This is a genomic window from Methanoregula sp., from assembly GCA_026625165.1.
Lineage (GTDB): Archaea > Halobacteriota > Methanomicrobia > Methanomicrobiales > Methanospirillaceae > MVRE01.
On the sequence record CP112999.1, the window covers coordinates 1,207,887 to 1,323,229 of the forward strand.

At 51.1% G+C, this 115,343-nt stretch carries 113 protein-coding genes and 2 pseudogenes (2 of these 115 cut by a window edge); 61 read left to right on the forward strand and 54 right to left on the reverse strand.

Annotated features, from left to right (window positions below):
- From OS112_06360 to OS112_06370, 3 genes and pseudogenes are all read right to left on the reverse strand, one after another.
- A pseudogene (locus OS112_06360) lies at positions 1-610 on the reverse strand (IS5 family transposase); it reaches 275 nt to the left of the window's first position.
- A gap of 262 nt (positions 611-872) precedes the next feature.
- Positions 873-1,685, reverse strand: a complete 813-nt coding sequence (locus OS112_06365) for an NAD(+)/NADH kinase (protein WAC04091.1) — start codon at positions 1,683-1,685, stop codon at positions 873-875.
- An 11-nt stretch (positions 1,686-1,696) separates the two neighbouring features.
- The gene (locus tag OS112_06370; GenBank protein WAC04092.1) at positions 1,697-2,473 is read right to left on the reverse strand and encodes a bifunctional fructose-bisphosphatase/inositol-phosphate phosphatase; all 777 of its coding nucleotides are present in this window, start codon (positions 2,471-2,473) and stop codon (positions 1,697-1,699) included.
- A gap of 222 nt (positions 2,474-2,695) precedes the next feature.
- On the opposite strand from OS112_06370, the gene OS112_06375 reads away from it, so the two are divergent.
- The gene (locus tag OS112_06375) at positions 2,696-3,073 is read left to right on the forward strand and encodes a translation initiation factor IF-5A (GenBank protein WAC04093.1); all 378 of its coding nucleotides are present in this window, start codon (positions 2,696-2,698) and stop codon (positions 3,071-3,073) included.
- 19 nt (positions 3,074-3,092) lie between these two features.
- On the forward strand, positions 3,093-3,944 hold the full coding sequence (gene speB / locus OS112_06380) for an agmatinase (GenBank protein WAC04094.1): 852 nt from the start codon (positions 3,093-3,095) through the stop codon (positions 3,942-3,944).
- Positions 3,945-3,960: 16 nt separating this feature from the next.
- Here the strand turns inward: speB and OS112_06385 are convergent, their stop codons facing one another.
- Positions 3,961-4,782 carry a hypothetical protein gene (locus OS112_06385; protein ID WAC04095.1) on the reverse strand — a complete coding sequence of 274 codons (822 nt, stop codon included), beginning with the start codon at positions 4,780-4,782 and terminating at the stop codon, positions 3,961-3,963.
- A 32-nt stretch (positions 4,783-4,814) separates the two neighbouring features.
- On the opposite strand from OS112_06385, the gene OS112_06390 reads away from it, so the two are divergent.
- The 5 genes from OS112_06390 to OS112_06410 all read left to right on the forward strand — a co-directional run bounded on the left by OS112_06390 (position 4,815) and on the right by OS112_06410 (position 7,997).
- Positions 4,815-5,120, forward strand: coding sequence for a hypothetical protein (locus OS112_06390; protein ID WAC04096.1), 306 nt, complete (start codon positions 4,815-4,817; stop codon positions 5,118-5,120).
- Entirely contained in the window at positions 5,117-5,422 is a 306-nt protein-coding gene (locus OS112_06395; protein WAC04097.1) for a type II toxin-antitoxin system RelE/ParE family toxin, read from the forward strand. The genes OS112_06390 and OS112_06395 overlap by 4 nt, the downstream gene beginning before the upstream one ends.
- Before the next feature lie 372 nt (positions 5,423-5,794).
- A complete protein-coding gene (locus OS112_06400) occupies positions 5,795-6,343 on the forward strand; it encodes a flagellin (GenBank protein WAC04098.1) in 549 nt (182 codons plus the stop codon).
- A gap of 1,196 nt (positions 6,344-7,539) precedes the next feature.
- Complete coding sequence (locus OS112_06405; GenBank protein ID WAC04099.1) at positions 7,540-7,755, forward strand: hypothetical protein; 216 nt, start codon at positions 7,540-7,542, stop codon at positions 7,753-7,755.
- Positions 7,752-7,997, forward strand: coding sequence for a type II toxin-antitoxin system HicA family toxin (locus OS112_06410; protein WAC04100.1), 246 nt, complete (start codon positions 7,752-7,754; stop codon positions 7,995-7,997). Before OS112_06405 ends, OS112_06410 begins: the two co-directional genes overlap by 4 nt.
- 76 nt (positions 7,998-8,073) lie before the next feature.
- Here the strand turns inward: OS112_06410 and OS112_06415 are convergent, their stop codons facing one another.
- The 3 genes from OS112_06415 to OS112_06425 form a co-directional block, all read right to left on the reverse strand.
- Entirely contained in the window at positions 8,074-8,274 is a 201-nt protein-coding gene (locus tag OS112_06415; protein ID WAC04101.1) for a type II toxin-antitoxin system HicB family antitoxin, read from the reverse strand.
- A 249-nt stretch (positions 8,275-8,523) separates the two neighbouring features.
- Complete coding sequence (locus OS112_06420; protein WAC04102.1) at positions 8,524-8,790, reverse strand: hypothetical protein; 267 nt, start codon at positions 8,788-8,790, stop codon at positions 8,524-8,526.
- The gene (locus tag OS112_06425; GenBank protein ID WAC04103.1) at positions 8,750-9,025 is read right to left on the reverse strand and encodes a hypothetical protein; all 276 of its coding nucleotides are present in this window, start codon (positions 9,023-9,025) and stop codon (positions 8,750-8,752) included. Before OS112_06425 ends, OS112_06420 begins: the two co-directional genes overlap by 41 nt.
- Before the next feature lie 371 nt (positions 9,026-9,396).
- On the opposite strand from OS112_06425, the gene OS112_06430 reads away from it, so the two are divergent.
- Entirely contained in the window at positions 9,397-10,425 is a 1,029-nt protein-coding gene (locus OS112_06430) for a hypothetical protein (protein ID WAC04104.1), read from the forward strand.
- Positions 10,426-10,438: 13 nt separating this feature from the next.
- Here OS112_06430 and OS112_06435 read toward each other — a convergent pair whose 3' ends face one another.
- A complete protein-coding gene (locus tag OS112_06435; GenBank protein WAC04105.1) occupies positions 10,439-10,672 on the reverse strand; it encodes a hypothetical protein in 234 nt (77 codons plus the stop codon).
- Between the two features lie 13 nt (positions 10,673-10,685).
- Here OS112_06435 and OS112_06440 point away from each other — a divergent pair, with 13 nt between their 5' ends.
- From OS112_06440 to OS112_06470, 7 genes are read left to right on the forward strand one after another with little or no spacing between them, the layout of a single operon-like run.
- Positions 10,686-10,985, forward strand: coding sequence for a hypothetical protein (locus tag OS112_06440; protein WAC04106.1), 300 nt, complete (start codon positions 10,686-10,688; stop codon positions 10,983-10,985).
- A gap of 15 nt (positions 10,986-11,000) precedes the next feature.
- Positions 11,001-11,483, forward strand: a complete 483-nt coding sequence (locus OS112_06445; protein WAC04107.1) for a hypothetical protein — start codon at positions 11,001-11,003, stop codon at positions 11,481-11,483.
- A 31-nt stretch (positions 11,484-11,514) separates the two neighbouring features.
- Positions 11,515-12,114 carry a hypothetical protein gene (locus tag OS112_06450; protein WAC04108.1) on the forward strand — a complete coding sequence of 200 codons (600 nt, stop codon included), beginning with the start codon at positions 11,515-11,517 and terminating at the stop codon, positions 12,112-12,114.
- A gap of 20 nt (positions 12,115-12,134) precedes the next feature.
- The gene (locus tag OS112_06455; GenBank protein WAC04109.1) at positions 12,135-12,869 is read left to right on the forward strand and encodes a flagellar accessory protein FlaH; all 735 of its coding nucleotides are present in this window, start codon (positions 12,135-12,137) and stop codon (positions 12,867-12,869) included.
- Positions 12,870-12,871: 2 nt separating this feature from the next.
- Complete coding sequence (locus OS112_06460) at positions 12,872-14,740, forward strand: type II/IV secretion system ATPase subunit (protein ID WAC04110.1); 1,869 nt, start codon at positions 12,872-12,874, stop codon at positions 14,738-14,740.
- 5 nt (positions 14,741-14,745) lie between these two features.
- A complete protein-coding gene (flaJ, locus tag OS112_06465; GenBank protein WAC04111.1) occupies positions 14,746-16,368 on the forward strand; it encodes an archaellar assembly protein FlaJ in 1,623 nt (540 codons plus the stop codon).
- 22 nt (positions 16,369-16,390) lie between these two features.
- Positions 16,391-17,659, forward strand: a complete 1,269-nt coding sequence (locus OS112_06470) for a hypothetical protein (protein WAC04112.1) — start codon at positions 16,391-16,393, stop codon at positions 17,657-17,659.
- Between the two features lie 84 nt (positions 17,660-17,743).
- Here the strand turns inward: OS112_06470 and OS112_06475 are convergent, their stop codons facing one another.
- The 4 genes from OS112_06475 to OS112_06490 form a co-directional block, all read right to left on the reverse strand.
- Complete coding sequence (locus OS112_06475; protein ID WAC04113.1) at positions 17,744-18,946, reverse strand: hypothetical protein; 1,203 nt, start codon at positions 18,944-18,946, stop codon at positions 17,744-17,746.
- A 51-nt stretch (positions 18,947-18,997) separates the two neighbouring features.
- Positions 18,998-20,770, reverse strand: coding sequence for a ribosome biogenesis/translation initiation ATPase RLI (locus tag OS112_06480; GenBank protein WAC04114.1), 1,773 nt, complete (start codon positions 20,768-20,770; stop codon positions 18,998-19,000).
- Positions 20,771-20,794: 24 nt separating this feature from the next.
- Positions 20,795-21,157 carry a hypothetical protein gene (locus tag OS112_06485; GenBank protein WAC04115.1) on the reverse strand — a complete coding sequence of 121 codons (363 nt, stop codon included), beginning with the start codon at positions 21,155-21,157 and terminating at the stop codon, positions 20,795-20,797.
- Between the two features lie 272 nt (positions 21,158-21,429).
- Entirely contained in the window at positions 21,430-22,878 is a 1,449-nt protein-coding gene (locus tag OS112_06490) for a CAP domain-containing protein (protein ID WAC04116.1), read from the reverse strand.
- A 95-nt stretch (positions 22,879-22,973) separates the two neighbouring features.
- On the opposite strand from OS112_06490, the gene OS112_06495 reads away from it, so the two are divergent.
- The 5 genes from OS112_06495 (at position 22,974) to OS112_06515 (ending at position 28,838) form a co-directional block, all read left to right on the forward strand.
- Complete coding sequence (locus tag OS112_06495; protein WAC04117.1) at positions 22,974-23,819, forward strand: hypothetical protein; 846 nt, start codon at positions 22,974-22,976, stop codon at positions 23,817-23,819.
- 229 nt (positions 23,820-24,048) lie between these two features.
- Positions 24,049-24,768 carry a hypothetical protein gene (locus OS112_06500; GenBank protein WAC04118.1) on the forward strand — a complete coding sequence of 240 codons (720 nt, stop codon included), beginning with the start codon at positions 24,049-24,051 and terminating at the stop codon, positions 24,766-24,768.
- Positions 24,769-24,965: 197 nt separating this feature from the next.
- On the forward strand, positions 24,966-25,709 hold the full coding sequence (locus OS112_06505; protein WAC04119.1) for a hypothetical protein: 744 nt from the start codon (positions 24,966-24,968) through the stop codon (positions 25,707-25,709).
- Positions 25,710-25,926: 217 nt separating this feature from the next.
- Positions 25,927-27,813 (forward strand): ribosome rescue protein RqcH, encoded by a 1,887-nt coding sequence (rqcH, locus tag OS112_06510; protein WAC04120.1) that lies wholly within the window; start codon positions 25,927-25,929, stop codon positions 27,811-27,813.
- On the forward strand, positions 27,810-28,838 hold the full coding sequence (locus tag OS112_06515; GenBank protein WAC04121.1) for an mRNA surveillance protein pelota: 1,029 nt from the start codon (positions 27,810-27,812) through the stop codon (positions 28,836-28,838). Before rqcH ends, OS112_06515 begins: the two co-directional genes overlap by 4 nt.
- Positions 28,839-29,264: 426 nt before the next feature.
- On the opposite strand, the gene OS112_06520 is transcribed toward OS112_06515, so the two are convergent.
- The 3 genes from OS112_06520 to OS112_06530 form a co-directional block, all read right to left on the reverse strand.
- The gene (locus tag OS112_06520; GenBank protein WAC04122.1) at positions 29,265-30,029 is read right to left on the reverse strand and encodes a sulfide-dependent adenosine diphosphate thiazole synthase; all 765 of its coding nucleotides are present in this window, start codon (positions 30,027-30,029) and stop codon (positions 29,265-29,267) included.
- Between the two features lie 69 nt (positions 30,030-30,098).
- Entirely contained in the window at positions 30,099-30,698 is a 600-nt protein-coding gene (locus OS112_06525; protein WAC04123.1) for a phosphomethylpyrimidine kinase, read from the reverse strand.
- A 792-nt stretch (positions 30,699-31,490) separates the two neighbouring features.
- Positions 31,491-32,876 carry a PAS domain S-box protein gene (locus OS112_06530; GenBank protein ID WAC04124.1) on the reverse strand — a complete coding sequence of 462 codons (1,386 nt, stop codon included), beginning with the start codon at positions 32,874-32,876 and terminating at the stop codon, positions 31,491-31,493.
- A 102-nt stretch (positions 32,877-32,978) separates the two neighbouring features.
- Between OS112_06530 and OS112_06535 the strand changes: the two genes are divergently transcribed.
- Positions 32,979-33,233 (forward strand): hypothetical protein, encoded by a 255-nt coding sequence (locus tag OS112_06535; GenBank protein ID WAC04125.1) that lies wholly within the window; start codon positions 32,979-32,981, stop codon positions 33,231-33,233.
- A gap of 37 nt (positions 33,234-33,270) precedes the next feature.
- Here OS112_06535 and OS112_06540 read toward each other — a convergent pair.
- The 4 genes and pseudogenes from OS112_06540 to OS112_06555 all read right to left on the reverse strand — a co-directional run bounded on the left by OS112_06540 (position 33,271) and on the right by OS112_06555 (position 37,031).
- Positions 33,271-33,529 (reverse strand): annotated as a pseudogene (locus OS112_06540) (hypothetical protein).
- 487 nt (positions 33,530-34,016) lie between these two features.
- Entirely contained in the window at positions 34,017-34,313 is a 297-nt protein-coding gene (locus tag OS112_06545) for a hypothetical protein (protein ID WAC04126.1), read from the reverse strand.
- Between the two features lie 97 nt (positions 34,314-34,410).
- The gene (locus OS112_06550) at positions 34,411-35,679 is read right to left on the reverse strand and encodes an OFA family MFS transporter (protein WAC04127.1); all 1,269 of its coding nucleotides are present in this window, start codon (positions 35,677-35,679) and stop codon (positions 34,411-34,413) included.
- A 674-nt stretch (positions 35,680-36,353) separates the two neighbouring features.
- Complete coding sequence (locus OS112_06555; GenBank protein WAC04128.1) at positions 36,354-37,031, reverse strand: peptidylprolyl isomerase; 678 nt, start codon at positions 37,029-37,031, stop codon at positions 36,354-36,356.
- Positions 37,032-37,086: 55 nt separating this feature from the next.
- Between OS112_06555 and cyaB the strand changes: the two genes are divergently transcribed.
- On the forward strand, positions 37,087-37,614 hold the full coding sequence (cyaB, locus tag OS112_06560; protein WAC04129.1) for a class IV adenylate cyclase: 528 nt from the start codon (positions 37,087-37,089) through the stop codon (positions 37,612-37,614).
- On the opposite strand, the gene OS112_06565 is transcribed toward cyaB, so the two are convergent.
- The 4 genes from OS112_06565 to OS112_06580 are packed head-to-tail and all read right to left on the reverse strand — an operon-like array spanning position 37,604 to position 40,370.
- A complete protein-coding gene (locus tag OS112_06565) occupies positions 37,604-38,245 on the reverse strand; it encodes a metallophosphoesterase (protein ID WAC04130.1) in 642 nt (213 codons plus the stop codon). The genes cyaB and OS112_06565 overlap by 11 nt on opposite strands.
- A gap of 22 nt (positions 38,246-38,267) precedes the next feature.
- Positions 38,268-39,365, reverse strand: a complete 1,098-nt coding sequence (locus tag OS112_06570; protein WAC04131.1) for a TIGR04013 family B12-binding domain/radical SAM domain-containing protein — start codon at positions 39,363-39,365, stop codon at positions 38,268-38,270.
- Between the two features lie 50 nt (positions 39,366-39,415).
- Positions 39,416-39,898: a hypothetical protein gene (locus tag OS112_06575; GenBank protein WAC04132.1), complete on the reverse strand. Its 483-nt coding sequence runs from the start codon at positions 39,896-39,898 to the stop codon at positions 39,416-39,418.
- 58 nt (positions 39,899-39,956) lie between these two features.
- Positions 39,957-40,370: a DUF126 domain-containing protein gene (locus tag OS112_06580; protein ID WAC06150.1), complete on the reverse strand. Its 414-nt coding sequence runs from the start codon at positions 40,368-40,370 to the stop codon at positions 39,957-39,959.
- A gap of 44 nt (positions 40,371-40,414) precedes the next feature.
- Between OS112_06580 and OS112_06585 the strand changes: the two genes are divergently transcribed.
- Both OS112_06585 and OS112_06590 read left to right on the forward strand, forming a co-directional pair.
- On the forward strand, positions 40,415-41,575 hold the full coding sequence (locus tag OS112_06585) for a proteasome-activating nucleotidase (GenBank protein WAC04133.1): 1,161 nt from the start codon (positions 40,415-40,417) through the stop codon (positions 41,573-41,575).
- A gap of 43 nt (positions 41,576-41,618) precedes the next feature.
- The gene (locus tag OS112_06590) at positions 41,619-42,131 is read left to right on the forward strand and encodes a DUF5804 family protein (protein WAC04134.1); all 513 of its coding nucleotides are present in this window, start codon (positions 41,619-41,621) and stop codon (positions 42,129-42,131) included.
- 51 nt (positions 42,132-42,182) lie between these two features.
- Here OS112_06590 and OS112_06595 read toward each other — a convergent pair whose 3' ends face one another.
- The 3 genes from OS112_06595 to OS112_06605 form a co-directional block, all read right to left on the reverse strand.
- Entirely contained in the window at positions 42,183-42,428 is a 246-nt protein-coding gene (locus OS112_06595) for a hypothetical protein (protein ID WAC04135.1), read from the reverse strand.
- 142 nt (positions 42,429-42,570) lie between these two features.
- Positions 42,571-43,242, reverse strand: coding sequence for a hypothetical protein (locus tag OS112_06600; protein WAC04136.1), 672 nt, complete (start codon positions 43,240-43,242; stop codon positions 42,571-42,573).
- Positions 43,243-43,300: 58 nt separating this feature from the next.
- Positions 43,301-43,753 carry a hypothetical protein gene (locus OS112_06605; GenBank protein WAC04137.1) on the reverse strand — a complete coding sequence of 151 codons (453 nt, stop codon included), beginning with the start codon at positions 43,751-43,753 and terminating at the stop codon, positions 43,301-43,303.
- Positions 43,754-43,884: 131 nt separating this feature from the next.
- On the opposite strand from OS112_06605, the gene OS112_06610 reads away from it, so the two are divergent.
- The 5 genes from OS112_06610 to OS112_06630 all read left to right on the forward strand — a co-directional run bounded on the left by OS112_06610 (position 43,885) and on the right by OS112_06630 (position 51,073).
- On the forward strand, positions 43,885-45,270 hold the full coding sequence (locus tag OS112_06610) for a PAS domain-containing protein (protein ID WAC04138.1): 1,386 nt from the start codon (positions 43,885-43,887) through the stop codon (positions 45,268-45,270).
- Between the two features lie 168 nt (positions 45,271-45,438).
- Positions 45,439-46,800, forward strand: a complete 1,362-nt coding sequence (locus tag OS112_06615; protein WAC04139.1) for an S-layer protein — start codon at positions 45,439-45,441, stop codon at positions 46,798-46,800.
- Positions 46,801-46,930: 130 nt separating this feature from the next.
- A complete protein-coding gene (locus OS112_06620) occupies positions 46,931-48,250 on the forward strand; it encodes an S-layer protein (protein ID WAC04140.1) in 1,320 nt (439 codons plus the stop codon).
- 94 nt (positions 48,251-48,344) lie between these two features.
- Positions 48,345-50,669: a hydrophobe/amphiphile efflux-3 (HAE3) family transporter gene (locus OS112_06625; protein WAC04141.1), complete on the forward strand. Its 2,325-nt coding sequence runs from the start codon at positions 48,345-48,347 to the stop codon at positions 50,667-50,669.
- The gene (locus OS112_06630) at positions 50,666-51,073 is read left to right on the forward strand and encodes a response regulator (GenBank protein WAC04142.1); all 408 of its coding nucleotides are present in this window, start codon (positions 50,666-50,668) and stop codon (positions 51,071-51,073) included. The genes OS112_06625 and OS112_06630 overlap by 4 nt, the downstream gene beginning before the upstream one ends.
- Positions 51,074-51,289: 216 nt before the next feature.
- Here OS112_06630 and OS112_06635 read toward each other — a convergent pair whose 3' ends face one another.
- Positions 51,290-51,817 (reverse strand): hypothetical protein, encoded by a 528-nt coding sequence (locus tag OS112_06635; GenBank protein WAC04143.1) that lies wholly within the window; start codon positions 51,815-51,817, stop codon positions 51,290-51,292.
- A 315-nt stretch (positions 51,818-52,132) separates the two neighbouring features.
- Here OS112_06635 and mgtA point away from each other — a divergent pair, with 315 nt between their 5' ends.
- Entirely contained in the window at positions 52,133-54,724 is a 2,592-nt protein-coding gene (gene mgtA, locus OS112_06640; GenBank protein WAC04144.1) for a magnesium-translocating P-type ATPase, read from the forward strand.
- A gap of 68 nt (positions 54,725-54,792) precedes the next feature.
- On the opposite strand, the gene OS112_06645 is transcribed toward mgtA, so the two are convergent.
- Entirely contained in the window at positions 54,793-56,106 is a 1,314-nt protein-coding gene (locus tag OS112_06645) for a proteasome-activating nucleotidase (GenBank protein ID WAC04145.1), read from the reverse strand.
- A 54-nt stretch (positions 56,107-56,160) separates the two neighbouring features.
- Between OS112_06645 and OS112_06650 the strand changes: the two genes are divergently transcribed.
- Positions 56,161-56,667 (forward strand): multiprotein bridging factor aMBF1, encoded by a 507-nt coding sequence (locus OS112_06650; GenBank protein ID WAC04146.1) that lies wholly within the window; start codon positions 56,161-56,163, stop codon positions 56,665-56,667.
- Between the two features lie 81 nt (positions 56,668-56,748).
- On the opposite strand, the gene OS112_06655 is transcribed toward OS112_06650, so the two are convergent.
- Positions 56,749-56,925, reverse strand: coding sequence for a type II toxin-antitoxin system RelE/ParE family toxin (locus OS112_06655; protein ID WAC04147.1), 177 nt, complete (start codon positions 56,923-56,925; stop codon positions 56,749-56,751).
- Between the two features lie 93 nt (positions 56,926-57,018).
- Positions 57,019-61,029, reverse strand: coding sequence for a PAS domain S-box protein (locus OS112_06660; GenBank protein ID WAC04148.1), 4,011 nt, complete (start codon positions 61,027-61,029; stop codon positions 57,019-57,021).
- A gap of 226 nt (positions 61,030-61,255) precedes the next feature.
- Between OS112_06660 and OS112_06665 the strand changes: the two genes are divergently transcribed.
- Positions 61,256-61,963 carry a hypothetical protein gene (locus tag OS112_06665; GenBank protein ID WAC04149.1) on the forward strand — a complete coding sequence of 236 codons (708 nt, stop codon included), beginning with the start codon at positions 61,256-61,258 and terminating at the stop codon, positions 61,961-61,963.
- 1,223 nt (positions 61,964-63,186) lie between these two features.
- Here OS112_06665 and OS112_06670 read toward each other — a convergent pair.
- From OS112_06670 to OS112_06685, 4 genes are all read right to left on the reverse strand, one after another.
- Entirely contained in the window at positions 63,187-63,561 is a 375-nt protein-coding gene (locus tag OS112_06670) for a PIN domain-containing protein (GenBank protein ID WAC04150.1), read from the reverse strand.
- A gap of 7 nt (positions 63,562-63,568) precedes the next feature.
- The gene (locus OS112_06675) at positions 63,569-63,736 is read right to left on the reverse strand and encodes a hypothetical protein (GenBank protein ID WAC04151.1); all 168 of its coding nucleotides are present in this window, start codon (positions 63,734-63,736) and stop codon (positions 63,569-63,571) included.
- A gap of 125 nt (positions 63,737-63,861) precedes the next feature.
- Complete coding sequence (locus tag OS112_06680) at positions 63,862-64,122, reverse strand: hypothetical protein (protein ID WAC04152.1); 261 nt, start codon at positions 64,120-64,122, stop codon at positions 63,862-63,864.
- A gap of 263 nt (positions 64,123-64,385) precedes the next feature.
- Entirely contained in the window at positions 64,386-66,368 is a 1,983-nt protein-coding gene (locus OS112_06685) for a phospholipase D-like domain-containing protein (GenBank protein ID WAC04153.1), read from the reverse strand.
- 605 nt (positions 66,369-66,973) lie between these two features.
- Between OS112_06685 and OS112_06690 the strand changes: the two genes are divergently transcribed.
- Positions 66,974-67,846 (forward strand): alpha/beta hydrolase, encoded by an 873-nt coding sequence (locus OS112_06690; protein WAC04154.1) that lies wholly within the window; start codon positions 66,974-66,976, stop codon positions 67,844-67,846.
- Positions 67,847-68,460: 614 nt separating this feature from the next.
- Positions 68,461-69,321: a DNA damage-inducible protein D gene (dinD, locus tag OS112_06695; GenBank protein WAC04155.1), complete on the forward strand. Its 861-nt coding sequence runs from the start codon at positions 68,461-68,463 to the stop codon at positions 69,319-69,321.
- 308 nt (positions 69,322-69,629) lie between these two features.
- On the opposite strand, the gene OS112_06700 is transcribed toward dinD, so the two are convergent.
- Positions 69,630-69,860, reverse strand: coding sequence for a hypothetical protein (locus OS112_06700; GenBank protein WAC04156.1), 231 nt, complete (start codon positions 69,858-69,860; stop codon positions 69,630-69,632).
- Positions 69,861-69,918: 58 nt separating this feature from the next.
- Positions 69,919-70,053, reverse strand: coding sequence for a hypothetical protein (locus tag OS112_06705; protein WAC04157.1), 135 nt, complete (start codon positions 70,051-70,053; stop codon positions 69,919-69,921).
- Positions 70,054-70,152: 99 nt separating this feature from the next.
- Here OS112_06705 and OS112_06710 point away from each other — a divergent pair, with 99 nt between their 5' ends.
- Both OS112_06710 and OS112_06715 read left to right on the forward strand, forming a co-directional pair.
- Positions 70,153-70,359, forward strand: coding sequence for a hypothetical protein (locus OS112_06710; GenBank protein WAC04158.1), 207 nt, complete (start codon positions 70,153-70,155; stop codon positions 70,357-70,359).
- Entirely contained in the window at positions 70,356-70,640 is a 285-nt protein-coding gene (locus tag OS112_06715) for a hypothetical protein (protein ID WAC04159.1), read from the forward strand. Before OS112_06710 ends, OS112_06715 begins: the two co-directional genes overlap by 4 nt.
- A gap of 307 nt (positions 70,641-70,947) precedes the next feature.
- Here OS112_06715 and OS112_06720 read toward each other — a convergent pair whose 3' ends face one another.
- Positions 70,948-71,289: a hypothetical protein gene (locus OS112_06720; GenBank protein ID WAC04160.1), complete on the reverse strand. Its 342-nt coding sequence runs from the start codon at positions 71,287-71,289 to the stop codon at positions 70,948-70,950.
- A 227-nt stretch (positions 71,290-71,516) separates the two neighbouring features.
- Here OS112_06720 and OS112_06725 point away from each other — a divergent pair, with 227 nt between their 5' ends.
- Positions 71,517-72,230 (forward strand): nucleoside deaminase, encoded by a 714-nt coding sequence (locus OS112_06725; GenBank protein ID WAC04161.1) that lies wholly within the window; start codon positions 71,517-71,519, stop codon positions 72,228-72,230.
- A 213-nt stretch (positions 72,231-72,443) separates the two neighbouring features.
- Entirely contained in the window at positions 72,444-72,587 is a 144-nt protein-coding gene (locus tag OS112_06730; protein ID WAC04162.1) for a hypothetical protein, read from the forward strand.
- A gap of 234 nt (positions 72,588-72,821) precedes the next feature.
- Here the strand turns inward: OS112_06730 and OS112_06735 are convergent, their stop codons facing one another.
- Positions 72,822-73,232 carry a hypothetical protein gene (locus OS112_06735; protein WAC04163.1) on the reverse strand — a complete coding sequence of 137 codons (411 nt, stop codon included), beginning with the start codon at positions 73,230-73,232 and terminating at the stop codon, positions 72,822-72,824.
- A gap of 806 nt (positions 73,233-74,038) precedes the next feature.
- Between OS112_06735 and OS112_06740 the strand changes: the two genes are divergently transcribed.
- Entirely contained in the window at positions 74,039-74,695 is a 657-nt protein-coding gene (locus OS112_06740) for a DUF3800 domain-containing protein (protein WAC04164.1), read from the forward strand.
- A gap of 743 nt (positions 74,696-75,438) precedes the next feature.
- Positions 75,439-75,759, forward strand: coding sequence for a hypothetical protein (locus OS112_06745; protein ID WAC04165.1), 321 nt, complete (start codon positions 75,439-75,441; stop codon positions 75,757-75,759).
- Positions 75,760-76,145: 386 nt separating this feature from the next.
- On the opposite strand, the gene OS112_06750 is transcribed toward OS112_06745, so the two are convergent.
- Positions 76,146-76,724, reverse strand: coding sequence for a hypothetical protein (locus OS112_06750; protein ID WAC04166.1), 579 nt, complete (start codon positions 76,722-76,724; stop codon positions 76,146-76,148).
- Positions 76,725-77,176: 452 nt separating this feature from the next.
- Between OS112_06750 and OS112_06755 the strand changes: the two genes are divergently transcribed.
- From OS112_06755 to OS112_06800, 10 genes are all read left to right on the forward strand, one after another.
- Positions 77,177-77,968 carry a 2-amino-3,7-dideoxy-D-threo-hept-6-ulosonate synthase gene (locus tag OS112_06755; GenBank protein WAC04167.1) on the forward strand — a complete coding sequence of 264 codons (792 nt, stop codon included), beginning with the start codon at positions 77,177-77,179 and terminating at the stop codon, positions 77,966-77,968.
- Between the two features lie 3 nt (positions 77,969-77,971).
- Complete coding sequence (locus OS112_06760) at positions 77,972-78,757, forward strand: 2-amino-3,7-dideoxy-D-threo-hept-6-ulosonate synthase (protein ID WAC04168.1); 786 nt, start codon at positions 77,972-77,974, stop codon at positions 78,755-78,757.
- On the forward strand, positions 78,754-79,740 hold the full coding sequence (locus OS112_06765) for a 3-dehydroquinate synthase II (GenBank protein ID WAC04169.1): 987 nt from the start codon (positions 78,754-78,756) through the stop codon (positions 79,738-79,740). The genes OS112_06760 and OS112_06765 overlap by 4 nt, the downstream gene beginning before the upstream one ends.
- On the forward strand, positions 79,703-80,569 hold the full coding sequence (locus OS112_06770; protein ID WAC04170.1) for a prephenate dehydrogenase/arogenate dehydrogenase family protein: 867 nt from the start codon (positions 79,703-79,705) through the stop codon (positions 80,567-80,569). The genes OS112_06765 and OS112_06770 overlap by 38 nt, the downstream gene beginning before the upstream one ends.
- The gene (locus tag OS112_06775; protein ID WAC04171.1) at positions 80,569-81,357 is read left to right on the forward strand and encodes a prephenate dehydratase; all 789 of its coding nucleotides are present in this window, start codon (positions 80,569-80,571) and stop codon (positions 81,355-81,357) included. Before OS112_06770 ends, OS112_06775 begins: the two co-directional genes overlap by 1 nt.
- Positions 81,354-82,619 carry a 3-phosphoshikimate 1-carboxyvinyltransferase gene (gene aroA / locus OS112_06780; protein WAC04172.1) on the forward strand — a complete coding sequence of 422 codons (1,266 nt, stop codon included), beginning with the start codon at positions 81,354-81,356 and terminating at the stop codon, positions 82,617-82,619. Before OS112_06775 ends, aroA begins: the two co-directional genes overlap by 4 nt.
- Entirely contained in the window at positions 82,616-84,007 is a 1,392-nt protein-coding gene (gene aroE / locus OS112_06785; GenBank protein ID WAC04173.1) for a shikimate dehydrogenase, read from the forward strand. The genes aroA and aroE overlap by 4 nt, the downstream gene beginning before the upstream one ends.
- Positions 84,004-84,990, forward strand: coding sequence for a chorismate synthase (aroC, locus tag OS112_06790; GenBank protein ID WAC04174.1), 987 nt, complete (start codon positions 84,004-84,006; stop codon positions 84,988-84,990). Before aroE ends, aroC begins: the two co-directional genes overlap by 4 nt.
- A gap of 504 nt (positions 84,991-85,494) precedes the next feature.
- On the forward strand, positions 85,495-85,710 hold the full coding sequence (locus OS112_06795) for an AbrB/MazE/SpoVT family DNA-binding domain-containing protein (protein WAC04175.1): 216 nt from the start codon (positions 85,495-85,497) through the stop codon (positions 85,708-85,710).
- Entirely contained in the window at positions 85,703-86,053 is a 351-nt protein-coding gene (locus OS112_06800) for a type II toxin-antitoxin system PemK/MazF family toxin (GenBank protein ID WAC04176.1), read from the forward strand. Before OS112_06795 ends, OS112_06800 begins: the two co-directional genes overlap by 8 nt.
- A 119-nt stretch (positions 86,054-86,172) precedes the next feature.
- Here the strand turns inward: OS112_06800 and OS112_06805 are convergent, their stop codons facing one another.
- Positions 86,173-86,799: a type I 3-dehydroquinate dehydratase gene (locus OS112_06805; GenBank protein WAC04177.1), complete on the reverse strand. Its 627-nt coding sequence runs from the start codon at positions 86,797-86,799 to the stop codon at positions 86,173-86,175.
- 71 nt (positions 86,800-86,870) lie between these two features.
- Between OS112_06805 and OS112_06810 the strand changes: the two genes are divergently transcribed.
- The 3 genes from OS112_06810 (at position 86,871) to tpiA (ending at position 90,909) form a co-directional block, all read left to right on the forward strand.
- Entirely contained in the window at positions 86,871-87,491 is a 621-nt protein-coding gene (locus OS112_06810) for a small multi-drug export protein (GenBank protein ID WAC04178.1), read from the forward strand.
- A 14-nt stretch (positions 87,492-87,505) separates the two neighbouring features.
- Entirely contained in the window at positions 87,506-90,160 is a 2,655-nt protein-coding gene (locus OS112_06815) for a U32 family peptidase (protein WAC04179.1), read from the forward strand.
- An 80-nt stretch (positions 90,161-90,240) separates the two neighbouring features.
- Complete coding sequence (tpiA, locus tag OS112_06820; protein WAC04180.1) at positions 90,241-90,909, forward strand: triose-phosphate isomerase; 669 nt, start codon at positions 90,241-90,243, stop codon at positions 90,907-90,909.
- 203 nt (positions 90,910-91,112) lie between these two features.
- On the opposite strand, the gene OS112_06825 is transcribed toward tpiA, so the two are convergent.
- The gene (locus OS112_06825) at positions 91,113-91,667 is read right to left on the reverse strand and encodes a CBS domain-containing protein (GenBank protein ID WAC04181.1); all 555 of its coding nucleotides are present in this window, start codon (positions 91,665-91,667) and stop codon (positions 91,113-91,115) included.
- 962 nt (positions 91,668-92,629) lie between these two features.
- Here OS112_06825 and OS112_06830 point away from each other — a divergent pair.
- The 4 genes from OS112_06830 to OS112_06845 all read left to right on the forward strand — a co-directional run bounded on the left by OS112_06830 (position 92,630) and on the right by OS112_06845 (position 97,553).
- The gene (locus tag OS112_06830; GenBank protein WAC04182.1) at positions 92,630-93,439 is read left to right on the forward strand and encodes a RimK-like ATPgrasp N-terminal domain-containing protein; all 810 of its coding nucleotides are present in this window, start codon (positions 92,630-92,632) and stop codon (positions 93,437-93,439) included.
- A complete protein-coding gene (locus OS112_06835) occupies positions 93,436-94,308 on the forward strand; it encodes an ATP-grasp domain-containing protein (GenBank protein ID WAC04183.1) in 873 nt (290 codons plus the stop codon). Before OS112_06830 ends, OS112_06835 begins: the two co-directional genes overlap by 4 nt.
- 8 nt (positions 94,309-94,316) lie before the next feature.
- Entirely contained in the window at positions 94,317-95,426 is a 1,110-nt protein-coding gene (locus OS112_06840) for a glutamate-cysteine ligase family protein (protein ID WAC04184.1), read from the forward strand.
- 72 nt (positions 95,427-95,498) lie between these two features.
- Complete coding sequence (locus OS112_06845; GenBank protein WAC04185.1) at positions 95,499-97,553, forward strand: acetate--CoA ligase family protein; 2,055 nt, start codon at positions 95,499-95,501, stop codon at positions 97,551-97,553.
- Between the two features lie 20 nt (positions 97,554-97,573).
- Here OS112_06845 and OS112_06850 read toward each other — a convergent pair whose 3' ends face one another.
- The 10 genes from OS112_06850 to OS112_06895 form a co-directional block, all read right to left on the reverse strand.
- A complete protein-coding gene (locus tag OS112_06850; protein WAC04186.1) occupies positions 97,574-99,256 on the reverse strand; it encodes a PAS domain S-box protein in 1,683 nt (560 codons plus the stop codon).
- Between the two features lie 164 nt (positions 99,257-99,420).
- Entirely contained in the window at positions 99,421-99,921 is a 501-nt protein-coding gene (locus OS112_06855; GenBank protein ID WAC04187.1) for a hypothetical protein, read from the reverse strand.
- 77 nt (positions 99,922-99,998) lie between these two features.
- Positions 99,999-100,343: a MarR family transcriptional regulator gene (locus OS112_06860; protein WAC04188.1), complete on the reverse strand. Its 345-nt coding sequence runs from the start codon at positions 100,341-100,343 to the stop codon at positions 99,999-100,001.
- A 24-nt stretch (positions 100,344-100,367) separates the two neighbouring features.
- Positions 100,368-100,604: a ribonucleoprotein gene (locus OS112_06865; protein ID WAC04189.1), complete on the reverse strand. Its 237-nt coding sequence runs from the start codon at positions 100,602-100,604 to the stop codon at positions 100,368-100,370.
- 215 nt (positions 100,605-100,819) lie between these two features.
- The gene (gene fbp, locus OS112_06870) at positions 100,820-101,917 is read right to left on the reverse strand and encodes a fructose-1,6-bisphosphate aldolase/phosphatase (GenBank protein ID WAC04190.1); all 1,098 of its coding nucleotides are present in this window, start codon (positions 101,915-101,917) and stop codon (positions 100,820-100,822) included.
- Between the two features lie 53 nt (positions 101,918-101,970).
- On the reverse strand, positions 101,971-103,110 hold the full coding sequence (locus tag OS112_06875; GenBank protein ID WAC04191.1) for a class II fructose-bisphosphate aldolase: 1,140 nt from the start codon (positions 103,108-103,110) through the stop codon (positions 101,971-101,973).
- Positions 103,111-103,133: 23 nt separating this feature from the next.
- Positions 103,134-104,039, reverse strand: coding sequence for a fructose-1,6-bisphosphatase (locus OS112_06880; protein ID WAC04192.1), 906 nt, complete (start codon positions 104,037-104,039; stop codon positions 103,134-103,136).
- Positions 104,040-104,423: 384 nt separating this feature from the next.
- A complete protein-coding gene (locus tag OS112_06885) occupies positions 104,424-105,464 on the reverse strand; it encodes an ATP-dependent 6-phosphofructokinase (GenBank protein WAC04193.1) in 1,041 nt (346 codons plus the stop codon).
- A gap of 188 nt (positions 105,465-105,652) precedes the next feature.
- Positions 105,653-106,096 carry a hypothetical protein gene (locus tag OS112_06890; GenBank protein ID WAC04194.1) on the reverse strand — a complete coding sequence of 148 codons (444 nt, stop codon included), beginning with the start codon at positions 106,094-106,096 and terminating at the stop codon, positions 105,653-105,655.
- Positions 106,097-106,117: 21 nt separating this feature from the next.
- A complete protein-coding gene (locus OS112_06895) occupies positions 106,118-108,505 on the reverse strand; it encodes a CDC48 family AAA ATPase (GenBank protein ID WAC04195.1) in 2,388 nt (795 codons plus the stop codon).
- Between the two features lie 187 nt (positions 108,506-108,692).
- On the opposite strand from OS112_06895, the gene OS112_06900 reads away from it, so the two are divergent.
- The gene (locus OS112_06900) at positions 108,693-111,725 is read left to right on the forward strand and encodes an N-6 DNA methylase (protein WAC04196.1); all 3,033 of its coding nucleotides are present in this window, start codon (positions 108,693-108,695) and stop codon (positions 111,723-111,725) included.
- Positions 111,726-111,732: 7 nt separating this feature from the next.
- On the opposite strand, the gene OS112_06905 is transcribed toward OS112_06900, so the two are convergent.
- Positions 111,733-111,894, reverse strand: a complete 162-nt coding sequence (locus tag OS112_06905; GenBank protein ID WAC04197.1) for a DUF2080 family transposase-associated protein — start codon at positions 111,892-111,894, stop codon at positions 111,733-111,735.
- Positions 111,895-112,482: 588 nt separating this feature from the next.
- On the opposite strand from OS112_06905, the gene OS112_06910 reads away from it, so the two are divergent.
- Entirely contained in the window at positions 112,483-113,202 is a 720-nt protein-coding gene (locus tag OS112_06910; protein WAC04198.1) for a DDE-type integrase/transposase/recombinase, read from the forward strand.
- A 4-nt stretch (positions 113,203-113,206) separates the two neighbouring features.
- On the opposite strand, the gene OS112_06915 is transcribed toward OS112_06910, so the two are convergent.
- Together OS112_06915 and OS112_06920 are read right to left on the reverse strand one after the other, a co-directional pair.
- Positions 113,207-113,980, reverse strand: a complete 774-nt coding sequence (locus OS112_06915; GenBank protein WAC04199.1) for a DUF1828 domain-containing protein — start codon at positions 113,978-113,980, stop codon at positions 113,207-113,209.
- Position 113,981: 1 nt separating this feature from the next.
- Positions 113,982-114,536 (reverse strand): hypothetical protein, encoded by a 555-nt coding sequence (locus OS112_06920; protein WAC04200.1) that lies wholly within the window; start codon positions 114,534-114,536, stop codon positions 113,982-113,984.
- A 171-nt stretch (positions 114,537-114,707) separates the two neighbouring features.
- Here OS112_06920 and OS112_06925 point away from each other — a divergent pair, with 171 nt between their 5' ends.
- Positions 114,708-114,917, forward strand: a complete 210-nt coding sequence (locus OS112_06925; GenBank protein WAC04201.1) for a hypothetical protein — start codon at positions 114,708-114,710, stop codon at positions 114,915-114,917.
- A gap of 393 nt (positions 114,918-115,310) precedes the next feature.
- Positions 115,311-115,343: the beginning of a phosphomethylpyrimidine synthase ThiC gene (gene thiC, locus OS112_06930; GenBank protein WAC04202.1), read on the forward strand. Its footprint extends 1,245 nt past the window's final position; 33 of the gene's 1,278 nt are visible here — the first part of the coding sequence; it begins with the start codon at positions 115,311-115,313; the stop codon falls past the right edge of the window.

Here is a 115,343-nt window from a genome sequence, read left to right on the forward strand (position 1 = left end):
CCCGGATCAATTCATGGATCTCTTCAGAGTCGTATCCTTTGTCCATGACATAGAGGTCGGATTGTCTGGTTCTGTGAGTTTGTTTCAGGAGTTTTTCAGCGTGAGGGATATCATGGACCGGGTGCTGGGAGATCTTCAGACCGGTGATAATCTGACGATCAGTATCAACGGAGATCGAGGTTTTCAGGAACCGTTTTCTGGTCTTACCGGTTCTCCACGAATAATAATGGCTGGCATAGGAGCTGGTGAACCCGGATGAATCGATAGCAGTACAAGGGATCCTCTCGCCCCAGTCGTAGAACATTTTCATGAGCCGGTTAAGTAACCGGGTGAAAGTGAATGATCGGATCCGTTGACAGAACTTCTGGATAGTCGTGAAATGAGGTACTTCATCGAGGTGAATCTTCTCTCTGAGAGAATCCATGATCTCAGTTAGTTCGATCGTGTCCCGGTAATCTTCAGACAGATATTCTTTCAGGAGAAGGAGAATGAGTAACTGGTGTTGGGTATAGGTTTTTCTTGAGAACTTGGAAGAGAAAAGAGGAATTCTTGAATCTTTGATCAATCCGGATGATATTTCAACAAACCTGATATACCGGTTTGCTGACACTATATCGTCTCCTTACAGGTTGATTGCATAACAAGGTAAGGAGACACCGTACCTTAGCTCTTTCGGTCGTCGGTACAACTCTGTTTTAGATCAGGTTTTCTACAGAGCCAAAAAAACCTGAACTTCCTTGTTTGAAAAAAATACAGGACAGAAAAATATACCGATAATATACCGATATAGAGATTTATCGGGATTTCTTTATGATAAAAATCAGTATGACAGGATATCTATAGGTATATCTCCCGGGAAAAATAAAAATAATTCAGAGCCTCCTGAGCTTCCGGTCAACCTTTGCAAAGAAATTCTGCCCTGCATCCACCAACAAGGCAGGTTGAACTGATTTTTTTACCTCAATAATATTGTCGGTTCCAAGCTCAACAGTCCGCTGTCCGTCAATGACGAGGTCTGCGGGTTTGGCACTCTCCAGCCGGATCTCGATGTGCCTGTCGCTGCTGATCACGTGGGGGCGTGATGAGAGCATGTAGGGGGCAAGGGGAACCAACACAATTCCTTCAATCCGCGGGTCGACAATCGGGCCGCCGGCGCTCATCGCATAAGCGGTTGAACCTGTAGGGGTGCTGATCAAAAGTCCATCGGCCCGGAACTGTTCTGCAACCACGCCATCGACAAGGATGGAAAACCGGAGCATTTTTGCCGGCCGTGTAGTGATTATGAGCGCCTCGTTCAGCGCTTCACCAAGGAGCAAACCTTCCCTGCTGAGTGCAAGGCGCATCCGCGGTTCGGCATTAACCGTCCCGGAAATGCCGCTTAAGAACGACAGTGCCTTTTTTGGTTCGAGATCTGCAAGGAACCCGACCTCTCCCCAGTTGATCCCGACAAGCGGGATCTGCCGTTCCATCCGCTGGACCGATCGCAGGATTGTGCCGTCGCCACCGATAACTACGACAAGGTCGGCAGGTGCAGATGCAAGCGCGGCACCGGATACGCCCATAGACCCTGCAGTCTCCTCCTCGAAGATGACCTCATGCCCCCGTGCAATAAGGTCGCTTCCGAGCTGCCTTGTGAAACTGAGCGCTTCGCCGCTGTCAATCCGTGAAACCAGGAGCATCTTCATGATTTTTTATGTCACCTCAGGTATTCGATCACCTTGTGGTGCAGGACACCATTTGTGGCGGCAAGGCACCTGCCGATGGTCACTTCGTTGGGGAACCGGATGGTGCTGCCTTCAAGGTCCGTTACCCTGCCGCCGGCTTCAGTGCAGACGAGCATCCCGGCTGCCGCATCCGTCACCCTCAGTGTGCCCCGGAGGTCGATGAACCCGTCGATCCTGCCGCAGCCGACATAACAGAGTTCGAGCGCCGATGCCCCGAGCAGGCGCCAGCGCCGTATCTTCATGCCCAGCTGCATGACCCGGCTCGGGTCGAACTTTCTGCCGTACACGCTCATCGCGCATTCATCAAGATGGGAGGTTGTACTAACTCGTATCGGCTTCTTGTTGCAATGTGAAAACTTTCCCTTGACCGCGGTGAATGTCTCCCCGCTGGCAAGGTTGCGTATAAATGCCTGCTGCACCTCACCTTCTTCTGCATACGCGATGGATAGCGCGTAAAACGGGATCCCTGCAACGGCGTTGAAGGTGCCGTCAATGGGGTCAAGGAAGATGGTCCCCTTCCCGCCGCCAAATTCTTTTTTTCCGAGTTCTTCGCTGACAAGAATGCTGCAGAGCGGGTGGCTGATGAGGTATTCCACGATACAGTCCTCGGCTGCCTGGTCGATCCGTTTGGTCGGGGTAAGGTCGGCCCCGATCTTTATCGTATCCCCTGCTGCCGGTGTCCCCTCGAGATCGCAGATCGCGTCTTTGACCGCCTGTGCCATCTCTTCACATGCTGAAAGGAACTCCATACCTGCCCGCCGGATTTTTTCTCCTTATCTATTATAGTCGCAGCTCAAAGGTATCCTGACGGATATCTTCTCATGCTCCCTTTCGGTCGCAGCTCAAAGGTATCCTGACGGATATCTTCTCATGCTCCCTTTCGGTCGCATTTTACTGTCCGTTGTATTTATTAATGCAATAAAGATAAATTACTAACGCGTGCGAGTATATAGGAGCAAGGAGCCAGTTTCATGAAAGAACAGACAGAGATCGGGAAGATCAAAGAAGGCCGCTATATTGTTATCGACGATGAGCCGTGTAAGGTGCAGGGAATTGCAACATCAAAGCCCGGCAAGCATGGTGCGGCAAAGGCACGGATCGATGCAGTCGGGATTTTTGACGGTGTGAAGCGGTCGATCGTGCAGCCGGTCTCGGCAAAGACATACGTGCCGGTCGTCGAGCGCAAAAGCGGGCAGGTCATATCTATAGCAGGGAACATGGCACAGCTGATGGACATGAAGGATTTTTCTAACTTCGAGATCGTGATCCCTGAAGACAAAAAAGGGCATGTTGAGGTAGGAAAGGAGATCATGTATATCGAGTCCATGGGAAAGAAAAAGATCGACTGACAACCTACTGGTCAACCCTATGCAGAATTTTAAAAACAGTCTTTTTGCCAATTGTGTTTCCGGTTACACCGACGCCAGTTATGTCCTCTTCGGCGTCCCGTACGACAGCACGACCACTTTTAAGCCCGGCACCCGTGACGGTCCCCGTGCAATCCGTGAGTACTCGTATAATTTTGAAAGGTACATGCCCGCATTCGATCTCAACTTTAACGATATCCCGGTGACAGACCTTGGGGATATCGATACCGGCGTGATGCCGGAGGATGTGGTGGCGGATGTCTTTGATGCAGTGCAGGAGATCATCCGGGACAAAAAAATTCCCGTCATGCTGGGGGGGGAACATTCCATTACGACCGGGGCGGTGCGTGCGGTACAACCCGACTGCTACGTGGTGTGTGACGCTCATCTCGACCTGCGGGACGAGTTCCGGGGGACGCGGTACAACCATGCCTGCACCACCCGGCGCATTCTTGACGACGGGGTAAAGGATATCATCATTGTGGGGGGACGGAGCGGGACAAAAGACCAGTTCGATCTCGCCCGGTCACTCACCCTCTATACCGCAGACGAGATACACCGGCGCGGGATGGACGCGATCGTAACGGAGATCAAGGACGCTGTGAGACAGAAACGCGTGTACCTTTCCATCGATGCTGATGCGATCGACTGCTGCCTGACACCGGGGCTCGGGACCCCGGAGCCGTTCGGGCTCACGCCACAGGATGTCCGGGACATTATTTTAACCGTTGCGCCGCGGGCGGTTGCTTTTGATTATGTAGAAGTGAGCCCGTTTGATTGCGGGCAGACGGCAACGGTTGCGGCGCAGCTGGTAAGGGAATTTATTGCAGCGCACTCGAAATTTTCGACCTGAATTTTTTTTAAAAAATTCAAATTTTCCCAAGGTAGTTGTTGGGAACCATGATATCAATCTTATAGGATGCGAGATACCTTGCTGTGATAATGAAATAATAACTTCTGCTGCCTTCAAAGATTTTTTCTTTCCATGGGCGCGGGTCATTGGTTTTCCAGAGCGCAGGATCGAGACTCCCTGAAGGTGTTATTGTCTTTACGAACCGGGATGGATTGTTTGCATCAACTACATCAATGGTAAAAGAGGGTTTGGTAGTTGAATATGAGCCCTGCGCACCGGACGCCGATACTGATACGTCGCTTTGTTCACTCAAATCAGAAGCTGTTGGATCCACCGAGTACCAGATTTCCCAGTAAGGGAAAGGGATATCGATAACCTGCGTCGTGCCGCTGTATTGACCGGTGATGGGGGTTTTCAGGATAGAGGTATAATTCGTTGAACGATATGGCGTCTGTTTGTCAAGGGTCTGATTTATATCGCGAGGGATAAAGGTGCTCAGGTTCACGTTATACGTAGCCGGGTCCACGAATCCCACGGTCTGCCCTGTACCGTTCCAGACCAGCAACGTTTGTGCCGGTACCGGTGTTGATACGGTGGGCACCGGTGTTGGCTCCGCTGTCGTCGGCATGCCAGTGACCGGTGATGTCACCGGAGTTATGACCGATGTTGTCAAGATCGGTGACGGTGCCGAGGGGAGGGGGGGCATCTTTGGCAGTGCCGGCAATTCCGGTATACTGAAATTAGGAGGTTCGTGGGTTGCCACAGGTTTGATGATAAGCGCAATGACCACCAGTAAACCCAGCGCGAAGATCACCCACTGGTAGTCCTCCTTCTGCATCAAACATGACTTGGTTGCCGGGATATATCAATATGTCAGCGGGTGATCTCCCGCCCTCCAATCCTCTTGTAACCCTCCTGCTCATGATCCAAAATGGCCAGAATGATCATATTTTTCATGTTGGCAATGCTTACACTATGATCATGTCCGCAGTAAAGCGAATCCCGGTGGCGGAACCCGTCTGGAAGGATCTTGCAGAGATGCGTCTTGCCGGCCAGACCTATACCGATCTCCTCTCCGAGATGATAGAGGAGCGGAAAAAAGCACGTCTTGCGCGGGATATGCAGCGTATTGAGGAAGAAGGTACGTTTGTCCCCTTCTCGGAGATCCGCAATTGACCTTTGCACTGTTCATCGAACAGGAGCAGGCCGCAAAGATCAATAGTTTTGATGAGAAAAGCCGGAGAATTATCCGGGCAAAATTGGCAGCACTTGGCGAAAATCCTTATCCCGGGAAACGGGGGGATAAAGAGAAGTTCTGCCTAAAGGACGGGTATATTCTGTACAGGTTGCATATAGGGAGGACCTGGACTGCATTTTACCGGGTGTACGAATCGGAAAAACTCGTGAAGATTTTAGATGTTCTCCCTATCGAGCAGGCTCATAAAAAATACGGGCATTTCAGCTCATATGCCGGTTGATTGTATCTGAACCGGACACATATCCCGGTTTCGTGGCGGTAGTGAACAGGGGAGGGTCTCGTATGACCGGCGATTTGCACCGGCATGGACATCTTCTTTTAGTCAAAAGTTCCCTGCGGCCCGGTATATTCCCGGTACCTGCAATCCTGTCAGCCGGAACCTATCGCTGTGCATTCTCCAATCCGTTTTTATATCAGGAAATTTCAGGTTTTTTACAAATTCCCCAGATTTTGCGACAAATCAAAATCTGCGCAATTTAAACGTGAAAAGGTCACACAAAATATTTATATAAACAAATATTACCTATCACATCAGTGGCACTGGAGGCGATGCATAGCTTTCAGTATATTCCACAAAACTCGAGGAAAAAATATGTTACGTAACTTAGATGATGACGGGTTCACCGGTCTTGAGGCGGCGATTGTGCTGATCGCATTTGTCGTCGTCGCGGCGGTGTTCTCCTATGTCGTACTCGGCGCCGGGTTCTTCACAACCCAGAAGGCGCAGGAGACGGTGTATAAGGGTGTTGAACAGTCGACCACGAATATCCTGTTGAAAGGCAGTGTCTATGGAATAGCATCTGCCCCGAGTACGGGTATTGATACAATTAATATGACTCTTGGATTGGCACCAGGAGCTCCTTCAATTGATCTGACAAAAATGAAAATTGTTTATTCTAATGCAACCATTGCCCCGACTATATTAAGTTATAGTGGAACCGGGACTGTGGTCAACAGTACATTCTATTCATCACAATCAACTATGACTTCCGATGATCAAGTCTACATCATGTTCACAATTGTACCTGCCCCAAAGAATACTGATATGAATATCGAGATTCGGCCACCCGGGGGAGGGGCAGCGATCCCATTCACAAAAACGGTTCCGGCAACAATCACTGCGGTGAATGTACTTCGGTAAATTTCTCCTTTTTTTCAGCACCATTGAAATTTTCTGAAATTTATTTGTTCCACTCTCCGGATTTTATTTGATTTTTTCGGAAAATTTTTAATAACACACAATCACTTCACTAATCGACCTCACGGATGCGACAATCACATCCTATCTGAGGACAGGCAGAGACACACCATATCGCACATGTGGGGGGGGCCACCCCCACAACCTGTGTACCCATGCGACCCCCCCCAACCCCAAAAGACTTTTCCAACCCCAAAACCGGCAAAGTCTGCCGTCGTAAAAAGCACGATCACAACAGCAGGCCCGGCAAAAATGATTGGGGGGGTCGCAGGGGGTCGCACCACATTTTGGAGGGAGGGGGGTATCCCCATGACCCATGCGACCCCCTGTGATCTCATGCATGGTTCACGCCAAAAAAATCGTCTCTGGCAGGGTTCCCTGCCGACGGTTGGGGGTGTCTGCCGTTCCGAAAGGAAGGGCAGACTTGAGAAGATTGTGAAACAATCTTCGAGTTCTCACCACTTTTTAAGGGAGGGGGGTGACCCCATGATCCCCCCCCGACTCCTCTTGAGGTCACGTGAGTTTCACTTCGGAAAATCGTCTCTGGCAGGGTTCTCTGCCCATGATCGGGGGGTCGCCCGTGACCGGGTCGTGACCCCTTGTGACCCCTCCAACAAAAAAAGTTTTCAAAAAACGCTGACAGCCATACTCTCCATAGCGACAAAATATACAATAGCGATAAAAGTCACAGTTTTTGTCAGACATAACATCCGTCCGATTCGGGGGATGCGTCCTCTCAAAAAGATCCCTCAAACAGTTGGTCATACCTGAAAAATTATGAGAACATGTATAAAAAAATCCCGCTATGCCGTGACACAGTCACCGCACAGTGTTCCTGTAACAGCTCATACCCCATATCAAATCGTTGCATCGACCATGGCGGGCTATCAGGGGGCAGGGTTTGGGAGGGGGAAATTCTTTAGGACAAAATCCGCAACAATTGATAAGACAACCATTCTTTCCTGAATTCACTTATTATTCCGGATCTCTGCAATGCACGAATCGTACCCGGGATATTTTCGTAAAGGAACTATTTCAAACTAAGCTCCTCACGGATCCATAGGAAAAATTATCCCTGACTGATAAAGTTAATCAGCATACACAAGAGATTATACACATTAAAGGAACCTGCGATTGAGATGTATCAGAATACCGAAATCATCTTTATTGTTGAAGAGTCCCCGGAAGGTGGATATGAAGCGCGATCCCTGAATCATTCTATTTTCACACAAGCAGATACGTTTGAAAAACTCAAAGAAATGATTCAGGACGCGGTATCCTGCCATTTTGATGCCGGGGAGCGCCCCCGCGTTATCAGGCTTCACATGGTAAAAGAAGAACTGATTGCGCTATGAAACTCCCTAGGAATATTGATGGGGACGAACTGGCAAACCGTCTCTCCCGGTATGGATATACTATCGTACATCAGACCGGGAGCCATCAGCGGCTTTCAACGGCGATACGCGGGAAAAAACATGATATCACCATTCCCCTGCATAAACCACTCCGGGTCGGAACACTCCACCATATTCTCAAAGATGTTGCTCACTATCTTCAGATGAGTCGGGATCAGCTCATTGACGAATTATTCGGATAATTCTGTTGATGGAAGGATAGCTCTCTTTTCTAAAAAAAAGGTGATTACACAAAACAACGATGAGCAGGGAGATGTTTCAAACAGCGACCTCGATGACACGGGCTCCTTTACCGGGGATTATCTCTTCCCCGGGTTCGAGATAGAGGGAGATCGCTTCTTTGATATTTTCCTTCGCCTCTTTGATCGTTTTACCCTGCGTGATACAGCCGGGAAGAGAGGGAACAGTGACGACATACCAGCCATCCTCTCCCTTCGAGATCACAACTTTCAGGTGCATTGTCTGACTCCCGTTCAACTAAGTACATTTGCGAGCCGGCAGAGGATAATCTTTGTTGTGAAGGTACGTTAGCGGAGGGCAGGTGTCAGATCCGGGATGTGGATCTCGTGGGCGCCTGACAGATCCAGCGGGAGACTCTTAAAAATCAGACCGAATAGTAGTACGATCTTGTGTTCAGATCGTTCCTCCATGTGGAAGACCGGGATTATTCAGGGCAACGGACGGGGGATCATCCCCTGCCCGGTACTGTTACCTCCCGAACCGCTTGTACCGCTTATGCGCTTCCTCGATCGTCATCACTTCGAGAATATTGACAATGCCCCCGGGCAGAACATCGAAGAACGCAGTATAGGAATGAGCGATATGCATCCGGCAGTGACCGTTCTGCAACAGCTCCACATCCGGGGCAGTATACGGATCCTCAAGTTTCAGCAAATGCTGCTTGACAATCCTGCGATCCTTATCCTGCAGGCTGTCAACGTACAGCAGCGCCCGCTTGTCGATGTTTACTCTCACGACGCATCTCTTTTTTCAGGCTTGCGTATTCGGGATCGCTGTCGAGCGGGACGAATTCTCCTTCCTTTGCGATCTTATCCAGGTGTGCGATGAAGTCATGACGCTTCCGGTCCTGCAACACCCGGCCGATCACATCCCCGTACCGTTCCCCGGGCTCCTTGATGGACATCAGGGCTTGTTTGGTATCCATCGAAACGAGCACTTTCTCAGTAAGAGGATTGGAGTTCTTTGCCATGGCCATATTCTCCTTTTTAACCTGAATGTACCATTTGTCCTTTTACAAATTAAACCTGTGAGTCACGCCATTATTCGTTAACTCCAAGCTCCCGCACAAACCTTGATGGCAACGGATGTGATACACAATGGATTGTACCACATTTGATTGGCATGCGGATGTTGAAACATAAGATGGGTTATGACCAACTTACGGGGATCTTCAACTCTTGCACACAGTCAATTCTGACCACAGATCCCCATAAAAATTCACACCAAGAATGGTAGATTATTTAAAAAAAAATCACCCGTTTTTTATGTCCGTGATCGCCGGAACCATGGCTCCTGTTACGAGAAGGATTATAAATGACAATAGTTATATAAGAATATGTTATGGCGGATAATCCGGATGCCGGAGACAAGGTATTACCTAAGAGTATTACTGAGGGTTCCAAGAGCGCCGGAGAAGATCAGGACGCCAGGATCCAGAACCTCGAACGGGAAGTGGACCTGCTCAAGACCTCCATCAAACGGCTGCTTATTGATATCCGCGAGCGGATGAACGAGATGGAGAACCCGTTCACAATCGCCGGCATGCCCGGTGCCAGGGGAAATGCCACGGATAGTAAAAATCTCCAGAAAGAGGCTGACGCGGCAAGGAATGCCGAGCTCGAGCGAAAAGAAGCTGACCTTAAAGCCCGGGAAGAGCAGTTAAAAGCCGAACAGCAGAAGATGACGGCCCCTGCCCAGGCCCAGTCACCGTTACTGCCACAATATCCCCAGCAGGTCCCCCCGCAATACGCTCCCTCCCCAGTCCCCGCTCAATACCCGCCTCAGTTCCCGTCGCCCTACCCGGCCCAGGCCCCTCCGATGCATGCAGGTGTCGACCGGCACATCATTGACGAACAGCTTGTGGCGCAGTTCAAGGCGCAGGCGACCGGGTTCAAGGGCTCCGCCCCGGCTCCGCAGCCCAACATTGCAGAGAAGTCCCGGCTCCAGAAAGTGTACAAGCTCTTCAAGTGGACCGAACAAGCGGTAAACAAATACGGCAACGACCGTCTCGAGATCATCCTCCAGTCGTTCCGGACGATGGGGTACATCACCAAGGACTCATATGACGAGATCAAGGAGATCGCAAAACTGATGCCGGCGAGCCTCGGGGACGAGCACGAGGTCGGCCCCGACGAATACGTCTCGGAGCTCTACACGTTAAACCGGATCGTTTCGCCCGAGGACACGTCCCTTGACCGCGACATGATCGAGGTGATGATGGAGCAGCGCTCGCAGGCATTGCCCTCAATGGTGCCTGCCCGTCCCCAGATCCCCCGGGTCGAGTTCCCCACGCTCCCAAAACAGGAGAAGAAGCCCACAAAAAATGTGGAATATGACGAGGACTGGATGAACCTCCCCGACAGGATATGATAAACAGGACACACTAGAGAGGATTTGTTACTTTGGCTTCCGAGACGTTTGTATCCGCCATGATGCTGATCACGGCCGTGGTCGCATCTGCAATCCTGATCACCGCCGTCTTCCCGATTGTCTGGAACATGGTGAGCACATTCTCGTCCGCATCGCATGAGACCGATACCCGGATGCGGACGGATTTTAAGATCGTGACAACGTATGCATGTGGGACTGGGGGTGCGACTTGTACACCGCAATACATTTCAAAGGTCTGGATGAAAAATATTGGCACAAACCGCATCGGATGGGGTGAGGTGAACCAGTCCGATGTTTTTATTGGTCTAGTTGGAAATTTTGACCGTGCAACCCTCGACCTGACAACCTGGCCACCTAATAGTAATAAAGAATGGGCCTACCGTATTGCGGATACTAACTCAAACGGATTCTGGGATCCGGGGGAAACTCTGGAAGTTGATGCCTATAGTTCCTCCTTCACCACATCAGGACAACCAGTATATTTCCAATATGTCCTACCCAATGGTGTCTCGCGTTCCCAAGAATTTACCACAAAATAAACGGACTGAAAAACCATGGCGGGCGCTGAGATTATCGGGGCTGCGATAGGGGTATTATTGCTAATCCTTGTCGGCTACCTGATGATCGGGAGCGCCCTGACAACAGCAGAGGTTGTCTCATCAGCGCAGAAAGATATTACCCTCCAGAATGAGGCAAGACTCCAGACTGTTTTTACTATCTCGGGTGTTTATTCCAATCCTGTCCTCACAATAAACATCATCAACTCCGGAAGCGAGACGATCGGGGATTTCAACCATATGGATGTATATGTTACCCCATCGGATGGAAGTCCCGTATATCATTCGTTCACTGATACCGGAAGCGGTGTAGCATGGAGCTCATGGAGCAACTCAGGCATATCCCCGGACAACATTCATCCGGGCATGCTCGATCCTGATGAAACGATGGTAGTTACGATCTCAGGATTTACTTCACCACCCGCAGCGGTTTCCGTGAGCACAGCAACTGGAGTGACAAGGTTCGCATATGTATCGTAATCGGAACCATGTAATACTGAGGTAACCGGATATGGCCGGCGCTGAGATAATCGCATCAGGAATTGGGATATTATGCCTGATTATCTTCGGCTACGTGCTTGTCGGGGGAATTCTTTCTGTAGGAGAGAATGCTGCATCAGCCCAAACCGATTATGTCATAATGAAAGAATCGCAACGGGAAACTGCTATTGATATCCCGGATTCATCGCCAGCACCGCAGTTCAGTTGTGTGGATAGAACCTGGTTTTTTTTCTGGGGTGGGAAGGAATGTACATTAACATTCAATATCACAAACACCGGAACCGAAATGCTTGGGAGTTTTGGTCAAATGAACGTGTATGTGACTACTTCGGAGAATATCATTAATGGTCCCGTTTGGTTCCCTTTGACACCCGTCACTCCACCGGCACCTTACACTTTCGATCCAACGAAAATTGGCATTGGAGGAAACGTACCAAGTGGTACTTGGTCATACATCCAGATCTCCCCCGATATTATCCATCCGGGCTTGCTGGACGCGGGTGAAAAAATTAAAGTTCAAATCAACAATTTTTATTTCCCAAACCCGCCAGCAAGCTTTACAATCACCGTTGTGACCCCCAACGGCGTCACAGATACATATTCCCAGTGACAATATAGGATTGGACACTCATGCCCCCGGATATTCCCGACATACAAGAAGAGGAGGTAAAAGAGGTCATCTCCACGGGCAACTATGAGCTGGACCGGAAGATCGCCGACGGCCTGCCGCTCCATTCCCTCACGCTGATCGAAGGGGAGAACGATACGGGCAAGAGCGTGATCACCCAGCAGATCATGTGGGGCGCGATGAAGCAGGAGCTCTCGGTCGACCTCTTCACCACCGAGAACACAACAAAGAGTTTTCTCAAGCAGATGGAGTCCATGAGCCTTGACATCTCGGAATACTTCGCGTGGGGATACCTGAGAGTCTTTCCCCTGCACGTTGTCGGTTTCGAATGGTCAAAGGACGAGATGGAGAACATCCTCGAAGGGCTGGTCGCAAAGATTAAGCACAGCACCGCGCAGGTCGCAATCGTAGATTCGCTCACGCTCTTTACGGAATATGCCAATATCGATGCCATCGTGTCGTTTTTTACCAGCTGCAAATCGCTCGCGGACCGTGGCAAGACGATCCTTGTCACCCTCCACACCTATGCCTTTGAGGAAGACACCCTTGTGCGCATCAGGTCGATCTGCGACGCACATTTCAACATGAAAAAAGCCCTTGTCGGTGACAAGTACGTCATGGTGCTGGAAGTGAGCAAAGTGAAAGGAGCAAAGAAAGCGACGGGAAACCTTGTAAGCTTTGAAGTCCATCCCGGATATGGTATGAAGGTTATCCCGATGAGCATTGCAAAGGTGTGAACATGGGAACGCTCTCTGTCGCAGTCAACCTCCCGTTCAAACCGGAGCAGATTGCAGAAACCACCGACATCTATGGCGATCTCGAGTCAAGCGCACTCTACAAGATGCTCCCGGCAAATGCCAAGGAATACGTCAGGACGAACCCCCACCTCCTTGAATACCTCTCCATCTTTCCCGTCAACACCTATGGCATCCCGCTCTTTTTATCCGAGCTCAAGCCCGATCTCCGCACCATGAAGAGCCCGAACCTCATCTACCCTGTCAACGAGGACACGTTCGTCCACATCCTGCCGGATCCTGAAGACGTGCGCAGCTTCTATATCCCCATCGAACCGTCTTTCCTCCATTCCGTATATGATCTCATGCCGGCAATCGAGTCCCGGCTGATCGAGCTCATCGACGGCCTTGACAATAACCCTTTGACCGACGGGCAGCGGGCGGAAGCGCTCAGGGGGATACTTAAAAATATCGCCATCGTCAAGCCGAAAAATACCGATATCGCAACACTCGTAGGCGACGATAAGGAAAAGAAAGGCATCGCGTCAAAGATCACGACATTCTTAAAGACCGATTTCACCGCACAGAAGACGCACAAGAAGAAAGCGTCAACCCGGAGCATCCCGGTGACCCCGGAGGGCAAATTCATCCTCACGTCCGAGGAGTACCGGGCTATCGAGTACCTGCTTATCCGCGACAAGATCGACATGGGGGCGTTAAAACCGTTCCTCTCCGACCCCTATATCGAGGACGTCTCCTGCGACGGTGTCGGCCCGATCTTCATCGAGCACAAGATCTTCAAGGGGCTCAAATCCGTCATCGAATTCAAGGTTTCGAGCGAGCTCGACGAGTTTGTCATCAAGATCGCCGAACGGATCAAGCGTCCCATCACGTACAGGAATCCTGTCGTCGATTCAACACTCCCGGACGGCTCCCGTATCAATATCGTGTACGGTACGGATATCAGCAAGCACGGGAGCAACTTCACCATCAGGAAAGTCAACGAGGTCCCCCTTTCCATCCTCAATATCATCGAGAACGGCGGCATCGATTACATGGCAGCTGCCTATCTCTGGATCTGCATTGAATACGGGATGTCGGTCTTTGTCTCCGGCGAAACCGCGAGCGGCAAGACCACGTTTTTGAACGCGATCACGACGTTCATCCCGCCCGAGAATAAGATTGTCAGCATCGAGGACACGCCCGAGCTGAACCTCCCCCACCGGAACTGGGTGAGGGAAGTCGCGCTTGCAAAGGGCAGGGGGGAGAGCACGGGGACGAGCGGCGAGGTCACGATGTACGACCTGCTCAAGGCTGCCTTGCGCCAGCGCCCCAACCAGATCATCGTGGGTGAGATCCGGGGTGTCGAGGGGTCAGTTGCATTCAGCGCAATGCAGACCGGCCACCCCGTCATGAGCACGTTCCACTCGGCATCTGTAGAAAAATTAGTCCAGCGTCTCTGCGGGGAACCCATCAACATCCCCAAGACCTACGTGGACAACTTAAATCTCATCGTCCTGACAAGCGCGGTAAAACGGCCAGACGGTCAGACGGTCCGCCGGATGACCAGCTGCAACGAACTTGTCGGGTATAACCCCGAAACCGAAGGGTTCACGTTCGTCCAGATGTTTGCATGGGAACCGCTGACCGACACCTTCACGTGGAGCGGCAAGGGAAATTCCTACCTGCTTGAGAGCAAGATCGCGACCATGCTCGGAATACCCGAGAACAAAAAAGCCGAGATCTATCTGGAGGTAGACCGGCGGGCAAAGATCCTCGAACGGCTGCACAAGGCCGGCTATGCACGGTTCTGGGATCTCTTCCATATGATCACCAAGATCAAGAAGCAGGGGCTGCTTGCCATCGGGTCCTGATCCTCATGTTCGAGAATTTCAAGGGACGGCTCAGGGCAATGCAGGGGGGCAGTTCCCTTCCGTTTGAATCCCAGGTTGCCGCGTTTAAAGAGCGCATCGCGCAGGCAGCCGAGAACCGGAAGATGGGCGCCAACCTCCTGTTCATGACCACCTACATGGCATCGCTCGCCCTTGCCAATGCGTCCCGCCCCGAGATCTTTGCAAACACCTCAGAACGCAGTGAATATATCACCTCCCCGTATATCGCGCGGGTCGACAATTACGTCAAAAAGTGGAACTACAGCTATGCGGAGTCCTTAAGCTTTGTTGCCGAGCGCACAAAAAACGAGATGCTGCAGATGATGCTGCTCAGGTACTCTAACGCGATCAACTCGAATGTCCCGGACGAGGAGTTCCTCAACAACGAGATCGTCACCGTCCGGAGCGCGTACCGCGGTCAGTACGAACAGGGGTTCGAGCTCCTTACAAAGTGGGGGGATGCATATGTCGCCATGCTCCTTGCGGGTACCGTGATTGCCGTCACGATAATGATCTCGGTTGCGATCTATTCCCCGGCGGGCATGGAGGGGACCCTGAATATGTCCTACGGGATCATCTTCCTGATCTGCATGGGCGGGATCGTCCTGATGTACCAGTCCGTGCCCGAAGACCCAAAGACCCATCGCCTCCCTGAACGCTCGTCAAAAGAACAGAACACCATCCACGCGCTCGAAAAGATCATCGTGCCTGTTACCATCATTCTTGCCCTGCTTCTCTGGTTCCTGGGAGTCCCAGCCGGGTTCCTGTTCATCTTTGTCGGCGTGCTTGTGGCGCCGCTGGGCATCATCGGGTTTTTCGACGACCACAACATCACCATGCGTGACAATGATTTTACCACCTTTATCAGGACGCTGGGGGCAGTCACCGGAGGCAAGGCGACGACAGCCGTGTACGCGCTGCGGGCGATCGACCCCAAGTCGTTTTTGGCACTCGAACCGCTAATCAAATCGGTGTATTCCAAGATGAACCTCGGGCTTGACGAACGGCAGATATGGGACCGGTTCGTCGGCGAATCCGGCAGCGACCTGATCCATAAATACCTCAACATCTACCTTGACACGATCCGGCTTGGCGGCCCTGCCGAACCAATCGGCAAGATCGTCGGTTCATCGATGCACGACCAGGTGCTGCTCAGGGAGAAAAAGGACATGCTCTCCCGGAGTTTTTTCCTTATGCTGCTGCCGATGCATATCGTAATGGCGGGAATATTTATTGCCCTCTTCCGGATCATGGTGGTGCTGACGAGCTCTGTCGGGTCCATGATGACCCATTTCCAGGCAGCAGGCGCCACCGGCGGGGCGGCTGCCTCAGGCGCGTCCATGAACTCTGCCATCTCCGGTTCGCTCAACATGTTCACCAACTTCCCGGAACCAGTCATGTATGCCTATGTCGCAATCATCCTCACCATCACAACGGCGGCAAATATTATCGTGGCAAAGATCGTGGGGGGCGGCGACCGGTATATGTATTATTTCTACACAACGATATTCTGCATAATGACCGGGCTGATGTTTTTGATCGTGCCGATGGTCGTAGGGATCTTCTTCAACCCGGAAGCACTGACAAATATGGCAGGACCGGGCATATGAACAAAGAGGGGAGGGGGACACGATGAATGATACACTCCGCCACATGCTCATCTTCGTTGTCATTACGGGCACGGGGACGGCATTGATCTTTCTTAACCTCCCCCTGCTCTTTATCCTTGCACTTGAAGCAATTGTCGGATTTTTACTCCTCGTACTGCTCAGCCCGGGTTTTGGGGCGGAACTGAGGTCGTCAGTCCCGGACATGCTGAAGATCTCATTTATCCGCAGGGACAGAGGAAAAAGACCCCTGTTTAAGATTACCGATCAAAAAAGGACCGGGCAGAAAAAACCCGAGCCTCCCTTTGTCATTGAACGGGAAGAAAAAACACCCTTTTCGGTACGCCCGCTGGTTTCTTCCTTCAGGGATCTCTTCTCCCGGATGACAACAAGGAAAAAATCCGTATCAAAAACTCCGGATGAGACCGGCCGTATTCCTGATGCAAAAGCCGGAGAGAATGCGGACATATCAGCTCTTGCGCTTGCAGGTGAACTGTCTGAAGGACCGGGATCGCTGCCGGGCAGGGGGGGCGGCGCGACTGCGCGTGGCAGGGATGCCGCACCTGTCGAAGACCCGTTCCTCTCGCTCTCAAGCGATGAACTTGAGACCGGACTCCTTGACACCTTTGAAGAGCCGGAGCAAAAAGAGGAGCCGGCAACCATACCGGAGAGCCCGGTCCCCCTGCCGGAATCCCATCCAATCATGGATGCGATGTCCGGCCTTTCCATCGGGGAGTCGGATATCCCCCTGCCCCCGCAGGAGGTGCCCATGGAGCATGGGGAGAACACAAACGCAAAGGAGCCCGAAGCTGATGATTATTACGGGTTTGAGGGCACGGAAACCATCGACCAGAATTTTGGCGACTTTGATGATGCCGGGACGGGCCATATGGAGCCCGATGAAGATATTGCCCGCGAGGGTACAGGACCCGGAACGCAGGTGCAGCCCGCACCGCTGGAACCCATCGAGCAGGTACCGGAAACGCCCGGACCGGTTCCGGCACCCGGACCCGGCAGCCCTGCCATCCAATCCGCTGCGGCAACTCCTTCGTCAGACAAGACTTCTGCCCAGCAGACTGATATGGCAATATTCACCGCACCCGTATCTGCCGATGACGAGATGGTCCGTTCACTGGCATCCGATGTCAAGACTGCCAAAAAGACCAGGGACGCAGGCCTCTTGAGGGAACTCAAAGGTTTCAATGCGCCGGCAGAGGATATCGAGGGCGAACTCAACGAGATATTTTCAGAACTGAATGCAGCCGCCGATAAAAAGACAAAAATTAAACCGTGATAACCGGCAACGGTTGACCGAATAATAAAAAGTACTGAAAATAACGGGTTTTCTAAAAATTTTCCCTGTTTTCCCGGTAACGGTTCAGCGCAACGGTTCCTTGTTTTTCAGAACCTCGATGCAGTATTTCTCCAGCGAGTCGAGGATCGCCTTCTTTGCCATCTTATGGCGTACCTCATCCTCAAGGAAAAAGTCTTTTGCGAGATACCGGAGCGTCGTCACGTAGTACTCAAGGTATGGAAAATTCTTTTCAATAGCCGCCAGTCGCCCGAATGCCTCTTTGTTGTCCTTGTTCAACAAATCAAATGCAAAATCAAAGAGCTCGATCGTGTGTGCCGGCATTCCCTTCGTGATTGCAAGCTTGCGGAAGCTGTGGTAGGTGATCTTCTTTGTCGTCAGAAGTGAGAGCTTGAGCCCGAGGAAGATGGGTTCAAGGTTATCCGGGTACTGCTTGATCAGCTGGTTGACAACTCCTGCCGCACCACCGGCGTCCTTACCCTCGAGCTTGAAATAGTACATCTCGCGCAGGAAGTTGATGTCATTGTAGAACTGCTCGGAGCCGATCTCAAGTAGCCTTTTCTTCATCTCGGAATTGCTCGAGATCTTTGCCTTTTCGAGCCCGACGGTGACAAACCATGCTTCGCTCGGGAACCATTCAAGCGACAAAAAGATCATCTGCCAGAATATTTTATCAAGAAATGCAGTGTCTTCAAGTTCCAGCTGCGGGAGTTTCTGCAACGGAGGTTTTTTCCGTGACAATTCGAGCATCTTTTCCCGTGCAAGGAGCTCCATTTCCCCGGGCCGGGATTTTTTCTCCCGTTCCTCCGGGGTAAATTCGCGCAGCGAAAGCGTGTAAAAGCAGTGGGCGACAGCGGCACCCAGCATTACATCGAGGTTCCAGTAATTGCGCAGGTATTCAAGGGCATGGGCTTCATCGCCGATCTTTAACAGTTTGAGGCCGACGACGATATTGATACCCATATCAGCGTCCTTGCGCTTTTTGAGGCGCAAAGCGTTGAGAATTACTTTCTTGACATATTCAAAGTCATTGGTATTGCTGCTCACATCGAGCACTTTGAACGTGATCCCATCGATAAAATCATCGTACAAATCATCGGAGATGTTCGGGAACGAATTTTCAAGTGCAGAGACAACATATCCAAAAAAAACGGGGAGGTTGGCATCTACTTTTATGGTGTTCTTCTCGATATACCCGTAAAAATCCTTTTTCAGGAGAGCCAGTTTGTTGTAGATGAGCGCGTCTGAAAGTACCTCTCCTTTCACCATATATCCAAGAATACGTGCGTATATGTAATTAAAATAACCACTTGAGTATTTTTAGCTCTCTTCAGCGGTATAGTAATAATACTCCCCGCTTGCCTTCTGTTCCCGGTCAAGGAACGAATCGGGTTTGTTGATACGGGGCCTGCCGCTCTGGTCCCGCCGGAAGGTCACTTCAAGTTCCTGCAGGAACCGGTTCATGCCCACACGCATGTCAAAAGGCCCGTACGCGGCACCCGTCCTCCCGGGTTCGCCGTCAAAGACAAGGATGCGTTCGCTGATCATGTCGATCAGGTAGATGTCGTGGTCGATGACAAGGATCCCTGCGTCCCTTCCTTCGGCAAGGTGTTTGATCATCCGGGTCACCTTCACCCGCTGCTCCACGTCGAGGTGGGCGCTCGGTTCATCGAGGATATAGAGGTCGGCCTCCCGCGAGAGGCAGGTGGCGATCGCGACCCGCTGGAGCTCCCCGCCTGATAGCGTGTCGACGGGGGAAGCAAGGATCGGCTGGAGGGAGAGGGGTTCGATTATCTCGTGCTGGTAGAACGAGGAGTCAAATTTTGTCGTGGTCCTGCGCAGGTGCATCTCGACCGTGTCAGTCGTGTCCGCCTTGATATACTGGGGTTTGTACGAGATCCTGAGGCTTTGTGGCAGGGTGCCGGTATCGGGTTTCTCCAACCCGGCGAGCAGCTTTGCAAACGTGCTCTTCCCGGTCCCGTTCGCACCCACAAGGCCGAGAACCTCGCCGTTCCGGATCGTGCCGCCGGAGACCGTTAGATGGAAGGATTCATACTGTTTTGTCATCGCCGGGATCTCGGCAAGGTCCTGCCGGTCGGAACCTTTCTCGTGTGCCCTCTTCTCAAAGACCACCTGCGTGTCCCGGAACCTTACGTTCTCCTCGGCAAGGTATCCTTCAAGGTACTGGTTGATCCCGACCCGTACACCCTTGGGCCGGGTGATGATCCCAAAGACTGCCGGCTTACCGTACCCGACATGGACGGTATCCGCGAGCATGTCGAGGATCGCAAGGTCATGCTCAACGATCACGACCGGCCGTGTCGCAGCAAGGTCGCGGATCAGTTTTGCCGCCGCGATCCGCTGGTAGATATCCAGAAACGGCGTGATCTCATCAAAAAAATAGAAGTCCGCGTCCCTTGCAAGGCAGGCGGCAATGGCAACACGCTGGAGCTCTCCACCGGAGAGCGTGCCGATCTGGTGGGAGAGGATTGCATCAAGTTTGAGCGCAGAGACAAGGTCGGCAAGTTTATTGCGCTCATCGGTTTTTTTAAGGAGGTCGCCGACAGTCCCGGAAAAAACTTTCGGGATGTAATCGATATACTGCGGTTTTGTCGCGATCCTGATGTTCTTTTTTAAAACGGTCTGGAGGTAGTCAAAGAGCTCGGTGCCCGCGTACTGTTTCAGGATCTCCTCCCATGCAACCTCAGTGTCGAAGTTGCCGAGGTTCGGGCGCATCTGCCCGGCAATAATCTTGATCGCTGTGCTCTTCCCGATCCCGTTTGCACCTAAAATACCTGTCACCTTTCCCTGGATAGGGATAGGGAGCCCGTAGAGGGCAAAACCGTTCTTCCCGTACCTGTGTGTCGGGTGCTCGAGCTCCTCGGGGAGGCTCACGATGTCAATTGCTTCAAACGGGCACTTCTTGATGCAGATCCCGCACCCGACGCAGAGCTCCTCGGAGACGAGTGCCTTGCCATCCTCTCCGATGATCACGGTCTCGTCGCCGGTCCTGACCCGGGGGCAGTAGACGATGCACTCGGTGCCGCACTTCTTTGCATGGCACCGGTCTTTATGGACGATTGCAATTCGCATGGAGGATCAAACGGTCACAGGAGGTCAAAGCACCCTTGAAGACAAAAGGATAGTCCATGTCATGAACCAGAGCGCAAAGGTCATGAACCCCTGGTAAAACCAGTCCTTTGCCCCGAGTTTTGAGGTGTCCATTCCCATGAGCATGAAAATATGCTTCTGCATGACGATGCCTGCAAGCATCAGCATTAACGCGAGCAGCCCGTTGTTCTGGAGCCCCTGCGCATCGGGAGTCCCGCCCGAAGCATAAGACAGGACCCCCGTCAACATACCCAGCAGGCATGCAGTCAGCGTCCGCTTGATCCGCTCGATATGCTCCGCCTGTTTCTCCACCCGCGTCTTTTCCTTTTTGGTTAACGCGGGCTGTTCTTTTCCAGACTCCTCGCTCATTATAAAAAATTCCCCGGTTGTCTTATTTTTTGGTTCGCAAGCCATATGTAATTTAGTTTAGGCTTGGGTTGACACGTTATGGTAATTCTTTTGAACGTTTCAAATTTTGATTTTTTTGGTAACTCAAAATTTTCCGTGTAATTAATAGAGTTCTGATCTTTAAAAAATCAATGTGGTTGCAGCGCTGGCAAACGGTTCCCTGGCAGTACTGCCTGGAATGCGAGTTGATGCTGCCGGATTGAACTCATCCATCATGATATTACTGTTATTGACTAGCAAAAATCCTCTGTAATGTACACTTTATCATCAGCGGATATTGCAACACCAATACCTTCCCGATCGTATGTTGATGTTAAAATATTCCTTCTGTGCCCAGGACTCGTCATCCAACCATTGACCGTAGATTGTGCAATCTCCTCTAGTGAGCTCCAAGCATGAACGGGAATTCCATTATAATACGTCGTAGAAGTGTACAGATTATTCTGGAAGATATTTTCTGCAATTCCAGTGGTATAATATGAACCATAATTTTTATAACATGAGTATCCTACTTGGTTGCCTCTCTCTGTTGGACCCAGACCACGAAGATTGTCATGGGAAAAATAATTATTTTTCGCCATATCTTCACTATGTTTTCGTGCAATCCCCGCCAGAGTCTGGTCAAAACTTAATAAGGAAAGACCCTGCCCCTTCCTTTGCTGATTAATCAGTTCATGAACTCGTCGTTCTAACGTTTGCTGATCTATTGTGGGGGGAGATGGCATAACAGAATTTGCAGAATTTTCAATATTTTTTACAATTTCTGGCTGAAGTGTGGGGATAATTTGAGGGTTTTGGACTGTTGTTGTAGGAAGAGGTACGTTTGCATTCGGAGTTGTGTGTGATGGTGTGTTGATATGTTGAAGTGAATGTGTGATTGTGGCGGTATTATCTGAAAAAAGTGATATGCTGCCATAATTCACCAATAAAAATGAGATCAATACAATCCCAAGAAGTGAATATGTGGTATTAGGGAGGAAATACCAATGCGTGTGACTTTTACTTTTAGAGATATACCTATCAAATCCCACTTTGATCTTATTACAGACGAACAAAAAAATAACAGAGATAATTGCATAATAACAAAATTGAATTAAGATATACACTGCGATATTTGTCGATACTGGAATTTTTGTTGTTGAAAAGAAATATGCGAGTAGTGGTATTGTTATCATCAATACTGCTGAAATTTGGCTATTGGCTCCCCAGCATTTCAAAGCATAAATGAAGTATGCTATAATCAGACCGAGGACTCCAACAACAATTACGTCCTTAAAAATTTCAGCGTATTGAGTGGTTAGATACTGCTGTGAAAATAACCCAATGGAGATCAAAATAATTGAAAGGATTGTTAAGTTCTTCAAATTTAGCAGATTTTGAATTCTTATATGGACTTTTTTTCGCGTGTTTCTTTTTTCATGGGTTTCCTCTCTTTCTTCATGTTGGGTTTCGCTTTCCTTATGATTTGTTTCAGGATAATGCCTTCTTTTTGTTCTGTGATGTCTTTCAGAATTGTCCCATCGCCTTGTGGGATATGGTGGTCGCGGTTTTCCTTCCCATCTATCCAGATTGATGCATCTGTGATTTGGAGGCAGCCTGCATTTTCCGCAATAGTTCCCGCCACAATAGCTGCAAGAAAACGGGAGGTATGTATATGCTCCACAATTATCGCAATGTGGCATTGGGTTTAACTATCAATTATTATTACAAATAGATTTCTCAAATTGATTTTTATTTATAGCAACCTTTATCGAATCTCTCTGTATTATTATGACATATGAAGGGATGGGCTGTTATTGTTGGGATATTAATTTTAGGAGTAATATTTTCGAGTGGATGCACACAACCTACGAGTTCGCCATCGACACCCTCCATAACATCAATTCAACCGACACCACTGGTTACAGAACAAACATCGCAACCGACTCCACAACCAACAGTTGAAGTCACAAAAGCACAAGAAAAACCATTACCACTCACTGAAACGTATTCCTATCATAAAGGAAGATTTAATTTTAAATATCCTTCTGGATATGCAGTTTATTCTACAGTGAGTCCGGGTGACTCAGCCAATAGGTGGAGATACTTGTTTATTGCAAATAAGGAACTTGAAGATTCTTTCGCTATCCGCCCAGCAACAAGCCCCGCTACAAACCCAGACTCCACTCGTTATTATCTGACCACATTAGATGGCAAACTAATATACATTGATTACAGAAAGATAGTCCAAAATAGTGTTGTGAAAGTAGAAATCGAAGATATGGCTAGTAATGATGCTTGGATATGGGTTTCAAACAACTTACGACATCAAAAGAATGGAAGTAACTATTGGTCTATGACTTATGACACCGAATCTTTAGAAAATGTAAAATTTAATGATGTCTCTTGGGTCAAGATAATTAATGGAAACACGCGGACGCTCCAGAATTACTGGCAGGATTGGAGTGTCACATCTGACGAACATATTACCTATTTCCTGCGGTACCTTACCCCTTCCGGTGCTTTTGTTTTGTTTGAATATGATGTAAATGCCAAATGGAATGGAGAACCAGTGCTAAAAGGCAATTTCAATCAAGCAACATTTGAAGAAATTGTGAAATCATTTAAAATTGAGGAAATTTAAATTTTTTTAGATATCTATCTGAAATACATTTTCTGGCTCTGTAGAAAACCTGATTTTTCTCGATAACCTCTCAAGGGGGATGCAATTATTATCTGTTCGGATTGTTATTGAGGAATTCTACAGAGCCAAATACACTAAAATAAAATTATATCGCTTGTTGTTAGCCTATTTAGCCGATATAATTTTTTTATAGTAACCTTTATTTTTACAGTCTGTATTATTCTCCAACATGAAAGGATGGGTAGTTATTGTCGGGATTTTAATTTTGGGAATTATAGTTTCGAGTGGATGCACTAGTAAAACAATAACAGAACAAAGACCTGTGCAAACTATTCCAGCAACAACATTGGCATCGGTTGTAGTTGAAACCCCTGTTGTTGAAACTACAATACCAACAGTTCCCACAACAACACCAACACAGTCATTGATGAGTACTGTAATAATTACGCTCCCGCAAATTGGATCGGAAAGATGGGCTGAGGCGCGCCATGCAACCGTTTCGGTAGATGGTTTGGATGTCGGAACAGTGTCGTCAAGTGCTCCATTCTCTATTAAATTGAGGGAGGGAGTTCACATTATTTCAGTACAAGGTTTTGTTGACAGAGAGGTTAGGGTTCAGTTTGCAAAAACAACAACGATAGATATCCGCGATAATGACAATCCAATAATCGCACCGCTAATACTGCGCGAATTTGGATTTTATGAAGTTCATAACGGCATGAAATCATATGCGTCTTCCTACGCAAATGGGAAGATAAAGTCAAATGTGAATCGCCCCATAAAGGTTAATATTACCGTTGATTTCTATGATAGGAACGGGATTAAGCTTGGAGAAGGTTACGATTCTGTTTCGGTTGATCCGTTCGGAACATCCAACTTTGAAGCAATTTTATTTGGTGTACAATCTCCTACAGAAACCTATTGCCGTTACAGTGGTATTATAATTTAATTTTTATGCTGATTTGAAAGCAGCTTCGTTCCTGTTCGAACCAGGAACTTTGGGAAAGATAATAGGTATCCTATTCATGGAAAAACAAGGTGGAAATAAATTTTTTATTTGTTTTTCCCATTTGTTAACGCATTCGTTAATTAAACAATCATACGAAAGGATTAATAATTTAAAAAATAATTTACGGATCGGTTAAAATGAATTTCAAATGGTTTTGGGTTTTCTCATGCTTTGCCCTTTGTATATTTTGCATGATGTCAGGATGTACATCATCAAAGAACTTGGATGGTTCTTATCAGATTACCCCAGTCGTTACTCCATCAGAATCCCAAGTAACGACAGTACCTGTTACTATTACAGCCATAGTAACGACTACTTCAGAAATTCCGAGTGCGACTGAAACAACAACCTCAAAAGTAACAACCCCTCAAGTTAACTCTAAATCCAAAGTGGAACCGTATGTTGATAGCTTTAAAATCGAAAAAAATTATCTCGCGTATCCATTAAGCAATTGTGTTATGAAAGAAATCTTTCCGGCAATTGGAAACGATCCTAATTATGGATTGAAGGCAAGTCCCCCGAAACTGACTGGCATTGCCTGGACTGAGTGGAATGTATTTATTAAAGATTATACTGAAGGAAAAAATGAAAAAAGTAAAACAATTGGTATTTCAAGGTGTGTTAATCCGCTCCCTGTTTCACCCAATAATCCTAATTGGAATTTTATTAAAATATCCGCTGAATTAACACCTCGAAATGCTCAACCTACCAATTATGACATTGTTTTTCATATAAGCAGTAATGCAAAGGGGGATATTTGTCAAATCAAATTGAGTGAAATATTGTATCAAGACCAAAAAATAACAGTTGAAACTTTTATCCCTATGAGAGACGATGAATTGGATATGTTTAACACTGCTGTTGTAAAATTCAACGAATAACAAACGATATTTTTAAAATTTTTTTTATCTCGCCTCCTTCACATCCATCAACACATACACCTTACACTTCGGGCATTGCACCTTCACAGGTCGCCGTGATTATGACAGGTTGGCAGGCCGTGATCTCCTATATACTCATCACAATGACACGTTTGGGGTAACTATACAAAACCTGCACATCAATAATTAACCGATCATAAAAGAACGGTTACGAAATATGGCAACACAGGCCGGCATGAGCGGGATTGACGTAAAGGCAGTCGTCATGGAACTTGGCGGGAAGCTCCCGCTCTGGATCGACAAGGTCTACCAGTTCGACCAGCGGACACTCGGGATCCGGCTCAACGGGGAGAAACATGCAAAATACCTGTTCATCATCGAAGCGGGACGCCGGGCGCACCTTGCCAGTGAGCTCCCGGATCCGCCGAAGAACCCGCCGCAGTTCGCGATGCTGCTGCGCAAGCATATCAGCGGCGGTAAGGTGCTTGCGATCCGGCAGCACGGGCTGGAACGGGTCATAATCATCGATATCGGGAAAGGAAATGCCGTGTACCGTCTTATCACCGAGCTCTATGATGACGGGAACGTAGTGCTGGCCGATGAGGCATACAGGATTGTAAAACCGCTCGTACACCACCGGTTCAAAGACCGCGACGTGATATCCGGAGTCCCGTATGCCCTGAGCGCGGCCGATCCGACTGCGTCAGAGGAATCCCTTGCCACGTTCCTCAGGAACGATGACCGCGACCTTGTGCGGGCGCTTGCAATGGGCTGCATGCTCGGGGGGGCTTATGCCGAATATATCTGCCGGCAGGCTGGCATGGACAAGGCGATGCCGGCGAAGGATGCCGATCCCAAAAGGATCTACGCCGCGATACAAGCCCTCTTTGACCGGGTGGAGCACGACAGAAAACCAGTCATCACCGCAAAGGGGTGTGAACCGGTCGACCTGACCGGAACGACGGGGGAACGCCAGTATATGGATTTCAACGCTGCCCTTGACCGGTTCTACCCGGCAACAAAATCAGAGATTATTAAAAAAACAAAGAAAAAAATTCCCAAAGATGAGATGATCCTGCGCCACCAGCAGTCGGCAGTAAAAAAGTTCGATGCAAAGATTGCACAGGCAGAGCGGGCGGTTGCCGCCATCTATGAAAATTATCCGGTCGTTGCCGATGTGATCGCCACGCTTTCAAAGGAGAGCAAAAAAAGATCATGGCAGGAGATTGCAGCCTTAATTAAGAAAAATCCGACAGGCATGGCTGGGAAGATCGTTTCAGTCCACCCGGAGAAAGGAGCAGTCGGGATCGACCTTGGTGAACAGGTGATGATCTTTGTTAACGAAACGGTGGAGCAGAATGCCGGCAGGTGTTACGATGAGATCAAGAAATTCCGGCGGAAAAAAGAGGGTGCACTCGCCGCAATGGCAAAGCCGGTGATACAAAAGAAGGCAGTAAAGAGGGATATCGTTGCCCTCAAGAAACAATGGTACCACCGGTTCCGCTGGTTTGTGACCAGCGACAACGTGGTCGTTATCGGCGGCAGGGATGCAGGGCAGAACGAGGAGCTGGTAAAAAAATACATGGCGGGCGGCGACACGTTCGTCCATGCAGACGTCCATGGCGCGAGCGTCGTGATCGTTAAAGGAAAGACAGAAAGAATGGACGAGGCGGTACAGTTTGCCGCATCCTACTCCGGCGCATGGAAGAGCGGGCATTTCTCCGCTGACGTGTATAGTGCCCTCCCTTCGCAGGTGAGCAAGACACCGGAGCACGGGGAGTTTGTCTCCCGGGGTTCGTTTGTAGTGCGGGGGGAACGCACCTGGTACCGCAACGTAACACTCGGAGTGGCTATCGGGCTGCAGCTCGAACCTCAGGCGGCGGTGATCGGCGGACCCCCGGACGTTATCCGGAAGCATGCAAAATCATCGGTGGAACTTAAGCCCGGGCAGTATGAACCAAACGACGTGGCAAAGAAAGTCCTGCGGGCACTTAAAAATGCAATCCCGGACGAGGTGTCAAGGGGCCTCATGGGGATACTCAACACGGAAACGGTGGCGGCATTCGTCCCGCCCGGCGGGTCGGATATCGCGGGTGAATCATGAAAGCGGAATTTTGTGACCTTAAAGGCAATTACGGGGAGATCCGGTTCCTGCCGGAGAGCATCGATGACCTCTGGCACCTGCAACACCTGATTGCTCCCGGCGACCTTGTCTTTGCCACAACACTGCGCAGCGTCACCGCAGCCACCGACAAGATCCGTCCGGAAAAAGCCGAGAAGCGCCCGGTCAGGCTCGGTATCCGGGTCGGGCAGGTGGAGTTCTCGGTGCACGCAGTCAGGCTCCGTGTCAGCGGGCTGATCGAACACGGGGTGGATGCGGGGGCACACCACACATTCAATGTCGATACCGGGTACGAGATATCTGTAATCCGGGCATGGAAGCAGGTCGACTTCGACCGGATCGACCGTGCGGTCAAGGCCTCGGTCTACGGAGTGATCCACATCCTGACGATTGAAGAGGGCGAGGCAGAACTCTTCCGGCTGCGGCAGTTCGGCCCCGAGAGTGTCATTACTGTTACCATGGGCAGCGGCAAAGGCGCGGAGACCAGCAACCGGCAGGCGTTCTTTGAGCAGGTGCTTGGTGCCATTGCAGAGGTCACCGGGCCGGTCATCATCGCCGGGCCGGGTTTTGTAAAAGACGATTTTGTAAAATTTGCCAAAAACAGGGAGAGTCCAGCTGCAGGCCGGGCCATCGTGGTTGAGACCCGGCGGATCGGGCGCGGGGCAGTCCAGGAAGTCATCGGCCTTGGCGCCCTTGAGAAGCTGATCGGTGACCTCCAGCTCGCACGTGAGGTGAAGATAGTTGAAGAAATCCTCCTCCGGATTTCCCAGAACGGCGCGGTTGCATACGGGATGCAGGAAGTCGCCGATGCGATCGGGTATGGCGCAGCAGAACAGCTCGTGATCACCGACACGCTGCTGCGGGACAGCGAGGTTATAAAGCTTGTCGATAAAGCCGAAGCCATGCGGGCAAAGATTTTTGTGCTCTCGGCCAGCTTCGAACCCGGCGAACGGCTGGACGCCCTCGGCGGGATTGCGGCGCTGCTGAGATATAAGATGGGGAAATAGGGCGGTAATGCTGCTGTGTGCCCGTATATCCCGACTTATGAAAGGATGCTCTGACTATGGATAGCGAAGCCTCAGCTGAACTGGCCCGGCCGCAGCGGCCCGAGTAAGCGGATGCGAGTGAGTCACTGAACGTACTATATCTGTCGCATCAACAGCGGCGAGCACGATGCAAAGCATGGTGCGAGCAGAGGGCCAGGGCAGCCGCCGGCGCAGGAACGAAAGTGACAAAACGGGGGTGTCATCGTGTCAGATCAACCGGGGAAAAGAGCAGCAACGTGATGTGAAGCGAGAATGAGCGGGCGCGGATTTATCGATCGTTGCGCCCGCGAGGACGAGCGAACATGACCGGACGTCATTACGGTATCGTTAAAAGAAGAAAAAATCAGGGGAATCGTGGTCGCAATCCTGAAAAAATGGTGTTCCTCATCACTTCTTCAGGCTATTAATAACAAGGTTTGCCGCTTGCTCCCCGGAGAGGAGCATCCCGCCAAACACCGGCCCCATCCGGCTCTCTCCCGCGACGGCATTTGCTGCCATGCCGGCAACAATGAGGCCGGGGAACACCTCTCTGGTGTGCTGGAGGATACGGGATTCGGCCCGGTCAGCCCACATGAAACCCTCGCCTTTAACATGGAGATTCCCGCCCTTCTTCTCAACGAGCCGGGCTACGACCGCATCATGACCCGTTGCATCGACAGTATACCGGCAGCTCATGATCAGGGGATCGACATGGAGTTTTCCCATTTCGACGGCAGTCCAGTTAATAACAAGCCCGCTGATCCGCCCGTCTGCCTTGATCATGACATCCTCTACTGATGTGAGATTGAAAAATTCGGCTCCTGCATCACACGCGGCAGCGGTAAGTTTAGAGACGGCTTCAACAGACTTTGCGACATAATAACCCTCTTTGTATAAAGTGGATTTGACAGAGAAACGGTCAAGCAGGCGGCGTGCCTCTTCCTGCACGACAATTCTTGGGAACATCATCCCGCCGCCCCACATCCCTCCGCCAACAGAGAGCTTCTTCTCAATGATCCCGACCTTGATGCCTTCTTTTGCGATCAGTGCTGCACATGTAAGTCCGGCAGGCCCTGCTCCCACAATCGCCACGTCGAGTTCCATATGGTCGATCAGGGTATTCATCTGTACTGAAAGGATCGCCCTGCTGATGGTAATTTCATCGAGTTCCATGGTAATTGCTTCCTGATTATTATTCAAAATACTATTAACAATGTTATGAAACGAGGATGATAAAACGACTTATTCCAGCGATTGCGCATAGGCCCGTGCAATTCCGCACATATCCCGCGCAACCCCGATGGGTTCACTCCCCACAAGGGTACAGACCGGCTCTTTTCCCGGTCCCCCGGCATCGCAGATAATTTTCGGCACTCTGCCCCCAGTAGCCCGGACCGCTTCTATTGCTTTCCACTGCATCGATGACCCCTCTGCAATCCTGAGTTCGGCGGGCTCGGACCTACGGTCAATCATGGCAGACACCCAGCCTTGCTTTGTGCAATAGCCTGAAAGCCAGTCAGAAAACCCGGGGAGATTTGCGAAATCGATCCCGGCCCGGACAGACGGATCGGTCTTTTTAAGTTCGATGATGAGCCGTGCCATATGGCTCGATGCTCCGAACCGGACTCTCCCGGCAGCCCGTGGCATACCGTTGATAATGGTAATCCGGCCATCTATGGCCATGACTTCATCGGGATTTTTTGCATGCGGTTGTGCAAATACCATGTTTGTCCTGACCTCCGGAATGAGGGCGACAAATTCCATGCATGCCTCAATCTCCTCAAGGGCAATCATCATCCGTCCTATCATATCGATTTCAGTTGCAAGGTCAGGTTGTTTCATTGTTCTGCTCTATACTTGTGAACAATGTGACGGGAAGGATTATTGTAGCTATGGTTGCGTGGCCCGGGCCAATCCGGCTTCCGGTAACTGCAAGGCAATTTCGTAGGGCTTGAGTGGTGCGGGGCGGACGGGAAATACCGGGGATGCGGAGTATCGTTCATCCTTGCTTTGCCACTGGTATAGGGGAGTGCCATTGAACCGGAGTGCAGCGGAGACGAACAGTCCCGGCCGTACTGCATATCGCCCAAGGCCGGACCAGGTTACGGGACGCGGAACGTGGCCTGTCGCGGGCCAGGCTGGCCGCAACACCGAGATCACTTACCTGCCCGCATCAACCGACGGGGGAGCCAACGCGGCGAGGACTGCCGAATGCAGTGGAGAAGATTTTCATCAGAAAATCGTGGATCTCCGAGAGGTCAACAAACCTTGAGGATGAGAAGGATTCGTCAGAATCCTTCGATGGCATAAGCCCCGTTGAGTGTAGCACCTCCAATGAATTACACGGATGAGCCGGTTTTCCACGCGCTCTATAAGCACAATTAATTGAATTGGTTACAACTCCAGGCAATTTTTGTAATCAGGTATTATAGGAAAAAATGGAAATACATGCGCAATTTTAAATTTTAACTAAAATTTGGGGTTTGAGTATAGCGCTTGCTGTCCAGAATCCAATCCCTCGCATCTTCACTTCCGGTTAATGCGCAGACACCAGAGCTGGCGCAGGAACATTTATTGTTGACCTCGTAAAGAAACGAAAAAAAGGTTCTTGAAAAATGCATTTTTATCGTTTATTCATTCCTTTTTCTGCACAACGATCGTAAACGCCGTCCCTGCCGTCCGGTCAAGCTCGATCGTACCGCTCAACTGTTCCACCAGGCTCACCACCAACCGGTGCCCAAGCGATTGTTTATTTCTCATCCAGTCAAGGTCTTTTGGTATCCCGATCCCCGTGTCCCTGATGGAGAGCACAATGGTGTCAGCTTCCCGGCGTCCTGCAATGGTGATCTCCCCCGGAGTCCCTTTGGGAAACGCGTACTTGATTGAGTTTGAGAGGAGTTCGTTGATGATAAGGCTGATAGGAATTGCTGTGTTTATTGAAATCTGTATATCTTTCAATTCAACATTCAATCGGATGACTTCAGGGTTTACCTTATAGAACTTGAAAAGGCTCGTTCCTAAAAATGTGACAATTTCAGACAGGTCGATCCTGGAGATGTCTTCGGCACGGCACATCCTCTCGTGGACATGTGCCATCGCCATAATGCGGTTCTGGAACTCTCCCAGTATATCCAGTAATTTCCGATCTTTGATATTCCGGGACTGGAGGCTGATGAGACTTAAAATAACCTGGAGGTTGTTCTTCACCCGGTGGTGGATCTCTTTAAGCAGCGTCCCTCTCTCTTTGAGGGAGACATTGAGCTGCGCAGTGCGGTCAGCTACTTTCTGCTCCAGTCCCTCAGCGAACTGCCGCATCTGCTCCTCTGCCTGTTTGCGCTCGGTGATGTCCTTGTAATCCTCAACAATGCCAATAACATCACCGCCAGATCCCCTGAAGGGAGTTGCAGTTACGATGCAGGGAATTTTTTTACCGTCTGCACGTACTTTTTCCACCTCATTCTCAACACACTCCTCACCGCAGAGGATTCTGGTCAGAGGACAACCGGGAGTATGACACCGGTGGCCTGGAAACACTTCATAACACTTCCTGCCTGCTGCCTTGTCCCTGCTTATGCCTGCCATTTTCAGGAACGTCTCGTTCATCCGGAGCACGCTGAAATCCTTATCAACCACCCGCATGCCATCAGCGGCAGTCTGGAATATCTGGTCCAGTTCTGCATGACTATCTTCAACTTTTCTCTCTTCTCTGGCAACCCGCTCACTTAAAAGGGCAACAACAGAGGACACGAATATAAATGAAAATCCCCGTAAATAATCCTCATCAATACCCACGTCCCCGCCGAAGAGCATGTGTCCTGTGATGAGAAACCCGGCTAAAAAGACTGCCACCACTATACCCTTTCTCTTCCACCAGAATGCCGCTAAAATAACCGGAATATAAAAGAAATGGGTAAATACATGAGAAATTTCAAGAACCAGATGGAAATAGACGGTCAGAAAACAACTGAAAGCGATAAGGACTGCCAAGACAATGATTTTTTGGTTTTCTTTAATTGTCATGTTCCACCAATCCTTCTTAAGAGGTGTGACAATAAAAATGATTCTCTGGAATCTCTCTAGAATTGCAAACAGAAATAACATCTCCATTGCATTCTTATTTAAATGCCTTCCATCAGAGGTAAACCAAAAAAGCAGATTTCGTACAAATGTCCCCATGATCTATTACTAAAAATCAATGCCGCGATTGAGAATGGAGAATATGCTTCAAGAAATGACATAATTACAGCGGCTTTACGTATATTTTTCGAGAATCACGATAAAACCTCGAAGGACGAGATAAAGGAATGGTTGATTTCCGATGAGGGAGAGGAATATTTAAAGAACCTGATCAGGGATGTCCGGGAAAAGGTGCAATAAGGATTAATGTACCTGTCTGATCCTGTACAGTCCCGAATTAATTTCTCATGGATCTTTGTTCAGGATAACTTGAACGTTTCATCATCTCACCAACCAAAACCCTGAAACCTGATCCCAGGATTGCCTCTTGGGGCAGCCTTCTCCAGAATGCCAGTTCCGGAAGACTCCATGCCTTCAAAGTCGAGACTGCCATGAGGACGGTTGTCATACCAGTGAACGAATTCATCGAGTGACAAGAACTCATGTCTGAACCGTTTGCAGGTATGGAACTATTTCTCAACTTTTCCATTGGTTTGGGCTCTGTAGAAATCATCGTTTTTCATAACGTTTTTGGGGGCGTTTGCCATTCCTTACAGGGACGGGCAAACTGAAGAAGATGTCCTGATAGACATCTTCGAGTTACATTGCCCCCGCCACTGCGGCAGCCCCCCTTGCGATATCCATTGAAAACCGGTTCATCATGGATCTCTTGTAATGATGTGAGATCAGGGATTTCTACATAGTCTTGGTTTGTTTGACGATGTTTCACCCATGCAACGATCGGTCAGATATCTCGTGTTTCAAGGTATTGCCTGAATTCACTATCCCAATACCCATTCTCGTCCCTTCGATGAGCACCAGATTCACTGCCATGATCCATAATAAGTTCACGAAGAAAGCAGATCTGCCCGTATCCCTGGACTGCACGTTCTACAACGATAATTGTGTTTTCCGTATTGATAGTGGCAGATTCACCGGTAGCGAGGATTTTACGTGATGAGTCATCCAGAATCGTGCAGAGTTTTAATCCGCTGAAGCCGTCTTCATACCAATCGATATGTCCGGCCGATATGCTATGTGGTCCCGTTCAAAGCGCACCCATTTTCTCTGCTTCTTCTTAGCAACCTCCGTTCTGGCAAGTTCCCGGTCCACCAGATATCTGTGAATACGGTTATGAGAAATACATTTTTCGTAGAGTCTTCGGATAACGGTTTTTAGCATTCTGGCCCCAAATTTGAATCGTTTGTACGCTTCCACAACTATCTCCGATTCTTCGAAAGCCGATACACCTGAGAACAACGTTCTTCTCATCCTTTCCATTGATTCGTACCAGCTAGACACTTGCTCATGCACACTCACTGGAAAAGCTCACGCAGCGACCATATTTATAGGATGAATGTAACCCGGAGCGTAAAAATTAAGGTATGGGTTTTGGTGGTCTCATCAGGGTGAACGCAATGACAATACCGATCACTGCAAGCGCGAGCACATACGGGAATACCCCGATATAGGATCCCGTCGATGTCTTGATGAACCCTGCCAGCTGCGGCCCGGCAATCGCACCGGCACCATACGCAAGGAAGACGACCCCGTAACAACTCGGGTAGTCAGAGGTGCCAAAATAACTGCCTGTGGTTGTCGGTGCGATGGCCAGCCAGCCACCAAGACATCCCCAGAGTACGGCAAAGGCAAGGATATACGCCGGTGCGATCGGGATCTGCCACATCAGCAGCGATGCCAATGCGATCAGGATGAAAGATACCATGGCAGCATTCCGGGGTGTTAATTTGTCGGTGAGTGCACCAAAGACGGGCCGTCCGCCGCCGTTAAAGATCGCAAAGAACCCTACGAGGAATGTGGCAAGCCCTGCCTCAATTCCCATATCGGTGCCTACCGGTTTTGCTATCGAGACTGCCATGAGGCCGGCAAGACAGCCGATGAAGTAACAGGTAAAGAGCCCATAGAATGACGAGGATTTTAGCATCAGAGACCGGTTAAATTCGCAGGGTTTTTCCTCACCAGGTTTCAGTGCAGTTGGTGTCAACCCTCCCGGAACCCAGCCGGAGGGCGGAAATTTCAATGGGAGCGCAAGCAGTGTAGTGAGAACAATAATTGCGACACCAAAGATCCGAAACGTGTTCATCACACCACAGGCTCCGATGAACCAGCCTGCGATATTGGCTGTAAAGAACGCGGAGAACCCGACACCAAGAACCGTGAGCCCGACCGCAAGGCCCCGCCGGTCAGGGAACCAGCGTGCTGAAACAGCAACCAGAACACTATATGCAATACCCACACCGATACCCCCGATCACTCCAAACATTGCGGAGAGCGTCAGGACAGATGACGAAAAGGATGCAAAAAGCCAGCCAAGGCCAGCCAGCACACCGCCGATGATCGTCATATTCCGGGGCCCGTACGCGTCGATTATCTTCCCGGTAAACGGCATCGTAATTGCAAAGACTGCAAGAAACACTGAGAATGGCATCAGGATATCATTTGCACTCACTGCCTGGCCAAGCTCACCGGTAAAAAAATCAGTGAGGGGCCCGACAAAGACACTCCACGCATAAATCGAACCAAGGCACAGGTTGATAATCAGACCTGATGCGACGAGCCCCCACCTCCCCTTTTCCATAGGCATCCTTAAAAGTGAAGTTACTTCGCTGACTGGACTATCTTTCATAAAGTTGCCTCCCTAAAAAAAAATTAAATGGTTTATTCCTCCAGCGTTGAGATGTTGCCGGGATCGCGATACCCATCTCTTTTGCCTTAAGCACCCGTCGCATGATCCTGCCGCTCCGGGTTTTTTTGCAGTTTATCGTCTCATCAGATTTCCCTTTAGCGCCACTTTATTTATGGGTATCTGGAATTGTGGTGTTCAAAAGTCACGTTATATCCGGGAAATAAAACGCAACAGTCCATCACAGGGCTATGAAATCACCAACAGGTGCATCGCCCGTGACGTGTGTGAGGAGGGGGGAGCATGCACCAGCAATGCAATCTGTGGGTGGTCGCAAGCGGCCCGCATGAATGCCGGTTACTGGACGCATCAGCGCGAGGCCGGGCGCGAATGAGTCACCGAGCGTTAGACATGTTCCCGATCAACAGCGACGAGCGCGATGCGCAGCATGGTGTGAGCAGCCGGCCGGGGAAGCCGCCGGCGCAGGAACGAAAGTGACAAACCGGGAGCGTCATTATGTCAGATCAACCGGGAGAAGAGCATGGAGAGTCTGTGAGCGAAGCGGACCGGAAGGGAGTACCAGCAAACCGGAGAGCAGTGGAGACTAACAGTATCGACAGTACTGTATCTCGTCAAGGAAAAATATGCAAAAAAACAGGATGTGAATTTAATCGATTTTACTCTGCTTTCTTTTCCGGTCTCTTGTAATTCTCAAGCAGGGTGATTTCCGATATCTCCCTGATTAACTCAAAACCTTCATGGATGATCCTTCCGCGCCAGAGGAGCCAGCGCCGGTCATACGTGATGCCCGGGGGGAGGGTGACCGTGACTTTGCCATCGTCAAGGGATGCGTCGATGTCCCGGCCTGCATAGAGCCGGATGAGCCCCTGGAACTGTGAAAGGGGATCCTCTACTTTCTCCTCAATTGTGTATTTATACGACAGGGTCATTCCTGCAAGGGGTGCATTAAAGTCCACAATAACGCGTGCGCCGATTACATCGACAACGGTCCCTTCACCCAGCTCGTCCATCTTGACCGTCATTCCCCTGGTGGGTTTTTCCTTGAACTTGGACTTGGGGAACGACTGGAGGCGCTTGGGGTCACGTTCGCCAAAACCCTTCTCCGGCGTAACCGTGACCGTGCCGGAATACCCGATCTCCTTGCCGGCAACCTCCTCGTCGAGCCCGAGGATCACATGCTTGCTGCCGACACAGATCGTGACCGGCCCGTAGAGTGCCGATGCATTGAAAATACCGGCGGTTTTTGCAGCAGCTTCATCGGTCGTATCAAAAATCCGGCCTTCAGTACTGCCCGTATAACTCAACTTGATAAAATCTCCATTCTGGATCGGCATAAATCACCTGACTATATTAAATCGCAGCAACACCAGATAAAACTGTGGCACTAAAATGCTCGAGATAGAACTTAAAGTCCGCGTCGATGAGCTCGGGCCAGTACGGGAACGGTTGCACCAGCTCAATGCAGAACCTTGCGGGAGGGTACATGAGCACGACATCTATTACAATGCCCCTCACCGCAATTTTGCCATTACCGACGAGGCACTCAGGGTCCGGTACTCAGGCGGGAAGGCAGTCATGACCTACAAGGGTGCAAAGATAAAGGATCTCGGGCTCAAGGCACGCGAAGAGCTCAACACCGCTGTTGAATCCGGTGAAGTGATCGGGGAGATCCTTGCCCGTCTCGGGTTTACCGGAACTGCAGAAGTGGACAAGTGGCGTGAGAACTACCGTTACGGCAACGCATCCATCTCGCTCGATGAGGTTGAACACCTGGGTACGTTCGTCGAGATCGAGGTTATTGCCGATACCGGTACACGAGCAGCCACAGAAAGAATAGACAAAATAAAAAGGGAGCTTGGGATCACCGGCGAAGCGATCCTCGCCTCGTACCTGGAACTGTTACAGTCTAGACGGTGAGCAGTTCGACCTTGATGTCTTTTGGCTCGGTGCCGAAGTGGAGCATCGCACAGTACCCCATCATCGCGGCTCCGGGGTTTACCACCTTGGTCCCGTCAATATCCATGACTCCCCTCTGCTCGTGGATGTGAGCACAGCAGACGAGATCGAACGCCTTCATGTGGCGCTGGATGCTCTTGCTCCCGACATGGTTCCCGGCGGGCTTGTCAAGGCTGCCATAGGGAGGGGCATGGGAGAGCAGCACGGTGTGGACCGTCTTTTCCATCTTTCCCATCGCTTTTTTGAGCAGGTCGTCGATCTGCTTGTCGGTCATCTCAAAGGGCGTGCCAAACGGTGTCGGGTTTGAACCCCCGATACCGACAATTGTCATCGTCCCGAGGTTGATCTTTGCGCCATGCATGCAGACAGTATCGGAATGTTCAAGCGCGTCGATAATTTCACGGGGATCGCAGTTTCCGGGGACTGCAAAACAGGGGACGTCGATGCGGGAAAGAACATCATCGACAGCGTCCACAGGTCCCATATTGGTGATATCGCCAGCGATAAAAACGGCTTCAGGAGATAATTCAAGGAATGAATCTATTTTACCGAATTCACCATGGAGATCTGCTATCAATAGCACATCTTTCATGGTATATCATTTCAAACGGGGTCTAAAAAACCTTATCTTTAGGCTCGCTCCAGGATCCCGTCAATCTGCCCGATAACGCAAGTTTTCCCAAAAGCAGCGCAGTTTCCGGCAAAAGCGGGCGCCCCGCATCCGAACCTTCAAGAGGTGTGCCCGGAAGCGGCATGAACCGGTGTGCGTGCACCATGCCGTGTCCTGCAACCCATTGGATCAGCCGGACGGACTGCAGCTGGTCCTCATCGGTCTCAAACGGAAAACCGAGGATAAAATCAACGACCGGTATGATCCCGTAGTCACGGCAGAGCTCCACGGCCGCAATAACATCGGCAACCGTATGCCCACGGTTTAACCTTGTAAGCACGGTGTCGCTCCCGGACTGGGCGCCGAAGTGCAGTTTTGTATTTGCACAGTACCGGTTGACCAGTTCAAGCGATTCGTCGCACACAAATTCCGGGCGAACTTCCGACGGGAATGTGCCGAACCAGATCTTATGCGTGAGCTTTTCAAGCAGCCGTCCGATCTTCTCCCACCGTGGATGGATACCATCAGAACCGTACGCAAACGCATTCGGGCTCACGAACCGGGAATGCCTGTACCGGTTCGCAAACGATGCGATCGCATCTATGGACCGGTGCCGCATGCAATGCCCGAAGATCCGGGGTGTCTGGCAGTAAGCACAGGAAAACGGACACCCGCGGGAGATCTCAACGTAACCCTTCATCTGCGAGAATGCAGGAAATGCATCAAGAAGGACAGAAGTGTCCGCCGGTTCATACCATTCCTTTGTCGCTACTCCGGGGACAAAAGAATCGTTTCCATTTTCTATTGCCGCAAGGAGCCGGGGAAGAGTAAATTCGCCTTCCCCCACCACGACATAATCGGCATACCGGGCTACGTCCCTGTACCGTGCAGTTGCATGGGACCCGCCTGCAACGGTAATGCACCCTGCTCCTTTGATCTCTTCCCTTAACACCGGTTCATTGATGGAGTTGAGGGAGTAACAGGTGACATCCCCGGAGGGCGATTTGACGGGGTTGAGTATGAACCCTTCCTGTTCGCAGGCGGCGTACAGCGCCGCATAGGAGTTGCGTGCGGCATGGACCAGCCGCCAGTTGAATTTCATGGGAGCCGGAGAGATAAAAAAATGAGTATTTTGTTATATCCCGGTTGTTGTCATCCACGCGAGCGGTACTCACGCAGGACATCCGCAACCTTATAGGTCTGGCCGGTGTTCATGGTGACCCACACTTCCACACGGTCAGCCTGACCCCGCTCGGATCCTGATCCACGGGTGCCTGCAAGTTCAACTTCATCTCCTTTTCTTGTGCCAAGCGTATAGGTCTGGACAGACCCGTCAGCACGGGTGAGTTTTACATCGACCTTGGTTGCGGCATTCATTCCCTTCCCGCCATCAAAAGTAACCGGGATGGAACCAGTGTATTCTTTCACGCCGACAGTGACGCTGACCATATTGTAATCCGGCATCACATCGGTCGGTGACGTGACGAGAGGTGCTGCCGATTGTCCTGCAGTTGTACCTGATCCCGGTGTTGACGTGGCCATCGGAGGGGCCTGCGTTCCGGTGCATCCTGCAAAGGCAATCAAAGCAGAGAGAATTACGAGGGTTACGAGAGTAACAAGGATTCTGGACTGCATGCCGGAAGATTTGAGCCTGAATAATATGATGTTTGTGCCACAGGATCAGGAATTACGATCAGGAGCCGGGAAGTATTCCCTCGTATTCAAGTTCACCTCTGCCGCCATCGACCGTGACCCGGATACCGTCCTTCAACTTGTTCAGGGGCATGCCGATCCGGTCAATCATCGGGATCTTTGCAATAATTGCACCGGTGACGATGATGGGTTCGGCTTCCTCGTTGATGATTGCGGCAGGTGCGTGGCCGTTACGGCTTAAGGCATAGAGCACGTACGAACCGACAGTCGACCCCTTGCCGAAAGGAAACGCAAGCACTTTTCCCGCAATGCATTTCCCGTAGAGAGGGTGGCCTTTCTCGACAACAATCCCGGACTCCGGGTCGACACCCGAGAGAAACGAGATCGGAGCAGGGCTTACCAAAAGCTCCCCTGTCCCGACCCCGCGGGATATGCTCCGGGCGACGATATGCAAAATCACACCTAATTTATGTTTGAAGATAGAGATATATGATTTATATGGAAGAGAGCGCCGCGAGCAACGCTGCGAGTCCCGAAGACCTCAAGATTCGCATCCAGCTCAACGAACTTGAGGCAACCGTTCTAGAACAAAAGCTGCGGGTGGATGAACTGGCCAAAGAGAACGCCCAGCTCCGGCGGGAGAACAGCCAGCTCAAGAAGATCCCGCTCTTTGTCGCGGTAGTTGTCGACATCCTTGACAACGGTGAGGTTTATTTACGCCAGCAGGGCAACAACCAGGAGTACCTCACCCATGCGGGGGAGGACCTGCTCCCGCTCTTAAAACCCGGTGCGAAGGTTGCCGTCAATAATGCGCTCTCGATTGTCAAACTGATCGGCAACATCTATGATGCACGGGTGCGGGTGATGGAACTCGAGGAGTCCCCTGCGATCTCGTACCAGGATGTCGGCGGTCTTTCAAACGAGATAAAAGAGATCCGGGAATCTGTTGAGTATCCCCTGACAAAACCTGAGATCTTCCGGCGTATCGGTGTCGATCCACCAAAAGGCATCCTGCTCCACGGCTCTCCGGGGACGGGGAAGACTCTTATTGCAAAAGCGGTGGCCCATGAAGCTCATGCGACCTTTATCCGGATGTCCGGCAGCGAGCTCGTGCACAAGTTCATCGGAGAGGGCGCAGGGCTTGTCCGCGAGCTCTTCATGCTGGCACGAGAACGGGCGCCTGCGATCGTCTTTATCGATGAGATCGATGCAGTGGGGAGCATGCGCACCAATGACGGGACAAGCGGGGGCGCCGAAGTCCAGAGGACGCTGATGCAGCTCCTCGCCGAGATGGACGGGTTTGACAACCGCGGGGACGTGCGGATCATGGCGGCCACAAACCGCGTCGACATGCTCGACCCGGCTCTCCTGCGGCCCGGCCGGTTTGACCGGATCATCGAGATCCCGCTCCCCGATGCAGCCGGACGTCTAGAGATTTTGAAGATCCATTCAGGAAAGATGAGGCTTGCAGGGGTTGACCTGCGTGAAATTGCCGAGATGCTGGAACGTGCTACCGGTGCCGAGCTTCAGGCCGTATGCCGTGAGGCGGGGATGATGGCAGTACGGCGGGACGCACCTGCAATCGGGCGTGCCGACTTTATGGATGCCGTCCGCAAGGTAAAAAACGAGAAAGTGACCGACAACCGTATGTATACCTGACCGTGGCGTTAAGGCCGGTTGTTGCCCCGACGTTCAGACTCCTATGAACATACTTTTACTCCAGCGGGATGGCACCGACCTCCACCACACGCTCTTTGCGTCCGAGACCAGCCGGATGGCGCTCCGGTTCTATCACCCGAAAAAACTCCCCTGCGGCGTGTATATTTCCTGTGCCACGCTGGGAAGCGCCCTCTCGCTTGTATCGGAACTCCGCTGGTATATCCGGAGATATGTCCGCGAGGTTCTCTTCGAGGTAAAAAAGGGAGCGTACTGCACCCATACCCTCGCACAGGACGTCTATTATGAGCGGATAACCGTGCTTGGCGAACCATGGGCGTTCCGCCGGCTCTACGGGTTTAAAGGCGGCCAGCTGATCAGCGCTGTCGTGATGACACCGGGATCCACGATTGAGGAGTACCGGCAGGACATCATCGGGGTTGATGCAACCATTGTAGTCTGGTGCCGGGAAGATGAGGTGGAAGATATCAGCCTCGATAACCAGGAACCGGTGGTGGATGCAGGTGACGCTCTTTTACCGGCAGAGAATGAAGAATGATACGATACGGCAGACCCTCATGCCAAATTTTAAAAAAATTCAAAAAGTATGTTATGGTTTCCTGCCCATTGTTGTCCGGACAGAATTTTTTACCTCTTCCGGCAAATCGACTACATCCAGTATGAGAGGAAGGATCATCTGCGCTGCCTGCTTCCCATCAGGGGTTGCAAGATAATTCCTGATCGCTACCTGTCCGTCAGGGGAGGTCAGGTACTTATGGATCATCTCCTGTCCCTGAGGGGATGCAAAGTACGTTGCAACAAATCCTTTCATCATAATATCGTGAACCAATTTCATTCCTCCATGCTTTCCAGTCTCATTCCAGGCCAATCCGCGTTTGTCTGTCCGCAATTCATTATGAAACAGATAATATTGCCTTGTGCGTCAATTAATAATCCGATTAATTTTTGGAAATTACCTCAAAAAATGAATGATTGGGTCAGGGCTTTATCGCTTCTATCAGTTTGTCCACGATCTGCTCGCTCCGGTTCTTCATGCCGAACCAGACAACAATTGCAATCGATGCCCCAAGACCGATACCAAGGCCCCACGCAATCGGCGTGATGATCGTGTAGATGATGGTTAAGTCCAGCATCAGCTGCGAAAGTGCCAGCATGACGACAACAAAGTACATGAACAGGCGTAGCAGCACGAGCACCGGGCTGAGCAGTTCAATGCTGGCATTCTTTGCGTAAGTCTGGAAGAAGTCGATAAAGTAATCCGAAAGGACTATGCCGACTACAAGAATGATCGCGAATGCAGCGACATGGGGGATGTACTCGATAATCCTTACCATGAACTGGCTCAGGTATTCCATATTCAGGATGTCGACTGCGGCGAGGATAGCGACCAGATAGACGATAATCCGCACAAAGATATCTGCAAGATACCCTATCGAAAAGCCGGATTTTGTAACCGATTTTCCTAATTCCGAATCCCCGATCAATGGGGTGGCAAATGCTTTGTTAAGGATAATTCGCGCAGCCTTTCCCAGCAGGCGCCCTGCTATCCAGCCAACGAGAAGTACTACGAGTGCACCAATAATGGCAGGAAGGACCGCCGCTGTGTTCTCCAGTCCACGGGAAATAATGTCGATTGATTCAGATACCATAGTTTAACGCTCCTGTTGTTCATCAGTCATTTCAGATACGGGGATGCGACGTTTCATGTCACATGCCCCTCTTCTTGAAGAGATCTTTTTTTACCATATCAGCCTCCTGGATGAGGGTATCCCCGGCTTTTTTGAGTTCCCCGGAAACCTTGCCTCCTGTCCGATCTGCGATCTTTTTGAGCGCTTCGGCTTCCCGGATAATAGCGTCAATAATTTTTTTGAGTTCCTGGGAAAATTGTCCCGATGTATGAGTGGAGATTGTTTTCAACAACTCTGCTTCACGGATTATTGCATCCCCGGCTTTTCTGAGTTCTTCGGAAAATTGCCAGGATGTATGGACGGATATCTTTTTTAGCAATTCTGTCTGCCGTATTATTGCCTCCCTTGCCTTCCTGAGGTCACCTGAGGCTTCTCCGGATGTCTGTGCCGCGATTTTTTTAAGGTTCTCAGCTTCGTGAGCAATTGTATTCCCAATTGCCTTCAGATCTCTTTTCAACTGGATGTCGTCCATATGATAAAAGAAAGATTTATTAATATTTAAAATTTTGCAATATTGACAATACACATTAATCATTCAAAACAATTATAAATTCCTCCTTTCATACTTCTATTGATGGCCGGTTACGTCGGCCTGATGATGCCATGATGCAGGATTACCAGCACGAACTTGCCATAATAAAAAAACTCCTCAAGAAAAATCCTAACGGGATGAGCGTCACCGATATCTCAAGAGCATTGAAAAAGAACAAGAACACGATCGGACGCTACCTCGACATCCTGCTCATCTCCGGCCAGGTCGACATGCGTACGTATGGCATGGCGAAGGTATTCACTCTCTCCCAGCGGGTGCCGCTCTCTGCCATGCTAAGTTACTCAAAAGAGCTGATCATGGTGCTCGATGAAGAGGGCCGGATCGTCGATGTAAATGATAATTTTCTCAAGATTATGGATCTCGAACGCGGGGACGCGGCAGGAAAAAATATCGAATACTTAAGCCCTCCGAATGTCGATGTCCACGAGCTGCTCGATACGGTGGCAGCGGGTTCAAAGGAAGGCGAGGACACCGTCACGTTCCGGATAAAAGATAAAGGTGAATGCATCTTCAAGGTAAAACGTGTCCAGACGGTATTTGAGGATGGCGGCAAGGGGGTCACGGTCATCCTGGAGGATATCACCGAACATATCCTTGCCGAGCGGGAAATCCGGGGGAGCGAGGAACGGTTCCGGATGATGGCCGATAACATTCAGGACGGGCTTATGATCATGGAAAATGGTAAAATCATTTACGCCAATAACCGGATTGCCGAAATCACCGGGTATTCCAATGAAGAACTGGCGGTCATGAAACCCCTTTCAATCATCGCACCGGAGTCCTACGAGAATGTGGTGCAACAGACCCGGGATATCGAAGCCCACCGTGGCGAACCCGGGGATCTCCAGATGTGGATTATCAGGAAAGACGGGGAGCGACGGTTTGTCTATGCCCGCATCAGCGGAGTACAACACCACGATACGTACTATAATTTCATCATCTTCACGGATATCACGGAGCTCTATACCCAAGGGATAAAGGTGCGTGAGAGCGAACAACGGTTCCGGACGATGGCCGAAAATATCCGGGACGGGCTTCTCATCATCGAGAACAACAGGATCGTCTTCTCCAACCGGCGCATGACTGAGATCTCCGGATTTACCAAAGAGGAGATGGCACAGCTGAATTTTCTGGATATACTGTCGGAAGATGTGTCGCTCGCTCCCGAACTGGTGAAGATTGTTTCGACAGATGGCGAGCATACACTCGATGAGGTTATCAGGGATATCAAGCCCGGTTCGGATACTCCCGGTGAAGCTACCTTCTGGATTAACAGGAAAGACGGCACCCAGCGCTGTATTCACGGTAACTTCTCGGCTACTGAGCATGACGGCATTCTCAGTGTCTATATCACCGCAACCGATATCACGTCCTTTGCAGAAAAGGAGAGAGCGCTGCGCGACCGGATCGCTTCGCTCCAGGAACTTGTCTCCTGAAAAATTTTTTCATTTAACGTCCCGGTTTCTCTGAATGCATTGCATCGGCATATAGTGCCATTTCGCCTGTTCGTTCTTATTTATAATTAACGTGTATAATCCATAAACCAAATGTATAAATAAAATAATCTCCAACTTCTTCCCTCATTCAATGAAATGTGAATACCTATGACCGATAACCAAGCGAAGAGCAAAACCGGAGAGCCGGCTCATCATCCCCGGATCTCAAAAAGACTGGGTACTCCCCTGTTGGTACTCTTAATTGCCGGAATTGCTGTTGCATGCATCCTTCTTTCTGCACCAGCAAGCGCCGGTACCAAGTATATGTCAGGAAGCCCGGAACTTTCTGCATATATTTCAGGCACAAACGAGTTCTCCCCCGGTTCCGACGCTACCCTTACTCTCGTTATTGAGAACAGCGGGCTGAACGAATTTAAAATGATCCAGTCCGGTTTTATTGACCGTGACGACCTTCCCAACACTGCCAAACTCCTTATGGTGTCATTGTCGGCGGGGGACGCCCCGCTCATTGTCAAATCGGATCCCCAGATGGTCGGAGATCTTAAAGGAGGAAATACAGTCACGTGCAGTTTTAATGTTAAAATTTTATCAGATGCCCGGTCGGGAACATACACCCTTCCTGTCAATATCCATTACACCTACCTGCAGTTCGCTGAGCAATACGGAACCGATGCCATCCAGTATTACTACAAGACAACCAATGCAGACGTACCCCTCACCGTAAAAATCAGGCCCGATATCTCCATTGATGTATTGTCGGCGCAATCCGACCACCTCAACGTAGGAACCGAAGGCTACCTGAACCTGAAGATAAAAAATACCGGCTGCGAGGACGGGACCAAAGCGGTTGTAAAAGTCGTCCGCAACGGGAACAGCCCTGTCATTCCCACTGACAGCAGCGTATATGTCGGTGACTTTCCTTCCGGTTCGACCGTGGATTGCAGGTACAAAGTCTCCGTTGCAAAAGATGCGGAACGTTCAACCTATCCGGTCGACGTTGTGGTAGTCTACGAGAACAAAGACGGTGATACTGTCACCTCACGGAGCGATACCATCGGGATTCCCGTAGGCGGAAAAATTGATTTTGCAATCATCTCTGCACCCGCTGAGATGGACCCGGGTAATAAGAAAGTAATCTCTGTTGAGTATAAAAATACCGGCGATACAACCGTATTTTCTGCCCAGGGGCGGATCAGCGCGGTGAACCCGTTCACCAGCAATGACGATATCGCATATCTGGGCGAGATCAGGCCCGGTGAATCCGCTACTGCATTGTATGAGGTGAGCGTTGACCGTGCCGCCACTATCAAGGAATATGGTCTTGATTCTGAAATCCGGTACCGCGATGCACTCGATAATTCGTACATATCCGATAACATGAAGGTCCGGGTTAACGTCACGGCGCAGACAGGGATTACCGGCAACCCGCTCTTTGTCGGCATCACTATTGTGCTGGTTGTTGCCGGGATTGTGGGCATCGTCCGCTGGAATAAAAACCGGTCCCGGTGAACCGTATGTACCATCGTCAGGTTATCAAACGGGAATTTTCTTCCGGCACGGACACCCCGGCACTCCGGGCAGAAAGAGAGACGGAACATCCTCAACCCGGTTTTATGGATCCCGGAAAGGGACGGCAGGCATGGCAACACTGATTGCCGGAAGAACGGGCTGCGCAGTCATCACCGTTCTTCTCATCGTAGCATGCTGCACCGCTCCTGTCATCGCAGCGACAAGATATATCGACTCAAGCCCGGACCTGTCAGCGGCAATCTCCGGCATCAACGAGTTTTCGCCGGGCCAGGATGCGACCATCAGTATTGTCGTACAGAACAACGGCCTCAATACATACAAATTTGTGGACTGGGGCACAATTGAGCCTGACGACCTGCCCAATACCGCAAAACTCGTGACCATCTGGGTTGAATCAGGCAACGCCCCCATTATCATCAAAACGGACCCGCAGCGGGTGGGCGACATCAAGGGTACGGGCACGGTTACTGTGAAGGTGAACGCAAAAATCCTGAATAATGCGACGGAAGGCCGGTACGAGCTCCCGCTCATCATCCGGTATAAGTACCTCGCATCGTCGGACCAGGAAGCAAGAGAGAACATCCAGTTCCTGTACAAACCGGTAACCCGGATCATCCCGCTGGTGGTAAAGATCAAACCACGGGTTGACATCGAAGTGCTGGAAGTGACGCCCGGGAACCTGAACGTAGGGATGGAAGGGTACCTGGACCTCAGGATAAAAAACATCGGTTCAGAGGACGGGAAACAGGCAACGGTGAAGATTACCCGCAACGGGGCAAGCCCGGTCATCCCTACGGACACCAGCGTATTTGTCGGAGATTTCCCGCAAGGAGAGGTCATGACCTGCCGGTACAAGGTCGCGGTCTCCGGCAATGCGGAGAAGCAGACGTACCCGCTTGATGTGGCAGTGACCTATAAAAACAATGAGGGGACCGTTGTCACGTCTTCACCCTATACCATCGGGATTCCCGTCGGCGCCAAGACAGAGTTCCTCGTGGCATCGGCACCGCCGCAGGTGACTGCCGGTTCAAAGGGAGTGATCCTCGTAGACTACCAAAACGCCGGGGATACTACGGTATATAATGCACAGGCGCGGATCACGGCCGTTGATCCCTTCTCAAGCAGCGACGACACCGCATACCTCGGGAACATGGAACCCGGTGAAACCGCGACAGCCCGGTATGACGTGCAGGTAGACCGGGCAGCTGAGCCCACGGTATATGCTTTCGACAGTAAACTCCGGTATCGCGATGCACTTGGCAACAGCCAGATCTCTGACATGGTTACGGTGACCGTGCAGGTTGTTCCCGCTCCTTCGGGTACCGTGGCAGGGCTGCCGGTCCCCCTCTTCGCAACAGGCATCATCATTATTGTGATTGCTGCCGGAACCGTCGTGCTGGCCGGGCGGTACAGGAAGGGGAAGCAATGAGCGTACCTGATGCCGGTGCATGTTGGGAGAATCCCGTGAAAAGATGCAGGTTTTATGCACCTGATGCACGCCGGGCAGGGCGAGAGAGAGACAAATGATCAAGGAACTTTTTGAAGGCATCGCCGGTACGATCAACCGCAGGCCCCGGTTGGTTGCCGTGATGGTTGTCGCCCTTTTCTGCATCGGTCTCTTCGGCACGACTATGCTCGTCATGCAGACGGGATGGGAGACCTACGTGGAAAAGGACTCCCCCGCAGGGGCCCTGCAGGCAGACTATGACAATGACTACAAGTCAGATTCGATCATCCTCATCATCGAAGCCGGTGACCCGCTGAGCCCGGATGTCCTTGCGTATATCGATAATCTCGAAAAGGATTTCCGGCAGCAGCGGAATATCCAGAGCACAATCAGCATCGTCGATATCCTGAAAAGTGCCAATGGCGGCACGCTCCCTTCGTCCCGGGCGGACACGGACTTCATCGTCGCCTCACTTCCTGAAAGCACCCGCAGCCAGCTCGTTCCTTCAAATGTCCTCACCCTTGTCCAAATCCAACTTGACCAGGGATTGCCGGATAACATTCAGAAATCAGCACTGGCGACAGTGACAGCGATCATAGATAATTCCAACGCGCCCCCGGGAGTAAGCGTGAAACTCTCCGGCACACCGGCGTTCATGCAACAGTTGGAAGCAGGACTGACGAGCAACATGGGTATCCTGATCGGCGGGGCGATGGTCCTGATGATCCTCACGATGGGGATCCTCTTTTCTTATGTCCGCTACCGGTTCATGCCGGTCCTGCTTGTGGCGGTCGGGCTTGTGACCTCCCTTGGCCTGATGGGTCTTGCCGGAATCAAACTGAACCTAGCGGTGATCGGCGCCTTCCCTGTCCTGATCGGCCTTGGGATAGACTATGCGATCCAGTTCCATGCCCGGTTTGACGAGGAGGCGCGGAAAGGATCGCCTGAGGCTGCGGTCTTCATGACGGTAACCCGCACCGGGCCTGCCGTCCTGTATGCGATGCTTGCCACCTGTATGGGATTTTTGGCGATGTTTGTCTCAGACGTCCCGATGATCCGGTCGTTTGGCATTGTGTCCATCATCGGCATCTTCATCTGCTACTGGATCTCGTGCATCGGCATGCCAACGCTCGGACTCCTGCTGAATTACAAGCCCAAACAGCTGAAAACAGAAGAGTGCTATGCGGTGGGGACTGATGCCTGCGACTCGATCATAGAGAGCCCAACAAAAGCCCGTATCAATAAAAAAGGGAAGAAAAGTTCATTCTCGTACGGCCAGTTCCTCACGAACGTTTCAGTAAAGATTGCAAAAAATCCCATACCCATCCTTGTGATTGCCGCCTGCATAGCGTTCGTCGGGTTCCAGATCGATCCGACTATTCCGGTCCAGTCCGACGAGAACTCTTTTGTTCCGACGGATATGCCAGCGAAGATCAATGCTGACAAGGTCACCCGCATCCTGGGATCAACCGATACCGCGGACTTCTTTGTCCGGGGCTCGCGTGTGACAGATCTCGATACCGTGATCTGGCTCAAGAAGTTCCAGGATTACGAGCTCTCGCACCATCCGGAAATTACTGCGTCGACGAGCATCGCCACTTACATCCTCCAATATAATGGCGGCGTGATGCCGGAAACGCAGGCCTCTCTTGATGCTGTGCTGGGGAAAATACCGGTAGAGACCCGGAGACCGTACATCAGTGGCGAGATGAGTGCGGTCATCAAGTTCAACACCATCAAACTCGACATGGGCCAGAAGAACACCCTGAAAAATCTGATGATCAAGGATATCATATTCCTCGAACCTCCAACCGGGATTACCATAAACCCAACAGGTAATTTTGAATTGTTCACCAGTCTGCTCTCATGTCTGGCGGAATCGAAAGAGCTGATGACTATTCTCGGTTTTATCTTTATCTTTGTTTTTCTCATTCTCGTGTATCGTCACATCAATGCAGTATCGCCAATCATCCCGATCGTCTTCATCGTCGGCTGGAACGCCGTCATGATGTATATCCTTAACATCCCCTATACCCCGCTGACGGCAACCCTCGGTTCGATGACCATCGGTGTTGCCGCGGAATACACGATCCTTGTGATGGAGCGGTACGCGGAAGAGGAGGAGCGGCTTCACGATCACATCGCCGCCATACAGGAGAGCGTCCGGAAGATCGGCACCGCTATCACGGTCTCGGGCCTTGCCACGTTCTTCGGGTTCTCGGCACTCTGCCTTGCGACATTCCCCATCATAAGCAATTTCGGCATCACGACCCTGATTGCTGTCGGGTTCTCCCTGATCGGCGCGATCTTCATCATGCCAGCGGTGCTTTCCCTGATCGGCGGGGTCTCCGAATGGCTTGAGACGAGAAGGACTCATGATAATCCTGAAGGAAGCGGATGACTGCAGTATTGTTTGTTGATGCAGACCGGACGATCTTCTCCTGCGTCTCCCACATATTTGAAAAATACGGATCGGTATCATTATTCCATGTATCGTGCGGGGAGGAGGCGCTGGCATGGCTCTCACGGTACCACGCGGACGTGATTGTTTCGGATTACAACCTTCCTCAGATGAACGCGATCGAACTGCTTCATACCCTAAGATCCCAGGGGTTCTCCATTCCGTTCATATTTTTTACAGAAGATGACACCAGCCGGCTGAAATACGACGCATACCGGGAAGATGTCTTCGGGGTTATCCCAAGAAACGGTTTAGAGAAAAAACCGATCCTGAAACTGTTGCGCCTTATCTGCTGGGCTTCAGGAGGCCATGAGGTGGATTATCCGTTCAGTACTGAAGAATAAGCGCGGGAAGGGTGCCAACCCGGCATCCCGCTCACGATGCTTTCGGACGGGATCAGAATTACGCCCTGCCCGGACATCACCTTTGATGGAGATCCCCTCCTTTTTTCACACTGGGTCAACAGTAGTAATTTAAAAAAAATCCTGATCATTAATTCCAGGAACCAACTCAATCCGATCCCTGCAATAAAAGTGATCGCCAAGTTCCGGGAATAAAAATTATTTGACAGTTATGGTTCCCTTAAAAGCACCATTAGTAGTTGACATCCAGTCATAGGTTCCAGCCTTGTCAAATGTATAACCAAACGAGCCTCCCGAGGAAAGAGTCCCTGAGGTAAACAAACCTTCGATTTTGACTACATTTTCCCGGGCCATCATCTGGTTTTCCCATACGACTTTGGTCCCTTTCTCTATGACAACCGTGCCTGAGGGATCAACTGTATTATAATTGGTCAGTTTAATGGTAACTACGGCCTGAGGTGCCGGCGTCGCTGTTGGTTCTGCAGTAGTATTTACGGGGGCGGGTTTTACCGTAGTCGCAACCACCGTGGGTGCAACAGTGGTTTCCATTGCCGTCAGTGCAACCGTTGGCGCAGCGGTTGGCGCAGCCGTTATTGCTGGAGATGTTGCGGGCGGGGTTACTGATGATGCAGGTGGAGCCTGTGATGAACATCCAGCAATACCTGCAGAGAGAATAATTAAAAATGTCATCAGGATTCTCATCAGAGCGACTGAATGTTTTCTCATAATAGTATCACACTTTTTTTTTGTAAGGAGAAATTTGTTTGGTTGATTTTTTTTCATAAAATAAAAAGATAATAGTAAAATACAGACGTTCGTCGGTGCATAGACACGCCAACAGAATCGAAATGCCACCTGACAATTTTCACCATCGGTCTTCACTCGTTTTAATTTTTAATCCAATTCTTTGTAGGGAACATCCGTGCTCTTTTATACCTGTCCTCTCGCAAGATTCATTACGGAAAAACCCCTTCCAACACACGAGGAAGGATATGCAGGAGGGATGGGTATCGGCAGCCCGTTTCCGGACCAGTTCCTGTCATGTTCATACAAAGGGGAGGTGACATCATCGATCCACTCTATACCCTCACACAGGATCAACTTCTCGACAAGCTCAGGACGTCGGTTAACGGCCTGACTGCACAAGAGGCAGAACGCCGGCTTGAAGAGTACGGCACAAACGAAGTCTCGAGGGTCCGTCCCAACCCTGCCCTTGAGATCCTTGCACTTTTTAAAAACCCGCTTGTTATCATCCTTCTCATTGCAGCTGCAATATCCATTGTCGTCGGCGAGATCACCGAGGCCTGCATCATCATATTTATCGTTCTTGCAAGTGTCATCCTGGATTTTTACCAGGAATACCGGGCAGGCAACGCCGTTGAACTCCTAAGGGAGAAGATTACAACAACAGCAACGGTCACCCGTGACGGGAGACGGCAGGAGATCCCGTTAAGCCGGCTGGTCCCCGGTGACCTCATCAGCCTCTCCGCCGGGGACATTGTCCCGGCAGACGCCCGGATTATCACATCGCATGATTTTTTTATCAACCAGTCGGCGCTGACCGGCGAACCCTACCCGGTCGAGAAAACGAATGCCCCGGGCAAAACCTCCGATCAACCGGCCGACCGTGAAGACGCTGTCTTTTTAGGCACCTCTGTTGTCAGCGGGTCGGCAACCGCGATCGTGACACGGACTGGATCTAAGACAGAGTATGGCAAAATTGCCCGGATGCTCACACAGCGTCCGCCGGAAACCGAGTTCGAAAGGGGCCTTTCAAGCTTCGGGTCGCTCATGATGCGGCTTGTATTCTTCCTTGTGATCTTTGTCTTTTTTGTCAATGCCCTGCTGCATCACGGGATCCTGGATTCGCTCCTCTTTGCCGTCGCCCTTGCGGTCGGGATGACCCCGGAACTCCTCCCCATGATCCTCTCCATCAACCTGTCCAACGGTGCGATTGCGATGTCAAGGAAAGGTGCGATCGTCAAGCACCTTGCATCGATCCAGAATTTCGGGAGCATGGACGTCCTGTGTACGGACAAGACCGGCACCCTGACCGAGAACCGGATCTCGCTTATAAAACACGTTGATTGTGACGGGACCGACAGCGACCGGGTGCTGCTGTATTCATTCCTGAACAGTTACTACCAGACCGGCCTGAAAAGTCCCCTTGACGATGCCATACTCCGGTTCCGTAAACAGGACACCAGTACGTATGAGAAGATCGATGAGATGCCGTTTGATTTTATCCGGAAACGCGCTTCAATCGTTGTTTCAACCGGTACTGATACTATTCTCATAACCAAAGGTGCGCCTGAGGAGATCCTCAGGGTATGCGATTCCTGCGCCAGGGGAAGCGGCATTGTCCCGTTGACGGATGAGTGGCAGGACAAGATCACCCGGCTGTACATGGAACTGAGCGGGGACGGGTTCCGCACGCTCGGGGTGGCATACCGGCCTGTTCAGTCCGGCCGGAGCCGGTATGCAACGGATGAGGAGACCCACATGATCTTCCTGGGGTATGTCGCCTTTATTGACCCCCCAAAGATGACTGCCGCAGAATCCCTGCTTCTGATCAAAAATTCGGGGATCGATGTCAAGATCCTGACCGGTGACAACGAACTGGTTACCCGTAAAACCTGCGAATCCCTCGGTTACACAATCAAAGGTGTGTTGACCGGGCCCGACATTGAAGAGATGGACAATGAAGCGCTGGCCCGGGTCGTAGAGAACAACAACATCTTCACGCGGGTAACACCGATCCAGAAAGACCGGATCATCAATGCATTAAAAAGGAACGGCCATGTCGTCGGGTTTCTTGGGGACGGGATCAACGATGCCCCGTCGATCCGGACAGCCGATATCGGAATATCGGTGGACAATGCCGTTGACATTGCCAAGGAATCCGCAGATATCATCCTATTGAAAAACGACCTCCGCGTCCTCCAGGACGGGGTTATCGAAGGGCGCAAAACGTTTGGCAATACGTTAAAATACATCATGATGGGGACAAGTTCCAACTTCGGCAACATGTTTTCCGTCGCGGGAGCTTCCCTCTTCCTCCCGTTCCTCCCGATGCTCCCCATCCAGATCCTGCTCAATAACCTGCTGTATGATTTTTCCCAGACAACGATCCCGACCGATGCCGTTGACGACGAATACGCGGAACGTCCCAAGCACCTCAACATCGTTTTTATCCACAGGTTCATCAGTATCTTCGGCCCCATCAGCTCGCTCTTTGACTTCCTGACGTTTTTCATCATGATTTATGTCTTCCAGGCAGCCGGTGCCCTTTTCCAGACTGCATGGTTCATCGAATCGATCTGCACGCAGGTCGCCGTCATCTTCGTGATAAGGACAAAGAGGGTACCCTTCTATACGAGCCGGCCGAGTATGTACCTTCTCGCCAGTACATTACTGGTGATTGTAATCGCATGCGCACTGCCGTTTACCGTGCTTGGGGCCATCTTCGGGTTCGTTCCCCCGCCGGCACCATTCTTTGCCGTGCTGATCGGCCTTGTGATCGGGTACCTGGTCCTTGTTGAACTGACAAAAAAATGGTTTTACCAGCATTACGGGAACCTTGTCGATGGTTCCCCCTTTGATCATAAAAGCGAAGGGACACAAGGTAAGTGAGAAAAGATGTGTACCCTGTTCAGGAGGGCATCAGGGTAATTTTACTTAAAAAAGGGTTGGGGAAATAGTTACGCAAACATTGCGCCTTCGATATCAACTGGACGGTTGCGGTTGAAATCCGTCGCGACCTTCTCGATCGCCCAGAGGAAGTCCTGCCGGGTAATCGAAGTGTGCTCTTTGCGGATTGCACACATACCGGCTTCCATGCAGATCGCTTTTAAGTCCGCCCCGTTCTTCCCTTCAGTGGATGCGGCGATCTCATCGAGGTTCACGCTCTCGTCCATGGTGAGGGCGCGGGTATGAACCTTTAAGATCGAGAGCCGTCCCTTTACATCAGGTAGCGGGATCTCGATGATCCGGTCAAAACGGCCAGGCCGCAGGAGAGCACGGTCAAGGATATCGATCCGGTTCGTGGCCCCGATGATCTTCACGTCGCCCCGGTTCTCAAACCCGTCCATGCCGGAAAGGAGCTGCATGAGCGTCCGCTGCACCTCCCGGTCCCCGCTGGTGTTTGCCTCGGTGCGGGATGCCCCGACTGCGTCGATCTCATCGATGAAGATGATCGTCGGGGCTTTTTTCTTTGCAAGGTCGAAGAGCTCGCGCACGAGCCGGGCGCCCTCCCCGATATATTTCTGGACAAGCTCTGACCCGACAACCCGCATGAAATTGGCATTGGTCTCGTGCGCCACTGCTTTTGCAAGGAGCGTCTTCCCGGTCCCCGGAGGCCCGTGGAGTAGGACGCCCTTGGGCGGGTCAATGCCGATCCGCAGGAAGAGGTCGGGGCGCTTGAGCGGGAGTTCCACCGCTTCCTTGATCTCGGTGATCTGGGCTTCAAGCCCCCCGATGTCCGCATAGGTCTCCTGCGGGGAGTCCACCACTTCCATCCCGTAGACCTGCGCATCGAAACTCGTGGGGAGGAGTTCGACGATAGCAAGCGACTGCTGGTTGAGGGTGCACCGGATCCCGGCCTTTAAGTCCTCTGCACTGATGCTTGGGGAGCTGCGCACTAGGAAACGCGGTCCTGCACTGCTCCGGACAATAACACGGTTTGCATCGATCACGTCGGTGATGGTCCCGATGATGAGCGGGGGGCTCCGGAGCTGCTCGCTCTCGCTTTTCAGCTTGCGCACCTCCCTCTCGAACCGAATCTTCTGGGTCTCGGTATAGCGCCTGTCCGCATCGGTCTGCCGGAGCTGTTCGCGCAGTTCCATGTTCCGTGCTTCGAGATCGAGGATGCGCTTATTCAGCTGCTCGTCGAGTTCATGCTTGTCGTTCTCGATCTGCACCAGCTGGTCACGGAGCTGTTCAGACAGTGAACGGTAGAAACGGTACAGGTCTTCAGGGGTCTGGGGGTCCTGTGCCGTATGCAGGATGTCTCCCATTATGGTATCAATTAGATATTTAGGGAAAAGCATATAAAGAGTTTCTGAGCTTTTATGCAGTGCGAAATGTGCGGGGAAACGATCCGCGGGATGGCAAAACTTGTACGGGTCGAAGGGGCTGAACTGCAGGTCTGCGGCAGGTGCGAAAAATATGGCACCGAGGTGCAGCAGCCAAAGAGGACTGATGTCCGCCGTCCGGTTGCCGGCCCGGTGTCAGCGGCCAGGCCTGCGGCCGTCCCTTTAGCCCGCCGGAAACGGGACCTCTTTGACTTCATGGAAGGCGAGATCGTCGATGATTATGCGGCCCGGATCAGGAATGCCCGCATGGCAAAAGGCCTCTCCCAGAAAGACCTTGCGATGCAGATGAAAGAGAAAGAGCATCTCGTAAAAAAGATCGAGAACGCGGAACTGATCCCTGAAGAGGGTGTGCGCAAAAAACTGGAAAAGGCGCTTGAGATCCGGCTGATCGAAGGCCCGGTTGAGAGTACGGAGAAGAAAGTGGCAGACAAGCTCGCCCCGACCCTGGGCGACGTGACAATTATCAGGAAAGTGAAGAAATAATTTTTTTTGTCTTTTTTCATTTTTTTTATCGCGGGACGGTTTTGGGCACTGCGCGGGGTCCTTTAAAAAATTGTGAAACGATCAATAAACTTCGTCGTGATGCGCAAAATCGATGAGGATAATCTGCTGCTTTTTCTTTTCGATTTTAAAAACAAGTACGTAATGGCCGATGTGAAAGCGCCGTGTGCCCTTCAGCCGGTTCCTGAGGGGCTTGCCAATCTCCGGGTTTTTTGCCAGTCCCCGTAATTTCTTCGCCACCTGTTCAAACCGCGCCGGATCCTAATTTTACCATCTTCCTGAACACGGCCTCTCCTGCTTTTTAAAATCGGGATATAGGCGGAAGTATCGAACTCACTGCTCCTTCACCGGGATACTGATATGGTAAACTGCCCCTGCTCCGGTCCGGTCAAGCATGATCGTGCCGAAAAGCTGCTCAACAAGGATATTAACCAGCCGCAGGCCCAGCGTGGATGAGGTCGTAGCATCAAATTCTTCCGGCACTCCGACACCGTCATCGGCGAGGGTAATCTCGAGCCGGCCTTCTATCTCCCGTGCCTCGATCTTTATTGTGCCTTTCCGGTCACCGGGGAATGCATGTTTTAACGCGTTACTCACCAGCTCGTTCATGACGAGCCCCAGCGGGATGGCGGTGTTGATGTCCAGCATGATATTCCGGCCTTTGATTTCGAGTTTTATCCTGCCCGGGCTCAAGCCGTAGAACGAAACCTGCGAGTTGGCAAGCGAGGATAGGTAACTGACAAACTCGATGTGGGCAAGGTCCATCCCTGTGTACAGCTTCTCGTGCACCATCGACATCGCCCGGATGCGCTGGGTGCTCCCCTTTAACGCTGCAATGACCTTCGGGTCGGTGATCGTGCGGGACTGCAGGTTTAAAAGCGAGATGAGGATCTGGAGGTTGTTTTTCACCCGGTGGTGGACTTCCCGCAGGAGAACGACCTTCTCGTCAAGCGATGCGTTCAGCTCTTCAGTCCGGATCTTCACTTTCTGTTCGAGTTCCTCGTTGAACTGTTTCAGCAGAGCTTCGACTTTCTTCCGTTCCGTGATATCCCGGACAACCCCGAGCATCACCTTCGTTCCCTGGATAGTAACGACATGGGTGTTGATTTCTACAGGGATGATAGTGCCGTCCTTGGCCCGGTACTCAGTCTCGAATCGTGCAGTGCCGGTTGTTCGTTGTGCTTCAAGGATTTTTTCAACAGGCGGGTTATGGTATTCCGTAGCGATATCGAGCGGGGTTTTTGCAAGCATCTCTTCCTTGGTATATCCCAGCATCCGGTAAGTGACATCGTTGACCTCAGTGAATCTGCCGGGTGTCCCGTCATCCCTGATCGCGTGGATGTGGATCGCATCGGTGGTATTGTTGAATATATCGCGGAACTTCTGCTCGCTCTGCAGGATCGCGGCTTCTGCTTTTTTCCGTTCTGTGATGTCCCGTACAATTGACAGGAACACTGTTTTTCCAAGAAGGGTAATTTTGTGAGCATTGATCTCAACCGGAACAAGTATCCCGTCTTTTCTCCGGTGTTCTGTCTCAAATGTTGCACGACCGGAGGTATGTAATTCCCGCATTATTTCATCGAAGGGCCGGCTAAAGTAATCCGTGTCGATTTTAAGTGGGCTGAGCTGGAGCATTTCTTCCTTGGTGTAAAGAACCATCCGGCAGGCAACATCATTAAGATCGAGAAACCTGCCGGGAAGCCCGTTGTCCAGAAGCTCCACGATCTCAATCGCATCGTTTGCATTGTCAAATATTTCACGGAATTTCCGCTCGCTCTCCCGCAGGGCTTCTTCCGATCTCCGTCTCTGGAGATTTCCCCACACCCCCTGCATCAGGAGCGTCAGACGGGTCACATCGGCTTCGTCGTAATCTGACGGCTTGTTGGCAACCGCTGCAACTATCACGACCTTCCCGTCATCAAGTATCGGGAGCGAGAGGAACCGCGTGATCCTGACATGCCCTTCCGGCAGTCCTTTCTTGCCGGGATGGGGGGTAGCATAATCATTGACAATTTTCGGCGTGCGTGTCCGAACGGCATCCGCCCAGATGCCGGCTTTTTCAATGGGGAAATGGATGGGGGATGCAGCAACCCTGCAGTCCTGCATGGTTGACTTCGACCACGAGATGATATCCATCACTGATTCGTCCGGTATCATTGTCCCGATGAATGCGAGCGTGCTCCCGGTCATCCGGCAGGCTGCCTCCATGACATATCCGGATAACTCCGTTTCGCTGACACCCCGCATCTCGGAGACCTTCACCAGTGTCTCGAACCGCTCGCGTGTCAGCCGTTCTTCCTCCTCCATTTTTTTCCGGGCCGTGATGTCAAGGTACGTCCCCAGTACCCCGATAATTTCATCATTGGCATCCCGCAGCGGGACTTTGCTTGTCAGGAGGTGGATCTTCTCTCCTGTAGGGGTCGTCTGAGGCTCCTCGAAGAGGAGTTTTACCTTTCCGGTCTCGATCACGTTGCGGTCGTCCCCCCGGTAGAGCTCGGCCTGGTCCCGCCAGCCCATCGCGTAATCGTCCTTCCCGATGATGTCCTCAGGCCTCTCAAAACCGGCATCGAGAGCAAACGGGGTATTGCAGCCGAGATAGACGAGGTTTTTATCTTTCCAGAAGACACGGACGGTGATGCTGTTGATTACAGCTTCAAGGAGCTGGCGGGACTCGTGCAGCGCTTCCTCCGCCTGCTTGCGGGCGGTGATATCCAGCGAGTACCCGATCATGCCGACAGGCGTTCCGGTCTGATCCTTTAAAAGCGAGAGGGAGAGGTGAATATAAAAGATCTCTCCGGTTTTTCTTCGCACGCGTACTTCAACCTCATGGGATCCTTTTTCCCTGAGAGGGGCTATGACATCGTAACTCAGCACATCCTGTTCATCGTCCGGGTAGATGAACGAGATATTCCTGCCAAGGGATTCTTGTTGGGTATACCCGTACAGCCGTTCAGCGCCCTTGTTCCAGCTTGTCACCATGCCTTCCAGATCCGTAGTGATGATGGAATCATGGGCCTGATCGATAACCTCGGCCTGATGGCGCAGTTCCTCTTCCGCCTTTTTACGCTCGGTAATATCCCTTCCAATCACCTGCATACCCGAGAAAATGCCATCTTTTATGATCGGGGATCCGAATAATTCCATGATAGCATAACTGCCGTCTTTTTTCCGGATACGTATCACAAGCAACTCTGAATTGTCGTTTCCCTCCATATTTTTCCGGACAAGTTCATAGACAGAACCCAGATCATCGGGATGTACGAGATCCCCCGGCGTTTTCCCTATGACTTCATCGGGATTATATCCAAGAATTTTTTCAACGGATGGGGCGATATACGTCGTCCTGCCTTTATCGTCCGTAAGCATGATGATGTCCGAACTGCGTTCGGCAACGCCACGGAACTTCTCCTCGCTCTCCCGCAGGGCCTCTTCTATCCGTTTACGGTTCGTGATGTCGGTAAGGAACAGCGTGAGTCCGATGACATTGCCGTTCTCATCAGTGATCGGGTTGTAGATATCCTCATACCACAGGCGTTCGAGTGCAGAATCCCCATATGCTTCGGTAACCGTGAATGATTCCCCGACCAGTGCGCGATCAAAATTGGTAACTGCCTTTTTCCGGTCTTCCGGACTCCGTATGTAATCGAGCATGCTGTTCCCGAGAGCGATATCAACTCCCCAGATCCGTTTCATCGTCCTGTGGTGGTTATTATTAAACGCAATATACCGGTACTGCCGGTCGAGGGCGAAGATCACAACCTCTTTCGGGCTCTCAACCACTCCATGTAAAACCGAATATGACCTCTCCAGTGCCTCTTCAGCCTGTTTGCGCTCGGTGATGTCTGTATGGGCTGAGATCCAGACGCTCCCGAATTCGGGATGTTCGAACGTGGATACAACTGCAAGACACCAGAATGTCGTGCCGTCTTTTTTGATGTTTTTGACTTCCCCTCTCCATTCGCCTGTTTCATCGAGGGCTTTCATAATCTCATCAGCAGTATCCCGGGGGCTCATTTTTTCTTCGGGAGCATTGACGACAGAGACATGTTTACCGATTAACTCCCCTTCTTCGTAACCGAACATCATTTCAAATTTGGAATTTGCATACACGATCACGCCATCGCGGGCCCGGATCAGGTAAACACCTTCTGCAATGGTTTCGAAGATCTGGTTCTTGAGGCGGAGCGCCTGTCGCTCACCTGCCGGGAGATCAAACGCTTTCCCATTGCCCCGGCTGCGGACAGAAAGTACGGCCCGGCAAACAGTTCTGCTACAATTGCGGGACCCGCCTCCAGTAGCCCGGTCTTTTACATTAAGGAGAGATGATGAACCCAGCCATCTCAATTTTTTTTTATCGCAAAAAAAATTTTAAAAAAAATTTCATTTCCAAAATTTTTTAGCTCAATAAAATCCCACGGCCAAAAATTTCCCGGAAATTTTTTATAAAAAAAAAGAGCACGGGAATTTTTATTGAGGTGAAAAACCAGTCACTAACCGCTGACGTATCAGGACTCCGGGGGGTAAGTAAAAATTCATGGAGGTCCATACACCTGATGAAAGGGTATACAGTATGGCCGATCACTACGGATATGCCGGTCTCCTGCCGGTCGCGCTTCTCTTAATTGTCTGCCTGTATCCGGTCATGTTTGCCATGCCGGTGTCGGCGGCCGATGTGGAGATCGATGCAGAAATGGGAGACATTGTCACGATCAGCGGGGTATCCTATGTCAGCGACACAATGTACCTGTTCCTCACCGGCCCGGGCCTTCCCTCAAACGGCGTGATGCTGACCAGTCCCACCCGGCGGGCAGACCAGGGCGAGTTCAACACCGTTGACGTTGCCAGCGACCAGACATGGTCCTTCCGGTGGGACACCAGCCGGGTATCCTCCTACCTCGACCCCGGGACTTACACTGTTTACGCCACGAGCGAGCCGGTTGACAAGGCACACCTTGGCGGTTCGGGCTCGTATAAAACCGTTGATGTCTGGCTCAAGGACCCGGATATCCCGAAGGGATCGTCAGGCGCAAAGGCATCATATACCCTCAACCCGGAGAAACTCTCGTCCAAATCGACCGTGGTGCCGACGCTTGTCTTCACGTCTGCCACACCTTCACCCACGCCAGAGACCGTGATGACGACGGTTCCACCAGCCCCACAGACAACGGCAACGACCGCCCCCACAAAGGCCGCACTCCTGCCGGTAACCTCCCTGCTGGCGGTACTGGTGTGCATGGCATTCGTCCTGTTACGGAAGCGGACGGGCAATGGGAAATAAACCGGTAATAAAAAAATTTGGTTCTGATAAGTTGTCGGTTGATAGGTAATTATTTACAAGAGCAAAAAATTTTGATAACCCGTTTACTTATCAGCACCGACCTGACAACCAGTGCAGTAAGAACCCGTAATTCCCCCCATCAAAAAACCAGATTACGATCCAAATGCTGGTTCCGGCAATCCTTGAATAAAATGAAGACGAGACACGTTTTCGTCATTGAAGTTTTCTAGAGAGCAAAATTTTTAAAAGAGAATTTATATTTTCAATTTCAATCATGGTATGTGACAAGTATAAAAGATTTAACATTTATTTTTAGTTCGGTGGCGTTTGCATGTTCCCTGTTTTATACAGGTTGGGAAAATCTAACTGTTACTTATCCATTATGCATCGTTCAAAGCTCTCTTTGTGGGGCACAGGTTTCCAGGATAATAGGATTTACCTTAGTTGAAATTTTTGCGTACCTAGGGTTTTGTATTTTATTACAATATGGAACAGGGACTCGTAATAATTAAAATAATAAACTCTTGAGTGGAGGGGGTGCGGTCTTTGGTTCTCCGACGGGAGCATGTTCCCGGAAGGCAATCCCGGGGCTGAAAATATGTCTTATTCCGGAAAAACCAAGTCTTATTCGTCAAAAAATGGTGATTTTTTACACAGTGTACCGACGGTAGTTTAAAATGTCCTTTTAGGTTCTTTCCAGCGGCCGAACGGGTGCAGGATCAGGTTGCAGGACGTTGAAATGATAGGAACCATTGTTTTTGCCCTTATTCCGGAGATTTCCACCGACGGACACCGACGAGGATTTTGGGTATAGGTCAGGCGGGCGTCTGACAACCCATACGTACTGGGATCTGCAAAAAGCCCGGGAGAGAGCAGTACTTTCCCGGACTGCACTCTCCGACGGTGATACGATTCGAGGACTGCCCATTTTACTGGTCCGGCGGCCAGGTTTTTGCATAATGCGGCCATGTTTTTGTAGTTTCGAGGAATTTTATCTACGGGAAGGACCGGCCAGGTATGGCCACGTTCCAACCGATGATAATTCTTAACGTGGCCTGCAGGACGCTGGAAGAAAAAGAATCCCTCTTTTCGGGCTGCGGATATGAAAATCCTGTCGTCAGGTACCATCGGGGAGTCTTGAAAGAGTGTGCGGCTGGGCAGGACGAAGTGCTATGAGGGACTCCTCCTTTATTTCATATTAAGCGGGCGAATGACGGGACAGATTATTTTACGAATTCGACGTCCGGCAAATCTTCAAATTCCCGGTCACCGGTCAGGAAGGGGATGGCGAGCGATTCCGCAACGGAATATCCCACGCAGTCGATGAGCGAGAACTTGCGTCCCTGCCGTGCATAGAGCCTGCGCATCCGGGCTGCCCGCAGGTAATCGCGGTCACCGGGATGGTAGAGCCGCATCCCGTGCCGGACCTGCGAACAGATCTCCTGCGCAGTATCCGGGTAGTCGCGGAAAGCAGCATAAGCGAATTCACAGAGGTTGAACTCTGTAGTCACGAGTACCGCATCTTTGTATGGGAGATAGTCCGGTGAGCCTTTGAGAAACTCGATGATTGCATAGGTGTCGGCAAAAAAAGTCGCCATGATCGATTCAGTCTTTGAGTTCGTCGCTGAGTGCCTGGCTGTCAACCGTCCAGCCTGAAAGAAGCCCGAAGAGTCCTTTTTTGGGGCGGCGTGCCTTTGCCTTTTTCCCGGCTTTGTGATCCGGCATTGCGCCTGATACCGGCCGGACCTGATGATGGACTGACGATGGTAGCATAGTATACTGATCCATAGGTGTCTGATGCATTAATTGTATCTCCTGATGTCAGAAGTTGCGGCAAAAAAAAGGAATGCAGGATGCAGCGGGTCAACTACTATTTCTGTCGCAGGGTTCCCCCGGCCTTACCCCTTCATCACCGGCTTCCACAGGCCGATGCCGTTTTCTTCGGTATCCCGGATGATGGCGACAAGCCCGACACCATTTATCTCAGTCCTCGGCATCAGGATCTTGCCGCCCAGATTCTCCACCTTCGCGATTACCTTGTCGATGTCCTCGACCAGCACGAAGTTTTTGATATTCTCGGTCATCTGCCGCCTATACATTCCGCCCCGGTTCATCGTGCCTTCCTGTGCCGGCCCGGTGCTGATGTCCTGGTACTGCAACGCTGCTGCACTCGCAGGGTCGAGGGAATTGTTCGGTTCGATCTTCCACCCAACGAGAATATACGGGAAAACTCGAAAAGGCGCTCGGCATCCGGCTCCTCGAATCCGTTGCCATTGATGAGGAGAAGAAGGGAAAAGACGTGCTCACCGTGAAACTTTGCGATGTCATGATCATAAGGAATGTGAAGAATTACCTTCTTTCCTCCCCTGTTTTCCTGCTGGAGTGCCGGGTAAAAAATTCGATGAAGGATTCTTTTTTCAGATCAGGGGGCGGGGCTGCGCTTTGCGAAGTACCGGGTAAGAGCGCCTTTCGCCCCGTCCACGTACTCGTCCATCCATGAATCGTCGGTTTCCAAAAAACCCGACCAGCCCTTCTTCTTCTGTTTCTTAAGCTCGGCTTCGCGTGCGCGGAACCGGTAGTGGTCGTAGACATCGAGGACATGGACGGCATACGCCTGCGCAAGCGCCATATCCCCCTGTACGATGACAAGGTTCTCGTCATTGCAGTACGATGCCCGGAACCCGAGGTTATGGCTGCCGAGGATGACCGTGCAGTCTGGCGAGAGCGGATCGATGACAACGATCTTGTCGTGGATGATCGCGCCAACGCTCCCATACGCGGTCTGCTGCTCCATTCCGAAATCCCCAAAGAGTTCATTATCCTCGATCCGGGACCCCCGGACAACCAAGACATTGCCTTCCGTAAATGTGCGGGGGGAATCAGAATCGTCCTTGCCTTCATCGCCGCTGTCACTGCCCTTCCCTTTGTAATTCGGCATCGCCATAGAGCTCGAGACCGCGCCGGTGACAATCAGCTTCCCGTCTTTCCGTCCGATGTCAATCGCTTCGGAGATGATAGAGTCGTTCCCGCGCTGGGAGGGGTAGTAGGCGAGGAAGAGGATAGCGTCCTTTGCCAGTCTCATGAGTCGGTACACGTCTTCAAGATCGGGGGGCGTCTTTTTCCCCACTGATACCGGTTGCATGTTGGGCGAGAACCAGACCCTGACACTTTTCCCATCTCCTTCTTCCACGTTTGCCGGGATTTCGTTGGACTTACGGAAAGGCTTGCCTTGGTAGTTCTTTTTCATCTCTGCGCTGAGGGGATCCGGCAGGGGGAGCTTATCGTTGTCCAGCCGTTCCCAGTAGGCAAGGTACGCCGCGGCCACTGCATCGTCCTCGATTACGATGGCGTTGTTGGACTGTCCCGCGATCCCCGAGAATGTCCAGTTCGTGCTGCCAGTAAGGACGGAACGCGGGCCGCCACCCGGCGGGACGTGGACAACGAATTTGTTGTGGCCGATGTGTCCGGAGTTGTTGAACATCCGGTGCTGGATATCGGCGTGTTCATCGATCAGTTTTTGCCGTGCGGGGGCGTTTCTCTCGTCCCACTTTTTCTTGCTCACCCCGGTGTTTGCGAGGATGAGGTGGATCCGGTCCGTGTTCGTAACAAGCAGGTCGATAAGCTCCTCGTCTTCGAGCTCATACAGCGCGAGGTAGAATTCGCCGGGTCTTTCAAAGAACTCGTGCAGCAGGGGCAGCACATCACCGGCAAGGTACTTCCGGTGCGGGTCCTTGGGATTCTGGATTTTGTGTAAAAGCTCGTTCGGCTCGATCTTCCCGTCTTCCAGAAGCACGTTCTTCAGCCATTGTGCGGCAAGAATCCCGTTCGTGAACGTTGACCGGAACTTCCCGCGCCGGCTCGACACGAGGACCGGGTTTGTCGATACTGCCGGGCCAAGGTAGCCGAGCGGGCGCGGCTCGCCCTCGTACTCCTGTGCCGTGATCAGGATGACCTTGCCATCCGCACCTTTCTCGGGTTTCCCGTCCTTGTCCTTTTTGGACACTGTTACAGTCGCGGGCGTTGGATCGGGTGCAGGTTCAAGGCCGGGTTTCAGGTCCCCTATGGGCCGGATCTCGTACCGGACGTACGCTTCAGCCGGCCGGACTTTCAGGTTGTCGCGTTTCTTCCGTACCGTAAGGTCACGCCACGAAGTCTTCTGGATAGGCCACGTGCCGGTGTCTTGGGCGATCCAGTGAGGGTTACGCTGGCCTTCGAATGCTACCCACGCCGCACACCGAACCCGGTCCTCAGTGCCATCGGCCTTAGTCGCAACCGTCCCGTCCGGATTGAGATACACCCGTGTCACGTCAAAGCCGAGGCAGCCGTCGATCTTCCCGTCCACGTCCCACGCGATGAATACAACCTCGTTGTTCGCGTACGCGTTTGCCGATACTATCCCTGCCATGCGCAGACCTCCCGCAGGCACATCGCGTGGCCGGGCATTCCTGACCTGTTGATCCTGTCCGTTGCCATGATCGGTTCTCCCCACCGGCCGTATGGCCGGTTCTAATAATATACATTATATTTAATACTGATTCTTTTTACTTTGTCGCAGGGATATAGTTTTTGCGTGGCCGGGCCGTAATGGCCGGACCGTAGAACGGTGAAGTGTGGGCAAACCACCGTTTCCTGTGGAGACCGTATGACAGCCTAAGAGCGATGCATTGTTCCGGGCGGATGCGATCTTTGGTTCTCCGACGGTAACCGCGATCCAGAACTTGGGAGTTTACAGGGTGCGGACACGGGTACCGACACTATTTCAGCGAAAACCGACACGGTTATTTTTCGAAGTCCGCGATACGCCGTCCGTTTGGCTGGAATCGGCATCCGGCAGCTTCCAGAAAATACCTCGAGGTAATTGTTATCACCACGAATCACTACCTATTTATAAAAAAAGGAAGAGTTTAATAAAATGGCAGTGTGATCATGAAAGAAAAAACCAGAAAAATCATCCTCAGGGTTTTTTTAGTTATTCTGTCTGTTTTTCTTGTACTTTTCGGGGTAAGTTATGTGAGTTTTGCTCACGATATGAATCTCGCAAAAGAACGTATCTCCACAAGTGAAATTTACACAACGCCGGATGGCGATATCGAATATGCAGTACAGGGAGAAGGAATACCGGTTCTCCTCCTGCACGGTGCAGGTGGTGGTTTTGATTTTGGTCTCTGGTCCGGCAGGGTATTTTTCAAGAACAACCATAAGATAATCTCTGTCTCACGGTTCGGCTATCTCCGTTCACCAATTCCGGAGGATGCATCAATTCAGAAGCAGGCTGCCCAGTATCACATTCTCCTCGATCACCTTAACATCACAAACGTGGTAGTTGTCGGGACTTCCGCGGGAGGTCCTTCAGCGATCCAGTTCGCAAACGATTATCCTGAGAACTGTTCGGGACTCATCCTGATATCTGCAGTCAGCATGCCCGAACCTCAGGGGAGCGAAGAGCCCATGCACATCAAAGTAATTCACCTGATACAGCAATCGGATTATTCCTACTGGCTTTTTTCCCGGCTGGGGCAATCCACCATCCTTGACATGATGGGTATTCCCAAAGGTGTCAATGAACAATTTACCCCGGAACAAAAACAACTGGCACAGGAGATGCTCGATGTGATGCATCCGATGACCTTACGATATGCAGGAACTATCAACGATGCAGAGATGCTTCCTGGCGATGAAATATCTGCGGGGAATATCTCCTGCCCGGTATTGATAATGCATGCCAGGGATGATGCACTGGTGAATTATACCCACGCGATAAACTCTCATGAAAAAATACCGCACTCCCGATTGGTATTATTTGACACAGGAGGGCATGCGATGTTGTCGCAGATAGACCCGGTCAGGGAGAATGTGACACAATTTCTCAATTCATCGATGTAGGAACAGCGTTGCCCGTGCGGCAGGGGCTGTTCGCTCCGGGCGGAAATTGCTAAAAAGATCACGGCGGGCGGGGAGCTGGTCCAAAAAACCCTCCTCCCGGGACCTCCCACGTCCCAAACCACGTGCCCTCCTGCCACCGGTTGCTGTAACATCGCTAAATACGACCGCACCCGTTCCCGCCGGAGAGCCTGCAATTATTCCGGCCCGGATTCCGCATTTTTCGGATGTCGAATGTTGAAAACATGAGACATGAGAAGACAACAGTCTTCGAATATTATGACCGCTGGAATCCGGGGGCCGGGGGAAAAGAGGTACAACCGGGCCCGATATGTGCCCAGTTGTACCAGAATTCCTTCAGGGGTTTTAAGGGAGTGAATGATCTCACTCTCCGACGGCGGATCCCTGCCCGGGCCCTATGTGGAGGTTCAGGTTCCCAGGCATCCACGGTTTGGTATAAACCTGACACGATCAAAAAAAACCCGGAGCCCGGTGCGGGCGTGCGCCGCGGCTCATGCAGTCCCGTTTTTATTTTCACCCTGCACCGTCACACTTTATGTGCCGGAACTTCCGGTATATATTTGGAGAAAGAATATTTTTTTGCCGGGAACCAGGACATGAAACCAGCAATTATCCGACGTCTTCATAAAAATTTCGAGGACTACGTTCACGCACAGGAAGGTGTTGAGTTCTGGTTCGCCCGGGATTTGCAGACACTTCTCGGATATGATGAATGGAGAAATTTTCTCAAGGTTATTGAAAAAGCCAAAGAATCGTGCGAGAAATCCGGTAATATTGTTCCGGACCATTTTGTTGACGCCAACAAAATGGTCTCACTTGGATCGGGTGCAAAACGGGAGATCGAAGATCTCCTCCTTACCCGTTATGCCTGTTACCTCATCGCCCAGAACGGTGATCCCCGGAAAGAAGAGATCGCGTTTGCCCAGAGTTATTTTGCGGTCCAGACCCGCAAGCAGGAGATCATTGAAGACCATATCCGGCTTGCTGAACGGCTGAAGGCAAGAAAACAGCTGAAAGATTCGGAGAAAGAATTATCCCGGAATATTTACGAACGAGGCGTGGATGAATCAGGTTTTGCCCGGATCCGGAGCAAAGGGGATATGGCTCTCTTTGGGGGCCAAACAACCGGCATGATGAAAAACCGGTTGGAAATTCCGGAAAACCGGCCTCTCGCAGATTTCCTCCCGACCGTCACAATTACCGCAAAGAATCTTGCAACCGAGATCACGAATTTCAATGTTACCAAGGAAGATATGCAGGGCGAAGACCCGATCACGGTCGAACATGTCCAGAATAACCAGGATGTCCGCGAGCTGCTCCTGAAGCGGGGAATCCAGCCGGAAACCCTCCCGCCGGAAGAAGATCTCATAAAACTTGAGCGCCGGATAAAAAAACAGGAAAAAACGATAGCGGGCCGGGCAGAGAAAATTTCTCCACAGCTGCGTGACAGCAAATAAGAGAGAAAAGAACTGCCCGGATCCGGGTCCGGAAAACCCTCCTGCCATACCCCCCCACATCCAAAACCACATCCCCTCCGTTCCTGGATTGCAGTAACATCGCTAAATGCGACCTCCCCCATTCCCGCCGGAGAACTGCCAATCATTCCGGCCCGGTTCCTGTGTTTTTCCGAATTACGACCTCTGGTTTTCAGGGAGTAAGGGAAAAGAGGTACAACCGGGCCTTTTAAAGGCTCCGTTGTACCAGAATTCCCACGGGGGTTTCCCTGACGGTTAAAACCCCTCTTTCCGATGTTACCCATAGTGATTCACGCCATCGTCTGTCCCGACACGATCCGTTTGCCCTCGCGGTCGATCTCTACCAGCGCGTCCGGCATGACGAGGAAGAACCGCCATGTCCCGTGCTTGGACCGGATCCAGAGCTCGGCCGTGATGGCCGCATCCCGGGCGATGAGCCGGAGCTGGGCGATCTCGTCCTTGAATTCATCCGTAAGCTCCTGGATCGTTGCAAGAATTGCCGGCGCGAACATGACCCGCACGAATGCGACCGGAATCTTCGAGACGATCGCAATGTCGAAGACCTGCGGTCTTCTCCTCCTACGGGTTTGTGTGAACCCATCGGATATCGAAGACCCGCTCCGGCCCGCTCAATGTCATCTGGATCATGCCACGTGCCTTCGCGATCGGGACCGCTTCTTCCAACGCCCGGTGCGGGCGGGGGCCGCGGCTCATGGGAGGCGCCTCCTTTCATCCGGTGTTGGTCGTCGCTTCCGGCACGAGACACCATTGTAGTCAGAAACCGTAAATAATTACAATACCCATTATTCATTAATGACCGGCCAGAAATGCGCCACCAAGAGAATCCCGGTCTGTCCAGGCACGTGGGAAACCGTCCACCAGCTCAGGAAACCCGGACAGACGTATGACGATGTTATCCGGGATCTTATCCAAAAGGGATCGGAGAACCTCCTTGTTGCTGAAACAGCGCGGATCAGAAAGAGGGGCATGTACGGTTCGCTTTCGGAGATTCGTAAGTGAGTTTTACAGTCCGCATCGACATCGATGCGATCGATTTTATCAATTCCCGGACTGACAAGAGCCGGCGGATCATTGAAAAACATTTAAAAGCGCTCGAAGAAGATCCTTTCCCCGGATCCCGCGGCGACAAGGAACTATTGATTCTCCGGCCGGGTGTGAAGATCTATCGTCTCCATATCGCACGTATGTTCACCGCATTCTACGAGATCGAAGAGAGCACGGTCTTTGTGAACGAAGTCATGACCATCGAGCAGGCCCATAAGAAGTACAAGGGACTTTAACCGGCCTTCCGGACCGAGTTTTGAGTCCGGAAACACCCCAGGCCGGTACCAGCCCACATCCAAAACCACATCCCCTCCTGCTTTCAGCCCCGGTAACATCGCTAAATGCGACCTCCCCCATTCCCGCCGGAGAACTGCCAATCATTCCGGCCCGGTTCCTGTGTTTTTCCGAATTATGACCTCTCAAACCAGAGAAGTGAGGGGAAAGAGGTACAACCGGGCCTTTTGCGGGCTCCGGTGTACCAGAATTCCCGCAGGGGTTCTCAGAAGGGGGGGAATCCTTTTCTTCGACTGTAGCCCTGGCCGTTCACGTAACCGTCTGTCCCGAAACAATCCGTTTCCCCTCGCGGTCGATCTCGACCAGCGTATTCGGCGTGACAAGGAAGAACCGCCACGTCCCGTGCTTGGACCGGAGCCAGAGCTCGGCTGTTATGGCCGGGTCCCGGGCGATGGCCCTGAGCGAAGCGATCTCTGCCTTGTAATATTCCGCAAGTTCCGTAATCTCCGCGAGAATTTTTGGCGCGAACATGACACGGATAAACGCAACCGGCACCTTCGAGATGATCGCAATGTCGAAGACCTGCGGTCTTCTCCTCCTCCGGGTTTGTGTGAACCCATCGGTTATCGAAGATCCGCTCCGGCCCGGCAAGCGTCACCTGGATCATGCCCCGGGCCTTGGCGATCGGGATCGCTTCCCTGAGCGCCCGGTGCGGGCGGGGGCCGCGGTGGATCATGGCCGGCGGGTAATGGAATATCGCTCTCATCAACAGGGAAAAGGTTTTTAACGGAGGATATGTATGACTCTAGCTATACAAAACTGCGATCACTCCGACATCTGTCGTCATTTGAAATAACAACTGAAATGGGAAAATCAACATGAAGAATATCGCAATGAAAGTGTTGCCCGTGGTTCTGTTTTTGGTTCTGCTTCTGGTCCTTGGTGCCTGCATGATGAAACCAGCAGACAACGACACCAGCTGCAATTGCAGACCTTACGGTCAGGTTGTGAGCGGCACTCCGGGCATGCTGAACGTTCCTGACATGAAAAAAATAGTCTCCGGCATCTCAGGGCCGGGATCCGGGGACGGGAACTCCTTTTCGGAGCGGGAAGGTTTTCCCCTTACTCATCAGCAGATCCTGAAACATCTGAGGACGGCCAACGAGGTTGCCAGGGAAGCGAAGGCATCCGGCCACCACCCCTTTGGCGCAGTGCTTGTGGCGCCGGATGGCGAGACGGTGCTGATGAAACAGGGAAACATGGGGGGTCTCTCGCATGCCGAAACAGAGCTTTCACGGCGGGCGTCTGTGCAATACGATCCTGATTACTTGTGGAATTGTACCCTGGTTACGACGTTTGAACCGTGCGCCATGTGCAGCGGAAACATCTATTGGGCCAATATCGGAAATATGGCCTATGGCCTTCCGGAAACCACGTTGAAGAACCTGACCGGCGCAAGCAAGAGCAATCCCACGATGAACCTGCCGTCCCGCACGGTCTTTGCGGCGGGGCAAAAGGCTATCCGGGTGGCGGGCCCCTTTCCGGAACTGGAAGACGAACTGGTTGCCCCCCACAGGGACTTCTGGAAATGAAATCTGCTGTGCTCTCTCTGACGTTATTTCCTTTTTTACCCGGGTAAAGTATCAACCCGCCCCTGGCCGTACTTTTCTTCATAGTTCGATTCACTTAGAAAGAGTAACGGCAGTGGTTCGGATTTGGTCTAACTGCACATGCGGGGATTTTACTCACACCGCTGGATCTTTATTTCTCATTGCCGTTAGAATTACAATAATAGCCGGGTGTATATGATCCAGATGGACCGGCTCACTGTGGATCGTGCGACACCCGATGTCTTCGCAGGTTCTGTGGGAGTGTCCGGCTGTCTGGCACCATCACCTGCCAATATCGGCAACGTCCCAAACCCCATCACCTCCTCTCCCGGGTCGTAGTAACATCGCTAAACGTGACCTCATCAATTCCCGCCTGAGAACTGTCATTTATTCCGGCCCGGATTCCGCGTTTTAACGAATTATGACCTCTGAAATCCGGGGGGTGAGGGAAACGAGGTACAACCGGGCCATTTACGGGCCCCGATAGTAAACGGGAATCATAGAGATTACGAGGAGGAGGGAGCTGAGGGTTTTCAGACCCGAAGCTGGAGAAGAGTCCGCAGGACTCTTCGACTAGGCCGATCCCCCCTCAGTAGCAGCTACCCCGGTCAGGTACGCCATCGTCTGTCCCGACACGATCCGTTTCCCCTCGCGGTCGATCTCAACGAGCGTCGATGGTGTGACCAGGAAGAACCGCCACGTCCCGTGCTTTGACCGGAGCCAGAGCTCGGCCGTGACGGCAGCGTCGCGGGCAACCAACCGGAGCTGGGCGACCTCCTCCTTGAATTCATCCGTAAGCTCCTGGATCGTTGCAAGAATTGCCGGCGCGAACATGACCCGGGCGAATGTGACCGGTACCTTCGATATGATCGCGATGTCGAAGATCCGCTCCGGCCCGCTCATCGTCACCTGGATCAGGCCACGCGCCTTCGCGATCGGGATCGCTTCCTCGAGCGCCCGGTGCGGGCGGGGGCCTCGGCTCATGCTGGCCGCCCCTTGATGCTCATTATTTCTCTCATGGTTTGTTTCACCTCCCTGTGATTCTTTTTTGTCAGGTCGAAGGTCGGCTGATGCCTCCCCTCCGAAGTTCGGCTTGCAGCCTCACTTCTCTTCGCGGAGGTTTGACAAACCTCTGCGATTCTCCTCCTCCAGGTTTTTACAAACCTATCGGATGTCTCTGGGGCCCCTTCGAAGGTCGGCTTCGCCTCCCTTCTCTTCCTCCAGGTTCGAAGAACATTGTTCTTCTCATGTTTCGAGTCTGATGACTCTCAACATTCTGATGAACCTGTCGGATTTGACATACAGCATTGGACTTGCCTATTAATGGCTTTTGATTATGAACGGATTTTTCCGGAGAACGGAGAGCTATCCGGGCGTTATGACCGAATCGGAACTCGGATTTTCCTTTGTTGGAAGGAACAGAAAACGTTCCTTCCAAGCGTTTTCTGCCCTCCGTTTTTTTGTCCGTCGGTCCTGCATCAGTCATTAGAGTCCCTCTGACACTATCTTTAGGTCTGCCAAAGGAAATGGGCTTGGCTGAATAAATTTACCGGAGGGAAATCCGGGAATAATTACCATAGATTGGGAGCAAACGGGGCGCGGATTTTTGAGATCGGTTTTAGCAAAAACGGGACCGGCCCAAGAGGCATGCTGACATTATTAAAAGTAAATTCGCGTTTATTAATTCGCGTTTATTATAACAACAAAGGTACAACATTTCAAAAGATATAGTGTCATTTCAGCATCGCCATTATCTTACAGATAAACATCCCATCCCCTCACCGTTGGGTGTGAACATCTACATTGACGAATCCGGGGATTTGGGTTATCCCGACGGATCAAAATTTTTTGTGTTCGGGGCGATAATTATCAAGAATCATGATGATGAAAAATGCTGCAAGAAACGTGTGACCCGGGCGAAAAGCAAGATACAGAATTATTACCATTATGATGAACTGAAGAGTGCGCACCTCCATGATCACTGCCGGGAAGTTGTGATCCGGGAAATCCTCAAGGGGGATTACGATTTTGCGTATTCGCTGTTACGAAAAGATGATGTAAAACCTGAACTCCGGGATACCTCCGGCTTATACAACTGGCTCGCAGCGAAAACCGTTGAGGAAATTATTATTGAATACGGATTTAGGAGCGATGTCAATGTGATCCTGGACAAATCCCTGTACGGCATCAAGCAGCACGAGTTTAACCAGACCATGATGGCGAGGTCATTCGACCGTTTCAACAAATACCGGAATCTGGAAGTCAGGATCTTTCACCGGAATTCAAAGACAGAATACGGGATCCAGATTGCAGATATTGTTGCGGGAACCGTGTACCAGCATTATACCCGGTATAACCGGAACCCGGCGCATGAACATAATTATTTCCCGAAAATATGCGATAAGACAACAGTTGCGCTGGACTTCTTCAAAGGGAGACGGAAATAAGAAGATGTGAAGCCTTTCCCTACTTTGTCACACCACTGAAAAGTGGCCTCATCCTTTTCGGGAAGGACTTACTCACTGGTATTAGACTGTCCATTATAACCTTATAATTGTTTTTGTATTTCCCATCATCATAATCTGAGATTAATCAATGAAACGAATCTCATCCAGCCGGATAGTCTGATTATGGATGATACACCTTCACATCCCGCCCGCGATCCCTTAACCTTCTGTCACCCGAAATCACGCCGGCAGGCATTCCAGCTACCAGATCACCTGCCATCGTTGCCATCACGCTTGGGTGTACATGGGCACAGGAAGTTTTCACGGAACGCGGGCTGGATTAGGTCCGTAATTGAGCAGGGGGAGCGAATTAGGCCGAGGCAGAGAAGGGGCCGGGACCTGTTGCGGGATCCCGGAAGATGTGGAGGGAAGAAGTACTTTCATACCCGACATGCTCCGACGGTGGCACATCCGAAAGCTCCCCCATTTTCCCATTCCGGCGACCAGGTTTCAGCGAAGACACCTGTCTTCTCGAGTTTCATGCTTTCAGCACTCAACTTCGCAAAACGCGGCCATGTTTGTGTAGTTTGAGGAATTTTATCGACGGGATGGACCGGCCAAGAATGGCCACGTTCCAGCTGAGAATAATTCTTAACGAGGCCTGCAGGACGTGGGAAGACAGGAAACCCCCATTGTCCTAATTATAGAAAATTTTATCTTTTCATATTATAGTATGAGTCATCATGGGACTGTTTGATTTTGGATTAAAGCCACCAACAAAAAAACAACGGAAGAAGCAAACTATTCGACAAAACCAACGAAAAGGAAGGGCTGCTGAAGAACAAGCAATGATGCGGGATAATTTGATGGGCTATGAAACGGAAAGAACTGGGAGAGGACATGATTATAGAAGGAGGAAACGGGATCCTTTAACTGGTCGAGTAATAAAATCTGAAGTCGTTGAAGTTAAATCAGGAAATGCAACGTTATCCCCTCTTCAGAAAAAAACAAAGAAAAAGAAAAGTAATTATCGAGTGGTTAGGGAAGACCCATTCTTTTTTTAAATTCAATATTTTTTGATGAGACAAAGTTTATCGGTTTGTATAGCGATTTCCAACTATGCCATCATTTCTTGCGAAGGGAAAAAAGACCAAAACTAAGCGGCCTGTAAGTTTTACAACCTCAAGTGGAGAAGATGTGAGTTTTAAAGCGCGGCGAAAGCCCCAAAGGAGACATCGAGTCGAATTTTAACGGTTCTTTTTTGTAAATTTTAATGATGATTTTTAAGGGCTTTAAATTACATGAAAAAGAATGCGGAGAGCGATAGGCCGTTTACTTTGAATAAGCATGTCAGACAGAGGTTGGATCAATGGGAAATAATGGTTAGGGCAGAGATTGATTGAGGTTTTGAGTATTTTCCAAATCGAATTATAAATAGTTGATTTTTGATTTAAGATTTTGTATACTTCCTCAATTCCTCTTTTAATTCCGGAATTTGCTCTGCAGCTCGATTAATATTGTCTATCATATCTAGATAAATATCATCAATTATTCCTAATGCTTGTGTTCTTTCAAGATTATTTGATGTTGAATTTGTCAATATTATGGAATAATATCGATTTACATCTTTTCTATCTGTTTCCGCTCTAGTAAGACGGTAATAAAATCTATGGAGTTTTTGGGATAAATTTGGCTCTAATTTTCCAATATCACCAGATTTTGAATAAAAAAGGCCGGTTTCAGGATAAAAAGGATCTATCTTCAATTTTGGCGGGCCCTCAAATTGCGTTGAATCACTATATACGGATACTTCATACAGTATTCCTGGTTCCAAAATTTCTATCTCATTTAAAAAACTATTAGCGATATTTCTATTTTCATTTAAAGAGGTTTGAGACCATTGAATTTGAAATGTAAACCATGTTACTACAATAGAAACAACCGCACTAATGAGTATTAAAAGGAGTGGATACCACCACCTATCAGTTACATTTGTTTTTAAGGGCTCTTTTGGTTTTTTAAGGGTCATAGTTGAGGGTCATCAGATAAATAGTTATTTTCTTTTTAATCTCACATTAAATGTTCACTAATTATAATACCATTCTTAAAAGTAAAGAGTTCCAAAATCGTAGATAACTATAACCCAAAACAAGAGTGCGAGGGATTGGATTCGAACCTGCTCTTTCCCTTACCCCTCAAACCCACCCCATTTATATACCCCTCCCGCCAACACTAATAACCATGCAGGACGAGTGCCACAGCATTCATGAGGGTCTTTTCGCCCGTGAATGTCTTTATCTCTGAAAGCACAAGCCCCGTCCGTTGCATGAATAGCCACATTTCTGAAACGCCAACTGATACTACGACGTCTACGTCCGCGTATCGCTATTCTGGCTTTGGCTTTTATTTCTGGTATTAAGTAGATCCCTTTTTCGTCTGCCGAAAAAAATTCTGCGATGAAAGGGGGAGGTTGTTGTTGTTATGAGAGGAAAAGAAATTCGTCTGGAACGGATAATGAACCGCAATACGAAGAAGACCATCATCGTACCGATGGATCATGGGGTGAGTAACGGCCCGATCCCGGGCTTAATCGACATGTCGCAGACCGTGAACCTTGTCGCCGACGGCGGGGCGAACGCGGTGATCGGGCACATGGGCCTTGCGCTGCACGGCCATCGGCAGGGCGGCAGGGACATCGGGCTGATCCTGCACCTGTCGGCGAGCACGGCGCTCGGGCCCGACCCGAACGAGAAAGTGCTCGTCAATACGGTGCAGAACGCCCTGAAGATGGGCGCCGACGCGGTCTCGATGCACGTGAACATCGGCGCGGAGTCGGAGGCCCGGATGCTCGTAGACCTCGGCGCTGTCTCGGTCGAGTGCATGGAGTGGGGCATGCCGCTCCTCGCGATGATGTACCCGAGAGGAAAGAAGATCAAGAACGAGAACGATGTGGAGCATGTCAAGCTCGCGGCGAGAGTCGCAGCCGAGCTCGGCGCAGATATCGTGAAAACCGTCTACACGGGTGACCCGGACAGCTTCCGCGATGTGACCCGGGGGTGCCCGGTGCCGGTCGTGGTCGCAGGAGGTTCAAAGACGGATGACCGCACAACACTGGAATTGATCGAAGGGGCGATGGCCGGGGGCGCGGCAGGCATCTCGATCGGGAGAAACGCATTCCAGCATGCGACCCCGGACAAGTTCGTCAGGGCTGCGGCATGTATCGTGCACCATGGCAAGGGCGTGGATGAAGCACTGGAAATCCTAAAGGTGTGAAAAATGATTGGAAAAGAGATCAGGATCGAACGGATCATGAACCGGAACACCGGCCGGTCAGTCATCGTGCCGATGGACCACGGGTTCTCGATGGGACAGATTGAAGGACTTCTCGACATGACAAAGGTCATCTCGGACGTGAGCGAGGGCGGCGCAAACGCGATCGTCCTGCATAAAGGCCTCGTCAAGCGGGGCCACCGGAGAAAAGGCCGGGACATCGGGCTCATCATCCACCTCTCGGGATCCACCTCGCTCAACCCTGACCCCAACGACAAGGTGCAGGTCTGCACTGTCGAAGAAGCGATCGCGCTCGGGGCCGATGCAGTATCGATCCATATCAACCTCGGCTCGCCAAACGAGTCCAAGATGCTGGAGATCGGCGCCAATGTCGCCAAGGAATGCAGCCGATGGGGCATGCCGCTTTTAACCATGATCTACCCAAGGGGAAAAGGGATTGACTCGTTCTCGCCCCAGTCTGTCGGGCATGCCGTCCGGGTGGCAGAAGAGCTGGGTGCAGACCTCATCAAGACCAACTACCCGGGTGATCCCGAAGCATTCAGGAAGATCGTGAAGGCCTGCTCGGTCCCTGTCTTCATCGCAGGGGGCGAGAAGACCGGCGACCTGGAATCACTCAGGATCATCCGGGACTCGGTAAAAGTCGGGGGAGCGGGTGTCTGCGTCGGCCGGAACGCCTTCCAGCGCGAAGACACGAAGTCCTTTGTACAAGCCCTCTGCCAGGTTGTCCACGACGAGGTTGACCCGGAGAAAGCGCTGGGGAAGAAGAGATGAAGCAGTTCTGGGTCGATATCCGCCCGTGGAACAAGGAGATTGCCACAACCGCAATAGAGAGCGGGGCGGACGCGGTCGTCGTCGATAAAGCAGCTGAGATAAAAAAACTGGGACGGATCACCACCATTGCACCGGACGGCGACCTGAAAATCGGCACCGATGTAGCGGAATGCACCATCACGGACAAGGCAAGCGAGAACAGGGCAGCCGCAATAAAGGATAAAAAATTCATAATCGTCACAACGAGTGACTGGACGGTCATCCCGCTCGAAAACCTTGTCGCGCAGTCCGACCGTATCATCGCGAAGGTGAAGGATCCAAAAGAAGCCGAGCTCGCCCTCACCGTCCTTGAGCGGGGAGTGGCCGGCATCCTGCTTACAACAAAAGATCCGGCAATCATAAGGACAGTTGCGCAGCGGATCAAGGCAGCAACCAGGCAGGTCAACCTTATCCCCTTCACCGTAACGAAGATCACGCCGGTCGGCATGGGCGACCGGGTATGCGTGGACACCTGCTCGATGCTCGAGGACGGGCAGGGCATGCTGATGGGCAACACCTCGTCTGCAATGCTCCTGGTCCATGCCGAGACGCTGGAGAACCCGTACGTCGCACCAAGGCCGTTCCGGGTGAACGCCGGGGCAGTCCATGCCTACATCCTGATGCCGGACGGGAAGACGGCCTACCTCTCCGACATTGCGATCGGCGGTAACGTGCTTGTCTCCGGTGCGGACGGGAAAGCCCATACGGCAATTGTGGGCCGGACCAAGATCGAGCGCCGGCCGCTCCTGCTCGTGGAAGCGGAAGCAGAAGGTGCAAAGGTCAGCCTGATCCTCCAGAATGCCGAGACGATCCGGCTTGTGAAAGAAGACGGGAGCGCAGTCTCCGTTGTCCACCTTGCGCCGGGAGACAGGGTCATGGGATGCGCCCTTGAGGGAGGGAGGCATTTTGGCATCGCGGTCAAAGAGACCATCACCGAGAAGTGAGCGCGTGAAGGCGGGAATTATCGGCGGCACAGGGAAGATGGGCAGGCTCTTTGCCGAAGTCTTCAGGAGGGCAGGGTACGAAGTCATGGTCTCGGGGAGATCAACAGGGACTACGAGCCATAACATCGCAAAAGAGTGCGATATCATCATCGTGTCCGTACCTATCCGCGAGACCGTGCAGGTCATCGAAAAGATCGCCCCCCTGCTGAAAAAAAGCCAGCTCATCTGCGATCTCACGTCGTTAAAAGCCGGCCCGGTCGCTGCGATGCTAAAATCAAAGGCGGAAGTGATCGGGCTCCACCCGATGTTCGGGCCCACCGTGAACTCGCTCCGGCAGCAGACCATCATCGCATGCCCGGTGCGTGCAAAACCCGCATCCACAAAAGCCCTGCTGGCGGTATTCCGTGCGGAGGGCGCCGTCTGCACGATCACGACACCGGATGAGCACGACCGGATGATGGCTGTCGTCCAGGGGCTCACCCACTATGTCACGCTCTGCATGGCCGATACGATCCGCAGGCTCGGGATCGATATCGGTGTCACCAGAGCGTTCATGAGCCCGGTCTATGCGATCGAGCTCTCGCTTGTCGGGCGCCTGCTCTCGCAGGACCCTTCCTTGTACGGCAGCATCCTGCAGGAGAACCCGTTCGTGCCCGGGATGCTTGCTGCATGCAAGGATGCAGGCAGCGAACTTACTGAAGTCATCGCGTCAGGAGATCCTGACAGGTTCAACGCGTTCTTCTCCCGGAACACGCGCCACTTCGGCGATTACTGCGCAGAAGGCATGGTAACGACCGACGAAATGATCGAAAGGCTGGTGAACCGGTGATGACATTTGTGCTTGGCCCTGAAGGGACATTCTCCCACGAACTCGCGCTCCGGCTCAAAGTTGAGGATATCCGGCTGTTACCCACCATCCACCGCATCTTCGAAGCGGTCGGAAGGGGCGATGGCGACGGGATCGTCCCGATCGAAAACTCCGAGGCCGGCGGCGTGGGTGCGACACTCGACGGCCTGATCCAGCAGCCGGTCTCCATCACGGCCGAGATGTATATGCAAATCGACCACCACCTTGCCGCTTACGTGCCGCTGGAACGCGTAACGAAGGTCTATGTACACCCCCAGACCCATGAGCAGTGCAGCGAAGAGATTGAGCGGTGGGGAATTCCGGTCGTGCACACGAACAGCAACGCGGAGAGCGCTCTCAAGGTGCAGGAGGACAGGACAGCGGCCGCTATCGTATCGTCTTTTTCCCTTGCCTGCTACAGGCTGCCCGCGATACAGGAACACGTGCAGAACAATCCCGACAACATCACCCGGTTCGTACGGATCTCAAAAGACCCCTGCACCGACGAGCATGCCGCCAAATGCAGCATCATCATCGACCCGAGCGCGGACCGGACCGGGCTCCTCCACGACCTGCTCGCGGTCTTTGCCGTAAAGAAGATTAACCTGACAAGGATCGAGTCCCGTCCCTCGAAGAGGGGGATCGGGAATTACGTATTCTTCCTCGACTACGCGATGTCGCCGGGATACAGGGATGCGATTACGTACCTGAAAACAATGACAACGATAAAGGAGCTGGGCTGCTATACCAGAATTGAGGTGCCGGATTGATCATGACACCCTCCCGCGTGCAGGGAGTTGACGTAAAATTTTACGCCCCGCCTTCGAAGAGCTTCACGCACCGGGCGATGGTCATTGCAGCTTGTGCAAACGGCATGAGCATCCTTCGCAATCCTCTCGTTGCAGAGGATACGGATCTCACGGCGGGCGCACTGGAAGCACTCGGGGCACGGGTCCACCGGGGGCCCGGGCTGATCAGGATCGCCGGGTCAGACGGCCATTTTACCACAGGCGACCAAAAAAATCTCGACCTGCAGAACTCCGGCACAAGCCTGCGCCTGCTTGCCTCCCTTGCCCTGCTCTGCGATCAACCCGTTGTCCTGACCGGCAGCCCGCGGATGCAGGAGCGCCCGATCGGGCCGCTGGCTGATGCGATAAGCTCGCTCGGGGGGACGGTTGAATTTCCGGGCAGGCCCGGGTACCCGCCCATCCGGGTCAAAGGCCCGCTCAGGGGAGGAACGGCGACAATCGACGGGAGCATAAGCAGCCAGTTCATCTCATCCCTGCTCATTGTCGCACCCTACGCAGAGGAACCGGTGGAACTTGTTCTTCCGGTCCCCCCGGTGTCCGGTTCATACCTTGACCTGACCGTACATATCATGAAGGCATTCGGGGCGCGGGTGATTGCACAGGACCATACGGGGTTTTCTGTCAGCAACCGCAAGAGGTACCAGGCACGCACGTACGAGATCGAAGGCGACTATTCGTCCGCATCCTACTTTTTTGCCATCGCTGCAATCTGCGGCGGCAGGGTGACTGTTGAAAACCTCAACCCCTGCTCGGTGCAGGGCGACCGCCGGTTCCCTGAGCTGCTCCGCCGGATGGGCTGCTCTGTCAAGGAAGGGGCTGAATCCATTACTGTCGAAAGGACCGGACCGCTCTCCGGCATCGAGTGCGATATGTCATCGTCACCCGACACGGTCCAGACGCTCTGCATGGTCGCCGCAATGGCCGATACCCCGACGACCGTCACCGGGATCAGTCATTTAAAGTATAAAGAGAGCGACCGTATCACCGGCACAGCCGGCCTGCTCAACAGTCTTGGGGGAGATGTGCGGGCAAATACCGATAAAATTACCATCAACCCGTCCCCGCTCCACGGGGGCGTCATCGACCCGGCAGGCGACCACCGGACTGCGATGAGCTTTGCGGTGCTCGGGCTTGGCATCGGAGGGATCACCATAGAACATGCAGAATGCACAAACAAATCGTTCCCCGGTTTCTGGGACGCGCTTAAAGGAGCGGGACTATGAAGCGGATCGTGTTTACCGGCTTTCGGGGGACCGGCAAGACCGAAGTCGGAAAGATCGTGGCAGAAAAACTCGGTCTGCCGTTTATCGACACCGATACGCAGATCGAACTGGTGACAGGGCGGTCGATCCCCGATATCTTCCATGAAGAGGGAGAAGAGCGGTTCCGGACTGTCGAGCGGCAGGTGATTGCCGGCCTTCCGGCAGAGGACGTCGTTATCAGCACCGGTGGCGGGGCGGTCGTAAACCCGGTAAACATGGTACACCTCCGGAACAGGAGCGTGATGGTGCTCCTGTATGCCGACATCGATACGATTGAAAAAAGGATGAGCAGCAAACCCCGCCCACCGCTCACCGGCCTCCCGCTGCGCGAAGAGATCGCCGAGATGATGGACCGGCGGCGGCACCATTACCACGCGGCAGGCGATATCTGTATCGATACGAGCGAAACAACGCCCGCCGCAGCGGCAGACAACGTTATCCGGACCATGAGTACCGGCACCGTCACAGACGACAACCGTAAAGCCGCGATCGCATTTTTCAAAACCGGGCGGATCAACCCGGTAGCATTAAAGAAACTGTGTGATATCCTTACCGGAAAAGACCGGGACCCGCTCACCAGGATCATGGGGGTTGCGGGGTACCCTGCCGCCCACAGCAAGAGCCCGCCACTCTTCAATGCCCTCTTTGAAAAATACGGGATCAACTGCCATTACACGTTATTTGAAGATCCCGAACTCGATGAGATCATGAGGGTGGCGCGGCAGCTTGATGTACGGGGGCTTTCAGTCACCATACCGTTCAAGCAGGAAGTAGTAAAGCACCTCGATGAGGTCGATGAGCATGCAGCCCGGCAGATCGGCGCTGTCAACACGGTAGTATATGCCTGCGGTTCGGCGATCGGATACAACACGGACTGGCTTGGGGTACGAAAGCCGCTCATCTCATTAAAAGGCGCCGATGCCGTGCTGCTGGGCGCCGGTGGTGTCGCAACAGCAGCAGCTTATGCGATGAGGGATCTGGACATGAAGGTGACCATTTTAAACAGGAATCCCGATAATGCAAAAAAACTCTCAGAGCGATTCGGCTGCTCGTACGGCGGATTTGAGGATCTGGGCAGGCTCAAACCTGACCTCATCGTAAATGCAACCCCGCTGGGCATGAGTCCCGATGACCACAGCCCGCTCACCGATGATCAGCTGAAAAGCGGCATGACGGTCTACGATCTCGTCTATACGCCCCCTGAGACCCCGCTGATCCTGCAGGCGCGCCGGCTCGGGTGTACGACGATCACCGGCACCGAGATGTTTGTCGAGCAGGCAAAAGAGCAGTTCTACCTCTTCTTCGGGATCGATGTCCCTGAACAGGCAATCCGGGAGCTGGTCGAATGAACACGTTAGGCAGGAACTTCCGTATCACGACCTTTGGCGAGAGCCACGGGAAAGCCCTCGGCGTTGTCATCGATGGCTGCCCGGCCGGGCTGGAACTTTCAGAACAGGATATCCAGCCCCTGCTCGACCGCCGCCGGCCTGGCAAGAGTTCACTCGAGTCCGGCCGTGCCGAACATGACAAGGTGCAATTTCTCTCCGGCATTTTTGAGGGGAGGACAACCGGCGCGCCGGTTGCCATAGTCATTGGAAACGAGAATGTCCGGCCGGAGGACTATGATGCCCTCCGCGACGTTTTCCGGCCCGGGCATGCCGATTTTACGTACCATGAAAAATACGGGATCCGCGACCACCTTGGCGGAGGAAGGAGCTCCGGTCGGGAAACAGTGGCACGGGTGGCCGCAGGTGCCGTGGCCATGAAGATCCTGTCGGAAAGTGGGATCACCGTCAGCGGCCGGGTCCTTGAGGTGCACGGGAAAACATCTCAAAACGAGATCGGGAAAGAGATCCTTTCTGCAAAAGAGGCAGGTGATTCGGTCGGCGGGATTGCAGAAATTACAGCGAACGGCTGCCCGGCCGGCCTTGGCGACCCGGTCTTTGGCAAGCTGGACGCTGCAATCGCCGGCGCCATGATGGGGATCGGTGCGGTCAAAGGGGTCGAGATCGGTGACGGGTTTGCAGCAGCAAAACGGTTCGGGAGCGAGAACAACGACCAGATGACCGGGGACGGGTTTATGAGCAACCATGCCGGAGGCATTCTCGGCGGCATCTCATCCGGGCAGGACATTGTAGTGCGCATCGCGGTGAAACCGACGCCATCGATTGCAAAGGCCCAGCAGACCCGGGACATCCATGGCAATGAGGTCGAAATCTCGGTAAAGGGACGGCATGACCCGTGCATTGTCCCCCGGATTATTCCGGTTGCAGAGGCGATGCTGGCTCTGGTGCTTGCCGACTGCCTGCTGGAGCAGAAGAAGTACCGGTAATTTTTATTTTTTTTCAGGCTTTATGAGCGGGTTGCTGGTCCTGCACTTTTTAGATCCGGCAGCAACATCCGGCGGTCTTCGAGGAATGCTGACGCATTCCTCTCGTATTCGTGATTCTGATGACTCACTCATCCTTCGAAGAATACTGATGTATTCTTCTCGTCCTCGAATCTCGCTTTGCTCAATTTTTCGGAGTTCGAAAATACTGATGTATTCTTCTCGTCCTCGAATCTCGCTTTGCTCAATTTTTCGGAGTTCGAAAATACTGATGTATTCAGGAGAAGGACACAGTCCTTCTCCTGCCGCAGATCTCTGACCTGGCGGCATTCTCATCTTTTTGGTTTGGAGAGGTTGGCATTAACCTCGACAACGAGAAGGCTGGCTGAAGCCAGCCTTCGAATCCTGATGACCTTCAGGATTTCCGTGAGTAAGACTGAACACGGTTTTTATCTTTTCCACAACACTGATAATCTAAGAATCTTATATTCTAAGTTGTGAGAGCCTATGCCTGACACGACACTCGTCAAGGTTTCATCCAAGGGACTCGTCACCCTCCCGAAAAAGATCCGGTCCCAGCTCGGTATCCATGACGGGGATTACCTGACAATCTCTTCAGACAAGAACAAGATCATCTTTCGGAAAGCCAAAATCGAGATCGATTATGATAACCCGGACGATGCATGGAAGGAGTATACGAAGAAAAGGCTGATGCATGAATGAACCGGCACAGGGATCGGTTGTCCTTGTGGATTTTACTTATTCCAATCAGGCAGAGTCCAAGGTACGCCCGGCACTTGTCGTAAGCAATTCCCGGTATAACACGATCTCCCGGGATGTGATCGTCATGAAAATCACATCCCGGAAACCTAATATGATGGCGGTCAGTCTGACAAACAAGGATCTTCAGGAAGGATCGCTGAATCATCCAAGTTACGTCCAGGCTGACGGGATCTATGCCCTTGAAAAAGCACTCATCTGCGACACAATAGGTATCGTTCAGCCAGAAAAAATGCAGGAGATCAGGGATCTGGTTGCAGATCTGTTCTCTTCAGATTCCGAATAAATTATTCCGGGTGCTTGGTGCTCGTCCGGCGCTGGTGGATCAGAAGGCAGAACCCGGCCCTCTTCCGGAAGTCCGATTAGACCTTCTCCCGGGCAGGTGCAAAAAAAACAGCGGGCGAATTACCGGTCCAGCAGTTTCATTGCCTCTTTTGCCTCAGCAACAGAATACTGGCCGTCAGCGGTAGGCGCCCCTGCATGACAGTAGATGAATTCCGAGCCAAAAAGCGGCAGGATGAGACGGGCGTACCGGAACCCTTCACCCATGACACCGGTAATTACCGGTTTTCTCGCGGCATGGGTAAACGAGATCATCTCGATGATGTCCTCTTCGTTCCTTGGGGTCGCGACAACCTTGGGGATGTCGCCATATGCACGGAGCTCGCGCTCCCTCCCGAAGAGTTCAAAGAGCGAGGGCATGTCCTTTGTGTGATAGGACGCGATGACCGCGACATCCTTTGCCCGGACGACATCTGCATGAGTGGAGAACCGCTGCTCGATATCGACGTAATCCACGTGCGGCAGGACCGGCCGGATCACCCGGATCCAGTCCCCGGAATCGCCCTTGAACCTGCCCCCTTCTTCAGCTGACCGCAGCGTCGCGATGACCGGCAGCCGGGCCTGCTCCCGGCACTCCCTGACTCTTTTGAGAACATCCCCCTCACAGAGATCAAGCCGTATTTCGATCAGGTCGGCTCCTGCCGCTGCGGGAATCTGACAGGGATCGGTGAGCGAGGCAACGATTTTCATGGTGATATGATCTTGTGGCACGTACTATGTTAAAAAAAGGTGCCCGCAGTTGGGGTGAGATATGCATCCGGGTGTCCCCTGTCATCAATGCAAACCCTGCAGCAGGGCATGGATACTGTTTATTTCATCCCCGCCATAACCTTAAGAACAGCCCTATGGAGGACGTACCGGTAACCCACTATTTTGAGCACCTCGGCGTTGCGGTGATAAAATTCGTACTGATCGCCATCGTCCTGCCCCTCCTCCCCGTCCTTGCGTTCAGGGACTCCCTTGCCCCAACCATTGCCCTGATGACCAGCACCTTTCTGATCGAGTATGGCGCGGCACCCATCGGGATCGGGATGGGTCTGCACCCGTTTGTTGTCCTCTTTGTGCTCACCTGCATCGCTGTGGGCGTGACCCTTTTCCTTTTTGATATCTTTGACATGATGGGCGAACATTCAGAACGCGTCGCACGGTTTTTAAAAGATTCGGGAGAACGTGCCCGGAAATCGAAGATCCTCTCAAAATACGGCATCTACGGTCTCGTGCCCTGCGTCATGACACTTGGGTTCTATGCATGTCCGCCTGTCGCATGGGTCTTTGGCTGGCGCCGTGATATGTCCATCATGATGATCATGACCGGGTACATCGCTGTCTCGGTTCTCACGGTGCTCATCTCGCTGGGCATTTTTGACCTTCTGGTGAAATAAAAGATTGACCTGACATGTTGCATACCGCCTTTAAGCAGAAGGATAAAAAAATTCCCGAACTCCTTGCTCCTGCAGGGTCGCCGGAAGCATTCCGTGCGGCAATATCTGCCGGGGCAGATGCAGTCTACCTGAGCGGAAAACAGTTCGGCGCGCGGATGTATGCGAGGAATTTTACAGGGGACGAGATAGAAAAATCAGTTGCGTATGCCCATGTCAGGGGAGCCCGGGTTTACGTCACGGTCAATACCCTGGTCCATGACCGCGAGCTCGCGGGCGTGGGTGAATATCTCGTATGGCTCTACTCCACCGGTGTTGATGCTGTGCTGGTGCAGGACATCGGCGTTGCAGCGCTCGCCGCATCCATTGTCCCCGGCCTCCCCCTTCACGCATCGACCCAGATGACGATCCATAATGCGGAGGGAGTGCGATGGGCAAAAGACCATGGGTTTTCCCGTGTCGTCCTCGCCCGTGAACTTTCCCTTGAGGAGACAGAGGAGATCGCACGCGACACGGAAGGTACCGGGGTCGGCCTTGAAATATTTGCTCACGGTGCGCTCTGCTACAGTTATTCCGGGCAGTGCCTCCTCTCGTCGCTCATCGGGGGGCGGAGCGGCAACCGGGGGATGTGTGCCCAGCCCTGCCGGAAACCTTACGCGCTGGTCAGCGGGACACCGGACAGGTACGGTCGCCCGGTATCCTTAAGGGAACTCCCGGTTGCCGGCCGCTACCTCCTTTCTCCAAAGGACCTCTGCACTTATCCCGGACTAAAACGCATTGTCCGGTCAAATGTCATCTCGCTCAAGATTGAGGGAAGGATGAGATCGCCGGAATACGTTGCCATTGTCGTGTCAGCGTACCGCAGGGCGCTCGATGCCCTCGCACAGGGTGACTTTAAGCCGGATGAATCGGATGAACGGGACCTGACGCTCGCGTTCAACCGCGGGTTTACGACTGGATACCTTTTCGGGCAGCGGCACTCTTCGCTGATGGGCAGGGAACAGCCGGATAACCGGGGGCTCCTGGTCGGGACGGTAACCGGATACAACACCCGGACCAGGGAAGTAACGGTCCAAAAGACAATTGACATCGGACTGTCTGCGGGTGACGGGGTGGTATTCCGTTTCTTGGAGAGTCCTGGCGACGACCTCGGGTTCTCCCTCAATACCATGCCCGTTGAGGAAAAAGGCACTGTCAGGTTCATTGTCCCTGGTCCGGTAAAGAATGGCGCGCTCGTGTTTCTCACCTCCAGCGTTGCACTCGCGGCCCGGGCGCGACGGATCATCAACACGTCCCCCTCTGTTTTCCCGCGCCCGGTACCGGTCGATCTTGACGTGCAGGTGGACAAAGACGGCATGGTGATGCTTGACGGCAGGATCGACATGGGAAATGAAAAGAAGGTTCCGGTTTCACTCATCCCGACGGTCAGGTTAACACCCGCCCGCACCCGCCCGCTGACAGGGGAACAGTTCGAATCGCAGATGAGAAAGACCGGGGGGACCCCTTTTGCTGTGCGCAGGTTCAGCCTCGGTTATGATGGCGGGATGTTTGCACCCGTTGCAGAACTCAACAGGATGCGCCGGGAATTCCTTGTAAAAGCTTTGGACGCGCTCGTCAGGGCATCACAGCCTCCTGATACCAAAATCAGGCAGGCACAGAGCCGGTTGAAAGCACTGGAAGGCCGGTTCAGCACTGATGGCTCCCACCTCATACATCATGTTCCTGGACTCCCGGAAATCAGCGTGTATGCTGACAGCATCGCGGTGGCAGGGGCTGCCGCAGCAGCAGGATGCGATACCATCATCTTTGAACCCGGTTTTTATGACCCGACACGGGAATTGTGCAGGCGTGATCCCCCCCAATCACTTAAAGAACAGGTCCATGCAGTGCTTTCGGTCTGCAGGGATGCGAAAATCCCGCTGGTCTTAAAACTCCAGAAGATCACCGGGAGATCTGAACTGGACAGGGTGCGGGCGCTGCTCCCGTCACTCAGGGGAAGCGGGCTCATGGCAGTGATGGTGGATAGCACAGGGGCGGCAGCCGCAATCCGGGATATGGTGCCGGAGATGCAGCTTGCAGGGTCAGCCGGGCTCAACGTCTTCAATCACCTGACCGTAAAAAGCCTTTCACCATGGTTCTTCCGGCTTACGTTATCCCCTGAACTCTCAGGAGATGAGATACGGGATCTGGTCAGTCTTGCGCGACGGGAGGGGTGTACGGCCCGGTTTGAACTGATCGTGCAGGGAAATGCCGAAGCAATAGTCTCTGCAGACTGTCTGCTACAGCCACATATCCGGTGCACGGCAGGCAAAGGAGACTGCCAGGGACCGGGGACATTCTTTGGGATCAGGGACAACACCGGAAGGATATTTCCCGTGCGGACTGACGGCGCATGCCGGACCCATGTTTTCAATGCCGTTGAGACCTGCCTTCTTGATTATATCCCTTCGCTCGTGCAGGCCGGTGTCGGTGCAATTGCAATCGATGCGCGGGGCAGGACTCCTGACTATGCAGGACAGATGGTGCGGATCTACCGTGAGGCAATAGGAATAAAATCTCTGGACATTACGGTTGCAAGGAAGCGTCTCATCTATCTCAAGGAGGAGGCAAAGAGGATTGCCATGGGCGGGATTACGGCAGGACATATCGTCAGGGGCTTGGCAGAATCGTAACAAAAACCATGCAAAGCCGCTCCCAAATATTCATCAATTTTCAACCGGAATGCTACATTACAGTCTGGGAGTAAGTAACCATGTCCTCACCGCTGATCCTCATCAACCTCAAAACGTACAAAGAAGGGATGGGTACCCGTGCCCATGCGATAGCCACGGCAGCGCAGATGGTCGCGCAGGAAAGTGGCGTCTCCATTGGTGTCGCACCGTCGTATATCGACCTCCACCCCCTCGCCCATCATTTTATGATCCCGGTCTATGCCCAGCATGTGGATGGCACGGAACCCGGCGCCCATACCTCGCAGATCACTGCACACGCGATCAAGGCTGCCGGTGCGAACGGTTCGCTGGTCAACCACTCGGAGCGCCGCCTGAGCCTTGCCGATATCGAGGCATCAGTCCGTGCGCTCAAAGCCCAGAAACTGGTCGCCGTCGTCTGCTCAAATAACGAGAGCACAAGTGCCGGTGCAGCAGCGCTAGGTCCGGACTATGTTGCAATCGAGCCCCCGGAGCTGATCGGCAGCGGGGTTTCGGTCTCAAAAGCCAACCCGGAGATCATCAGGCGGTCCGTTGCCGCCGTGCATGCGGTGAACGGGAACGTGAAAGTGCTGACCGGGGCAGGCATCCAGTCCGGCGAATGCGTAAAGATCGCCGTTGATCTGGGAACCGACGGGGTATTGCTCGCGTCCAGTGTCGTGAAAGCACCCGAACCGGCAGTAATTCTCAGAGACCTTGTTTCAAAGCTCTGATGGCCTGGTGACACCGATAACTATCACAAGCGGGTGTTTATTAAGAATAAAAACCGCATTCCCTTTCCAAAAATCAAAAATAATTTTGGGTAAGGTAACATTCCTGCCCCTGACTTTTCTTTTTTTAGTGGTTTAATTGGGACTATACCCTGATTTTTTGTTCTTTTTGGACCGGCATCGTGCTGTTGTTCCCTGTTCCGGTATCAGGTGAGCAGGGAGATCAGGTCATGCTTTGTGATCACACCCCGTACTGCTCCACCGTCAATGACGAGCACCGCATGGTTCTGCTGCAGGATATCGATAACCGTCTCAATATCCATATCCGGGGGAACCGTTGGAAAACCCGGCTCGATGAAGTCCCGCACATAAAAAGGCTGGACCTTATGGAGGCGCTGCTGCCCGATTGCCTTGACGATGACAGACTCCGATATGCAGCCAACCGGTACGCCATTATCGATCACCGGCAACTGGGAGATGTTGTTCTTTTCAAAAATATCCAGCGTCCGGGTGATCGAATCCCCGGGGTTAACCGCGATCACGGGTGTGTGCATAATCTGCAAAGCGGTCACCCGTTTCTGTTCCGCGCTGTTGAGCACGGTGATGATCTTGTTGAGCGTGCTCACCCGCGGGTCCACATTCCCTGCTTCTATCCGCGCAACCATCGACTGGCTGATGCCGGCGCGTTGGGCTATCTCGGTCTGTTTCATCCCGAGCATCTCGCGCCGGCTCCGTAACTCATCGGGAGTCGGGATGTGCATGATATATTACTGATGGTGATATAAGATAATGAAGTTTATTAACACGGCTTTAAAAGGCTCTGTAGAAATGCTTAGAAATTTCGGCTCCTAACGCTCTTGGGGGAATTAATCGTCGCTGGAAAGCGAGGATTGATTGGAGAAACCATATCAATGGTTTCGACCTTTCTGCCGTTCACGCAGGGAAGGGCAAACTGGAGAAGATATCCATCAGGATGTCTTCGATATGCGACTCTAAAGGAGCACGAGAAGACATCTGTTGGGATGTCTTCGATATGCGACTGTAAAGGAGCACGAGAAGACATCTGTTGGGATGTCTTCGATATGCGACTGTAAAGGAGCACGAGAAGACATCTGTTGGGATGTCTTCGATATGCGACTGTAAAGGAGCACGAGAAGACATCTGTTGGGATGTCTTCGGGTTACATTGCCCCCGCCGCTGCCGCATCCCCCGCAATGCGATATCACTGGAACAAGTCAGGGCAATGTGGATAATAGAAACGAGGTTTTCTACAGAGCCTGTTAAAACTCTTTTTTTTTAAACAGGAATGAGAGGCAGAGCCTTTCAGGCAGGTCTGATGAGAAAGTCCCGGCTTTTTCATGCCAGATTAAAAATTTCTGATTTTTTTTACCCTGTCACGTTTGTTCCAGTACCCAAAAATTCTAATAACCTGTTTCATGCATAGTACATACAACAAATAATCCACAATTCTTGTGGATTAGTGTTCATACATGGGCGAAAGTCTCCTCAGCGATGATGATGACGATGAGAACCATCGGTTCTTCTCCTTTTCTATACGGTTTCAGCGTCAACTGTATTTGAGAGAACGGGCCAGGCATTTATGCCTCTTTGTCACTGGTGTCCTCAACTGCGTTTCTCATAAACTCACGGTCATCCCCTTACAAAAAATATCCCCTTCAGCCTCCATCCCATGTACATACCCAGAGTCCGGGCTGATCCTTTCATGAATGAACGGATGGAGCGACCGGGTGTCCTGAAACCCGGCAGGGTTTCCAGCCCGGTTGCCCCCGGACAGGTGCAGGGGATTTTTCCTGTTGAAAGGGAGAAGGGCCTTCTGCCCCAGCCCGTCAGTGTCCCCGCCACTTCCAGGAAGAACGGGATAAAAACACCGGTAAAACGGGACCAGGGGCTGCTGAAGGATTCACTCTTTGTTATCAGGCGCAACGATATCCACCACGTCATCTCTGAAAACTACTATTACAAGACAGAGCCCTACTACACGATCCTTAAGCATGAACTTGAAGGAAAACAGGTGGAGCCACGCAGCAGTGCAGTCCTCGATGCCTACGTGATCCCCCTCTGCCTTGAACGGGCAGCATCGGCCGGAGTCCCCGTATGCGAGTGGGGGATCTCGCAGGCATATGTCCCCCTCCCCGCTATCCTGTACGGGCTGAACTATTTTTCCACCACCCTTGACTATTTCGTCATCAATGATAACGAAAAGGCAAAGGAGGTGATCCGGCACATCACCAACAACGGGAAATATCCGTTCTGTTACCAGAAATATCCTGAAGGATCAGAGATCTCCACGTGCATCGCGATCTTCGGCCGGACCCTTGGCACATGCCCCGCTGTATCAGAGCATGCTAAAAAGATCTATGAGCTGTTCCATATCCCTCTGGTAAAACTGGTCTTTATCAGGAACGGCACGGACTACGCCCTCTCCTCCCTTTCACCAACCCGTTATGCGCAGCTCTCTGAAGGTGAGCGGGTTCTGCTCTCCGCATACCTTGCAAACCAGGAGTTCCTATGAGCAGGCTCGGCATCTTTGTCGACCGGAAAACCCTTTCCAATTCCGAGCAGCTCACCGCGCTCATCCGGTGCCGGGACGTAGCCGAAGGGCTTGGCCATAACGTCGATTTTATCTTCCCGGTCGATATCAACAAGATCAAAAAGATGGACGCCCTGTTCATCCGCGCCCGCACCGACCCGATGAACATCACGTATGTCGCGGCACGGATCGCCAGCTTCCACGGGATCCCGGTAATCGATGACCCGGAGTCAATCCAGATCTGTTCCGATAAGATCAACATGTATTCCCACCTGAAAAAGAAACGGGTGTCGATCCCGGAGACGGTTTTTCTCTCAAAAAATGACCTCAACGTCGAGACTGTGGCGCGCCTTTTTGACGAGCTGGGTTCCCCGCTGGTTGTCAAGGAACCATCCACCTCGTTCTCGCTGCGGGTTGAGAAAGTCCACGAGGTTGCAGATTTTTTCAAAGTGGCAAGGAGGTTCATCAAAATGTCGGACTGGATCGTAGTGCAGCAGTTCATTGAAAGCAAATATGACTGGCGTGTCGGTGTGCTTGACGGAAAACTCCTGTACGCCTGCAAATATACCATCCCCTCCGTAACCTTCAAGATCCAGGCTTCCGTGAACGGGCACCTTGTCTATTGCGGTGTTGAATCCATCCCACCGGATCATGTCCCGCCCCATGTGATCCAGCTGGGGATAGACGCGGGAAATGCCATAGGGAAGGGACTTTACGGGGTCGATATCAAAAATAATAACGGGGATGCCTACGTAATCGAAGTGAATGATAACCCATCGCTTGAAAGCGGTGAGGATACGTGTTATCCTTCGGTCTACCAGACCCTTGTCTCGCACCTCCTCAAAACGTGAATTTTCCCATGACCATTGGAACTGAACATGAATACTCCATCAATGATATGGAGTTTAACCCGCGGCCGGTATCAGACCAGATCATAAAAAAGATATGCGGGCGGGTCGAGAGCGAGATCCTCTTCGGGGACGTAAAGCTTTCAAAGGAACTCCAGAAAACAGTACTTGAGTTCATCCCAAAAAAGCCCGAACACAACCTTGCCCCTCTTGAAGAGCACCTGTATAATGGCATCCGGAAATTTTCCAATATGTTCCACGGTAAATACCAGCTCCTGGGGCTCGGTATGCACCCGACGCTGACCCTTGACAGGACCGCCGTCTGGGATCATGACGAGGGGGACTATTATGAGGTTTATGACAGGCTGTTTGACATACGCCAGCACGGGTGGCTGAATATCCAGGCACTCCAGATCAACCTGTCGTACGCCCATGAGCATGATCTTGTCTGCATGCATAACCGGATCCGGGCGCTCCTGCCCTGTCTTGTCGCTGTCACTGCGTCCTCACCCATGGTCGAAGGACGGCTGACCGGCAACGCGGACAACCGGCTCATTTATTACCGGGAGAACCAGAAGGAGATCCCCCGGATATGCAACAGGATAATCCCCGGGCAGATCAGGGAGGTCGCAGATTACCATGCAATGCAGCAGGAAATTTTTTCCAGCCTCCGGGAATGCGGGGCAGGAATTCTCTGCGAGGAATGGGTAAATTCCAGCGGTATCATCATCCGGTTCTCCCGCAGGTGTCTTGAGATAAAAGCGCTTGACGAGCAGGAATGTATCCGTTCGGATATGGCGGTCTGTGCTTTTGTACGGGCGTTGCTGCGGTGCAGCGCACCACTGCCTCCCATCGACCATGAGGGGCTCATCAGCCTTCTTGAAGAGGCTGTCAGGGAAGGTACCCGTAATTTGCGACCCGAGCTTGAGCAGTTGTATGCCTGCGCATGGCAGCACGCAACCGATGAAGAACGGACCTACCTGCCGGTTATCCGGAACCGGATCGAGAACGGGAGCCTTGCTGAACGGATGCGCGACCGGTACGAGAACGAGGGAGATATCGTGCCCATAATGAACGATATGGCCCGGTGCCTTCTTGATAACCACCCATATGGCATGTGACCAGTCACCATTTTTTACAACAACACTCTTAACCAACCCTGCCAAGAATTGTAGTAGGAGGACTGAAAAGAATTGTCCAGTACGCTTATCCGGGAAGCAGAAGGCTACGAGTTATTAAAAAAATGCGGAATCCCTGTACCCCGCTATGAGATTGCCCGATCAGCTTTAGAAGCCGCAGGTGCGGCTGACCGTATCGGCTATCCGGTAGTGCTCAAGATTATTTCCCGGCAGATCGTCCACAAAAGCGATGCCATAGGCGTGATAACCGGTGTCGGAAACGCAGCCCAGGCCCGCGAGGCATATGATTCGATCCTGAAAAGTGCTGCCCGGTCAACACCTGCCGCGGTGATTGAGGGGGTGATGGTGGAACAGCAGCTCCCGCCCGGGCTTGAAATGATTATTGGAGGGAAGACTGACCCGGCTTTTGGAAAGGTGCTCACGGTTGGGATCGGCGGCACGCTGGTGGAGCTGCTCAGGGACGTTGAAACCCGTGTGCTCCCCATCGACAAAAATGAGATTGTTTCCATGATCCATGGACTGCAGGGGTATCCCCTCATTTCAGGATACCGCAACGAGCCCGCACGGGACGAACAGGCATTGGTCGCCATGATTGAAGCCATTGCCAGTCTCTTTTTGTCGCGCCCTGATATTTCGGAGTTTGATATCAATCCCCTGATCCTGTACGGGAAAGGCGGGTGTGCAGTGGATGCACGTATCTATATGGGGGAAAGCCCGCACCCTGAACCCACGCAAACCGGAAAACAGGCTATATCCGGCCTGCTGACAGTGAAATCGATCGCTGTGGTCGGTGCGTCCCCGGAACCGAGCAAAGTGGGGTATGCGATCGTGCGGAACCTCCTCACCTTTCCCGGTTCGCTCTATCCCGTCAACCCAAAACACCCGATGATCCTCGGGCGGAAAACCTACCCGGCACTCGGGTCCATACCGGGCGAAGTGGATATCGCAGTCGTGTCAGTCCCCGCCCGCATCGTCCCGCAGATTGTGCAGGAAGCCGGAGTGAAGGGAATTCCCCTCGTCATCATCATCTCCTCCGGTTTCCGGGAAAGCGGCCCGGAGGGCAGACTCCTCGAACAGCAGGTCATGTCGATCGCCACCCGGTACGGCATCCGGATCATGGGCCCGAACTGTCTCGGGCTGATGCTTCCTTTGCAGGGAATTAATACCACATTTGACCCGGTATCGCCACGGCCGGGAAAGATCGCGTTTATATCCCAGAGCGGTGCGATCATCACTACCATCGTGGACTGGAGCCTGCCCGAAGAGATCGGGTTCTCTGCGGTGGTAAGCGTGGGAAACCAGGCCGACTTAACGTTTGAGGATTTCATCCAGTATGCCGGTTCCGATCCAGATACCAAAGCGATCATCCTGTACATCGAGCAGATCCATGACGGCAAACGGTTCATGGATATCGTGCGCACAATAACCCCGAAAAAACCCATAGTGGCGATAAAATCCGGCGCATCGAAGATCGGGCAGAAGGCGGCATCGTCGCACACGGGGTCCCTTGCCGGGAGCAACGAGGTATACCTTGCTGCATTCCGTCAGACGGGTGTGATCCCGGTGCAGTCGATACGGGAAGCGTTCCAGGCAGCAGAACTGCTCGCTTCAGAGGGATATCCCAAAGGTGTGCGGGCGGTGGTGATCACAAACGCCGGTGGATTTGCAGTGCTCTCTTCGGATTATGCCGAACGGTTCGGGATTGACCTTATTGAATTCCCAAAAGAAATTGTTGCCGATCTCAATGCCGTGCTTCCCGCGGACTGGAGCCGGGAAAATCCTATCGATATGGTCGGGGACTCCAGTGCGGAACGGTACGCCCGCACGTTCGATGTGATGATAAAAAACCAGGATCTGTGGGATGTCGCATTTGTCATCGCGGTCCCCTCCGCGATCTCCGACCCGCTCCGCGTTGCAAATGAACTCGTGCGGTTCTCCAAGCATACCCACAAGATGATCGTAGGCTGCATGATCGGGGGGGACTCGATGAAGACCCCGCTGCGTATCCTGCGGGATGCAAACATCCCCAACTTCCCTGACCTTGAAGACGCATTCAGGGCAGTCGGGAATATCTGCACAAACACGGGCATGTGCTGCCGGTTAAAATAAAAATTTCAGGGAGGAGCAGGTCAGAGGCTGATCTTTTTTAATATCTGGCCATTTTTAAAAATCGTGATCCCTCCGCCGCTCTGCGAAACGACGATCCCGACTGATTTTGTGACACTGGTCATTGCAGCAACCGAGTTGTGCCGTGTTCCCATCCCTTTGGGAAGTGTTACGCCGCTTGTATCAACGGTGATGTACCTGCCGGAGGCAGTAATGAACCCATCCCCGGTGACGACAAATGCCCCGTCGAGCTGGGCAAACTCCTTGATGTTCTCCTTGAGGTCCGGGTTGGTCACAACCCGCATTTCGGGGGGATGGCCTTCAAAAGAATTCAGCATGATCTGCCGGGACTTGCTCATGACATTTTCGGCATCCCCGACAAGGAATGTCGTCCCTACTGACTTACCCTCCCTGCCTTCAATGGAGATCTCGGTGCAGATATGGAAGATGGTGTCAAAAACATCCTCCCTTATATCAGTGTCAGCCACCACCTGGTCCTTCCACGTATCCGTGCTGATCCTGATCTCGGAGCTCCCGCGCCGGCGGTCGGTGATATCGTTTCCGATGCAGAGCACCTGCACGATCCGCCCCTCTTCATCCCGGATTGCCTTGTTGATCCACGCAATCCAGACAGGGTCGCCGTTTCTCCTTACGTTCTCCATGACATTGATCGCATACCCTTCCGCATTGAACCCGAGATCGTTTGCCATCATCGAGAGGTCATGGCCGGAACGCGATTTCCGGGGAATGATCGTTCCGACAACATTCTTTCCGATCACGTCTTCTGCGGCATAATCAAAGAACGAGAGGGCATAATTATTCAAAAACGCAATGTTGCCAAGAGTATCAATCCGTATGATGATGCTCTGGGTGTTCTGCATCATCTCCCGGTACTTCACCTCGCTTTCCTTGAGGGCATCGGCAAGCCTCCTGCGTTCGGATATGTCAGTGGCAATGAAGGTCCCTCCTTTTGAGATATCATGGGGATCGATTGCCTGTGCCTGCACCTGGCAGGGGACCGGGACCTTATCCCTTCTGATGAGATCGCAGTCGGCCCGTACCGTCCCGCCGGAATCCTTCTTAATCCGGAGATCACGGAGGAACTGGTCATACTCCTCATGGTTCTTAAAGATCATCCTGATATCTTTTCCGACGATTGCGCTCTCGTCATATCCCAGCATTGCTGCAAATGGGCGGTTCACCCATTCAAGGATATGATTGCGCATCTGGAAAATTCCCAGCTGCGTTGCAGAGAGGATGGCACTCAGTTGTTCATTCCGTGCCTTGATCTCCCGGTCAGCCCGCCTGCGCAGCATCGTCTGTTTGACAAGCATCACGAGGTCTGTCAGCGGCGAGCGGGAATCACCTGTTTTCGGGAGCGGCAGCTCAGATCCGGCGATCACCTCGGCGATAACGACCTTGTCTTTTCCCCTCCGGGCAAGGACGATAAACGGGGTTGCGTTTCCCTGCGACTTGAGATATTTTAAAAATTCGATGCCATTCATATCTGAAACAAACTCGATGCCATTGACATCCGGCACCTGTTCAAAGCAGACGATCACGTCATAGACCCGGGATTTCAGCTTTTCAAGCGCCTGTTTTGTGGAATGGACGATTTCGAGCCGGATCTCGCCGGATTTCTCAAGGACGGACCGGGCGTGCGCCATCAGTTCGGAGGCATCATCAACAAAAAGGACAGTGATCATGAGAATTCCCCGCACTCGACCGACGGTACACTTCTATTTAGAGGTGGAGGTTTGTGCAATAAATAGTTGTTGAGAAAATGGTGCTTATCAGTTTTCAGGTGACTGAAATTGGACGGGATTGATCGATCAGGTTGAAAAATCTATAAAAAAAAGCCGGGTCCATGTCACTCAGTATCTTCTGGATTTTCCTCGTCAGACATCTCCTCGTCATCCTCGGGCCCGGGTTTCTGGTGATACAGCAACCAGCCAGTGATAAATATGATGGGGACACCTATCGGGATGGAAAAACCACCGGTAAACCTTCCCAGTGCCGAGAAGCAGTACATGATCCCGCCACCGATCACAAAAAGGGATGCTGTCCTTAATAGTCCGGATCGTTCGTAGATCCACGCGCAAAGGGTGATTAAAATCCCTGTAAGCAGGAGGACACTGCCTAACGTCCAGGACGATGCTGCCAGAATGTTGTAGATCCCGGTTGTCCTGCCCTCCAGTATATAGAAGATATCCTTGTAACACAGAATGATACTCGATCCAATAGGAGACTGCTGGTACCGCACAAGGGCCCATTGAACATTGACCAGCAGCCAGTCGCCCCACATGTAGACATTGAGTGGTATTAAAAAAATAAAAGCCTGAAGAGCCAGGAGATATTTGTACTTCGCCATGATGAACAGGGTACTATGTTTTTGAATTGGTAATGAGTATACCGAAAGAGTGTGAAAATAATTTTTTGTAAAAAAGGTTATTCCTTGCCGTGCTGTACAATGGCCAGTTGGTACATCCAGTCCATGAGCGGGTGGCATTCTTCGACAATGCACTCAAGCTCACAACCGATGCAGGGTATGAGCTCATCGCCCGCGAGAAGGTCACGCGGGTTGACCGGAAGACGTTTTACCCGTAAAAGGTAGGTCTTTACCCCGTCCTTTTTGTATTCGATCCTGTCGATAAGCCCGGTCTCTTCAAGTTTTTTTACTATCCGCGAGCATTTCCTGCTGTCCACGCCTAGTTCCTTCCAGAGCTCACTCTGGAGCACGCCTTCCGGCCTGGACTGGATCAGTTTCAATCCCTCTTCTTCAGGGTCTCCCATAGGTTCCTCAGGTGAATAGGTCCCTCAGATAAGCGGGGCGATCGTTAAGATATTGTTACCCCGGATCACGACCGTGCCAAGGCTCCTGCCCCGCTGGTTGTCCACAAACTCAATCGTCTCGTCCATGTGGATGTTTAAATATTCGTCCACGGCGACAAGGCGGCCCTGCAGCTTGCGCCCCTCGTCCTTTATCTCAACGGATATCTTCGAATCCACGAGGGCAAAAACTTTTTTTATCGGCAAAACAATTCCGTTAACCATCTGCCCTAATTTGGTGAGCAAGATAATTTAAAGTTTGCTTATCGGGAAAGAAACTGGGTATATCCCCTCATGGCACCGTATGCATACCAAAAAGTTGCTTTGTCTCTATGGCAGTTGAACCTTTACCAGGAACTGATGCACCCAACCAAACCTGTTTTTGTCAGGGAATGAAAAAGAAAATAGAATTTTTTTTTTAAATAAGGCCTGAATGCCGGTTATTCCCCGATGGGCTCCCACCGTTTGGCAAGTTCTTTTTCAACAGACGGGAGCGTGGTATATTCCATCTCTTCGAGCGAGAGCCTGTGCGGCTCAAACGGCCCCTGTGCCCGGATGACATCGGCAAGTTCGTTGCACCGCGCCCGCACCCGGTCAAAACCGGGATCATCGAACATGTCCGCCGGCCCAATCAGCTTCCCGTTGCAGACCTGGAAACCAAAACACAGGACACGGGGGGGCCCGTCGAAACGGGTGCAGTTGGCATCGGGGAGCCCGACCGGCATGAACGGCCCGTGATGGGACCCCCGCATCCAGCCGGCGACCAGCACCGGTGTGCAGAACGGATCGATCACCTCGCCAACTGCAGGAAACCCGCTCTGGGAACGGACAATCATCACCGGGTCGTCTTTTCCAACGTATTTCCCGGCGAGCAGGCTTAAGCGCTGCGTGCTCGTTGAAGCGGCAATTGTTCCATCTTTTTTAAATACATGCTTGATCACGTACCGCGACGGGGCGCCGATATAGGCAAGCATGCTGTAGAGCTCTTCTGGCATGCTGAACATGATCCTGCGTTTTTTTATCAAATCGTGGACTTCAAAGACAAAACCCCTGTGCATCGACGGGTCGATCACAAGCCCCGGTGTATTGAAGGGATCCGCAAAGATCTTGTATAAAAAAAAGTTCCATGCACCCGGCTCGGTCTTGTCCGCCATGAAGACAAGAACGGGATCGGAGGCGCGTTCTTCAAACTCCATCTCGGCTACGCCGGGGCCCAAACCCCTGATGTTTCCTGAAAAAGCATCAGAGAGCATGTCCTGCCCGGCGCCATAGAGTTTGAGGTCTTTTGCTATCTTTGTGCATTCAAGGAAAGTGTCCCATGCAAGCTTGTGGACTTTTTCGTTGTCCACACCATGGGTATGCGTCATGATCAACTCGAGGTCATCCCCACAGTGGGTGACAAACGAGTCGATCAGCAGCTTGCCCTCCTGCGCCCTGAGCATCTGCGCGGCTTTCTCAAGGAGCCGGGGGTGGGTGCGGGAGTGCCCGGGAAAACTTCCCACATCTGCCTTGATAACGGATATAGTGGTCTTGGACATAAAAACTCACAGTTAGAAATCTCCCGTTGATACAAAAAGATTATGGTGCAGGTTTACCCAAGAGTTCTTCTGACCAGGGACGCGGTCCCCTGCGAGCTGAACGCTTTGAAAAAGACGAGGCTTTCCGCGTATGCCATTGCCTGTATCGCATGTTCGGTGTCTTCCCCGACAGAATAGATCTCTTTATAAAATTCCTTTATGGCAAATTTGCAGTTGCCGTCAAAGATCTGCCGGTCTTTCTTCCCGGGATTTGCCGGCCGGTATTTTTCAATAGTCCATTCCTGGATGTCTTTATACAACGCAGGTTCGTACACCTTCAGCGTGGAAAAGACAACGTCCTGCCAGAAAGTCCCGACATTTCCCTTGATGATGTCGCCCTTGGGGAAATGCAGGTTGATCAAGTCCCTCGGAGTACCGGTGATCCCGTGCTGTGCGATGCCGACTTTAAGGTTGTTGTCCCGGAGGGCTTTTGCAATCTCCTTTGTGCGGGGGATATCGATGGAGAGCTGCTCGACCACATTCCCGTTCGCATCGTAGGTATGCCCGTGGGTGCTCCCGTTGGCAATCGCAATTGCATTGGGATATACCCCGTTCCCGTTGAGGGCTTTGATGAACTCAACTGCTTCCTCCGGTTTTGTCAGGATTAGCCCTTCCCCGTCCTTCCTGCCGATCTCGCCAACTTCCACTTCGAGGCCGAACTCCTTTCCTTTCATCTTGTTTTTGATATAGAGTGCCAGATCGGATGTGACCTGTATATTTTCCCTGAGCTCGTCTTTAACTGTCTTTCCTTCAAAATTGAAGAGGTGGGAGGCATCGATGGCAAAGGAGGTGTAGCCTGCCGCGATCTGGGCATCGATCAGCTGTTTTGTCCCTTCGATCTCTGATGTGTCCCCTTTCTTTATCGTGATATGGTCGGCATGGAGTGCCCATGCATCGAACTGCACTGCCTTTGCGGCCGCCCGCATCTTTTCAGAGAAATCACGGGGAGTTAAGCCGGTATATCCTCCTTTTAAGTCGCTCTCGGACCGGGCAATTTCCATGAACAGTGCAGAATCCGTATCTTTCGCCGCCTTAAAAATACCCTGTGCCACCGAGGCAATGCGGATATTTGCGGCCATGATAATGGCTTTTTTTCCGGAAATACCGGAAAAGATTGCCGAGCCGGGGATTGGACCATACTCGTTCTGTTTCATAATCCTGATCACTACTCTGGTTTTCACGCTTTGTTCATTAACGTTTCAATGAGGGTGATCTCCTTCCTGCCCCCAACGTAGATCGGGGTGACCTGGCCGACCGATTCCGGCTTGATGGTAAGGATATCATCCTTCCCGTTGCTGACCGCCCCGCCGGCCTGGCAGATGATCATCCCCATCGGGTTTGCTTCGTACAGGAGGCGCAGCTTTCCTTTCTCTTTCCCCTTGAAACCCGGGTAGGAGAAGACGCCCCCCTTGTGGAGGATCTGGTGCACATCACCAACGAAACAACCGCTGAACCGGAGCTTGTACCCTTCCTCTTCGAGAGCATGGATCCACTTCGCATGGGCAGGGAGGTAATCTTTCCGGAGCGCGCCGGGTGCATAGATCTTCCCTTCCGGAATCCTCATGTCCTTGTGCCGCAGTACAAAATTGCCCGACTCATTCATCACGAACTCGTGCACGCCGTTTCCCGTGGTGAAGGTCAGGGTTGTGAGCGGCCCGTAGAGGATATAGAGGGCAGCAACCATGGAGAGCCCCTTGTTGAGGACATGGCCGGGATAGATGCCGATGATGGAGCCCACACAGAGGTTCACATCAAGCAGTGATGAACCGTCCAGGGGATCGATGACGACCCCGAACTCATGTTTCGGGTTGTCGACTTCAATGATCTGGGACTGTTCCTCCGTGGCGATGTAGCGTGCGAGCCGGGTCTTCTTTAAGCCGGAGATAAAGATTTCATCGGCATACTTGTCGAGGACCATCTGTTCTTCGCCGAACTGGTTGAGTGTGATCTCCTCTGACGGGGTCCTGGGGATAGTACAGAAAAAACCGTTTCTGACGTTCCTGGCCTGTTCGCTGAGAAAGAGAATGAGTTCAATTAGGTTTTTTTCCGTACCCGTTTCGATAAGGAAATCTTTGAGTTTCAAGTTCTCCACCATTACCTGTTCCAAAGAGCCTGCAACCACGGGAGATCCGACAGGACTCCCTGATATATATAGTCGTTTGATTGGGAAGCTTATCAGGATTCTTATCTGGTCAGATAAGTCCCGGCCATTTTTTTGGATACCATTGATACATAAGGCGATAACCTGATTTGTTTTACAGACAGGTTTTTGATGAACTGCTCGTTCCGGTAAATCCTTGAATTAGTTGGATCGGGCGCTCGTGGTATCCGGGGTTTCCAGAGTTCAGCCGGACAAATCACGGGTAAAGGTTTCGGAATAAAGATTCGGACTTTTCCGGAAAATTGAGAATTTCCAGGACATGTGAAGTGGTTCATGATAACATGGCAGAGCGGTGTTTGTGGCTTTTTATTTCTTTCCGCCAATTACCGTCATGGCCAGCTCATAGAAGTCCGGGTCAACGGTTTTTAACTGGTTGACGGCGGCCTCCAACGGGATACTGGTAATGCGGTTTCCCTGCAATGCAACCATCCTGCCGAATTCGCCTTTATAAACGAGATGAACTGCGGCAACACCGAACCGGGTGGCAAGGACGCGGTCGAATGCAGTCGGCGAACCACCCCGCTGTACATGCCCGAGAATGGTTACGCGTGTCTCAATGCCAAGACGGCGTTCCAGTTCTTTTCCAAGAATGTTGCCCACTCCGACAAATTTTTCGTGGCCGCATTCATCCCGATCGTGTTCAGATACTTCTGGAACGCCAATATCCTCCGGCTGCACCCCTTCTGCAATCACGACAATGGAAAATTTTTTGCCTGCATCGTACCGGGCCCGGAGTTTCTGGCAGACACCCTCCATGGTAAAACGAACTTCCGGGATCAGGATCTCATCAGCCCCCCCGGCAATACCCGCAGTCACTGCAATCCACCCGACTTTTCGCCCCATAACCTCAACAACAATGATCCGGTGATGGGACTCGGCAGTCGTGTGGAGCCGGTCGATTGCCTCTGTTACGGTATCTACTGCAGTATCAAACCCGAATGTCACGTCCGTTCCGCTGATATCATTATCTATTGTTTTGGGGATACCTACAAGAGGGATACCCAGGTTTGAAATGTCCCGCGCCGCCGAGAGAGTGCCGTCACCGCCAATGACCACAAGGGCATGGATACCGTATTTTTTTATATTCTGCCGGATTTTCTGCAGGTCAGACGTCTTTAGCAGAGGGTTCATCCTTGATGTGCCGAGGATCGTCCCGCCCTTGGGAAGGATTCCGGAGACCGAGAAATCCGTGAGCGGTTCCACGTCGCCGTCAATAAGCCCCAGCCACCCGTTCCGTATCCCCAGCGTTTCAAATTCATATTTTATCCCGGACCGCACGACTGCCCGGATCACCGCGTTGAGTCCCGGACAGTCGCCACCCCCGGTCAGGACACCGATTGTTTTCATCAGATCGAACACTCCTGTGTTCATGGTTCCCTGCTCATGTATATTTTAATTGTCATACCTGTGCCGGCCGGTTCAACGGTTCTGCACAGGGCTGCAGGGGGACCGCAGTTTGGGATCAACCCTTCAATATTGCGGGAAAAACCAAGTGAAGGTTAAAAAAGAGTTGTGAGTTGGACTTATGGTTTGCGTTATCCTTCTTTTTCCTGTTCACCGGGAATGGTTGTGAATGATACTTCAAGCACACCGTTTTTCAACGAGTAGTGCATCGAAGCAGGGTCAACCGGCGGCAGGAAAGCGGTTGTGGCATAGTGCTGTCCCATACCATCTGCGTCAATTGCCAGCGTTTCTCCCTTAAGGTCCAGCTTAATCGTAGTGCTGTCTGCACCAGGCAATTCAGTTACCACTTTCACTTCATTGCCAATCCTGTGCACCTCGGGGACCGGCCCGTTGGGGTCGCTGGCAGGGGGGATTCTGCCCCCCACAGGGTTCTGTGGCATCCCTCCACGCCGGATGATAATATGGTAACCCGATGCACGGGGAGGCATTCCGGTAATCCCGCGATTCATCTCAGCAAACATCTGTGCCATCATCGCATCCATCTGGTCGAAAATGTCCTGCGGGTCTTCTATCATAAGTTTTTCACCTCGGTCTGGTTACTTTTTCTCCATCTGTTCTTCAATCGATTCTGTCTGCTTCTTAATCTCGGCAAAGTCTTTTTTCCGCTGGAATGTCTGCCTTCGCAATCCATCGACTGCAGCCGGATCAACCTTTGCTGCCGTCAGCCCGGATCGTTTGATTGTGGACACTGCATGTTCGAGCACCGTGCGCTGGTCCTGGTTATAGAGCATCTCCCATGCCTGCCGCTCGGATTTTTCGATCGCGTCCCGGTCAAGCGAGCCCCGTACCTTGCCCATCGCGGTTTCGAAATGCTTCTTTGTGATCATCACATTCTTGATTGCATCCGTCCGCTCCTGTTCGTTCTTGTCTGCCATTGCGATGATGAACTCGCGCATCGCACCCATCTTTGCCTCGCGGACGAGTGCTTCAATATCGGCACCGACATATCCTTCGGTCTGTTTTACAAGTTCTCCTGTGTCTACGTCCTTTGCAAGGATCGCCCCGGATTCGCCGAGATAAACCTCGAAGATCTTCCTGCGGCTCTCTTCATCGGGCGCCGGTACGTAGATGTGTCGCTCGAGCCGCCCGGGGCGCAGCAGCGCATCGTCCAGCATATCCGGCCGGTTTGTCGCTGCCAGCACCGTCACGTTCTTGAGTTCCTCCATCCCGTCCAGCTCGGTGAGGATCTGGGAGACCACGCTCTCGGTTACGTGGGACGACCCCATGTACGTGCCCCGCTTGGGCACGAGCGCGTCGATCTCGTCAAAGAAGATTATGGACGGGGACGCCTGCCGGGCTTTCCGGAAGATCTCGCGCACACCCTTCTCTGATTCCCCCACCCACTTGGATAGGAGCTCCGGACCTTTGACTGCGATAAAGTTGCACTCGCTCTCGTTTGCCACTGCTTTGGCAAGGAGCGTCTTGCCCGTTCCCGGAGGGCCAAACAGCAGGATTCCCTTGGGTGGCCTTGTCTGGAGTTTCTCGAATACATCAGAGTATTTCAGCGGCCATTCGACGGCTTCACGCAGCTCCTGCTTGACATCCTCGAGCCCGCCCACCTGTTTCCAGGTAATATCGGGGACCTCGACGAGCACCTCGCGCATGGCAGAGGGTTCGACATGCTTCCTTGCCTCGTCAAAGTCCTCTTTATTTACCTTAAGCGCATCGAGAACCTCGTCGGGGATCTCTTCATCAATCTTGATCTGAGGGATTACCTTGCGCAGCGCATGCATTGCAGCTTCTTTAACGAGCAGTGCGATGTCGGCTCCGACGAATCCATGCGTTGTGTTGGCAAACTCCTCGATCTTTACATCGTCTGCCAGCGGCACACCGCGGGAATGCACCTGGAAGATCTCCAGCCTGCCTTTCTTGTCAGGTATCCCGATCTCGATCTCGCGGTCGAACCGGCCGCCTCTCCGCAGCGCCGGGTCAATGGAATCGGGAAGGTTTGTCGCTGCAATGACGATGACCTGCCCGCGCCCTTTGAGGCCGTCCATGAGCGCAAGGAGCTGGGCAACCACCCGCCGCTCGACCTCCCCCTGCACCTCAGCGCGTTTTGGCGCGATTGCATCGATCTCGTCGATGAAGATTATCGCCGGTGCGTTCTGCTCGGCTTCCTCAAACTTCTCCCGCAGCCCTTTTTCGGATTCCCCGTAATACTTGCTCATGATCTCCGGGCCGGAGAGCGTGATGAAGTGGGCGTCCACCTCGTTTGCCACTGCCTTTGCAATCAGGGTCTTGCCCGTGCCGGGCGGCCCGTAGAGCAGCACCCCCTTGGGAGGCTGGATACCCAGACGTTCAAAGATCTCCGGGTGACGGAGCGGAAGCTCGATCATCTCCCGGACGAGCTGGAGTTCCCTCCCAAGGCCGCCGATATCCTCGTAGTGGATATTTGAAGTATCCTTCTTGCCTTCCTCTTCCTTGTACGGTTCCTCCTTGAGTTCGATCTCGGTCTCATCGGTAACTATCGCTATCCCTTTTGGATTGACCTTTGCGATAACAAGCGTGATTGAATTTCCGATAACGTCAACCCTGACTGTCTGGCCCTCGATTACCGATCGCCCGCGCAGGAGCCGGGACAGGTACTGTTCTCCACCAACCAGCCGTATCGGCTGCGTTGGCTGGATGACCACCCTCTTTGCGTACGCGGCTTCGGATTTCCGGATCTTCACCTTTTCATCAATACCGGTGCCCACGTTCCCACGGATGTTGCCATCTATCCGGAGGATTGCCCCCCCGGTATCCTGAGCAAACCCGGGCCATACGATTGCCGCGGCTTTCCGCTTGCCCTGAATCTCAATAACATCGCCGGACACAAGCCCCAGCTTCTTCATCACCTCGATACTCACCCGCGCGATGCCGCGCCCTGCATCGTCGTGGGCTGCTTCCTTTATGGTTACTTCTGTGAATTCTTTTTCAGTCATCGTAAAATCCTCCTCAAATCATTGAAGGTTTACCATAAGTTAGCGTGCTATTGTATATAAATATTGCGTGAATGGGTTCTGTTGCGTTGGAGGGACTTCGCGCTTTTTTATTCAAGGTGTTGCATGGCGGGACTTTTTGGATTTATTAACGTCACCTTTAATGGTTTGACATTCAAATTACTTTTCAATGGCTCTTCCAGAAACTATCATCACTCTTTTAAACAATTATGATTTTCATCGTACCGCATACCGCAAATCAACACAAGAATATAATGAGGCAAGACTCCGTAGAGATTTTTTAGATCCCTTCTTTAAAGAACTTGGTTGGGATATGGACAATAAAAAAGGATATTCTGAGAGATATAGAGAAGTCGGGCATGAACAGCCAATAAAAATTCAAGGCCAAACGGAATTCATCGATTACACATTTAGAATTGGGGGGATGACAAAATTCATCGTAGAAGCGAAGGCCCCCTCAGTAAATATAAAAAACAATCGTGATGCCGCGCTTCAAGTTAGAGGGTACGCGTGGAGTGCCAAAATTCCATTATGTATTTTGACAAATTTTGAAGAATTCGCAATATATGATTGCACAAAAAAACCTCTGGGTTCTGATGCAGCTGTTACCGCCCGCGATGATTATTTTACTTATAACGAATATCCAAAAAAATGGGATTTGATTTCCTCTATCTTCTCACAAGATGGTATTTTAAAAGGTTCTTTTGATAAATATGTGACTGTAGCAGAAGGTAAAAAGGGGACGGCAAGCGTTGATGAATCATTTCTTATTGATATTGAAAATTGGAGAGAGCAACTCGCAAAAAATATTGAACTTCGCAATCAAAATCCGTCATTATCTGTTGATGAATTGAACTTATCAGTCCAAACTATCCTCGACCGTATTATTTTCCTTCGTTTTTGTGAAGATCGGGATATCGAAACCTATGAGACGCTAAAATCATTCGTAAATAATGATAACATCTATAAATCTCTTTGTGATTTTTTTAAAAAGGCAGATGCAAAATATAATTCAGGACTTTTTCATTTTAATAATGAACCCGACCGTGAGCAACCAGATATTATAACACCCAATCTTGTAATCGATGATAAAATAATTAAAAATATTATTCTAGAGTTGTATCCCCCGAAAAATTATTATTTATTTTCAGCGATTCCCCCAGAGATTTTAGGGCAAGTTTACGAACAATTTCTTGGTAAGGTAATTAGAATCACGGAAAAAAATCATATAAAAATTGAGGAAAAACCAGAGGTAAAAAAAGCCGGCGGAATTTACTATACACCCCAATACATAGTTGATTATATTGTAAAAAATACTTTAGAGGAATTACTAAAAAATAAAACACAAAAAGACGTATCAAAAATTCACATTCTCGATCCAGCTTGTGGTTCTGGTTCATTTCTGTTGGGAGCTTATCAATTTCTTTTAAACTGGCATCTCGAATGGTATCTAAAAAATCTTGTTCCTTTACTTAATCCAGAATTTAATAAAGAACCCAAACCGATTTCAGATCCCGATATCCAAGCATTACTTCCAGAATATCCCCCAAATGGAAAAAAAGAGGTTCCAATTTATAACGCTGGATATAGTAAGGAAATCCATTCTCGTTTAGGAGATCGGCGGAGGAGTGATTGGAAACTTACGACCTCCGAGCGAAAACGAATTCTTTTACATAATATTTTTGGAGTTGACATTGATCATCAAGCAGTGGAAGTAACCAAACTCTCACTTCTCCTCAAGGTATTAGAAGAAGAAAATGAAGAAACGATGAAATTTCAACTTGAGCAAAATCATGGGCGGGCTTTACCATCACTTCATAAGAATATAAAATGTGGAAATTCGCTGATAGAGTGGGATATTTTAGAACTACAACCACCACAAGAAGAAGTTAAAAAAATCAACGCTTTTGATTGGGAACAAGAATTTCCAGATATAATAAATTCGGGGGGATTTGATGTGGTAATTGGGAATCCTCCCTATGATGTTTTAGAGAAAGAACGGGGTAAGAGTTCCTGGCCACATTATGTATTAAGTGATTATGTTAAAATGAGAGCAGATTATAGTAATGCACTCGGTGGGAAACTAAATTTATACAGATTTTTCTTGGTTAGGTGCATGAAATTAACTAAAAATAAAGGTTTTTTTGGAATGATTGTCCCCTTATCTATTCTTGGAGATATTAGTTGCACAAAAACACGACTTTACCTGCTTCGATGTTTAACCAATTTAAACGCCGATTGTTTCCCCCAAAAGGATAATCCGAAACGGAGAGTTTTTTTAAAAGCAAAATTATCGACTTGTATTCTTGTGGGTAGTAGAGAAAATATTGATCTCAACGATTCTCAAATTCACGTTCGAGTTTATCCTTGGAATAAATTTGATGATCTCCTCAAGGAATGTCGTTATTATACCCCAGATTTAGCGTTGCTCGATCCAATAAATTATCCGGTTCCGTTAGTCGATGAAAACAATTGGAATGTTTGTAAAAAAATATACACAACCAAAAATATAAAACGGCTCGAAGAGCTGGGGGTGTATTTAGTTAATCGAGGAGAAATCAACCAAACTGTTTTCCGCAAATACATATCGGAGGATACTAAAAAATCACGATTATTAAAAGGTGTTGAAGTTGGGAGATATTTCATAAATCCAATTCTTCATCAGGGTTTCCGCGAATGGTTTGATGACATTGCATGTAAAAAAGACGGGGTCGAGAAACCAATAGCACTAAAAGAACGTATCGCAACTCAACGGATTACTGGTGTAGATGACACATTACGTATTATTGCGACATTGATCTCTCCTCCGACCTATTTTGCCGATTCGACAAATTCTATCACTTTATCTGATGATACTAAATACTCCCTAGAATATTTGCTTGGTCTATTAAATTCAAAATTGTTTCAATGGCGTTTCAGGATAACAAGTTCGAATAATAACGTTGGAACAAACGAATTGGAGTGCTTACCAACCCGTATAATTGATTTTAATAACCCAACCGAAAACGCTCTGCATGCACGTTTGGTCTCCTATGTAAAACAGATGCTTAACCTTAATACAAAACTGCAAACAACAAGAGATGATCAAGAAAAAACAGTAATTCAGAGGCAAATTATTGCGATAGATAACAAAATTGAATTATTAATTTTCGAACTTTATGGATTAACAGAAAACGAGATTAAAATAATCCAGATGTCTTAAAAAATCTCTATTTTTCTTTTTCGTTCTCAATCGGATCTAAAAGAAGAATTTTCACTTGTTTTCCGATCCAATCCTTTGGTAGATAAATGCCCCCGGAGTTACCCATAGACTTAACGGGGCGATCTATTACCTGATACGCCTTTGTTGTAATTTCCATCATTTCTGGCATAACAATACATTGTATCGTTATTGTATTTAAAATAATTTACTTTGTGCTGGTTTTGTCCATACTTTGTAACAAGTATTAAATAGTTGTATATACATAGTATATACTATACAATACAAGGAGTGAATGAAGATGGATCAATTCAGCAACCCAAGAGAATTGAGAGGATTAAAAATCCTGTCAGAACCGGATACGATTATTAAGACCGGCAAGAATGGGTGGGATGTTCGGTCACAGTCAAAGGATGCATACTATCAGGTATCACGAAAGTTTGTGAGCCACGGAAAGGAAAACCGATATAGTTGGTCATGCACCTGCCCGGATCATACGACAAGAGAGGTAATCTGTAAACACATTTTCGCCGTTCAGTTCTCCCTAAAACTTAAAGTAGATGTAGAGACTGATATTAAAGCTCAAAAAATTATAGGTGATGAAATTGGGGTCACCTGTCCAATTTGTAAAAGCCAAAACGTCATAAAGCGCGGGATCAGAACAACCTCTTACGGTGAGATCCAGCGGTATGGTTGCCACGACTGCAACCACAGATTTGTTGTTGATAAGGGATTCAGCCGGGTTAAGTTCGATCCTAAAGTGATCACACTCACTCTTGATCTCTATTTTAAGGGAGTCTCCCTTCGGAAGATTACCGATCACATCCAGCAATTCCATGATAGGAAAGTCTGCCAGACAACGCCGATGCGCTGGATCAAGAAATATATCCAACTGCTTGGGAAGTACGCTGAGAAGTACGAAGCTGAGGTTGGCAACATCTGGCACTCTGATGAGACAACCGTGTTCATCAAGAAGGAAGGCCAGAAGAAGTGCTATGAGTGGATCTGGAACATCATGGATGCAAAGACTCGGTATCTCCTTGCCTGCCAGATTACCGAGACACGGTTTGTAAACGATGCGCGGATACCGTTAAAGATTGCAAAGGAGACGGCCAACCGCAGACCGGATGCAATCGTTACCGATGGGTTACAGGCTTACCAGAAGGCAATCAAAGCGGAGTTTTATGATATAACCGCACCGATCCAGAATCCCCATATCAGACTCAAAGACTTTGAGACAAAGCCAAATAACAATATCCTCGAACGGTTAAACGGGACATTCCGAGAGAGAACAAAGGTTATGCGTTCCCTTGATAGCTCCGTAGGAGCGCAGGAGTTCGTTGCAGGAATGCAGACTTACTATAATTACATCCGACCTCATCAAGGAATCGGGGGATTAACACCGGCGCAGATGGCAAATATCCCGATCAATCTGATGGGGAATAGATGGGAAATGATGATTGGACTGGCGGTAAAATAATTTTTTAGATGAGAGCTGGAAGGATCTCCGGTCTCTCCTCCCAAAACAATACTTTATCCGAAAATTTCCTTAATTTTGGAAGTTGCCGTTTCCATACACTTATCTCATCGTCTACTTCGTCGTCCAAGAAACACAGTTTGTAAAAGTTACCATTTAGTCCCTTTAATTGAATCCAATTTACTATTGTTTTATTTGTTAGAGTTTCGGCATACTGAGACGATTCGGAATGGAGCGCATAAGCGAAGACTGGATCTTTCTGATGTCTTTGAATTTCAAAATCTACCTTAATCCTTTCACCAGTATCAGATGTAAATTCTTTATTTTGGGCATAGCTGATGCTATTATCCTTCAGCCATACAGAGACATCATCAATAAATGCAGACTGAACCCGTGCCTTGCTGGTGTAGATCAAATATTGTATGGATTTTATCGCTTCAATAAAGTCCAAAATCTTCTCATACAATTCTGCCTTGTTCGAGTGAAGTATTAGTTCATCATTTTTTAATTCAATCTCGTATTGATGTATGATTGAGTCAAAATACCAATCTTGCTTTGTGTTGGGTTTGATATCCACTCCTTGTAAGAAAAGATACCCTTTTGTGCGGGTTTGATCGGAGATCTCGATAATATCTCCAATCTCGGTTAATTGAATAGTAATCGGATCTTGGCTCGGATCTAAAAATGGAGTGACAATCTGGCATCCTGTCTTTCCCGATTTAATTTTGAATTTCTTTCCGAGATCTTTTAACAGGTTGCCAACTACGTCATCACACACCATATTAAACCAACCCCAATGTCGGTTGAAATTTAAAATCCTTCAAATCCACATTACATTCATTTAGAAAATCAATTAATGCTCCGTTTGCGTCATTTAATCGGATATCAATTGTAGCATAAGCGCATTTATCTCTATAGGATGGGTGATGAAAGTGTTTGTGTGGCTCATCGATCACTATTTTTTTCCCATCGACCTTTGGATTTGGATGTGGAGTGGAATCGTCCCATCTTCTGATAACGATATTTTTGAATAATAATGCAAATCCGTAATGAGACGTTTCTTCATTCTGATAACACCACCCCCTTATCCTCATTGGGGTTCCATCTTCTGTACTAAGTGTTATAGTGAGTTGTTGTTTTTTTCCTCGTTGATTGTCCCACCTCACCAATTGCGGACTCTGAATAATTTTTGGTGCGGTATAGAGAGCGTCTGCTTCCTCTTTAGACAGACTGAAAAAAGCCATTAATAATTCACAGATATTGAGTAATGATTTACAATATAAATTGTTTCTTAATAAATCGAAGTCCCGCGATGCAACAGTCTCATTTTTTTTCACTCAAGTCCCTCCAACGCAACAGAACCCGTGAATGGGTTCTGATTAGTTGGCGGGACTTTTACGGTTTTGAAAATAAGTGATAAATGACGAGACTTCCCTTATATTTTTTAATCAGGATAATATGTAGCAGAATCCACAATATATTTAAGATAAGATTTTGGATTTAATGTCATGGAATACTTTGAATTGTTTTCCATTTTAGTAGGTGTTGCATCGTATTTTGTTCTTCGAGAAGTACTTAAAAAACATATGAATTTGACCCCAGAACAGGAATCTGCTGGTTTTTTTGCATGGTCAAATGAGAGAAAAGGTGCTCCTCTTCTTGTAATGATTGTAATATTGGTTATTGTTCTGGTATTATGCCTTATAGGATCAAGATAAAGATTGGATTCTGTTGCATGAAGTGAGTCGAAGTTTTATGATCTGAGGTTCTGTTGCGTTGGAGGGACTTTTAAAAAAAGTGGGATGAGTGTTGCATTAACGGGACTTTTGTCCCGAAAGAGGCGGAGGAGAGGCGGTGTCCGGTTGCAGAACTTATTTTTCTGCCCTGATTGGTAAAATGACATGATGATACCGCTGTACTGGAAGCTTCGCCGGATCGCAAAAGAAGTCAGGTTATGTTAAAATTTAATTGAGATCTTGACACAAAGACAAGGAAAACAAAAGAATTTTCCTTATCCCAAATCAACTTTACTTGTGCTCAAAACAACTAAAATTTAGTCCAGAATCAGAAAAACGAGCCTTTATCTTGTCTTTTAAGAAAATATACAGGCTATGAGTATTGTAAAAGATGCCAAACGCGGCATC

Bases quoted from the DNA above. Each gene is read 5' to 3' on its own strand.
- OS112_06840 (WAC04184.1), top strand. From the start codon at position 94,317: ATGACCATTGGAACTGAACATGAATACTCCATCAATGATATGGAGTTT.
- OS112_06545 (WAC04126.1), bottom strand. From the start codon at position 34,313: ATGGAAAGGATGAGAAGAACGTTGTTCTCAGGTGTATCGGCTTTCGAA.
- aroC (WAC04174.1), top strand. From the start codon at position 84,004: ATGAACACGTTAGGCAGGAACTTCCGTATCACGACCTTTGGCGAGAGC.
- OS112_06390 (WAC04096.1), top strand. From the start codon at position 4,815: ATGTCAGCGGGTGATCTCCCGCCCTCCAATCCTCTTGTAACCCTCCTG.
- OS112_06875 (WAC04191.1), bottom strand. From the start codon at position 103,110: ATGAAACAGAACGAGTATGGTCCAATCCCCGGCTCGGCAATCTTTTCC.
- OS112_06685 (WAC04153.1), bottom strand. From the start codon at position 66,368: ATGGCAGGGATAGTATCGGCAAACGCGTACGCGAACAACGAGGTTGTA.
- OS112_06565 (WAC04130.1), bottom strand. From the start codon at position 38,245: ATGAAAGATGTGCTATTGATAGCAGATCTCCATGGTGAATTCGGTAAA.
- OS112_06825 (WAC04181.1), bottom strand. From the start codon at position 91,667: ATGCACATCCCGACTCCCGATGAGTTACGGAGCCGGCGCGAGATGCTC.
- rqcH (WAC04120.1), top strand. From the start codon at position 25,927: ATGGCAACACAGGCCGGCATGAGCGGGATTGACGTAAAGGCAGTCGTC.
- OS112_06905 (WAC04197.1), bottom strand. From the start codon at position 111,894: ATGCCAGAAATGATGGAAATTACAACAAAGGCGTATCAGGTAATAGAT.
- OS112_06675 (WAC04151.1), bottom strand. From the start codon at position 63,736: ATGCTACCATCGTCAGTCCATCATCAGGTCCGGCCGGTATCAGGCGCA.
- OS112_06925 (WAC04201.1), top strand. From the start codon at position 114,708: ATGGAATACTTTGAATTGTTTTCCATTTTAGTAGGTGTTGCATCGTAT.
- OS112_06775 (WAC04171.1), top strand. From the start codon at position 80,569: ATGACATTTGTGCTTGGCCCTGAAGGGACATTCTCCCACGAACTCGCG.
- OS112_06490 (WAC04116.1), bottom strand. From the start codon at position 22,878: ATGCCACATTGCGATAATTGTGGAGCATATACATACCTCCCGTTTTCT.
- OS112_06495 (WAC04117.1), top strand. From the start codon at position 22,974: ATGAAGGGATGGGCTGTTATTGTTGGGATATTAATTTTAGGAGTAATA.
- OS112_06400 (WAC04098.1), top strand. From the start codon at position 5,795: ATGTTACGTAACTTAGATGATGACGGGTTCACCGGTCTTGAGGCGGCG.
- OS112_06600 (WAC04136.1), bottom strand. From the start codon at position 43,242: ATGGTATCTGAATCAATCGACATTATTTCCCGTGGACTGGAGAACACA.
- fbp (WAC04190.1), bottom strand. From the start codon at position 101,917: ATGTCCAAGACCACTATATCCGTTATCAAGGCAGATGTGGGAAGTTTT.
- OS112_06710 (WAC04158.1), top strand. From the start codon at position 70,153: ATGACCGGCCAGAAATGCGCCACCAAGAGAATCCCGGTCTGTCCAGGC.
- OS112_06405 (WAC04099.1), top strand. From the start codon at position 7,540: ATGTATCAGAATACCGAAATCATCTTTATTGTTGAAGAGTCCCCGGAA.
- OS112_06525 (WAC04123.1), bottom strand. From the start codon at position 30,698: ATGAAACAACCTGACCTTGCAACTGAAATCGATATGATAGGACGGATG.
- OS112_06645 (WAC04145.1), bottom strand. From the start codon at position 56,106: ATGGGAGACATCCTGCATACGGCACAGGACCCCCAGACCCCTGAAGAC.
- OS112_06375 (WAC04093.1), top strand. From the start codon at position 2,696: ATGAAAGAACAGACAGAGATCGGGAAGATCAAAGAAGGCCGCTATATT.
- OS112_06570 (WAC04131.1), bottom strand. From the start codon at position 39,365: ATGAAATTCAACTGGCGGCTGGTCCATGCCGCACGCAACTCCTATGCG.
- OS112_06585 (WAC04133.1), top strand. From the start codon at position 40,415: ATGGAAGAGAGCGCCGCGAGCAACGCTGCGAGTCCCGAAGACCTCAAG.
- OS112_06475 (WAC04113.1), bottom strand. From the start codon at position 18,946: ATGGTGAAAGGAGAGGTACTTTCAGACGCGCTCATCTACAACAAACTG.
- OS112_06615 (WAC04139.1), top strand. From the start codon at position 45,439: ATGACCGATAACCAAGCGAAGAGCAAAACCGGAGAGCCGGCTCATCAT.
- OS112_06915 (WAC04199.1), bottom strand. From the start codon at position 113,980: ATGGTGTGTGATGACGTAGTTGGCAACCTGTTAAAAGATCTCGGAAAG.
- OS112_06365 (WAC04091.1), bottom strand. From the start codon at position 1,685: ATGAAGATGCTCCTGGTTTCACGGATTGACAGCGGCGAAGCGCTCAGT.
- OS112_06650 (WAC04146.1), top strand. From the start codon at position 56,161: ATGCAGTGCGAAATGTGCGGGGAAACGATCCGCGGGATGGCAAAACTT.
- aroE (WAC04173.1), top strand. From the start codon at position 82,616: ATGAAGCGGATCGTGTTTACCGGCTTTCGGGGGACCGGCAAGACCGAA.
- OS112_06850 (WAC04186.1), bottom strand. From the start codon at position 99,256: ATGATCACTGTCCTTTTTGTTGATGATGCCTCCGAACTGATGGCGCAC.
- OS112_06900 (WAC04196.1), top strand. From the start codon at position 108,693: ATGGCTCTTCCAGAAACTATCATCACTCTTTTAAACAATTATGATTTT.
- OS112_06450 (WAC04108.1), top strand. From the start codon at position 11,515: ATGGCCGGCGCTGAGATAATCGCATCAGGAATTGGGATATTATGCCTG.
- OS112_06760 (WAC04168.1), top strand. From the start codon at position 77,972: ATGATTGGAAAAGAGATCAGGATCGAACGGATCATGAACCGGAACACC.
- OS112_06795 (WAC04175.1), top strand. From the start codon at position 85,495: ATGCCTGACACGACACTCGTCAAGGTTTCATCCAAGGGACTCGTCACC.
- OS112_06435 (WAC04105.1), bottom strand. From the start codon at position 10,672: ATGTATTGCGGTGTACAAGTCGCACCCCCAGTCCCACATGCATACGTT.
- OS112_06520 (WAC04122.1), bottom strand. From the start codon at position 30,029: ATGGAACTCGATGAAATTACCATCAGCAGGGCGATCCTTTCAGTACAG.
- OS112_06865 (WAC04189.1), bottom strand. From the start codon at position 100,604: ATGGTTAACGGAATTGTTTTGCCGATAAAAAAAGTTTTTGCCCTCGTG.
- OS112_06730 (WAC04162.1), top strand. From the start codon at position 72,444: ATGATCCAGATGGACCGGCTCACTGTGGATCGTGCGACACCCGATGTC.
- OS112_06835 (WAC04183.1), top strand. From the start codon at position 93,436: ATGAGCAGGCTCGGCATCTTTGTCGACCGGAAAACCCTTTCCAATTCC.
- OS112_06425 (WAC04103.1), bottom strand. From the start codon at position 9,025: ATGGCAAAGAACTCCAATCCTCTTACTGAGAAAGTGCTCGTTTCGATG.
- OS112_06805 (WAC04177.1), bottom strand. From the start codon at position 86,799: ATGAAAATCGTTGCCTCGCTCACCGATCCCTGTCAGATTCCCGCAGCG.
- cyaB (WAC04129.1), top strand. From the start codon at position 37,087: ATGCTCGAGATAGAACTTAAAGTCCGCGTCGATGAGCTCGGGCCAGTA.
- OS112_06860 (WAC04188.1), bottom strand. From the start codon at position 100,343: ATGGGAGACCCTGAAGAAGAGGGATTGAAACTGATCCAGTCCAGGCCG.
- OS112_06855 (WAC04187.1), bottom strand. From the start codon at position 99,921: ATGGCGAAGTACAAATATCTCCTGGCTCTTCAGGCTTTTATTTTTTTA.
- OS112_06725 (WAC04161.1), top strand. From the start codon at position 71,517: ATGAAGAATATCGCAATGAAAGTGTTGCCCGTGGTTCTGTTTTTGGTT.
- OS112_06575 (WAC04132.1), bottom strand. From the start codon at position 39,898: ATGCAGTCCAGAATCCTTGTTACTCTCGTAACCCTCGTAATTCTCTCT.
- mgtA (WAC04144.1), top strand. From the start codon at position 52,133: ATGTTCATACAAAGGGGAGGTGACATCATCGATCCACTCTATACCCTC.
- OS112_06750 (WAC04166.1), bottom strand. From the start codon at position 76,724: ATGACCCTTAAAAAACCAAAAGAGCCCTTAAAAACAAATGTAACTGAT.
- OS112_06455 (WAC04109.1), top strand. From the start codon at position 12,135: ATGCCCCCGGATATTCCCGACATACAAGAAGAGGAGGTAAAAGAGGTC.
- tpiA (WAC04180.1), top strand. From the start codon at position 90,241: ATGTCCTCACCGCTGATCCTCATCAACCTCAAAACGTACAAAGAAGGG.
- OS112_06590 (WAC04134.1), top strand. From the start codon at position 41,619: ATGAACATACTTTTACTCCAGCGGGATGGCACCGACCTCCACCACACG.
- OS112_06410 (WAC04100.1), top strand. From the start codon at position 7,752: ATGAAACTCCCTAGGAATATTGATGGGGACGAACTGGCAAACCGTCTC.
- OS112_06665 (WAC04149.1), top strand. From the start codon at position 61,256: ATGGCCGATCACTACGGATATGCCGGTCTCCTGCCGGTCGCGCTTCTC.
- OS112_06485 (WAC04115.1), bottom strand. From the start codon at position 21,157: ATGAGCGAGGAGTCTGGAAAAGAACAGCCCGCGTTAACCAAAAAGGAA.
- OS112_06735 (WAC04163.1), bottom strand. From the start codon at position 73,232: ATGAGCCGAGGCCCCCGCCCGCACCGGGCGCTCGAGGAAGCGATCCCG.
- flaJ (WAC04111.1), top strand. From the start codon at position 14,746: ATGTTCGAGAATTTCAAGGGACGGCTCAGGGCAATGCAGGGGGGCAGT.
- OS112_06745 (WAC04165.1), top strand. From the start codon at position 75,439: ATGGGACTGTTTGATTTTGGATTAAAGCCACCAACAAAAAAACAACGG.
- OS112_06445 (WAC04107.1), top strand. From the start codon at position 11,001: ATGGCGGGCGCTGAGATTATCGGGGCTGCGATAGGGGTATTATTGCTA.
- OS112_06885 (WAC04193.1), bottom strand. From the start codon at position 105,464: ATGAAAACAATCGGTGTCCTGACCGGGGGTGGCGACTGTCCGGGACTC.
- OS112_06515 (WAC04121.1), top strand. From the start codon at position 27,810: ATGAAAGCGGAATTTTGTGACCTTAAAGGCAATTACGGGGAGATCCGG.
- OS112_06430 (WAC04104.1), top strand. From the start codon at position 9,397: ATGGCGGATAATCCGGATGCCGGAGACAAGGTATTACCTAAGAGTATT.
- OS112_06415 (WAC04101.1), bottom strand. From the start codon at position 8,274: ATGCACCTGAAAGTTGTGATCTCGAAGGGAGAGGATGGCTGGTATGTC.
- OS112_06630 (WAC04142.1), top strand. From the start codon at position 50,666: ATGACTGCAGTATTGTTTGTTGATGCAGACCGGACGATCTTCTCCTGC.
- OS112_06595 (WAC04135.1), bottom strand. From the start codon at position 42,428: ATGAAATTGGTTCACGATATTATGATGAAAGGATTTGTTGCAACGTAC.
- OS112_06800 (WAC04176.1), top strand. From the start codon at position 85,703: ATGAATGAACCGGCACAGGGATCGGTTGTCCTTGTGGATTTTACTTAT.
- OS112_06480 (WAC04114.1), bottom strand. From the start codon at position 20,770: ATGCGAATTGCAATCGTCCATAAAGACCGGTGCCATGCAAAGAAGTGC.
- OS112_06470 (WAC04112.1), top strand. From the start codon at position 16,391: ATGAATGATACACTCCGCCACATGCTCATCTTCGTTGTCATTACGGGC.
- OS112_06385 (WAC04095.1), bottom strand. From the start codon at position 4,782: ATGCAGAAGGAGGACTACCAGTGGGTGATCTTCGCGCTGGGTTTACTG.
- OS112_06755 (WAC04167.1), top strand. From the start codon at position 77,177: ATGAGAGGAAAAGAAATTCGTCTGGAACGGATAATGAACCGCAATACG.
- OS112_06625 (WAC04141.1), top strand. From the start codon at position 48,345: ATGATCAAGGAACTTTTTGAAGGCATCGCCGGTACGATCAACCGCAGG.
- OS112_06460 (WAC04110.1), top strand. From the start codon at position 12,872: ATGGGAACGCTCTCTGTCGCAGTCAACCTCCCGTTCAAACCGGAGCAG.
- OS112_06620 (WAC04140.1), top strand. From the start codon at position 46,931: ATGGCAACACTGATTGCCGGAAGAACGGGCTGCGCAGTCATCACCGTT.
- dinD (WAC04155.1), top strand. From the start codon at position 68,461: ATGAAACCAGCAATTATCCGACGTCTTCATAAAAATTTCGAGGACTAC.
- OS112_06635 (WAC04143.1), bottom strand. From the start codon at position 51,817: ATGAGAAAACATTCAGTCGCTCTGATGAGAATCCTGATGACATTTTTA.
- OS112_06530 (WAC04124.1), bottom strand. From the start codon at position 32,876: ATGACAATTAAAGAAAACCAAAAAATCATTGTCTTGGCAGTCCTTATC.
- OS112_06895 (WAC04195.1), bottom strand. From the start codon at position 108,505: ATGACTGAAAAAGAATTCACAGAAGTAACCATAAAGGAAGCAGCCCAC.
- OS112_06440 (WAC04106.1), top strand. From the start codon at position 10,686: ATGAAAAATATTGGCACAAACCGCATCGGATGGGGTGAGGTGAACCAG.
- OS112_06370 (WAC04092.1), bottom strand. From the start codon at position 2,473: ATGGAGTTCCTTTCAGCATGTGAAGAGATGGCACAGGCGGTCAAAGAC.
- OS112_06890 (WAC04194.1), bottom strand. From the start codon at position 106,096: ATGATAGAAGACCCGCAGGACATTTTCGACCAGATGGATGCGATGATG.
- OS112_06815 (WAC04179.1), top strand. From the start codon at position 87,506: ATGTTGCATACCGCCTTTAAGCAGAAGGATAAAAAAATTCCCGAACTC.
- OS112_06550 (WAC04127.1), bottom strand. From the start codon at position 35,679: ATGAAAGATAGTCCAGTCAGCGAAGTAACTTCACTTTTAAGGATGCCT.
- OS112_06765 (WAC04169.1), top strand. From the start codon at position 78,754: ATGAAGCAGTTCTGGGTCGATATCCGCCCGTGGAACAAGGAGATTGCC.
- OS112_06505 (WAC04119.1), top strand. From the start codon at position 24,966: ATGAATTTCAAATGGTTTTGGGTTTTCTCATGCTTTGCCCTTTGTATA.
- speB (WAC04094.1), top strand. From the start codon at position 3,093: ATGCAGAATTTTAAAAACAGTCTTTTTGCCAATTGTGTTTCCGGTTAC.
- OS112_06830 (WAC04182.1), top strand. From the start codon at position 92,630: ATGAATGAACGGATGGAGCGACCGGGTGTCCTGAAACCCGGCAGGGTT.
- OS112_06705 (WAC04157.1), bottom strand. From the start codon at position 70,053: ATGAGCCGCGGCCCCCGCCCGCACCGGGCGTTGGAAGAAGCGGTCCCG.
- OS112_06610 (WAC04138.1), top strand. From the start codon at position 43,885: ATGATGCAGGATTACCAGCACGAACTTGCCATAATAAAAAAACTCCTC.
- OS112_06500 (WAC04118.1), top strand. From the start codon at position 24,049: ATGAAAGGATGGGTAGTTATTGTCGGGATTTTAATTTTGGGAATTATA.
- OS112_06605 (WAC04137.1), bottom strand. From the start codon at position 43,753: ATGGACGACATCCAGTTGAAAAGAGATCTGAAGGCAATTGGGAATACA.
- OS112_06555 (WAC04128.1), bottom strand. From the start codon at position 37,031: ATGCCGATCCAGAATGGAGATTTTATCAAGTTGAGTTATACGGGCAGT.
- OS112_06535 (WAC04125.1), top strand. From the start codon at position 32,979: ATGCCTTCCATCAGAGGTAAACCAAAAAAGCAGATTTCGTACAAATGT.
- OS112_06670 (WAC04150.1), bottom strand. From the start codon at position 63,561: ATGGCGACTTTTTTTGCCGACACCTATGCAATCATCGAGTTTCTCAAA.